This window comes from Cryobacterium glucosi (assembly GCF_004402235.1).
In the GTDB taxonomy this organism is placed as follows: Bacteria; Actinomycetota; Actinomycetes; order Actinomycetales; family Microbacteriaceae; genus Cryobacterium; species Cryobacterium glucosi.
Map to the genome: position 1 here is coordinate 57,672 of NZ_SOFS01000016.1, position 100,714 is coordinate 158,385.

Sequence of the window (100,714 nt, forward strand, 5' to 3'; positions counted from 1 at the left end):
GAAAGGGGCGCTAGGCTGGCAGCACAATGTTCTGCCCGTTCTGCCGCCACCCGGACTCCCGAGTCATCGACTCGCGCACGAGCGACGACGGACTTTCCATCCGTCGCCGTCGCCAGTGCCCCGAATGCGGTCGCCGGTTCAGCACGACGGAGACCGCGAGCCTCAACATCGTCAAGCGCAGCGGCGTCGTCGAACCGTTCAGCAGGGACAAGATCGTCACCGGTGTCCGCAAGGCCTGCCAGGGGCGGCCGGTGACGGACTCCGACCTCGCCCTCCTCGCCCAGCGCGTCGAGGAGACCATCCGCCAGACGGGTGCCTCCCAGGTCGCCGCGAACGACGTCGGCCTCGCGATCCTGCCGCCGCTGCGTGAACTCGACGAGGTCGCCTACCTCCGCTTCGCGAGTGTGTACCGCGCGTTCGACTCCCTCGAAGACTTCGAGAGCGCCATCGACCAGCTCCGCAGCGAACACGAGGAGAGTCTCCGCAACGGGGCCCTCGACGACGAGCCCGAACTGTAGCCGGTGTACCCCTTCTTCTTCCGGCACGTGCTCGCGCGGCTCGACCCCGAGCGCGCACACCACCTCGCCTTCACGGTGATCCGTCTCATTCCGAGCCGGGGCATCGGGCGGCTTGTCCATGCGTTCACCCGGCCGAGAACCGACCAGGCCGTGCACACCCTCGGCTTGCGCTTCGATTCCCCGTTCGGCGTCGCCGCAGGCTTCGACAAGGACGGCCTCGCCGTGATCGGCCTGGGCCGCCTCGGCTTCGGTCACGTCGAGGTCGGCACGATCACGGCGCTGCCGCAGCCGGGAAACCCGAAACCGCGGCTGTTCCGTCTGGTCGCCGACCGCGCCGTGATCAACAGGATGGGCTTCAACAACCAGGGCGCTGCAGCGGCAGCAATGCGCCTCGCCTGGGTGCGTTCGATCGCAGGACGGCCGGTGCTCGGCATCAACATCGGCAAGAGCCGCGCGACCGCGGTGGACGACGCCACGAGCGACTATCTCGTGAGCGCCAGGGCCCTCGCGCCCCTCGCCGACTACCTCGTCGTCAACGTGAGCTCGCCGAACACCCCAGGCCTCCGCGGCCTGCAGGAACTCGACCAGCTGGCCCCGCTTCTCACCGCCGTCCGGGCGGCGTCCGGGAGCACCCCCCTGCTCGTCAAGATCGCCCCTGACCTTCGCGACGAGGAAGTCACCCGCATCGCCGAACTCGTCGTGCGGCTCGGCCTCGACGGCATCATCGCGACCAACACGACCATTTCACGCGAGGGTCTCTCGACGGATGCCGCCAGGATCGAGGCCATCGGAGCCGGCGGCCTGTCGGGGGCCCCACTCCGGGCCCGCTCGCTCGCGGTACTGCGCCTGATCCGCGCGAGCGTTCCCGCCGGCCTCTGCGTGATTTCCGTCGGAGGAATCGACACCGCCGCCGACGTCGCCGAGCGGCTCGATGCCGGGGCGACCCTCGTCCAGGGCTACACGGCGTTCCTGTACCGTGGCCCGCTCTGGGCGCGCCAGGTCAACCGCGGCCTCGACCGGCTCCGCGCGTAACCTCCCCGCCTGACGTCAGCGGCCGGTGCGAGGTGCGCGGGCATCCGCCGATCGCTCAGATGAGCGGTGCGCCCGGCGCGAGGACTCCGAGCGCTACGAGTTGCCTGGCGAGGCTCGCACCGTCCGGCCCGTAGACCCAGCGGGGGTCCGTGGACTCGAGGGCGGCATCCTTTGCCCGTCGTCCGGCGAGAACCGCCTCGCTCGGGGAGAGCTCGCGAATGGCGACGGCCTCGACGCTGCCGGGGAACTCGCGCTGGAACTCGCTGTAGATGTCCTCGTCGTGCTGGCCATCGTCCCCGACCAGGATCCAGCGGATCCCGGGAAACTCCAGGGCCAGGCGACGCAGGTTGGCGCGCTTGTGGTCGGTGCCGCTGCGGAACCACCGGTCGTGGGTGGGGCCCCAGTCGGTGAGCAGCAACGCGCCGGCGGGGTAGAGGTTACGGGAGAGGAACCGGGTCAGGGTCGGCGCGACATTCCAGGCGCCCGTCGACAGGTAGATCACCGGGGACCCCGGCGCCGCCGCGGTGAGACGGTCCAGGAGTACGGCCATGCCGGGGGTGGGCACCCTCCCGTGTTCGTCGAGCACGAACGTGTTCCAGGCGGCGAGCAACGGCCGGGGGAGGGTCGTGACCATCACCGTGTCGTCGACGTCGGAGATGATGCCGCGATCGACGAGCGGAGCGACGATGAAGAGCGGCGCATCGACGGGTGCCGAGGCATCCGTGCTGAGTCGGGCGACCTGCCAGCCCGGCGTGAGCGGCAGCCGGATGACCGTGTCGACGACGCCGCCGCGGTCGGCGCTCACGCGGTGGCTGAAGCCGTTGATCTCGATCGTGACGGTGACGTCGTGCACGGGAACCGCGGTGAAACTGCGCCAACCGCGGATGCCGGCCTCGCGCCGTTCGGCTCGCCAGCGTCTGCGCGTGACGGCCTTCTTGGTCCGAGCCGGCTTGGCCAGCAGAACCCGGCAGAGAATCCGCACCCATTCGGTGCTTCCGTATCCCGCGTACGGGATGACCGTGGGCAGATAACCGCGTTTGCGGGCGCTACGCTCGCGACGTTCGTGCATCCAGTCTTCGATCCGGGCTGCGCGATGCATCATTTTCGCAGGTCGGCCCGCATTCGTTGTTCTGGAAGGCTTCGGCACGCCTCCTAGTTTGTCATGTGCCGCCCCTTTCGGGAGGATCCAGTCGTGCCGCGACCCGTTTGGCATCGCCGGGGGGACAAGACCCGTAGGATTGGGTCCTACTTCAAGGAGGACAAGTGTCAGTGAGTGACCTTTTCGAGGGGGACATCGTTGAGGCCGGCGCACAGGTCCGGATCGAACCCATCCAGCAGCGCAGCACGGCACGCCTGTCCGGCCTGCTCGATGCCGCTGCCGTCGTCGTCGACGAGGTCGGCTTCGACCGGATCACGACCGCGATGGTGGCTGAACGCGCGGGGGCATCGATCGGAACCGTGTACCGCTACTACCCGGACCGGGTCGCAGTACTGCATGCCCTGCGTGAGCGGGCCATTCAGCGATATCGACTCCGCGTCGCCAGGGAAATCAAGCTTGCAGACCCGAAGACCGCCTGGGAGACCATCGACTGCGCCATCACGGCCTTCGTCGAGATGTACCGGACCGAACCGGGCTTCCGCATCATGCACTTCGCCGACAGGGAACGGCTTCCGATCAGCTCGGCGAGCCCGGCCGACGGGATCGAGGTCGGCTTCCTGGCCGGCCAGCTCGCAATCGCTCTCTCCGAGCGGTTCGGCCTCCCGTACGGGCCGGATCTGCTGTTCCGGCTTGAGGTCATGGTCGAGATGGCCGCAGCGGTCCTGTCGAGAGGGTTCCAGTCCAACGTCCTGGGCGACGAGCGATACATCGCGGAGGCGAGGCGGGTCATCGCGGTATACCTGGCGGGCTACTACGGCGAGGAACTCGAGCAGGACGGTGCAGCAGTCCCAGTCTTGGAATCTGCTGAGTAGAGCTTGGCATCCGGCGGCTTTCCTGATTGGGTGGGAGATCGCTGGCACGTGTTGATTCGACATCAAGCGAGGAATGGGCCACTTCCATGATTGAGTTCCGATCGGTGACGAAAGAATTCCCGGACGGCACCCTTGCGGTCGACGACTTCAGCCTCACGGTTCCCTCGCACCGCACGACCGTGCTCGTCGGATCCTCCGGCTCCGGGAAGACCACCCTGCTGCGGATGATCAACCGCATGGTCGATCCGACGTCCGGCACGATCGAGATCGACGGCGTCTCCGTCGCGTCCCTCGAACCCGTGAAGCTGCGGCGCAGCATCGGCTACGTGATGCAGAATTCGGGACTGCTCCCGCACCGCACCGTCGTCGACAACGTCGCGACCGTGCCCCTTCTGCGTGGTGTGCCGCGCAGGACGGCGCGGGCGGATGCGCTGCGCCTGCTGGACACCGTCGGGCTCGACCGCGCCATCGCCGACCGGTACCCGAGCCAGCTGTCCGGCGGCCAGCAACAGCGCGTCGGCGTTGCCCGCGGCCTCGCCGTCGATCCCAATATCCTCCTGATGGACGAGCCCTTCGGCGCCGTCGACCCGATCGTGCGCGCGGAGCTGCAGCAGGAGCTCATCCGGCTGCAGCACGAGCTCGGCAAGACCGTCGTGTTCGTGACGCACGACATCGACGAGGCGTTCCTGCTCGGCGACCAGATCGCCATCCTGCGGGAGGGCGGCCGGATCGCCCAGCTCGGCACCCCGGCCGAGATCCTCGCCAACCCGGCCGACGACTTCGTCGCGAGCTTCGTCGGTGCCGACCGGGGAAAGCGCGCCCTGCACGTCGAGAGCCAGGACGGCTCGGACGTGCTCGTCGACTCGGACGGGCGACCCGCTGGCGTTCTCGTCGGCCAGCGCTCCGGCGCTGGCCCGTCCGGCGGGGCCCGGTCAGACGTCCCGCACATCGTACCGACGGAAGGCCCGCCCCGGTGACGTGGCTCTGGTCGAACCTCGACCTGGTCTGGCTCCGCACCCTCGACCACATCGTGCTGAGCCTGCCGCCGATCCTGCTGAGTTTCGTGTTCGCGCTCCCGCTCGGCTGGCTGGCCAACCGGTACCGGCCGACCCGCGGGGCGATCCTGTCGATCGCCGGCCTGTTCTACGCCATTCCGTCCCTGCCGCTCCTGTTCATCCTGCCGGTGATCATCGGAACGAGCCTCCGCTCGCCGGCGAACCTGATCGCCGCACTCACCCTCTACGGGCTCGCGCTCATGGTGCGTGTCGTCGCCGACGGACTCGCGTCCGTCGACCCCGACGTGCGGCAGTCGGCCACCGCGGTCGGTTTCTCGGCGTGGAGCAGGTTCTGGCTCGTCGAACTCCCGCTCGCCGGCCCCGTGCTCCTCGCCGGGGTGCGCGTCGTCGCCGTCAGCACCGTGAGCCTCGCGACCGTCGGCGCCGTGATCGGAGCAAAGAGCCTCGGCAGCCTGTTCACCGACGGTTTCCAGCGCGGCATCCAGGTCGAGATCATCACCGGCATCGTGGCGACCGTCCTGCTCGCCCTCGTGCTTGACGGGGCTGTCGTGCTGCTCGGCCGGGTGCTGATGCCGTGGACCCGCCGGACCCGGCGCATCCGCCCGGCACCCGCTGCGGTGCTCGGACCCATGCCCGTCGTTCGGAGTGTCGCATGAATTACTTCACGGATGCGGTCGCCTGGCTCCTCGACCCGGCGCACTATCCCGGGCCGACCGGGATCCCGGCCCGGCTCGGCGAGCAGCTCCTCTTCACGGTGGTGACCCTCGTGCTCGCCTCTGTCATCGCCATCCCGGTCGGATTCCTGATCGGGCACACCGGGCGCGGACGGGGGATCGCCGTCGCGACCTCCGGCGGGTTGCGCGCCATCCCCACCCTCGGCCTGCTCACCCTCGTCGCCCTCTGGATCGGCATCGGGCTCGGCGCCCCATACGTTGCCCTGACCGTGCTCGCGATCCCGCCCATTCTCGCCGGCGCATACACCGGGTTCGAGGCGGTCAACCGCGCGACGATCGACGCGGCGAGGGCCGTCGGCATGACGGAGCTTCAGATCGTGCGCCACGTTGAGATACCCCTCGGACTGCCCTTGCTCATCGGCGGGCTGCGGTCGGCGACCCTGCAGGTCGTCGCAACGGCTACCCTTGCCGCATACGTCGCCGACTTCGGGCTCGGCCGGTTCCTCTTCGCGGGGCTCAAAACCAACGATTACGCCCAGATGCTCGGCGGGTCGATCCTGGTGATCCTGCTCGCCCTCGTTCTCGAGGGCCTGTTCGCCGGTCTCCAGAAACTCGTCGTACCCCGCGGCGTCGCAGTCGGACGCCCCCCAGTCGACCGGAAGGCGTCGACCCGACGTCGCCCGGGGATGGAACCCGCCATCACGAAAGGAATCTGACAATGTTCACAGCGAAAAAAGGCCGGCTCGCGGCAGTCGCCGCGGTCGCGGTTGGGGCCGTCGTAGCCCTTGCAGGGTGTGCGTCCAGTAATCCACTGGGCACCGGAAGTAACGCGTCGAGCGCACCGACGACACTCGTCGTCGGATCCCAGGACTACTACTCGAACGAGATCATCGCCGAGATCTACGCCCAGGCGCTCGAGTCGAACGGATTCACCGTCGACCGCCAGTTCCGGATCGGACAGCGCGAGGTCTACCTGCCCGAGCTGAAGTCCGGGTCGATCGACGTCTTCCCCGAGTACACCGGAAGCCTGCTGCAGGCGCTCGACAAGGCCGCGGCCGGCGGAACGAGCGATGCCGTTCACGACCAGCTCGTCAAGGCCCTCCCGAGCGGCCTGACCGCCCTCGACAAGTCCGACGCGAGCGACCAGAACTCGTGGACAGCGACCCAGGCCTTCGTCGACACCTACAAGCTCACCGATCTCGCCTCCCTGAAGAACGTCACCGAGCCCATCACGGTCGGCGGCAACTCCGAACTGGAGACGCGGCCATACGGGCCGACGGCGCTCAAGGACAAGTACGGCATCACGATCGCCGGATTCGTGCCCGTTGAGGACAACGGCGGACCGCTCACCGTCAAGGCGCTGGTCGACAACAAGATCCAGCTCGCCAACATCTACACGGCAGACCCGAACATCAAGTCGAACAACCTCGTCGCCCTCTCCGACCCCGACGGCCTGTTCTTCCCGGACAACGTCGTGCCCATCGTCTCCAGCAAGGTCGACGAGAAGGCTGCCGGCGTCCTCAACAAGATCAGCGCGGCGATGACCGCTGCGGACCTCGTGAGCCTCAACGCCCAGAGCGTCAACGACAAGGAGTCGGCGGACAAGATCGCCTCCGCGTGGCTCGCGCAGGCGAAGCTCTTCTAGTTCGTCGCTCTCTCATCGCGGTCACCCGCGACGTCCAGGACCGCCCGGTTGCCTCGCAGCCGGGCGGTCCTGTCTGTGTCCGCTCAGGCCTGGGCGAGGAGCACGGCCGGCAGGACGAGGAGGGCAGCGGCAGAGCCGAGAACGGCGACGGAGGCCGCCGCGGTGAGGCGGGGCGGCGGGGTCAGCAGCCGGCGGACCCGGGGCGTGACGAGATCGACGGGACGGTCGCGGGAAACGAACGCCGCGGCATCCGCCGCCCCGGCGGAGAACCGGGCCTCAGGCGACCGGCCGAGCCCCGCAGAGCCGACGAGCGCGATCGCCGTCGCGAGGGTGTGGTCGTCGACGGCGAGCCTGGCCTGGTCGTCCGCGAGCATCTCGACGAGAAGGGCGACGGCGTTCTCGGCCCGGTTCGCGATCGGGAACCAGGGCAGGGCACTGTGCCAGGACTTGAACGCGACGAGCACGAGGTGGTGCCGCTGGGCGAGGTGGGCCTCCTCGTGGGCGACGACGGCGCGTACCTGCGGCGGGTCGAGCAGGCTGAGCAACCCGCGCGAGAGCACCGTCGCCGAGTGCGTCACGCTCGGCAGGCAGTATGCGACCGGGGAGGCGTGGTCGATGACGCGGGTGCCCGGTCGTCCCTCGAGGGGCTCGCTGAGCAGCCGGACCAGGTTGAGGTGCCTGCGCTGCTGGCGCTCCGCGTGCACGAAGGTCACGGCGAGGTTGAGTACGAGGTGACCGCCGAGCAGGAGCGCCCCGCAGAGGGCGAGAACGTGGTCGAGGGAGGTGCCTGCCGGGACCGAGCCGGTCGCGAGGTGGTCGGCGAGCGAGCGGATGCCGGCGACCGGGTTCGCGCCGAACGGGATCAGCCCGTAGACGAGGAGCGCCCCGATCATCGCGAGCCCGCCCGCGAGGGCGATCGACTGCCAGAGCACGAGGGCGACGCCGGGGGAGCCTGCCGGCCAGGCGGACCGCGCGAGCAGCACCGGAACCGGCCAGGCCAGCAGGACCGCGAGCACGCCGAGGGCGAGCGCCGTCGTCAGCACGACGACCGGTTCACTCGCGGTGCAACGGGATCGTTTCGAGGAGGCGGCGGAGAGTCTCCGCCTCCTGGGGACTGACATTGCCGATGAACCGGGCGAGGGCATCCTGCCGGTCGGGGGCGGAGCCCAGCACCTCGTGCATCAGCCCTGCAGTGTGTTCGGCGCGGGTCGTCATGGCACGGTAGCGATGCGGGCGGATGCCCCGGTCTCGAACGACGAAGCCCTTGGTTTCGAGACGCGACAGCACCGTGAGCACGGTCGTGGTTGCGAGCGGCTTGCGGTTCGCTGCACTCGCGGCCGGCGTGAGCAGGCGGTCACGCAATTCATTCGCCGGCAACGATTCCCCGGAATCCCAGAGGACATCCATCAGCAATCTCTCCAGCACACCGAGACTTCCCATAGTCAGGGAGTTTAGTATGCCGTTCCGCCTTCTTCTACGGGGTGTAGAAGTGTATATTTTCTACGTACCGTAGAAATGACGATCGCCGGGAGGGCGCATGAACGAGTGGCTTGACCCGCTGCTGCTATCGAGATGGCAGTTCGGACTGACAACCGTGTACCACTTCCTGTTCGTCCCGCTCACGATCGGCCTCGCCCTGACCGTCGCGATTTTCCAGACCGCATGGGTGCGCACCGACAAGACCAAGTGGCTCCAGCTCACGCACTTCTTCGGCAAGCTCTTCCTGATCAACTTCGCTATGGGCGTTGTCACCGGCATCGTGCAGGAGTTCCAGTTCGGCATGAACTGGTCGACATACTCCCGCTTCGTCGGCGACGTCTTCGGCGCACCGCTCGCCTTCGAGGGCATCACCGCGTTCTTCCTCGAGGCCACCTTCATCGGTCTGTGGATCTTCGGCTGGGACAAGCTGCCCAAGGGACTGCACCTCGCGACGATCTGGCTGACCGTGGTCGGATCGATCGCGTCCGCGTACTTCATCCTCGCGGCGAACGCCTTCATGCAGAACCCGATCGCCTTCCGGATCAATGAGGAACGTGGCCGGGCCGAGCTGACCGACATCGGCACGCTGCTGACCAACCCGATCTCGCTCGCCTCGTTCCCGCACACGATCTTCGCGTGCTTCATGGTGTCCGCCGGCCTGATCATCTCGGTCGCCGCGTTCCACCTCTACCGCAAGCAGCACGTCGACACGATGCGTCCGGCGCTCAAGTTCGGCCTGTGGATGATGGTCATCTCCGGTGCCCTGACGACCGTCTTCGGCGACTCCCTGAGCCTCGCGATGGTCAAGGCCCAGCCGATGAAGATGGCCGCGGCCGAGGCGATGTACCACACGGCGACGGGCGCCAACGCGTCCTTCTCGCTCTTCACCCTCGGTACCCCCGACGGCGTGAGCGAACTGTTCTCCGTCCGCATCCCCTACCTGCTCTCGTTCCTCTCCACGCACACCCTCGACGGCACCGTCGAAGGCATCAACAACCTGCAGGACCAGTACACGACGCTGTACGGGCCCGGCGACTACACCCCGATGATCTGGGTCACCTACTGGGCCTTCCGCTGGATGATCGGACTCGGCATCGCGCACATCCTGGTCGCCGTGGTCGGCCTCTGGCTCACCCGCAAGGGCCGCAGCCCCCGGGCCACCTGGGTCTGGAAGGTCGCCATCTGGTCCTTCCCGTTCTCCCTCGCCGCCATGAGCGTCGGCTGGGTCTTCACCGAGATGGGTCGTCAGCCCTGGCTCGTGTTCGGGCTCCTGAAAACCCAGGACGGCGTCTCGCCCAACGTGACCGGCCTGACCATCCTGATCTCCCTCATCGCCTTCACGCTGATCTACGGCGCCCTCGCGGTCGTCGAGTTCCGGCTCATCCTCCGTGCCGTGCGGAAGGGCCCAGAGGATGCCCCGGTGCCGGACGCTGAGACCGGCATCACCCCCCAGCGCGTCACGGTCTACTAGGAGCAACTGATGGAACTCAACATTCTCTGGTTCTGGATCATCGCCGTGATGTTCATCGGCTACTTCGTCCTCGACGGCTTCGACTTCGGCGTCGGCATGTCCCTGCCCTTCCTCGGCAAGGACGACACCGACCGCCGGGTGCTGATCAACTCGATCGGACCGGTCTGGGACCTCAACGAGACCTGGGTCATCGTCGCGGGCGCCTCGTTGTTCGCCGCCTTCCCCGAGTGGTACGCGACGATGTTCAGCGGCTTCTACCTCGCCCTGCTCGTGATCCTCCTCGCGCTGATCGCGCGCGGGGTCTCCTTCGAGTACCGGCACCAGCGGCCGGAATCCGAATGGAAGAAGTGGTTCGACGGCATGATCGTCGTCGGCAGCGCCCTCCCTGCCCTGCTCTGGGGCGTCGCATTCGCCAACGTCGTCCAGGGCGTCCAGCTCGATGCCGGGCACAACTACACCGGCACCTTCTTCGACCTGCTCAACCCGTACGCCCTCCTCGGCGGGGTGACGACGCTGCTCCTGTTCTTCACCCACGGCGTCGTCTTCGTCTCCCTCAAGACCGAAGGGGACATCCGCCTTCGTGCCCGCAAGCTCGCCACCAAGGCAGGGCTCGTGACGATCGTCGTCGCAGCGTCGTTCCTGCTCTGGACCGTGCTCGCGTTCGGCAGCCTTTTCACCGCGCTGTTCGCCGCTGCCGCGGCCGTCGCGCTGATCGGGTCGTTCCTGCTCAACCTCCGCGGCAAAGAGGGCTGGGCATTCACGCTGATGGCGGCGACGATCGGCCTGGCCGTGCTCACCCTGTTCGCCTCGCTGTTCCCGGACGTGATGCCGGCGAGCAACGATGCCGCGAACAGCCTGACCATCGACAACGCGTCGTCGACGCCGTACACGCTCCAGGTGATGACGTGGACCGCGGTGATCGCCGCCCCGGTGATCTTCCTCTACCAGGGCTGGACATACTGGGTCCTGCGCAAGCGCGTCAGCCGCAGTAGCATCGAGCTCGCCGCGCTCTGACCTGCGGGCGCTCCCGCTGCGCCAGCTGTAGTTGCCGCGACCGCCGCCACCGAATAGTTACCGGCGAACAGTTTCCACCGAACAGAACGAGTACATGCGACCCCTCGACCCCCGGCTGCTCCGCTACGCCTCTGCCGCGCGGTGGTTCCTGGTCATCGGTGCCGTGCTCGGTCTGGCGCAGACGCTCGTCGTCGTCGTCTTCTCCTGGTTGCTCAGCCAGGTGATCACGCTCGCGGTGGGAGGCCACGACGTGACCGAACTCGGTCCGTACGTCGGGGGGATCGCCGCGGTCGTGGTCCTGCGCGCCGCGCTCGTCTGGCTGCTCGAGGTCGCGGCGAGCCGCGGCGCGGCATCCGTCAAGAGCCAGCTGCGCACCCGGGTACTGCGCGGGGTCGCCGAGCGTGGCCCGGACTGGCTTGCCGGCCAGCAGGGCGCACGCGTCTCCACCCTCGCGACCCAGGGGCTCGACGCCCTCGACAACTACTTCGCCAGGTACCTGCCGCAGCTGCTCCTCGCCGGGATCGCGACGCCGATCCTCGTGCTCGTGATGCTGTGGCAGGACCTCCCGAGCGGCATCACGGTGATCATCGTGCTCCCGCTCATTCCGCTGTTCATGGTCCTGATCGGCCAGGCCACCCAGGCCGTACAGAAGCAGCAGTGGGAGTCGCTGCAGCGGCTCGGCACCGGCTTCCTCGACCTCGTCGGCGGCCTCGGCACCCTCAAGATCTTCGGCAGGGAACGCCGGCAGACCGAACGGGTGCGCACGATCACCGAGGACTACCGGGCTCGCACCATGAAGGTGCTCCGGGTGTCATTCCTGAGCGGCTTCGTGCTCGAGCTCGGGGCGAGCCTCTCGGTCGCGCTCGTTGCGGTGTCGATCGGCCTGCGGCTCGTCGACGGCTCGCTCGGACTCGGCGTCGGACTCTTCGTGCTGCTGCTCGCGCCGGAGGCGTTCCTCCCGGTGCGCCAGATCGGCGTTCAGTTCCACGCCGCCGCCGACGGACTCGCCGCGGCCGAAGAAGTCTTCTTGATCATCGAGGGCGGTCCGGCAGCCGGGACGGCGATGGAGACAGCGGATTCAGCGAAGACAGCGGATGCAGCGGATGCCGCGGCGCCTGCGGTGCCGGCTTCGGTCACGACGCCGACGGGCTCCCTTCGCTTCGACGCGGTCACCGTGCGACGCGGAACGACCGTGACGCTCGCCGCGTTCAGCGCGACGCTCGCGCCCGGCCGGCTCGCGGTCATCGCCGGGCCGAGCGGCGCGGGCAAGTCGACCCTCGTCGCGACCCTCCAGGGCTTCGTGCCGTATTCCGGCTCCATCACCCTCGGCGAAACGGCCGTCGTGCCCGGGGGTCCTCGGCCCTGGCTCGCCTGGGCCGGCCAACGGCCGGGACTCCTCTCCGGGACGATCGCAGACAACGTCGCGCTCGGCGCCCCCGGCGTCGACAAGGCCCTCGTGGCCCGCGCACTCGACCTCGCCGGCGGCGGCGACCTGGACCCAGGGACAGCCCTCGGCGTGAACGGGGACGGTCTCTCGGGCGGCCAGGCTCAACGCGTCGCCGCGGCGAGGGCCATCTATCGCACGCTGGCGGACCGATGCCCGGTGCTCGTCCTCGACGAACCGAGCTCCGCCCTCGACGAGGCCGCAGAAGGCCGGTTGATCGCGGGCCTTCGCGAGCTCGCGGCCGCCGGCACGATCGTCATCGTGGTGAGCCACCGACCGGCCGTCGTCGCCGCGGCCGACCTCGTTCTGCAGGTCGTCCCGGTGTCCGAGGTGCCGGCATCCGCCGTTTCGCTCGGGGAGGACGCCCATGTCTGAGTTCCTGCCCCCCGCCAGGGTCCGCGCGATCCTGCGGCTCGCCCAGCCGTCCACGCGGCGTTTCCTGCCCGGGCTGGCCGCCGGCGTCGCGAGCGCCCTCTCCGCCGTGGCCCTGCTCGCGACGAGCGCCTGGCTGATCACCCGCGCCGCCGAACAGCCGCCGATCCTCTACCTGTCGATGGCGATCGTCGGCGTGCGCGCCTTCGCCCTCGGCCGCTCCGCGTTCCGCTACCTCGACCGGCTCACGAGCCACGATGCCGCCTTCCGCCAGCTCGCAGCGCTCCGGGTCGGCGTCTTCGAACGCATCCTGCCGCTCGCCCCCGCTGGACTCGCGAACACCCGCCGCGGTGACCTGCTCACGCGTCTCGTCCGGGACGTCGACGACCTGCAGGACTTCCCGCTGCGGGTCGTGCAACCGCTGGCAACGGCCGGGATGCTCGCCGTGGTGAGCGTCGTGGGCGTCTGGCTGCTCTCGCCGCTCGCGGCCCTCGGACTGGCGCTCTGTCTCGTCCTCGCCGGAGTGCTCGGCACGGCCGCGTCGGGGAGCGTCGCCGCCGGCTCCGAGCGGGAGCTCGCTCCACTCCGCGGGGACCTCGCCGACCGGGTGCTCGAACTCGTCGAGAACATCGACGTGCTCACGGCCTTCGGAGTGCTCGACGCCCGTCTCGAAGGGCTGGCCGGCGCCGACGACCGGCTGCGCCTGGCCACCCTGCGCCGATCCGTCGGCGTCGGCATCCAGGGCGCCGTGCTCTCCCTTTTCGCGGGCGCCGCGACCGTCGCAGCGCTGCTCGCCGGGTTCGGCGGGCTCTCGGGCGGCAGCCTGCCCGGCCCCGATTTCGCCGTGATCGTGCTCGTTCCGATGGCGGTCTTCGAGATCTTCGCCGTCGTGCCGGCCGCCCTCGGCGCCTGGCGCCAGGTGCGATCGAGCGCCCAACGTGTTGCGGATGCCGTACCCACCACGGTCCCGCTGGAGATCCCGATCGAGAGCGACGCCGATTCCGGGCGGGACGCCGTCGCCGCCATGTCCGCGCAGCCTGTGCTGCTGCTGAGAGGGGTCGGCGCTTCCTGGCCCGGCGCCACGGAGCCCGGCGTCTCCGGCGTGACCCTCCGCCTCGGCCCCGGTGAACGCGTCCACCTCGCCGGCCCGAGCGGCGCCGGCAAGACCACGCTCGCGCAGGTGCTCGTCCGTTTCCTCGACTACACCGGTTCGTACACGCTCGACGGCGTCGAGGCGAACACGCTCGCACCCTCCGCCGTGCGCCGCGTCGTCGGACTGTGCGAGCAACAACCCTGGCTCTTCGACGACAGCATCCGCCAGAACCTGCTGTTCGCCAGGGAAACCGCGAGCGACGACGACCTGCTCGCCGTGCTCGACCGGGTCGGCCTCGGCGACTGGACCGCACAGCGCGGAGGACTGGACGCGAGGGTCGGCGAACGCGGTGCCCTCGTCTCCGGCGGCCAGGCCCAGCGGATCGCCCTCGCCAGGGCGCTCCTGGCGGACTTCCCCGTGCTCGTCGTCGACGAACCCACCGCGAACGTGGACGAGGCGCAGGGCGACCGTCTCGTTCGGGACATCCTTGCGACGGCGACAGAGGACGGCAGGGCCGTCCTGCTCATCTCGCACACCCCGGTGCCCGATGAGCTCATCACCGCCCGGGTGACCCTTCCCGCCTGACCCTGCGCGTCCGAGCCCGTCCGGCACTCCCGGGCCCGCCCGTCTGAATCTGCCGGTCCGGTCCGGCGAGCGCCCTAGGCTGGGGGCGTGTCCGCATCAGCCCGTCCTCGTCGCAGTCCCGGCAGGGGCGACGTCGAACGCTGGGACCTCGACGGCTGGTGGGACCCGGCGGATGCCTTCGACGCGCTCTACCGGGACAGTGCCCACGCGATCTGGCTCGACGCCGGCCCCGGCGCGCAGGCCGGCTTCAGCTATCTCGCCGGGCCGACCGAACGCTCCCGGTTCGTGACCGCCTCGGTAATGGATGGAACCGTGACCGTGACGGTTCCCGGCGACCCGCTCACCGTGCCCGCCACGAGCACCGGCACCGTTTTCGACTTTCTCAGCACCGATCTCGCCACGCCTGGCGGCTCGCCGGGCGGCGAGGGAGCTAGCGGCTTCCACCTCGGCTGGGTCGGCTGGCTCGGGTACGAGCTCGGCGCCCAGACCCTGGACGTGCCGCAGCCTCCCTCGCGCTACCCCGACGCCGCCCTGCTCGAGGTCGACCGGATGCTCGCCTTCGACCACGAGAGCCGCACCGTCACCCTGCTCGCCCGCAGGCAGCCGGGGGAGCCGGCCCGCCTTGCCGAGGACTGGGCCCGCGCCGTGCGGGCGCGACGGGACAGTTCTCCTGCGGCGCGGCATCCACTGTCGTCGGCCGGCACGGTAGCTGCGGCGGACGTCGCGCCCGAGCAGCCCGGATCACCGCCCCGCGCCCGCTGGCGGCACGGCTCAGCCGACTACGCGGCACTGATCGAACGCTGCCAGGCCTTCATCGCCGCGGGGGACGCCTACCAGCTCTGCCTCACCAACGAAATCACCGTCGACGTGCGACCGCACCCCGTCGTGGCCTACCATCGGCTGCGGGCCGGCAGCCCGAGCCACCACGGCGGCCTGCTGCGCTTCGGGGACACCGCCCTGTTGAGCGCATCGCCGGAGCAGTTCCTCACCGTCGGCACCGACGGCAGCCTCTCGAGCAAACCGATCAAGGGCACCAGGCCGCGTTCCGCGGATCCCGCCTCCGATGCCGGCCTCCGCGCCGACCTCGCCGCGAGTGACAAGGAACGCGCCGAGAACCTGATGATCGTCGACCTGATGCGCAACGACCTCGGCCGGGTGGCCGAACTCGGCACCGTCGCCGTCACCCGCCTCCTCGACGTCGAGAGCTACGCGCACGTCCACCAGCTCGTGAGCACGGTCGAGGCGCGCCTCGCCGCGGGGCTCACGGGCACGGATGCCGTCCGGTCCTGCTTCCCGGCCGGTTCGATGACGGGGGTGCCCAAGCAGAGCGCCGTCAGCCTGCTGCGCGGCCTCGAGGACGGTCCGCGCGGCATCTACTCGGGTGCGTTCGGCTACTTCGGCCGCGACGGAGCCGTCGACCTCGCCATGGTGATCCGCAGCATCGTCCTCGATCCCGCAGGAGCCTCGATCGGAACCGGCGGCGGAATCACCACCCTGTCCGTCCCGGCGGAGGAGGTCGAGGAGACCCGGATCAAGGCCGCGGCGCTCCTGACCGTGCTCGGTTGCGGCCCTGACCTCGTTACCGGCGCGGGTTGAGTAACCTAGAAGCTTGGACTGTGAAGCGTTCACGCCCGAATCACCAGAATGAGAGCCCCGTGGCACACGAGCACGACCGCACCCCATACGGCGTAGAGATCGACGAGGACGTCTATGACTTCGCCGCGATCCAGGCGAAGTGGCAACCCATCTGGGACGAGCTCGAACCGTTCCGGACGAGCGACCCCGACGACACCCGTCCGCGCAAGTACGTGCTCGACATGTTCCCGTATCCCTCAGGCGACCTGCACATGGGCCACGCCGAGGTCTACGCGCTCGGCGACATCGTCGCCCGGTACTGGCGCCAGCAGGGCTTCAACGTGCTGCACCCGATCGGCTGGGACTCCTTCGGCCTTCCCGCCGAGAACGCGGCCATCAAGCGCGGCATCGACCCGCGCGGCTGGACCTATGACAACATCGCGCAGCAGAAGAAGAGCATGAAGCTCTACGCCGCCTCCTTCGACTGGTCGCGCGAACTGCACACGAGCGACCCCGAGTACTACAAGTGGAACCAATGGCTGTTCCTGCAGCTGTACAAGAAGGGCCTCGCCTACCGCAAGGACAGCTGGGTCAACTGGGACCCGATCGACCAGACCGTGCTCGCGAACGAGCAGGTCCTGCCGGACGGCACGAGCGACCGCAGCGGCGCGATCGTGATCAAGAAGAAGCTCACCCAGTGGTACTTCAAGATCACCGACTACGCCGACCGCCTGCTCGACGACCTCAACCAGCTCGAGGGCACCTGGCCGGCCAAGGTCCTCAACATGCAGCGCAACTGGATCGGCCGCTCCATCGGCGCCGACGTCGACTTCGCCATCGAGGGCCGGGAGGCCGTCGTGAGCGTCTTCACGACCCGCCCGGACACCCTCTTCGGCGCGACCTTCATGGTCGTGGCCCCCGACTCCGACCTCGCCGCCGAGCTCGTCGCCGACTCCACTCCCGAGGTGCGCAAACGCTTCCAGGACTACCTCGTGCAGATGCAGAAGAGCACGGACATCGAGCGCCAGGCCACCGACCGGCCGAAGACCGGCGTCTTCCTCGAACGTTTCGCGATCAACCCCGTCAACGGCGAACGCCTGCCGATCTGGGCCGCAGACTACGTCTTCGCGGACTACGGACATGGCGCCGTGATGGCCGTTCCCGCACACGACCAGCGCGACCTCGATTTCGCCCGGAAGTTCGACCTGCCCGTCCGGGTCGTCGTCGACACGACGGCGCCCCTGACCGGCACCCTGCCCGTGATCACGCCCGGCATGATCGACGGCACGGAGGAACTGCCGCTCGACCCCACGCCGCTCGATCCGGCAGAAACCGGTGTCGCGCTGGCCGGGGAAGGCCGCCTGATCAATTCCGGAGCCCTCACCGGCCTCAGCAAGAACAACGCGATCAAGCGCATCGTCGAGCAGCTCACCCAGGACGGCACCGGAAGGGCCGCGAAGAACTACCGGCTGCGCGACTGGCTCATCTCCCGCCAGCGTTACTGGGGCACCCCGATCCCGATCATCCACGGCCAGGACGGCGCAGAGATCCCCGTGCCCGAAGACCAGCTGCCGGTGCTGCTGCCCTCGACGGAGGGCCTCGATCTCAAGCCGAAGGGGACCTCGCCGCTCGGCGGCGCCACGGACTGGGTCAACGTACCCAACCCGATCGACGGCACCCCTGCGCGCCGCGACGCCGACACGATGGACACCTTCGTCGACAGCTCCTGGTACTTCCTCCGGTTCCTGAACCCGAACGACGACACCCAGGCCTTCGACCCGAAGGAAGCCGAGAAGTGGGCTCCCGTCGACCAGTACGTCGGCGGCGTCGAGCACGCGATCCTGCACCTGCTCTACGCCCGGTTCATCACCAAGGTGCTCTTCGACCTCGGTTACGTGACGTTCACCGAGCCGTTCACCGCACTGCTCAACCAGGGCATGGTCATCCTCGACGGCACCAAGATGTCCAAGAGCAAGGGCAACCTCGTCTACTTCACCGAGGAGATCGACCAGTTCGGCGTCGACGCCGTGCGCCTCACGATGGCCTTCGCCGGCCCGCCGGAGGACGACATCGACTGGGCGGACGTCTCCCCGGTCGGCTCGGCCAAGTTCCTCGCCCGCGCCTGGCGCATGGCCAAGGACGTCACGAGCGCACCCGACGTGCTGTGGAAGACCGGTGACCCCGCCCTCCGCCGGGTCACGCACCGCTTCCTCGCCGACGCGCCCGGCCTGATCGAGTCCTTCAAGTTCAACGTCGTCGTCGCACGCCTGATGGAGCTCGTGAACGCGACCCGCAAGGTCATCGACACCGGCGCAGGCCCGGCCGATGCCGCGGTGCGGGAGGCCGCTGAGGCGACCGCCATGGCGCTCAACCTCTTCGCGCCGTACACCGCGGAGGACATGTGGCAGCGCCTCGGCTACGAGCCGTGCGTCGCGCTCGCCCAGTGGCGCAAGGCCGACCCGCGGCTCCTCGTCGAGGAGTCCGTCACGGCGATCGTGCAGGTCGACAGCAAGGTGCGCGAGCGCCTCGTGGTCTCGCCGAAGATCTCCGCTGACGACCTCGAGGGCCTCGCCCGCGCATCCGCATCGGTCATTCGCTCGATCGGAGACCGGGAGATCGTCCACGTGATCGTGCGGGCGCCGAAGCTCGTGAGCATCGTCACCAAGCCCGTCTGAGGTCCTGACGTCGTGAGGTCCTGAGGCACCTCGAGGATCCTCGAGGTGCCAGTGAGTGCCCTCGCCGATGCGCGTTGCGCGCCCTCGACAGGCCTGGGGCCGGTCCGGTTGTCCACCGGTCCGGCCCGGGCCGGCGCCCCGCGGGGCGGCGCGCATAGCCTGCCCGGATGGAGACTCCACGACCCTCGTCCTGGCCGGACGGGGAACCCGGGACAGGGCAGGGAGGGCGGTCCGGCAAGGGTCACGACCTGGAGCCGAACCCCGCCGACGCGGCTGAGCCGTTTCCCGAACGGATGTCGCCGCTCGACACCCTCTCGCCGTCCGCCCGCCGGCCGAACCGGGCCAGGCTCCGGATGGGCCTGGGCGCGGCGGTCGTGCTTGTGCTGGCCGCTCTCCTCATCGCGGTGATCGTCACCGCGCTCGGGCCGCAGGCCGGGCGGCAGGTCCTCGTCTCCGCGGTGGGCGGAGCCGCAGGCCGCGGAACGTCGACGGCGTCCCCGCCGGCCTCCCCAGACAAGGGTCCTGCCTCCGGAGCGGCCGGCTCCGGAACGGGGCGGGCCTCGCCGTCTCCGGACGCCGCTCGCACACCCGTCATCCTCGTGCACGTCCTCGGTGCCGTCCTCCGGCCGGGCCTGTTCGAATTGCCGGTCGGTGCCCGCGTGGTCGACGCCGTGTCGGCTGCAGGGGGATTCACCGCGGCGGCCGATCCGGCAGGGACCAATCTCGCCCGGCCGCTCGCGGACGGCGAACAGGTCTACCTGCCCGCCATCGGTGAGACGGTACCGGGTGGAGCGGCCGGCACCGGTGGCATCGGCGGCACCGGCGGAAGCGCGGCCGGTTCAGGTGGAGCGGCCGGTCTTCCGGCGGTGAAGATCAATCTCAACCGGGCGACGGTGTCCGAGCTGGACGCGCTGCCACGGATCGGCCCGGCCATGGCGCAGCGCATCGTCGACTACCGGTCCGCGAACGGACCCTTCGCCGCCATCGAGGACCTCCGGAACGTGACCGGGATCGGAGACAAGACCTTCGAGGTCCTGAAAGACCTCGTGACGGTGTGAGGCCGCCGACGGGAGGTAGTTCCAGGGCGGACGCACGCCTCGTGATCCCCGCGGCGACGGCCTGGGCGACGGCCTGGTGGCTCACGGGCGCCCCGGTGTCCGCAGGGCCGGCCGCGGCGGCCCTGTGGGGGGCCGTGCTCGCTGTGACCGGATACGCGGTCCTCGTGGCGCGCAGGGGATACCCGCGCTCGGTGTCCAGCCCCGCGGCCGGCGCGGGGATCCGCCGGGCGATCCGGCGCCTGGCGACCCGGTTGCCCGCGAACCGGACGGTGACCGCGGGAACCGTCCTGGTCTGCTGCACGGCCGCGGCCCTCCTGGCCTCGCTCGTCGCGGTCGCGGCACCCGCCCGACTGCCGGCCGGCGTCGCGAAGATCGCGGCGGCCCATGTGCCTGTCGCGGCGCGGATCGTGGTCGGTTCCGTGCCGGCCAGGGCCCCGGCACTGTCGGGATTCGGTGGTTCCGATGCCGGTGCCGATGCCGATCCCGGCGCCGGTGCAGGGAGCGGGCGCATCCGGTTCAGGGGCACCCTCGTCGCACTGGGCGCGGGGACCGGTTCGGCCAGGGCAGCCGCGCACGACACCGGGGACGGCCTGTCCGTTCCGGTCCTCGTGTTCGCAGCGGCGCCGGGGGAGAGCCTGCGGATCGGTGCGACCGTGAGCCTGGACGCGACACTCGTGTCCACGGAGCCGGGCGACTCCGCCGCGCTGCTGGTCTTCGGCGACGGACGACCGGTGCCCGTCGCCGAAGCGCCGTGGTGGCTCGACTGGGCCGACGAATTGCGCGCCCGCTTCGTCGCCGCGGCCGCAACCCTCCCCGGTGACGGGGGAGCGCTCCTGCCCGGGCTCGCGATCGGCGACACGAGTGCCGTCGGCGACGACCTCGACGCGGCGATGAAGTCCAGCTCGCTAGTCCGTCATGAGTGACCGTTATACGCGAAAGGCTGCCACTTGGGGCAGAATCGTGTGATGGAAGACGACGGCATACCGTGGGACGGCCCGGCGTGTCCCGCGTGCGGCCACGAGATGGACGTGGCGACGGTGAACACTCCATACGGTTTCAGAGTGCGGCGGGTATGCCCAGAGTGTCGACTTGTTGAGCTGGTCCCACACCCGTTTGAAAATTAGCCATGCTCCTGGCGCGGATCGACGCTGAATTCGCTCAATTCCACAGGTGTGGAAAGTCCTAAGCGCAAATCTGTGGAATTGAGCACAAATCTGTGGAGAACGTGCCCGATGCCCCTAGTTCACTGGAGCAAAAAGATCGTGTCTGTGGATAGACATGGGGAAAGCACCACGATTGTCGTGGACAAGCATGTGGATAACTACACAGCTGTAATTACCGCGATTTTTCTACTGCAGACTGTGGTCAAGGCGCAAAAACGCCCTACCTAGATATGAGTTCTAGGTACAACCTGTTTTCTCCACGAATCAAAACAAATGCGGCGAACCGAATATCACTCGGCTAGTCACGGATAAGGACTGTATGTTTCCATCGCCCATCAGCTGTGCGCTCCCACCTCAGTGGAGGCGCCTGGTTCTTACCAAATGTAGCAGGGCTCAAGCCTTCGTCAAGCCATGGCTGCAGATGCAGGTCTACGAGCGCGTCGATGGCGCTTACGTCTGGCTCAACTCGGCGCTGATCAAGATCTGGCAGCACCGTCCGAAAGTCGACACGGTCAAGGTCATCCTGGACTTCATCCGCACGGCGGTTGCCGCGTTCGATGCTGTCCAGTCAATGACGCAGCCCGCAACGGCGTAGCCGCTTCTCCCCGTCGGTCCTTCGGGATCGGCGGGGAGTCTCGTTGTCACGTACGTGACAAAGTGGTCGCTAGTGTCGGAGATGTGAAGTCCCTGATGAAAAGTGCGAAAGATGCCTTTGCCGATCACTGGCGGATAGTTCTGATTCTCGTGGGGTTGTTGGCCTTTGTCGCGGCCGTCGCGTACGTGCCCGAGCGGTGGGTGGATCAATCGAGCGGACTCGCCATTGCAGACCGAATAACAGCGGTGGCTGGGGTTCGACAGTCCGTGGTCTTCATGGGCGGCGGTCTCCTTGCTCTCGTTGGCATTTACTACACCCACCAACGAAGCATCGTGGAGCGGGCTACCAACAGGCTTCAGCAGGATTCCAACTACACCGACCGCTATACGGCTGCGATAACCCAGCTGGGCTCAGACAATCTGACAATTCGCTTGGGTGGTGTTTACGCCCTGGAACGAATCGCCAGGGACTCTACTGGGGACCGTGAAACGGTCGAAGACGTACTCGCAGCGTTCGTCCGCATGGACGCTCCACGGGCGGCAAAGGAACTGGAAGTCAACGACCCTCAGGTTCTATTCAGTGCCCCCGTCGACATCCTTGCGGCGGCAACCGTGTTGTCGCGTCGTGATGTCAAACTGCAAATAGGGGACCGCCAAATCGACCTAAGTGGCGCTCAACTTGGCTCTGTCGAAATGGTGAATGCAACGTCTCTCAATGACGTGAGCCTTTCAGGTGCGAACTTGCACAGAGCATTACTAATGTCCGCTTACATGAGCGGTGCGAATCTTTTCGACACGAATTTGCGCTCAGCGAACCTCGTTGAGGCCAATCTGACGACATCGTGGCTGCTGGGGACGCACCTGGAAAACGCGAACTTGAGGGACGCGAACTTGTCAGGAGCGCACCTCTATGGTGCATACCTGGACGGTGCATCCTTACAGGGCGCGATTTTGACGGACGCGCAGCTGAACCAATCCCGACTAAACGGTGCGAATCTCACGAGCGTGGTCGGTTGGTCATCCGAACAACTCGAAAAAGCTGGATCTTGGGATATCTCGACTATTTGGCCACATGGGCACATACCCTCGATCCCTACGAAGATCGAAAACGGCTGAGTTCTGCTTTCTCCAAGCGAGTGAGGCCGCTCCCGTCACCGAAAAGACCCATTCTCGTCAAGGGGCACACTCAAGACCTCTGCTGACCATCGATCAATCCGCGCATCCAACGTGAGCGGCTGTTCGAATTCCTTTAGGAGCACGGCGAGTTCTTCCTCCGGCGTCCGGACGGTCGGCTTGATCAGACGTTCCATAACCTCCGTGAGCTGCTTCGCCAGAGGGGCCTTCGCCTGACGGCTCGTCGACGAGTCCACCTCCCGTGCCAGGGCCAGGGCCGTCTGCCGTAACGTCTCGGTGCCAGGACCGGACACCCCGGCGAGATCCATGCGCACCGCACGCTCCAACGGGCCGATATCGAGTAGGTCGTCCGGGTCAACCGTCCCGTTGACCTCCACGGCCACCACAGCGCGCTCGATGCCCGCCCTACGCGAACGGTCACGACGATCACGCGCACGCTGCGTGTTCGCAGCCTTGCAAACGGGGCACGCGCCGCCCTGATTCGCGAGCTCCCACCGGTAACGCTGCTCACTGCCATGAGGACTCTTCCCGGGGTACTTCACGCTGCGCATGCGTAGCCCCCTTCACCGTGCGAGAGAGAAAAAGGAAGCGGGCGCGGTCGTCCGTGCCTTCGATCTCTAAAAAATCGGTTGGTGTGGCGGCGGCTGTCTTGGGCCCGGTCTGCGGTGATCGGTGACTGTGTCTGTCCCGGTGTGGTGGTGTGCCCGGGTGCTGGTGTCGCGGTGTTCATGGTCACGGCTCGTCGTGCTGGTACCTGACGCCGATCAGGTACAGGCCGACACCGAAGACGATGAGTGCGGTCGGGGGTGACACGAACGCTGCGCCCGTCACGATCAGGGCGGCACCTGCGATCTCTAGGGCGTTGGTGATCCAGTTACGCATGCCAGGTTCCTTCGCGTTCGGGGGTGAGTGTGTGATGCCGCCCCGGCCCGGGGCAAGTCGGGGCGGGGCGGCATCTGGGGCGCTGGTCGGCGTCGATAGGGGGATGGAGGTCCCTGCGCCGTACCATCCGTTCCTCCGGCCGTGTGTCTCACGCTCCGGAGGGGTAGTTGACGCCCGGTCTTTAGGTGGTGGACGTAACGGTGCAGAGGCCGGCCTTGTTGAGGGCCTGCACATCGACCCGGGTCGTGATGCGGAGCGCTGTCGCGTTGCTGTTGAACGCGTAGTGCTCGGACAGGTCCATGGTTACGGCCGCGCCGATGCCGACGATGACCTGATCGAGGTCGAGCATGATGCTCTTCTTCACGGGCACGTTGGCTGAGATGAAGATCGGAACTCCGAAGATGGACTGGTTGCCGGTGGCGGACATGTCCGGGGTCAGCAGGGGCCGGTTCGTGGTGTCGAGCTGCTTGCGGATCTTCGCGTAGTCGACGGGGTTGATGAAGTACGCGAGCCGGTCGGTGTTCGCGCCCGCGCCCTGCAACGTGGACAGCGCGTCGGAGATCGACGCGAGGTCGTGGTCGCCGGTCTTGGCGATGTTCCCGATGCCCGCGAGTGTGGTGAGCCCAGCGGTGCGGTACGGGGACGCAGCATAGGTTCCGGCGAAGAACGTGCCGTCGACCTTCGTCGCGGTGCTGCGGATCAGGTCGGTGGTGACGAGGTCAACCACACCGCCATCACTGTCGCGAATCGCTTCGTTCGAGACGAGGCTGAGGGCGGCGTAAGACACTGGCTGCAACGTGACCCCGGCAATCGTGGGGTCCGACGGGCTGATGACGGTGTTCTCGTCCCGGGCACCGACGGTCACGGACGCCGACACGACGGGAATGCTCAACGAGTTCATCGGCACCTCAACGAGTCGAGGTGCAGCCTTCAGGAACACGGACGCCGAGCGGAGTCGGTCAGTCCACTTCGCGAAGTTGGACTGGCCGAGGGTGACGCCGACGGAACCATTGCCGAGTGCGCGCTCCTGATCTCGGTATTCGGAGATCGTTGGGAGTGCGCGCTCTGCGGTGCTGATCGAGCTCCCGCCGCTCAGGATCTGGGTCATGAAGCTTTCAGCGTTTTGGGCGCTGCGCTGGTTCTCCTCGATGGCGTCGATTCGAGAATCGAGTGCGCTGATGTTCTCGATGTGCTCGTTGTACTCGCGGTCTTCGCTTGCCGTCAGGCCGCGCTTGGCCGAATCGGCGGCACGGAGGATATCGTTCGCGGCGGTCCATTCGGCGCGCCGTTTCTTCTTCAGTTCGGGGATCAATTGACTAGCTCCTTGGGGGAAGGGTTGCTAGCTCATGCCCGAGCCTGCGGTGATGTGGAATGCGTATTTAGCTAGGGTCTTGACTTGGCGAATCGAGCGACTTGATCGGGAGTAACTACCCACCGACCGTTGACCAGTTCGGCCCCGAGATCGCCGCGAGCGATCGCGGCACGCACACCTCGCGGTGTGATTCGGAGCCTTGCTGCTACTTGTTGCGTGCTCAAGAGCAATGGTGCGGGCAGTTCCGCGAGTTCAGCGAATTCCGTTCCCCGTGCGGTATTGGCGGGGAACTGGGCGATTCTTTCGCATCCCTGGAGCACCATTTCCAGTTCGAGGTCGTTTGCGAACCGCTGCCGGAGTCCACGCACAACGCCGTTCTGAACGAGCATCCGGGCTATGCGCGCTGGCACGGTCACCGAGTGACCTTCGATGACGTACGGGTTACGCATCCCCAAGCCCCAGATCGTCTAGGTCGTCGTCGAGGTCCGTCAGGATCTCTCGTGCCAAGTGGTCGTCGACAATGGCCCGGACGAGGATTGCCGCGTCGCCGCCGAGTGCGACGGCCGTTTCGAGGATGCTCAGAGCGAGATCCGAGAACTGGAGAAGAGCCTCCGATAAGAGTCGCTGGCTCTCGTCAAACGGGAGCGAGTCGAGAGCGCCATCGAGGGCGGCTCGCTGCTCGTCGAGAGTGCGGCCCGCCGCGAACAGGACAGCAGTCAAATCAATTTCAGACATTCGGGGTAGTCCTTTCGGGTCGGTGTCGGGCACATACGCCCAGTGCTTTGCTCTCTGGGTGCCAGAGCCCTTGTGCGCAGCCGGGGACGGAGCACGTGAGGTCCGTGACGGGTACTGGCCGATCGGCCGGTTGCACGCGCACGGGTTCACGCTGCCAAGCGTCTTCAGAGAAGCGAGGTGCCGGTACCGGTGGGGGCGGCGGTGGCGCGTAGATCACGATGCGCGCTCCATCCGCGCGACCTCGTGAGCGCTGTCACCCTTTCGGCACAGCCCGGACGCGAGCGATTCCGGCGTCCACAACTTGTTAGAGCACACCCTGCACTTGCGGCTACCGGGCGGAGACGGTTCGATCGCGCCCGTCCGAAGGTCCACAAATTCACCGGCAAATCCCTCCGGTTCCGAATCGGGAATCTTCGCCACAGGCCACGCCGTAACCGGGGCAGCCGACTCCTCGTTCGTCAAACCGTCCTGCGTGTACTGGCTGCTCGTAAGAAGCCTTGCCTTTGCCTTTGCCTTGCCTTTGTCGTGCCCTGGTACGTAACGCGTTACGTCACGCACATCGTCACGCTCCGAACCGGATTCTTTCTGGCGCTGCCGGTGTCGTGCCTGCCGATCTGCGTTGAGACGACGCTTCTGTTTCAAACCCTCAAGCTGCTCTTTACTCGTCTGAGTGTCGGCAAAATCAGCAATTACCCAACCGCCGCCGACAGCCCGCCAGAGCTCGGCCCCGACGAGGGACGCGGCAATGGACGGCGAACATGGGATCAGTGGCAGGTCGTCCGGTTCGATTCGCCCGTCCGTCATGTTCGTCACCGACCAAGCAGTCGCCAACACGAACGCTCGGAACGCCTCTGGGGTCAAGCGCATTACGCGCCGATCGTTGAGGTAGTGGCATGGAAACCGTGCGTCCACAGGTTGTCACCCCCCGACGTAGGAACCGACACGGATTGGGGAACGGTGTCGCCCTGATCTGCGACGCGGGCCTCCAGGGGCACAGGTGGGCACTCAGGCCCGGGTGTGGCGTCTATCCCTCCTGCGTTTCCCAATGAGAGGCGTCTGGTGAGATCGGTCGCGGACATTCCCGGCCCTCGCCAAGTGCCTTCGACAAGCCGAATCGGCTCACCATGGAACACCAGCGAATGAGGGTCCCTGCACTCGACTCTGCCGTTCGGCAGGATTAGTTGGTGGGCATCGAACAGAGTTAGGCCCTCGAACGTCTCGCAGCACTTGGCGCAATGGCCCGTCAGGTTCCCTCGTTGCTTCCACTCCTTGCCGCACTTCGAGTGCGACACACAACCGACGGCGCGCCCGGTGGTATTCTCTTCGTGATCCGATCCCCTTCGTGATTGCTTAGGACCCCCGGTTGCCGCCGGGGGTCTTTCTCTTAGGGTTTTCATGCGGGCACGACCGCCCCGGACAGTAGAGCGGCGAGCCTGTCACGTTGCGCTCCGGTGAGCGGCGGTGCATCGGCGACGACCCGCTCGATGTAGAGCGCGAGCCGTTCGGCGGCGAGGTCACGTTGCATGTTTGCCAATGCTTCCGGCGAGGCGGTGCCCCACCTTGTAGCTGCTCCGAGCGTCGCCACGATGGAACGCGTCTTCGGATTACTGGATGCCACGGCTGGACACCTCTCGTCATTGTGTGCCCCGTATTTCGAGGTTGAGACAATGCTAAGGAGGGTACGAAGAGAAGTGTTGGCGATTCGGGATGGTGCAACACAGGCGATTTTCAGGGTTCTGCACCGCTTCGAAAGTCAGCCCGTTACTGCCCGTTGGGGTTGAGTGCTGGCGGCGCTTGAAGGTCCCGTCGTCGCGCCGATCGATGATTTCGAGAGCGGGTCAACGTTGATACGTACGTGTTAAAGGTCGACGCGAAAAGATGTGGATAACTTTTTCGGAGATTTCAGCTCAACCACTCAATGCCGACGGTCTCCGGGCGAAACGTCCGCGTTCCACGCCCCGGAGGGAACAGGGTTACGCGCATAAGCGTCCCCACGATCACCCGTTGACGCGAGGTCGTTAGGGAATCCCATGCGTCGGTCACGTCACTGTGCGCTGGATCGTTGAGCACGTCGTGTGCGTCGGGAACGGACAGGCGCGCTATGACGACGCCCCGCACATACACCTCGATCGGTTCCGCGTTCCGCGTGAGGTGTCCAGTCGAGGCCGAGCAAAGGTATGTGCGGATGCCCGTTCGCGCATTTACGCCCGCGTGTACCGGGGACCCACAAACGCCGCAAACGGCGAGCCCAGACAGTAGCCCATTCATGGCCTCATGGTATCGGCGGCTACGAGAGCCACTTGATAGCTACGGCTTCGGGATCGAATACTCTCGTGTTCCCCTGCCTGGAGATTCGTACTTCGAGGAGGGCTCGGACCAATCCGCGCTTGCCGGAGAGGGAGAGCGCGGCCCATTTGCCCGCCACGTCACCGACGAGAAGGTCCAGCGGGATGACTGCGGCTGCGTCGCTGGCTGCGGTCTTCTCGTCTAGGCGCTTGATCGTTGCTCGCAGTGGTTTCGCGGCGTCCCGCACGGCCTGGGCCGTCAGGGTGCCGTCAGCGAGCAACTCGGCCAGATCGTCGAGCCTGGATTGGGCGACAGCGCGCTCAGCGTAGAGGTGTTCCATCGGTGCCGCTTTGGGGCGCAACGTCGCGACAGCGTCGGGCTTCTGAAGTCGCGCAATGACGACCTTCTCCACTAGGTCGTCCACGGAATTCACGGAACGCTGAACGCACCCGTTCTCGTTGCAGAAATATGAGAGTCCCGAGTTAGCACGGTGCTTGACGTAGATCACGCCGCCACATTCGCCACATGCGGCAATCCCGGTTAGCAGATACTTCGCGGCGGTGAACGTGGACTTGCGCTTGCGCTTTGCGGCACCGCTCTGCCACGAGCGCCATGTCGCCTCGTCAACAATAGGTTCCCAGGAACCCTTGCCGACCTCAACGCCGTTGTACGACGAGATCCCCGCATAACGGCTGTTCGTGAGTAGGTCCCGTACCTGAATGATGCCCCACGCCTTGCCCTGCGGGGTGAGTATCCCTTGGTCGTTCAGGTCGCGCATGATTGCGTGCCTCGGCGTCTCCTCGGCGTAGTAGCGCGTCAGCACCTCGCGCAGAACTTCGGCCTCTTCGGGTACCTGCACGACCTTGTCGCCGTCGCGCCTATAACCGAACGGTCGGCGCGAGAAGTGCCATTCCCCGGCCTCGGCCCGCTGGCGGTATGAGGCCCGCTGGCGTTCCGTGCGGTGCTCGCCCTCGTGCGTGGCAACGGCACCCAAGATGCTCGCGCTCATGCGGCCGCTGGGGGTGTTCAAGTCCACGTCACCGGCCTGCACGGATGCGATCGTCAGGCCGTGGCGCTGGGCTATCTCAGTGATCTTCACGAGGTCAGTCAGCTTGCGGTAAAGCCGGTCAGGGTGCCAGACAATAACAGTGTCGGCGGCCCCGCTTTCGATCAGTTGCAGTAGGTTCTCGAACGACGGGCGGCGTACTCCGGTCGTTGCCGAAATGTCGTTGTCGCTCAACTCCGCTATCACGTCGAGGCCCTTACGCTTCGCCAATGAACGGCAGTCTTTGAGCTGGCGAGTCACGCCCGCCTCCTTGCCCGTCTTGTCAAGTGACTGCCGAGTGTAGATGATTGCTGTCATGCAATAACTGTAACTCTTGACGTATCAAATCGCTCAGCCACCTGACCGCGGTCTCCGGGGCGAATTGCGCGGTCGTGATCGCGATCATCATGCTGATCGGCGCCAGGCTCAGGCTCGGCCGGCTCCGGCTCGGGCGCGGTGCGCGCATCACCCTGTCGCTCGGCGTCCTGCTCGGCTTCGTCGTGCTCGTCACCCCCGAGCCGAGCGTGCTCCGCGCCGCCGTGATGGCGGCGGTGCTCCTCATCGGACTGGGCATCGGCAGGCCCGGTCGCGGTCTGCCCCTGCTCGCGCTGTCCGTCATCGTGCTGCTGGCGACGGACCCCTGGCTGTCCCGCAGCTACGGGTTCGCACTTTCCGTGCTCGCCACCGGCGGCCTTCTCGTGCTTGCCGGGCCGCTGACCCGATCCCTGGCCCGCTGGCTGCCGACCGGGCTCGCCGCCCTGATCGCGATCCCGCTCGCAGCGCAGCTGGCCTGCCAGCCCGTGCTCGTGCTGCTAAGCCCCACCTTTCCGCTCTATGGCGTTCCGGCCAACCTGCTCGCCGAGCCGGCGGCCCCGCTCGCCACGGTCCTCGGCCTTGCGGCGTGCCTGGTGCTGCCCTGGCTCCCCGGCGTGGCAGGCGTCGTTCTCTGGGCGGCGTGGGTCCCGTCCGCGTGGATCGCCGCAGTCGCGCGGACCGCGGCGGAGCTGCCGGGCAGCAGCCTGCCCTGGCTCGGCGGGCCATTGGGGGTGCTCGTGACCCTGGTCCTCACCGCGGCCGTGCTCGTGTTGCTTCTGCGGCAGGGCACACGGACCGGGTCACGAGCCGGAATCGGGGAGCGAATGGGAGGCCGCGACGGCGACGCCGGTTCACGCGGTGCCCGCCGGACCCGCTCGACGCTCGACGGCTGGTCGGCCGTCGCGCTCGTGGTGCTTGTGCTGGTCGTCGGTGGATACGCGGGCACCCTGATCGGAAAGGGCATCGGCCGCGCCCTGACCTTCCCCGCCGACTGGCAGATCGCAGCGTGCGATATCGGCCAGGGTGATGCCGTCGTCGTCAGGGACCACGGGACCGACCGGGACCGCTTCGCCCTCGTCGACGTCGGGCCGGACCCGAAACCGCTCAAGCAGTGCCTGCGCTCGCTCGGGATCGACCGGATCGACCTGCTGGTGCTGACCCATTACGACATGGACCACATCGGCGGAATCGGGGCCGTGATCGGCCGGGTCGGCACCGCACTCGTCGGCATCCCCGAGAACGCGCAGGACGAACGGCTGCACGCCCGGCTCACCGAGGGCGGCGCCGAGGTGCGGCAAGCGGCGAAGGGCGACGCGGGCACGCTCGGCGGCCTGCGCTGGGACATCCTCTGGCCCGTGCCCGGCGGGTCGGAGATGCAGACCGGCAACCCGGGGAGCGTCACGATCGAATTCGACGGGCGCGGCATCCGCTCGGTGTTTCTGGGCGACCTCGGCGAGGACGCCCAGGTCGCGCTCGACCGGGTGTCCGCGCCGGGCAGGGTCGACGTCGTCAAGGTCGCCCACCACGGCAGCCGGGACCAGAGCCCACAGTTCTACGCCGAGTTGCACGCAACCGTAGGACTCATCTCCGTCGGTGCCGACAACGGCTACGGGCACCCGACGGCCTCCCTGCTCGACCTGCTCCGCTCGGTCGGCACCCTCGCCGTGCGCACCGACCGGCAGGGGCTCTCGGTCGTTGCACCGGCCGCCGCCGGGGGAGGAGCCCTCACGGTCTGGACGGAGAAGGGCGGCTGAAACCGGTGTCGTGTCGAGGCTCAGTGTCCCCGGTGCCGGTTAGGCTGGAAACCCTGAGCCCGCCCGTGAGCAGGCCCAGGGGAGAGGACTCGCGTGGCCGTCCGCAGCGCAGCACCCGCCAAGACCGCCCGCACCGGCAAGGCCGTCGCGATCCCGCAACTCGCCTGGCACGAGGTCCGTCCCGCCCCGATCGTGCTCGTCTCCGGCACAGAGACCTTCCTCGCCGAACGGGCCATCCGGCAGCTGCGGGACTTCCTCAAGCTCGAGGACCCGAGCCTCGAGATCAGCGACGTGCTCGCCGACAGCTACGCGCCAGGTGAGCTGCTCACGATGGCGAGCCCGTCGCTCTTCGGCGAACCACGCCTGATCCGGGTCACGAACGTCGAGAAGTGCAGCGACACCTTCCTCGCCGAAGCCCTCGACTACCTGGAGAACCCCGCGGACGACACCTATGTCGTGCTCCGCCACGCCGGTGGCGTGCGCGGAAAAAAACTCCTCGACACCATCCGGTCCGGTCTCGGCGGCGGCATCGAGATCGTCTGCGCGGAACTCAAGAAGGACACCGACCGGCACGACTTCGCCGCGGCCGAATTCCGCACGGCAGGCAAACGGGTGAGCGGCAGTGCCCTGCGCGCCCTCGTGGCTGCGTTCTCCGGAGACCTCGCCGAACTCTCCGCGGCGTGCCAGCAGCTCATCGCCGACTCCACGGCCGAGATCACCGAAACCACGGTCGACCGGTACTACGGCGGCCGTGTCGAGGCGAATGCGTTCAAGGTCGCCGACGCCGCGATCGCGGGCAAGTACGGCGACGCCCTTGTCATCCTGCGTCACGCGCTCACCTCCGGTGCAGACCCGGTCCCCGTCGTCGCGGCGTTCGCCATGAAGATCCGCACGATGGCCAAGGTCTACGGCGCCCGTGGCGGATCGGGCCAGCTCGCCGGCCAGCTCGGCCTGGCGCCCTGGCAGGTCGAACGCGCCCAGCGCGACCTGCGCGGCTGGACCGACGAGGGACTCGGACGCTGCATCGTCGCCCTCGCTGAAGCGGATGCCGCGGTCAAGGGCGCCGAACGGGATCCCGTTTTCGCCCTCGAACGCCTCATCGGCGTCATCGCCCGCCGGGGCGAGGACTGACTTCCCGCCCCGTCACGACCCAGCTGACCGCGTGACACCATAATCGCTTGACATGACACCACGATGGTGTCACCATGGTGACATGGAACTCGGACAGTACGTCACCGACCTGCAACTCCAGCTGGCGGAGACCGCGGCGAACGGCGCGGAGGACACCCGAGCCGTCGCCGAACGGCTCGCCGCCGGGCTGGATGCCGCGGCCAGGCTTGTGCTCCTCGACGTCCTGTCGGCGGCGGTCGGGGAGATCACCCGTGAGCTCGCGCCCGGTTCGGTCGACCTGCGACTCCGTGGCCGCGAGATCGAGTTCGTGGTGACCCAGCCGAACCCGGAGTCGGACGCCGACGAGCGGCCGGCCACACCCGTCGACCTCGACGATGCGAGCACCTCGCGCACGACGCTGCGCCTGCCCGATGCCCTCAAAGCGCGGGTGGATGAGGCGGCCGCGGCCGACGGGCTGTCCGTCAACACCTGGCTCGTCCGGGCGATCGCTGCGGAAGTCCAGCCCAGGCAACGACGCTCCGCCCAGCGCACGCTCCGCACCGGCGACAACTTCGCAGGCTGGGCGCGCTGACCGGCCCCGCCCCGGCATCCACCGGCCCGCATGTCGGGGCCGGACACCCGTTCCAAGAACTGCTCCAGCCCACAGAAAGGGAGGCGCCAGCATGCCCAGCTACCCAACACCCACCCCGATCAACCTCGCCATCAACCTGCCGGTCGGCATGATCGACGTCTTCGCCGGCGACCGCACGGAGACCGTCGTAACGGTGTCGGCGACCAACCCGGCAAAGGCCGTCGACCGCCGCGGCGCGGAGGAGACGACGGTCGACTTCGACGGCCGGCGACTGACCGTGACCGGTCCGAAGCCCCGCTTCAGCGTCATCGGCCCGACGGAGTCCGTCGACGTGACGGTCGAGCTCCCCGCGGGGTCGCGGCTGACCGCAGAGATCAGTGTCGGCGGCGTGCGGACCGTCGGGCGCCTGGGCAACACCCGCATCAAGTCCTCAACCGGACCCGTCGACCTCGACGCCACCGGCGACCTGTGGCTGCGCGCGGCGCACGGCAACGCGACCGTTGCGACCGTCGGGGGTGGAATCGAGGTCACGGCCGACCACGGCCAGATCCGGGTCGGCACCATTGCCGGTGACGCGATCCTCAAGGCGTCCCACGGCAGCATCATGGTCGGGGAGGCCTGTGGCGATCTCGACGCGAAACTCTCCTACGGCGACCTCGACGTGACACAGGCGCTCGCCTCCGTCACGGCGAAGACCGCATATGGCAGCATCCACGTGCACGAGGTCTCGAGCGGTTCCATCCAGGTCGAGAGCGGCTACGGCCAGGTCACCATCGGCGTCCGGTCCGGCGTGCCCGCCTGGCTCGACCTCTCCTCGAAAGACGGGAGGGTGCGCAACGAACTGGCGGGCGACCGCGCTCCCGACGCTTCGGAGCCGACCGTCTCGGTCCGTGCCCGCACCCAGCACAGCGACATCAGCATCCGGCGCGCCCGATGACCGTGCCGTCCGAGATCCCCACCACCAGAAGACATCACGAGAAGGGAAGACCATGACCAGCTCAGCGATCGACGTCCACGGACTGTGCAAGTCCTACGGCGGACGGGTCGTACTCGACGACGTCGACCTCTCCGTTGCCGCGGGCACCGTCACAGCGTTGCTCGGCCCGAACGGCGCAGGGAAGACGACAACCGTGCACATCCTGTCCACGCTCGTGCGACCGGACGGCGGCACGGCTTTCGTGAACGGATGCGACGTCCTGCGCGACCACGACGGCGTGCGCGCCGCGATCGGCGTCACCGGCCAGTTCTCGGCGGTCGACGGCCTGCTCACCGGCGAGGAGAACCTCCAGCTGATGGCCAGGCTGCGTCACCTCGGCGCGAAACGATCGAAGGCCAGGGTGACCGAACTGCTCGAGCAGTTCGACCTCGTCGAGGCGGCCCGCAAGCCGCTCGCGACCTATTCCGGCGGGATGCGCCGCCGTCTCGACCTCGCGATGACGCTCGTCCAGGCCCCGAGCGTGATCTTCCTCGACGAGCCCACCTCCGGGCTGGACCCGAGGAGTCGCCACACCGTCTGGGACATCGTGCGCGACCTCGTCGCGCAGGGGACGACGGTGCTGCTCACCACCCAGCAACTGGCGGAAGCGGACGAACTCGCGGACCGCATTGCGGTGCTCGACGGCGGCCGGATCGTCGCGGAGGGAACGCCGGACGAGCTCAAGCGCCTCGTGCCAGGCGGGCACATCCGGCTGCGTCTCCCGGATAGCGCGGCGCTCGACGCTGCCTCGCGCCTGTTCGGTGAGTCCGCTCGCGATGAGGCGGGACTCGCGCTCACGGTGCCGGGCGACGGTACGGTCGGCGCGCTGCGCGGCATCCTGGATCGCCTCGATGCCGCCGGCGTCGAGGTCGACGACCTCAGCATCCACACCCCGGATCTCGACGACGTGTTCTTCGCCCTCACCGGCACGAAGGATCGGCCGGGCCGGGTCGACACGAAGGGAACCGAATCATGACCACCCTCACGGCCCGGCGTCAGGCAACACCACGCGGCCGCCGGCCATCGCATACCGTCGCCGACGCGATCACCATGCTGCGTCGCAACCTGCTGCACATGGTTCGGTATCCCGGCCTGTCGATGTTCACCATCCTCGGGCCCGTGGTGATTCTGCTGCTCCTCGTCTTCGTGTTCGGCGGCACGCTCGGGGCAGGACTGCCCGGCGTCGATCCCGCGAGCGGCCGCGACGCCTACCTCGCATACGTCATGCCGGGCATCCTCGTGATCACCATTGCAGGGACCGCGAGCGGCGCCTCGATCACCGTCGCGATGGACATGACCGAGGGCATCACGGCACGGTTCCGCACAATGTCGATCTCGCGCGCTGCAGTCCTCGCCGGGCACGTCGTCGGCAACACGATCCAGGCGATCATCGCCGTCGCCCTCGTGCTCGGAGTCGGCCTCCTCGTCGGATTCCGGCCGACGGCGGGAGTCGCAGAGTGGTTCGCCGTCGCCGGACTCACCGTGCTCGTCTCGTTCGCGGTCAGCTGGCTCGGAGTCGCCATGGGCATGCAGTCGAAAACCGTCGAGACCGCCAGTAACCTGCCGATGATCCTGACGATCCTTCCGCTCCTGGGCAGCGGCTTCGTGCCGACGGGCTCGATGCCGGAATGGATGCAGTCGTTTGCGCAGTACCAGCCGTTCACGTCGTTCATCGAGACCGTCCGCGGTCTCCTGCTCGGCACCCCGCTCGGCTGGAACCCGATGCTCGCGATCGGATGGTGCGCCCTGCTCTCGGTCGCCGGCTACGTCTGGTCGATGGCCCTCTACGAGCGCACCTCGGTGCGCTGACAGACCCGGGTCCCGCCCCGCGAAGGGGTCGGGACGACAAAAAAGCCCCCCGCCTGAGGCGGAGGGCTTTTTGGGTGGTGCAGAGACTAGACGAGCGCGCCGACGGACTTGGCGAGCGCCGACTTCTTGTTTGCGGCCTGGTTGCGGTGGATGACACCCTTGCTGACGGCCTTGTCGAGCTTCTTCGACGCAATCGCGAGGCTGGCGACAGCCTTGTCCTTGTCGCCGGAGGTGACAGCGAGGCGCGCAGCGCGAACAGCGGTCTTGAACTCGCTCTTGACCGCCTTGTTGCGCTCCTGGGCCTTCTTGTTGGTGCCAATTCGCTTGATCTGCGACTTGATATTTGCCACGTTTATACGCTTTCGTTAGGTTCTTGTTCGGATGGGCCGCGTGGCGGTAGAGGGCGCCGTACGGCAAAATCGTGGTGGGGTGGGACCCAACACGCAAGCCAACAGGCAACGATACCAGTTAATCGGTCCGGCCGATAATCGTGTCGGCTACTCGGTCTCCCCGGCCGAACCGCGTTCGATCTGCCGCAGCGGAGACGGCGAAATCGGCGGCGGGCCTGAGCTATGGGAGAATTACCGGATCATGTCACCCAGACCCCTCACGGCGTTCCTGCCGGCCGCAACACCGCCGGCATTCATCCGTAACTTCTGCATCATCGCGCACATCGACCACGGCAAGTCCACCCTCGCCGACCGGATGCTGCAGATCACCGGCGTCGTCGACGACCGCCTGATGCGGGCCCAGTACCTCGACCGCATGGACATCGAACGCGAACGCGGCATCACGATCAAGAGCCAGGCCGTGCGGATGCCCTGGGAACTCGACGGCCAGGCCTACGCGCTCAACATGATCGACACCCCCGGTCACGTCGACTTCACCTACGAGGTCTCCCGGAGCCTCGCGGCCTGCGAGGGCGCCATCCTGCTCGTCGACGCGGCCCAGGGCATCGAAGCCCAGACCCTCGCGAACCTCTACCTGGCCCTCGAGAACGACCTCACGATCATCCCGGTGCTCAACAAGATCGACCTGCCCGCCGCAGATCCAGACAAGTACGCGAAGGAACTCGCGAGCCTCATCGGCGGCAAGCCGGAGGACGTGCTGCGCGTTTCCGGCAAGACCGGAATCGGCGTCGCCGAACTGCTCGACCGCGCCACCAGGCTCATTCCCGCCCCCGTCGGCGACCCGGACGCCCCCGCCCGCGCGATGATCTTCGACTCGGTCTACGACAGCTACCGCGGCGTCGTCACCTACGTCCGTATGATCGACGGCAAGCTCAGCCCGCGCGAGAAGATCCAGATGATGTCCACCCGGGCGACGCACGAGATCCTCGAGATCGGCGTGACAAGCCCCGAACCGACCCCGAGCAAGGGTCTCGGCGTCGGCGAGGTCGGCTACCTGATCACCGGTGTGAAGGACGTCCGCCAGTCCAAGGTCGGCGACACCGTCACGACCGCGCTGCGCCCGGCAACCGTCGCCCTCCCCGGCTACACGGAGCCCAAGCCGATGGTGTTCTCCGGCCTCTACCCGATCGACGGCAGCGACTACCCCGCTCTCCGTGAAGCACTCGACAAGCTCAAGCTCTCCGACGCGTCCCTCGTCTACGAGCCGGAGACATCCGTCGCCCTCGGCTTCGGGTTCCGCTGCGGGTTCCTCGGGCTGCTGCACCTCGAGATCATCACCGAGCGCCTCGACCGCGAGTTCAACCTCGATCTGATCACGACGGCCCCGAGCGTGATCTACGAGGTCTCGACCGACGACAAGAAGACCGTCACCGTGACGAACCCGAGCGAGTTCCCTGACGGCAAGATCGCCAAGGTCGAGGAACCGATCGTCAAGGCCGCGATCCTCGCGCCCAAGGATTACGTCGGCGTCATCATGGAACTCTGCCAGGGCCGCCGCGGCACCCTGCTCGGCATGGAATACCTCGGTGAGGACCGGGTCGAGATCCGCTACACGATGCCGCTCGGCGAGATCGTCTTCGACTTCTTCGACCAGCTGAAGAGCAAGACCGCCGGGTACGCCTCGCTCGACTACGAACCGATCGGCTCGCAGGAGGCAGACCTGGTCAAGGTCGACATCCTGCTGCAGGGCGAGCAGGTGGACGCGTTCAGCGCCATCGTGCACCGCGACAAGGCATACGACTACGGCGTGCTGATGACCGGGCGGCTGCGGAAACTCATCCCACGGCAGCAGTTCGACGTTCCGATCCAGGCCGCGATCGGAGCCCGCATCATTGCCCGCGAATCGATCAGCGCCATCCGCAAGGACGTCCTCGCCAAGTGCTACGGCGGCGACATCTCCCGCAAGCGCAAGCTGCTCGAGAAGCAGAAAGAGGGCAAGAAGCGCATGAAGATGGTCGGCCGCGTCGAGGTGCCGCAGGAGGCCTTCATCGCCGCGCTCTCGGGGGACGAGCCGGCCAAGAAAGAGAAGAAGTAGGCGGATGCGGCGTTCCACCTTCACCGACGCGGCCGTGACCTATGCGGCGATCGGCGGCACCCTCGCCCCCGATCTGCTCCGGTACCCGCCGCGCGGTTACCGGCCGCTCGAACGCACCGTTCGCCTCGGCAGCGGTGAAGAGCGGTTCCGGACCGCTGCCGCGCTCCTGATGACCTGGGGCGTGCAGCTCGGCAGTGGCATGACCGTCACCGACCTCCAGCAGAGCACCGGCGTCCAGTACTCCGGGATCGTGTTCAACGCCGACGGCACCCCCTCGGTGAACCAGGAGCACCCGGTCGACGAGGCGACGTTCGCCGACGACGGCACCCCGTACATCGTCAACGGCATGTCCGCGCGCCTCTCGGTGGCAGTGGGCCCGTTCACCGTCGACTCGCCCGTACGTGTCGTCTACGTCATCGACGAGACGGACCGCATCGGTTTCGGCTACGGCACCCTTGACGGCCACCCCGCGAGCGGCGAGGAGGCGTTCATCGTCGACCGACAGGCCGATGACTCCGTCTGGCTGACGATCCGGGCCTTCTCACGTCCGAGCACCTGGTACTACCGGCTCGCCTGGCCGATCGTCCGCATGCAGCAGGCCAAGTACACCGCCCGCTACCTGCGCGCCCTGCACCCGGTCGGCGCGGTCTGACGATGGGCAGCGCCCTTCCCCTCGGCGATCCGGCACCGCGCGACGGCCTGCTCCCGGCATCCGCCGCCGTCGGGGCATCCGAGCGCGACTTCGGCGTGTACCTGCATGTGCCGTTCTGCCGGGTGCGCTGCGGCTACTGCGACTTCAACACCTACACCGCGACCGAGCTACGCGGAGCGTCCCAGCACGACTACGCGGGCCAGGCCGTCGCCGAGGTCGAGTCCGCAGGGCGCATCCTCCGCGACTCCGGGGTTCCGGACCGGGAAGCCGCGACGGTGTTCTTCGGCGGCGGCACCCCCACACTCCTGCCCGCTGTGGACCTGGTCCGGATGCTCGACTCCGTCCGCGACACCTGGGGCCTCGCGGACGGCGCCGAGGTGACCACGGAAGCCAACCCGGACTCCGTCGACGCCGCCTACCTCGACACTCTCGCCGCCGCAGGCTTCACCAGGGTCTCCTTCGGCATGCAGTCCGCCGTGCCCCGGGTGCTCGCGACCCTCGAGCGCACCCACGACCCGGAGCGCATCCCGCTCGTCACCGGGTGGGCCCGCGATGCCGGGCTCGACGTCAGTCTCGACCTCATCTACGGCACGCCGGGGGAGACCCGTGCCGACTGGCGCGCGAGCCTCGAGCAGGCCATCGGCCTGTCCCCGAACCACATCAGCGCGTATTCGCTCATCGTCGAGGACGGCACGAAGCTCGCAAGGCAGATCCGCCGAGGCGAACTCGCCCCCGTCGACGAGGACACCCAGGCCGAGTTCTACGAACTCGCCGACGAACTCCTCGACGCGGCCGGCTACGGCTGGTACGAGGTCAGCAACTGGGCGACGGATGCCGCGCACCGGTCCAGGCACAACCTCGCATACTGGCGCAGCCAGGACTGGTGGGGGGTCGGACCCGGTGCGCACAGCCACGTCGGCGGCGTGCGGTGGTGGAACGTCAAGCACCCCTCCGCATACGCCGACCGGATCCTCGCCGGGGACTCACCTGCCGCAGGGCGCGAGACCCTCGACGACACGACCCGCGAGGTGGAGCGGGTCCTCCTGCTCACCCGCATCCGGGAGGGCATCCGGATCGACTCGCTCTCGCCGCTCGGTCGCCGCGAGGTCGCCGGTCTCATCGCCGATGAACTCGTCAACGCGAAAGCCGCCCTCTCCGGGACGGTCGAACTGACCAGGAGAGGACGGCTTCTCGCGGACGCCGTCGTACGGCGGCTTCTCGCGGATTAAGGTGCTGCGGTCTAGCTGACGAACTTGATGGTGAGCGGGTAGGTGTAGTACTCGCCCTTGTTGGCCGCGAGGGCCGCGATGATGCTGAAGACGACGCTCAAGACCCAGACGGCGGGCAGCAGCAGGAACCCGACCAGCGCCAGCGTCAGCACTCCGCTGACCACATAGGCGATGGCCAGGGTGATCTGGAAGTTGAGCGCCGTCGCCGCGTGCGCGCGGATGAACGGGCCGCGGTCCTTGAGCACGAGGTAACCGATGAGCGCGGGCACGAACTCGAAGAGGATTCCGCCCACGTGGATCAGGGTGGCCCACAAGCGTTCGTCCGACGGGTTCATCGGCGTAACGGGCTGGTAGGAATTGGCGGGGGGTGGTGTGGACATTCGGGCTCCTTGTACGCGTTATCTGGTTGTGCTGGTCCCGCGAGATACTCCGGGTGGTGTGAGGTTCCGCCGGTCGCCGCGCTACTTGATGAGACGCAGGGCGAAGGGGTAGCGGTAGGCCTGGCCGTCCTTCGCCTTCAGGAACCCGAGGATCGAGAAGATGATCGCCACGACCCAGGCGGCGAAGATGATCAGGGCACCGACGAACGGGAGGATCGAGCCGATCACGTAGAGGATGGCGATCGTGATCTGGAAGTTCAGGGCTTCCTTGCCTTCCTGGGCGGTGAAGCGACCGCGATCCTTGAACACGAGCCAGATGATCAGGGAGGGGAGCGGGCCGATGATGCCGCCGAGGTGCGCGAAGGACGCCCACTGGCGGTCCTCGGTCTCGGTGAGGGGAGCAGCGGCAACGGGTGTGGGTGCTGCCGGCTGGTATGGCTGCTGCGGGGGGCGCTGGCCCAGGTTCGGATCTTCGCCGTTGTTACCGGTTGAATTGCTCATCATCGTGCCTTTCCGTGCGGATGGAGGACCGTTACAAGACTCAAGGTACTGCGCCCAATCATCCGCTAGCAATGGGGGTGTCCCCGTGTGTCGCGATATGATTGGCAGTCAAACGCCGTGAGTGCCAAAGTCGCCGGCACCCAGTCACCCGGAAAGGAGGCGATTCAGTCATGGTTTCGGATCGCAGCCTCGAAGTTCTGCGGGTCATTGTTCAAGACTACGTCGCCTCGCGCGAGCCCGTCGGGTCAAAAACCATCGTTGACCGGCATTCCTTCGGAGTGTCGGCGGCGACCATTCGCAATGACATGGCTCTCCTCGAGGAGGAGGAGCTCATCATCGCCCCGCACACCTCCTCAGGGCGGATCCCGACCGACAAGGGGTACCGGCTCTTCGTCGATCACCTCGCCGATCTGCGCCCGCTCTCCGCAGCGCAGCGCCAGGCCATCGAGACGTTCCTCGGGCAGTCCGCAGACCTCGACGAGGTCCTCGCCCGCAGCGTGCGGTTGCTCTCCCAGCTCACCCACCAGGTCGCGCTCGTGCAGTACCCCTCGCTGTCCCGTGCGAGGGTGCGCCACATCGAGCTCGTGGCGCTCTCGGAGACCCGGCTCCTGTCCGTGCTGATCACGGATGCCGGCCGGGTCGAGCAACGCGTGATCGAGCTGCCCCGGCCGCTCGAGGAGCAGCTGCTGGTCCGCCTCCGCGCCCGCCTCAACGCCGCCGTGGTCGGCCTCAGCATGAGCGCAGCAGCGATCGCGCTCACGGATGCCGCCGACCTGGCCGGCGAGCAACCGGACGTTGTCTCCCTGGTCACCCTCACCCTTCGCGACCAGGTCGGTGCGAACCGGCAGGAGCGGCTGGTGATGGCCGGCGCCGCGAACCTCGTGCGCACGGAGGAAGATTTCACCGGGAGCATCTACCCGGTGCTCGAGGCCATCGAGGAGCAGGTCGTCCTGCTGCGCCTCTTCGGCGAGATGGCGACAGACCAGCACGGGGTGTCGGTGAGTATCGGCAGGGAGAACGCGCCATTCGGACTCTCCGAGACCAGCGTGCTGACCAGCGGCTACAGCTCGCAGGGTGGAGACCTTGCCCGCCTCGGCGTCCTGGGCCCCACCCGGATGGACTACTCGAACAACATGGCGGCCGTCCGTGCCGTCGCCCGCTACCTGTCCCGCCTGCTCGAATAGGCGAGTCCCTCGACCAGCCCCCACGCCGCACACCTACGAAAACAGACCTAGGAGAGCCAGCTTTGGCTGACCATTACGAAGTACTCGGCGTCGCACGCGATGCCTCCACCGACGAAATCAAGAAGGCGTACCGTCGCCTCGCCCGCCAGCTCCACCCCGACGTGAACCCCGGCGCGGATGCGTCTGAGCGGTTCAAGCACGTCACCCACGCCTACGACGTGCTGAGCGACCCGAAGCAGCGCGACAACTACGACCACGGCGGCAACGGCCGTACGGGCGGAAACGCCGGGTTCGACGGCAACTTCGGCAACTTCGGCGACATCTTCGAGACCTTCTTCGGAGGCGGCGGCGGCAGCCGTGGACCGAGGTCTCGCCGCGAACGCGGCCAGGACGCCCTGATCAGGGTCGAACTCGACCTCGACGAGATCATTTTCGGAACCCACCGCGACCTCGAGGTCGACACGGCCATCGTCTGCGCGACCTGCAGCGGAACCTGCTGCCAGCCCGGAACCGCCCCTGTCACGTGCGACATCTGCCACGGCACCGGCAACATCCAGCGCGCCGTGCGCTCCCTGCTGGGCAATGTGATGACCTCGAGCCCCTGCGGCTCCTGCCGCGGTTTCGGCACGATCATCGCAACCCCGTGCGTGACCTGCCAGGGCCAGGGCCGTGTCCGCGCCCGCCGCACTGTTCCGGTCGACATCCCCGCCGGCGTCGACACGGGCCTGCGCCTGCAGATGCCCGGGAGCGGAGAGGCCGGACCTGCCGGCGGCCCCAACGGCGACCTGTACCTCGAAATGAAGGTCCGCCACCACGACGTGTTCAGCCGCGACGGTGACGACCTGCTCTGCACCCTCGACGTGCCCATGACGGATGCGATCCTCGGCACGACCACAACGGTCAAGGCCCTCGACGGCGACATCACCGTCGAGATCCGTGCCGGAGTGCAGGGCTCCGAAGTCATCACGGTCAAGGACCGCGGAGTCTCGCGCCTCCGCGGCAATGGCCGCGGCGACCTCAAGGTCGGGATCCACGTCGTGACGCCGACCAAGCTCGACCACAAGGAGAGGGAACTGATCGAACAGTTCGCCGCGAAGCACAAGTCCCCGGCTCCCGCGCTCAGTGCGGTGCAGCAGGGACTCTTCGCGAAGCTCCGCGACCGGTTCCGCGTCTAACCGGATGGCGCACTTCTTCATCGACGAGTCCCTCCGCGCGGAGGACTGCCCTGTCGGAGCCGTCGCGACCATCACCGGTGCCGAGGCCAGGCACGCGGTCACCGTGAGCCGGGTCCGGCCGGGGGAGCACCTGCTCGCCGGGAACGGGTCCGGCCTGCTCCTGGAGACGACCGTCGAGGAAGCGGAGCCCGGACGGCTGGCCCTGCGGGTCGACAGCGCGCGGAACATCGCGAGGCCGAGCCCGCGCATCCGCCTTGTGCAGGCACTCGCCAAGGGCGACCGTGACGAGATGGCGGTGCAGGCCGCGACCGAACTCGGCGTCGACGGCGTCGTTCCGTGGGCGGCCGCCCGCTCGGTGACACGCTGGGAGGGCCAGAAGGTCGCCAAGGGACGGGAGCGTTGGCGCGCCATCGTACGCGAGGCGTCCAAGCAATCGATCCGGCCCTGGCTTCCCGAGGTCGCAGACCTCACGAGCACCAAACAACTTGCCGTGCTGGCGCGGGGCACGCGGATGCTGCTCCTCGAGCCCACCGCCGACATCCGGCTGACCCGGTTGCCGTCGATTGACGACGCGGCCGACGCGGCCGATTCCCAGGCAACCGCGGCGCGGGACATCGTGCTCGTCGTCGGTCCGGAGGGTGGCATCGCCGCCTCGGAACTCGAGATGCTCGAAGCCGCCGGGGCCGTGCGGGTGCGCCTCGGCGACACCGTGCTGCGCACGTCGACGGCCGGGCCCGCCGCCCTCGCCGTGCTCAACGCCGCCCTCGACCGGTGGTGACCCCCGGCAGGGCGACCTGCCGCTTAAGATAGGACCATGTCAGAAACCGGCGCAGAACCCTCCGTCTTCAGCCGCATCGTCGCGCGCGACATCCCCGCGACCATCGTCGCCGAGACCGAACGCATCATCGCATTCGTCGACATCAACCCGCAGGCCCCCGTGCACATCGTCGTCACGACCAAGACGGAGGCGTACCGCAACGTCGTCGAACTCGCTGCCGGCGACCCCGGACTCCTTGCCGAGCTCGTCGCCGTCGCCGGGCGGGTCGCCACCGAGCTTTCCGACGGCCAGTTCCGCCTCGTCTTCAATACCGGCGCCGCCGCCGGACAAACCGTGTTCCACGTCCACGCCCACGTGCTCGCCCTGAAACCGTCGGAGGACGGGGCGACCGGCTCGCTCGGGGAGGGAACACTTGGTTCCGTCTGAGCCGTCTGAGCCGTCTGAGCCGTCAGAGAAGTCCGTGCCGTCCCTGCCCTCCGGTGCGCTCCCGTCCGAAACGACGGTCGAGACCCGGATCCTCATCGACGGGGTCGCCATGGTGCGCCTCCTCGGCGCGCAGGACCGGCTGCTCGGCGCGATCGAGAAGGAACACCCCGCGGTCAGCGTGCACGTCCGCGGCAACGAGATGACGCTCTCCGGTGAGCCGAGCCAGGTCGCCGCCGCCCGCCGTCTGATCGAAGAATTGCTCGTGATGATCCGCGAGGGCCGTGACCTCGCGCCGGCCGAGGTCGAGTCGAGCGCCCGCATGCTCGGCGAGGACAGCACCTCGAGCCCCTCCGTTCGCCTCGGGCCGCCGATCCTCACCTCACGGGGCAAGAGCATCCGCGCGAAGACGATCGGCCAGAAGGAATACGTCGATGCCATCGACACCGACACGATCGTTTTCGGGATCGGCCCCGCCGGAACCGGCAAGACCTACCTCGCGATGGCGAAGGCTGTCCAGGCCCTGCAGCGCAAGGAGGTCGACCGGATCATCCTCACCCGTCCGGCCGTCGAAGCGGGGGAACGCCTCGGCTTCCTGCCCGGCACCCTGACCGACAAGATCGACCCCTACCTGCGTCCGCTCTACGACGCGCTCGGCGAGATGATGGAGCCGGAACTCCTGCCGAAACTGCTCGCGGCCGGCACGATCGAGGTCGCCCCGCTCGCCTACATGCGCGGCCGCACCCTGAACAACTCCTTCGTCGTCCTCGACGAGGCGCAGAACACCACGCCGGAACAGATGAAGATGTTCCTCACCCGGCTCGGCTTCGGGTCGAAGATGGTCGTCACCGGCGACGTCACCCAGATCGACCTGCCCGCAGGCACGAGCGGGCTGCGCCTGGTGACCCGGGTGCTCGATACGGTCGACGACATCCGCTTCGTGCGCCTGACGAGCGCGGATGTCGTACGCCATTCCCTCGTCGGCAGGATCGTCGACGCGTGGACCGAATACGACGCACTCAGGCAGGCGCAGCGCATCGAAAGCGAACAGGCCCACGAGTTCGTCAAGCGCGGCCCAGAACGACCCGGCGGCATCCGCGACCGCTTTCCGAAACGGAGACCCTCATGAGCATTGAAATCAACAACGAATCCGACATCCCGGTCGACGAGGTCGCGCTCCAGCGCCTCGCGGCCTTCGCCCTCGACACCATGCACGTGCACGCCGACGCCGATCTCGCGATCCTCCTCGTCGACGAGGGCGCGATGGAGCAGCTGCACGTGCAGTGGATGGATGAACCGGGGCCCACCGATGTCCTGAGTTTCCCGATGGACGAACTCAGGCCTGGCACAGAAGACGCCGAAACACCGGCCGGCCTCCTCGGTGACATCGTGCTCTGCCCGCAGGTCGCCCAGGGCCAGGCCGAGACGGCCGGGCACTCGACCCTTGACGAGCTCCTCTTGCTGACCGCGCACGGGATCCTGCACCTTCTCGGCTTCGACCACGCGGAGCCCGACGAGGAGAAGGAAATGTTCGGGATCCAGCGCGACATCCTGATCGGCTTCGCCATGCAGGAACGCCGCCGCGCGCGATGAGCATCGGGTGGTTTCTCGTGGCGGCCATCGTCCTGGTCGCCTTCGGCGGCCTGATGGCCGCCGTCGATTCCGCCATCCTCGCCCTCTCCCGCGTCGACATCGCCGAGCTCGCCGAGACACACCGGGCGAAACGGTCCCTCCGCGCGATCTCCGCAGACACCGGCGCCCACCTCAATGCGATCAGCTTCATGCGGATCATCGCAGAGACGACCTCCGCGGTACTCGTGACCCTCGTCTTCGCCACCACGATCGAGCAGCTCTGGCTCGCCCTCGTGCTGTCCGCGGCCCTGATGACGGCCGTGTCGTTCGTTCTCGTGGGCGCGAGTCCGCGCAGCGTCGGCAGGGCGCACCCGGACGGGTTGCTGGCCGGGACCGCGCCGCTCGTGCACTTCCTGCGCGTACTGCTCGGGCCGATCGCGAACGCCCTCGTCGCCCTCGGCAACCGGGTCACCCCGGGGCGCACCCGGCTCGCGACCTTCACCTCGGAAGACCAGCTGCTCAGCATGGTCGACGAGGCCACCGAGCTCGACGTCCTCGAGGAGGATGACCGGGAACTCATCCACTCGATCTTCGAGTTCAACGACACCGTCGTCCGCGAGGTCATGATCCCACGCACCGACATGGTGACGATGGAGGTCGATGCCTCCCTCGGCGAGGCGATGGGCCTCTTCCTGAGCAAAGGCTTCTCCCGAGTGCCCGTCATCGACGGCGAAGTCGACGATGTCACGGGCATCGTGTACCTCCGCGACGTCGCCCGGCTCGTCTACGAGCGACCGCCGAACATCGAGAGCCTCACCGTCGGCGACCTCGCCCGGCCCGCCGTGTTCGTCCCCGAGTCGAAGAAGGCCGACGAGCTCCTCCGGCAGATGCAGCTCGAGTCGAACCACCTCGCCATGGTCGTCGACGAGTATGGTGGCATAGCGGGCCTGGTCACGCTTGAAGACCTGATCGAAGAACTCGTCGGCGACATTTCCGACGAGTACGACCGTGATGTCGTCGAGGTCGAAGACCTCGGCCACGGCCGGTTCCGGGTCAGCGCCCGGCTCCCGGTCGATGAACTCGGCGAACTGTTCGACCTCGAACTCGACGACGACGAGGTCGATTCGGTCGGCGGACTGCTGGCCAAGGCCCTCGGACGACTGCCCGTTGCCGGGTCGGTCGCACGAACGAGCGGGCTGGTCCTCACCGCGGAACGCACCGAGGGCCGCCGCAAACGGATCAGCACAGTGCTGGTCCAACGAGACGAAGCGCTGATCGAAGCGCAGACCGCATTCCTCGGAGTGACGGACGATGAGGGAGTAAACGGCCATGACCACAGAAAATGAATTCCGGGCGGGGTTCGTGTCGTTCGTCGGCCGACCCAACGTCGGCAAGTCGACCCTCACCAATGCCCTGGTCGGTGAGAAGGTCGCCATCACCTCGTCGAAGCCGCAGACGACCCGGCGGGCCATCCGCGGGATCGTGCACCAGAAGGACGGCCAGCTGATCCTCGTCGACACGCCGGGCATCCACAAGCCGCGGACCCTGCTCGGCGAGCGACTCAACAGCCTCGTCCAGTCCACCCTCGCCGGTGTCGACGTGGTGGGCCTGTGCATCCCCGCCAACGAGCCGATCGGCCCGGGGGACCGCTTCATCAACGAGCAGCTCGACAACTTCCCGCGCGCCCGCAAGGTCGCGATCGTGACCAAGATCGACCTCTCCTCGAAGACGAGCGTCGCGAACCAGCTGCTCGCGGTGTCCGCACTCCGGGACTGGGAAGCGATCGTCCCGATCTCGTCGACGAGCCGCATCCAGCTCGACATCCTCGCCGCCGAGCTCCTGCGCCTCCTGCCGCTCTCCGACGCGCCGCTCTACCCCGCGGATGCCGTCACGGACGAAAGCCTCGAATCGCGCATCTCCGAGTACATCCGTGAGGCGGCGCTCGAGGGCGTCACCGACGAACTGCCGCACTCCATCGCCGTGACGATCGACGACATCATCGAACGCGACGACCAGGAACTCGTCGAGGTCTACGCCAACCTCTTCGTCGAGCGGGACAGCCAGAAGGGCATCATCATCGGCAAGTCAGGCAGCCGGCTCAAGGACGTCGGGGTGCGGGCGCGCAAGCAGATCGAACCCCTCGTCGGCAAGCGGGTCTTCCTGTCCCTCCGGGTCAAGGTCGCCAAGGAATGGCAGCGCGACCCGAAGCAGCTCGGTCGCCTCGGGTTCTAGGGGTTCGCCGCCCTGAACCTTTGCTGGGGACGGGCAGGCCTGCCAGCATCCTTCCCTGAGCTATTGCTCAGAACCCGCGATTTGGCGGGAAGGCCGTCCCTCGGAGTGTGAGGGTAGGGAGGGAGGAAACCGAAATGGCCGCATTGCTTGACACCAGCATCGTTGCTGGGCCCGTCGTCGTGGTCCTCTACGTTCTTGCCGGACTCGCCGTCCTCCTCGTGCTCGTCCGCCGGTACAGCGGAATCGTCTTCTTCCGTGTCGCCGCGAGTCTCTCAGCAGGGGCGCTCTTCGGCTGGGTCCTCGCCTGGCTGACGAGCGATGTCTGGGACCTGTTCGGTGTGTCGCTGTCGATGGTGACCCGCGGCTGGGTCGTGGCCGTCTTCGCCGGGATCGGTCTCGCGATCAACAGCCTGACCGGCCGTGGCTGGCGGCGGGGCGTCGCGATCGCCCTGATTCCGCTCTGCCTCCTCGCCGCCGCGGCCGGCATCAACGCCGACTTCGGGCAGTACACCACGGTGCGCGCGGCACTCGGAGTTCCGCTCTACGGAGCACTCGACGTGGGCGCGACCGCCGCAACGGCGAGCAGCGTGGGGGAGACCGCGGGCAGCATCGGCACCGTCACGATTCCGGCAACCGTATCCGGCTTCGACGCCCGCCCGGCCATCGTGTACCTGCCGGCCGCCGCCCGCACGGCACATCCTCCCGTGCTCCCCGTCGTCGTGATGCTATCCGGCCAGCCGGGAACACCGGCAGACGTCTTCACCGCAGGGAAACTCGACGCGATCCTCGACACGTACGCCGCCGCCCACGCCGGCCAGACGCCCATCGTCGTCGTCCCTGACCAGTTGGGGGCAGCGGACCGCAACCCCATGTGCGTCGACTCCGTGCTCGGCAACAGTGCCAGTTACCTCACTGTCGACGTGCCCGCCTGGATCCGGTCCACCTTCTCGGTCGCCGCAAGCCCCGCCGGGTGGACCATTGCGGGGTTCTCCCAGGGCGGCACCTGTTCCATCCAGCTCGGCGCCGCGCACCCGGAGCTCTTCGGCACCATTCTCGACATCTCAGGCGAGCTCGTGCCCAGGAACGGGGATGCCGCCCACACGATCCAGACCGCGTTCGCCGGCAGTGCCACCGCTTACGCGGCCGCCGCGCCGGCCGCGATCCTCGCTGCGCACGCCCCCTATTCCAACCTGCACATCATCTTCGCCGTCGGGGCAGGTGACACGCGTTTCCTGGCCTGGGCGAACACCCTCGACGCCGCGGCGACCGCGGCCGGCGCAGGCACGGACCTGATCGTCTCGCCAGGGACCGCGCACGACTGGCACACCGTGCAGTTCGCCTGGACGACCGCTTTGCCGCTGATCGCGGCCCGCACCGGACTCGCGGTGACCCCGTGAACGCCATGTCGACGTCCACCGAAGGCTCCCACGGTGCCGGCGGAACAGCCGAAACCGGGTGGTTCTCCCGGGCCGGAGCCGGTCTCGCCGTGACCATCCGGGTCGTCTGGCGACGGCTCAGGACACAGCCGGTGTCCCTCGGCTACGCGCTCATCCTGCTCGTCCTCGCACTCTCGACGGGCATCGTCCAGGGGCCGTCGCGGTGGATCCGGCTCTGGTTCGGGACCGGATACGAGTCGGTCATCGACGGCGGGCACTGGTGGTCGCCGATCACGAGCGTGTTCCTCGTGGACAATCTCGCGGAACTCCTGCTCGCGATCCTCGCGACCCTCGTGGTCCTCGGCTATGCCGAGCATCTCCTCGGCAGTGGCCGAACGGTCATCGCCTTCCTGTCGACGGCCATCCTCGGCACCGGGATCGGTCTCCTGCTCCAGGACGCGGGTGTCGCGAGCGGAGAGATGTGGTCACGGGGCGTCAGCGAACTCTGGGCGCTCGACCCGTTCACGCCGATCTTCGGCACGATCATGGCGGCGAGCAGCTTCGCAGGGCCGCTCTGGCGGCGACGCATCCGCGTATTCACCCTGATGGTTGCCCTCGTGCTCGTGCTCTACTCCGGCCAGCCCTCAGACGTGTACCGCCTTCTCGGGGCCCTCGCCGGTCTCGCGCTCGGGGCCGTCTTCCGGCCCCGGCGGATCGACCTGACCTGGCGCCGCAGTTCGCACCGCGAGACGCGGACACTCCTCGCGTCCGTGCTCGGCATCCTCGCCGTCGGCCCGGTCATCACGATCTTCTCCGGAACGCGCTTCGGCCTCCTCGCTCCGCTCGGACTCCTGCTCACCCAGGGCGTGCCCTCCGTCACCGATGTCGTGGACCGGTGCCTCCTGGGCGATATCACCCGGCAGTGCGTGCACGAACTAACCCTCGAGAGGGTCGCCGGGGTGGGGCCGGTGCTCGTCTCGCTGCTGCCGCTCCTCACCCTTCTTGTCGCCGCCTTCGGAGTCCTGCGGGGCAGACGATTCGCGGCCTGGCTCGCGATCGTCGTGAACACCGGCATGGCCGTTCTCGGCGCCTGGTACTACGGCCTCCTGCCGATCTCCGGCCAGCCGTACGTCTGGCACTGGCGCTCCTTCCAGTACTGGGAGGTCGCCGTCGTGCTCGTCGTGTCGGTGCTGGTTCCGCTTGCAACTGCCGTGCTGATCATCGTGAACCTGCGTCGCTTCCCCGTGCGCAGCAGGCCGGGCAGGCTCCGCCGCTTCTTCGTGACGACCGTGGTCTCCTTCTTCGGCCTCGCGGCCGTGTACGTCATCGGGGGACTCGCGCTCAGCGACCGGTTCACCCCCGCCGTGAACCTCGTGGACCTCGTCAGCGACGTGCCGGAGCGGTTCATTCCCGTCGGATTCCTCCGACTCGAACGACTCTCCTTCCTGCCGACCGACTGGGCGTCGACCTTGCTCTACCAGTGGGTCGGACCGGTGTTCTGGGCGATCGTCATCATCGGGGCGATCCAGTGCATGCGCAGCACCGTCGCCGGCGGCCGGAGCGACGACGCGGCCCGGCTGCGGGCCATCCTCAGCAGGGGCGGTGGAGGCTCCCTCGCATACATGACCACGTGGGAGGGGAACTCACTGTGGTTCAACGCTTCCGGATCGACCGCGATCGCGTATCGCGTGGAGGCCGGCGTCGCCATCACCACGACGGAGCCGGTCGGACCCGTCGAAGACGCCGCGCGGGCGATCGCCGACTTCGCCATCATGTGCGACGACCACGGCTGGGTCCCGGTCTTCTACAGCCTGCACGGCAGCTGGCAGGCGACCTTCGCCCGGATGGGCTGGCAGACCATGGGGATCGGCGAAGAGACGATCCTGAGGCCCCGGACCTGGGACACAACCGGGAAGAAGTGGCAGGACATCCGCTCGTCGATCAACCGGGCGGAACGTGCCGGAGTGCGCGCGGAATGGACGACGTACCGCGCGCTTCCCGTGCTCGAGAACGTGCAGATCTCCGAGATTTCCGAGCTCTGGGTGCAGGAGAAGGAACTCCCCGAACTGGGCTTCACCCTCGGCGGACTCGACGAGCTCCGTGACCCCGCGGTCCGGCTCATGCTGGCGATCGATGAAGGCCAGGTCGTGCACGCGGTGACGAGCTGGCTCCCGAGCTACCGGGACGGGAAGGTGATCGGCTGGACGCTCGACTTCATGCGGCGGCGCCCGGACAGCATGAACGGCGTGATGGAATTCCTGATCGCGCAGACCGCCCGGCAGATGAGCGAACAGCCGGAAATCGAATTCCTGAGCCTCTCGGCGGCCCCGCTCGCCCAGACCGGCGCGGGCGACGGAGACAACCGGGCGTCGAGCCTCGCCTCCCGGTTCATCGACTTCCTCGGGCGCAGCCTGGAGCCCGTCTACGGGTTCCGTTCGCTCCTCGCCTTCAAACGGAAGTTCCAGCCCGAATTCCACCCGCTCTTCATGGCCTACCCCGACCCGGTCGCCCTTCCTGCGATCGGGCTCGCACTTGCACGCGCGTATCTGCCGGCTCTCTCCGTGCGGGAAGCCCTTGCTTTCGCCAGGAGCCTGACCTGACCTGACCTGACGGGACTACATCGCTCGGAGGATTTCCGGTTCACTCAGGGATGACGTTCCTGCGGCGCCCCCTGGCGGTCCGTCACGGGGTCGTAGGCTGGGAGGATGGTCGAGCCGGGAGTGTCCACGCGTGTCGCACGGTACCGCTGGATCCGTGTGATTCCCCGTCGTTCGCTCGCCCTCGACATCGTCATCGCCGGCCTCTTCTTCCTGCTCCTTCTCCTGGTCGACTCGGGCAGCCCCGCGACCGTCCTCGTCCTGGTCGGGTTCGCTGCGGCGCTCGCGGTGCGCCGGTTCTCGCCAGCCCTGGCCCTCACCCTCGCCTGGCTGGCCGCGACCGGACAGATGCTCGCGGGCGAGCCGGTGCTCGGCGGTGACGTGGCCGTCCTGGCCGTGCTCTACGTCACGGCGGCCTATGCCGGACCGGCCACGCGCAGGGCCGGCCTGATCTCGGTCGCTGTCGGCGCGCTGGTGGCCGGGGTCTACCTCGCGGTCGCACAACGCGGCGTGGGACACCTCGGCACAGCGCTCGCGCAGGGGGACATCGGCGCCCTGGTCTGGTCGACGGCGATGCTGACCTTTGTCAGCCTGGCCGTTCTCGGCCTCTCCTGGACCCTGGGTCTGCTGAAGCGCTCCCGGCAGGCCGCAAGGGACAGCAGATTCACCCAGTACCGCGCCGAGCAGGAGCAGCGCCAGGCCCAGCGTGCCGTGGTCGTCGAACAGGAGCGCAACCGCATCGCCAGGGACATGCACGACGTCGTCGCACACTCGCTTGCCGTGGTGATCGCCCAGGCCGACGGCGCCCGTTACTCGAGGGCGCAGAACCCGGACGCCGTCGACGAGGCGCTCATCACCATTTCCACAACCGCACGGGAGGCCCTCGGAGATGTCCGGATCCTGCTCGCCCGGCTGCGGCAGGACGTGGTCAGCGGACCGCAACCCGTGCTCGCCGACCTCGACCGCCTCGTCGAGCAGATGCGCGGCACGGGACTCGACATCCACTGGACGACGACCGGCACGCCGGCCACGCTCGGCTCCGGCGCCCAGCTCGCCGTCTACCGGATCGTGCAGGAGGCGCTCACCAACGCACTCCGGCACGGTGACACCAGCCGGACCGTGGCTCTCCGACTCGACTGGACGACCGACTGGGTCGCGGTGACGATCGACAATGCCCTCCGGATCGCGCCGTCCACCGTGGCCCCAGGGGTGGCCGGCGTCGGGGAGACGCACGCGGTGGAGATCGGCCACGGCCTGCCCGGCATGCGGGAACGGGCGCTCCTCGCCGGCGGTTCGCTGACCGCAGAGCCCGACGAAGGGTACTTCCGCGTCGCGGCACACCTGCCGGCCATCATGGCGGGGCCCGTCGTGCGTCCGGTCCAGGCCACGGACGTGCGTGCATGAGCGAGGTCGCGGCGGCGGACGCCCCGCGCATCCGTGTCGCCCTGGTCGACGACCAGGCGCTCTTCCGTGCCGGGATCCGGATGCTGGTATCTTCGCAGGCCGACCTCGAGTTCGTCGGCGAGGCGGGCAGCGGCGCCGCTGGCGTCACCATGGCGGCCGCAGTCAGTCCGGACGTGATCCTGATGGACATCCGGATGCCCGTGATGGACGGGATCGACGCGACCGTCGCCATTCTGGCCGCGGCCGAGGCTGCCGGCGTGATGCCGCCGCGCATCGTCGTCCTCACGACCTTCGAACTCGACGAAAGCGCGAGCAGGGCTATCCGGGGCGGGGCGAGCGGCTTCCTGCTCAAGGATGCGGATCCCGAGTTCCTGCTGGCCGCAATCCGTACCGTGCACGCGGGCAACGCCGTCATCGCAGCATCGGCGACCCGCGAACTCTTCGCCCACTTCGACGCGCCGGCCCCCGCGCAGCCGGTGGAACCCGAGGCCTTCGGCACACTGACCAGCCGCGAACGCGACATCTTCGCCCTTGCTGCCCTGGGCCTCAGCAACGCGGAGATCGCGGCGCGTGAATTCCTCAGCGAGGCCACCGTCAAGACGCACATCAGCCGTATCCTCTCCAAGCTCATCCTCCGCGACCGGGTTCAGCTCGTCGTGTATGCCTTCCAGCACGGCCTCACGGAGTAACGAGCGGATGACCCGGTCCGGCCGGTAGTCATCCCCTCGGCATCCGGGATACCTCTGCTGCCCGATGCGGTGAGGGGGGAGCGATTCCTAGCGTTGAAGCATGGAAATCACATCTGCAGAACTCGGCCTCGCGGCCAGAGTCACCAACCTCTGTAAAACCTATGGATCAGCCACCACCTCGGTAACGGCGCTCGACGACGTGTCCATCGGCATCCGTCGTGGCCAGTTCACGGCGATCATGGGACCGAGCGGCTCGGGCAAGTCCACCCTGATGCACATCATGGCGGGACTGGACGAGGCAGGCTCCGGTCGGGTTTGGCTCGGTGATACCGAGATCACCGGCCTGGGCGACTCGGAACTGACGGTCCTGCGCCGCCGCCGGATCGGCTTCATCTTCCAGTCGTTCAACCTCGTCCCGACGCTGGACGTGCGGGGGAACATCACCATGCCGTTCGCGCTCGACGGGCGGCGGCCGGATGCGGCGGAGAAGGACTGGATCGATCAGCTCACCGACTCCCTCGGCCTCGGCGACCGGCTCAGGCACCGTCCGCACGAGCTGTCCGGTGGCCAGCAACAGCGAGTGGCCATCGCGCGGGCCCTGGCCACCAGGCCCGAGCTGGTCTTCGCCGACGAGCCGACCGGGAACCTCGACTCCCGGAGCGGGCGCGAAGTGCTCACCCTGCTCAAGGCGGCGAGCACCGGCTACGGCCAGAGCATCGCCATGGTCACCCACGACCCCATCGCGGCCAGCTTCGCCGATCGCATCCTCTTCCTCGCGGACGGCAGGGTCGTCGAAGACCGGGAACGGTCCACCGCCGAAGAGATCTCCGGCATCATGCTCGGCATGGAGCAGTGCGCATGAGCGGCAGCGAAACCGCCAGCGCCACCGGGCACGCCGGCCGTGGTGCGAGCCTGCTCGTGGCGGCGCTCGCATCGGCCTTCGGGGTGCTGCTCCTGGAAACGACGAGCGTGCTCGCCACCGTCGTGAGTGGCAATGACGTGTCCCGCATTGCAGCGGTCCGTGCAGCCCTCTCGATCGTCGCATTCCTGTTCATCACGATTGCGGTGTACGTGAGTGCGATCGTGACCACCAACACGGTGGCCACCGTCATCGCCGGTCGGACCCGCACGATCGCGCTCATGCGCCTGATCGGGTCGAGCGCGGGTGACCAGCGCCGCGCCGTGGCCCTCGACGGGCTGAAGGTGGGGCTCGCCGGAGCCGTGCTGGGCGCCGCCGCCGGCATCCTGCTGAGTTTCGCCGGTGTCCGGCTTGCCTTCGGCGCCGGGCTGATCCCGGATCTCGGCTACCGTCTCCTCGAGCCCTTGCTCGCCTTGCCCGTCGTCATCGTCGTGTTGTCCACCTGGTGCGCAGCGTGGGTCGGGTCTCGCCGGGTCCTCACCGTGAGCCCGATGCAGGCTGTCGGCGCAGCACAGGAGCGCACGCTCGAAGAGTCGGCTCGGCGCCCGGGCCGCAATGCCTTCGCGATCGTGCTGATGGCCACGGGCGTACTGTTTCTCGCCGGGGGAGTCTGGGCCGGGCAGGTCACGGAGTACGGCGTGCTGCTGGGACTTGCCGGCGGCCTGCTCTCGTTCACCGGCCTTGTGCTCGGGTCGCATCTGATCATGCCGCCCATGTTGAGCCTGGTCGGCCGGTTCCTGGGCGGCAGCGCGCCGGCCCGGCTTGCTGTCGCGAACGCCAGTCAACACCCGGAGCGCAGTGCCCGCACCACTATCGGACTGGTCATCGGGGTGACGCTCATCACCATGTTCGCCGTCGCGGGATCGACCTTCGAAACCATGATGCAGCCGCTGATGGACGACCCGGTGACGCGTGCGGCCGTCTCCGAGACGGTGTCGACCAGCCTCGCCGTGATCTCAGTGCTCGTGGGCTTCAGCGCCCTGATCGCCGCAGTCGGCATGATCAACAACCTGGCACTGAGCGTGCTGCAGCGTTCTCGCGAGATCGGCCTGCTCAGGGCCCTCGGTTTCACCGGCAGGCAGGTTCGCGCGATGATCCTCGCCGAAAGCGTGCAGATGACCGTGGCGGCCGTCACCCTCGGCCTGGTGCTCGGGGTCGCATACGGGTGGGCGGCGGCACAATCACTGTTCGGATCCGTCACCCATGCCGGTCTGGTGGCGCCGTCGATTCCGTGGCTCCTCGTCACCCTCTGCGTGGTCGGTACCGCCGTGCTCACCGTCGGGGCGACGATCCTGCCCGCTCGTCGGGCGGTGTCACTGGCGCCGATTGCGGCCCTCGCCGCCGGGTGAGACCGGTGGTCCTGCGACGGATGCCGCGCCCGCGACGGGAGCGCGGCATCCGTCGACCGCCGCTTCAGACTCTTCTCAGGATGCCGGCCGGAAATCGGTGTTAGCATTCCCTTGTGTTGTTCGGTCAGCTCCTCCTTCGCTGCCGCGACGAGTCCTAATCTGAGGCCTCCCTCGTCGCGGCGTTTGTTGTTGGCTATCCCAACCCCAGCGAGGAGATCACGATCATGAGAAACAACCAGTCCGCATCGACGATGCCGATCCACAAGTACCGTCCGTACCACGAGCAGTTCGCGGTCGACCTGCCCGATCGCACCTGGCCCTCGAAGCACATCGAAGTCGCACCGCGCTGGTGCGCCGTCGACCTGCGTGACGGCAACCAGGCGCTGATCGACCCGATGAGCCCTGAGCGCAAGCGCATCATGTTCGACATGCTCGTGCGCATGGGTTACAAGGAGATCGAGGTCGGCTTCCCGTCGGCCAGCCAGACCGACTTCGATTTCGTGCGCAGCCTCATCGACGAGGATGCCATCCCGGACGACGTCACGATCCAGGTGCTCACCCAGGCGAGGGAACACCTGATCCGGCGCACCTACGAATCGATCGCCGGCGCCAAGCAGGCCATCGTGCACCTCTACAACTCCACGAGCGTGCTGCAGCGCGAGGTCGTCTTCCGCGAGGACAAGCAGGGCATCATCGACATCGCCCTCTTCGGCGCACGCACCTGCCGCGCTCTCGAAGCGACCGTCCCCGGCACGACGATCTACTACGAGTACTCCCCGGAGAGCTACACCGGCACCGAACTCGAATTCGCGGTCGATGTCTGCAACCAGGTCATCGCCGTCCTCGAGCCGACCCCGGAGCGGAAGGTCATCATCAACCTGCCTGCGACCGTCGAAATGGCCAGTCCCAACGTCTACGCCGACTCGATCGAGTGGATGTCCCGGCACCTCGACCAGCGTGAGAACGTCCTGATCTCCCTGCACCCGCACAACGACCGCGGCACCGCGATCGCGGCGGCGGAGCTCGGCTACCTCGCCGGCGCAGACCGGATCGAAGGCTGCCTCTTCGGCAACGGCGAACGGACCGGCAACGTCGACCTCGTCGCCCTCGGCATCAACCTGTTCACCCAGGGCATCGACCCGCAGATCGACTTCGGCAACATCGACGAGGTCAAGCGCACCGCCGAATACTGCAACCAGCTGCCCGTTCCCGAACGCAGTCCCTGGGCAGGAGACCTCGTCTTCACCGCCTTCAGCGGGTCGCACCAGGACGCCATCAAGAAGGGCTTTGAAGCCATGGCGGCGGATGCCGCGGCGCAGGGCCGATCCGTCGACGAACTCCAGTGGGCGGTTCCCTACCTGCCGGTGGACCCGAAGGACCTCGGTCGCAGCTACGAAGCCGTGATCCGGGTCAACTCGCAGTCCGGCAAGGGCGGCGTCGCTTACCTGCTCAAGACCGACCACTCCCTCGACCTGCCCCGCAAGCTCCAGATCGAGTTTTCCGGGGTCGTCCAGTCCAAGACGGATGCCGAGGGCGGCGAGGTCACGAGCGAGCAGATCTGGGAGATCTTCAACGACGAGTACCTGCCGAGTTCCAGTGGGCAGCCCGACGACAAGTGGGGCCGGTTCGAACTGTTCTCCACGCGGACCTCGAGCGATCTGGGCGGCCGTGTCGACCTCACGGTCGACCTCCGGGACGACGACGGAGTCGAGCGCGTCGAGGGGGCCGGCAATGGTCCGATCGCCGCGTTCCTGGGAATCATGGCCGAGCGCGGCATCGCGATCACGCTCTACGACTACGTCGAACACGCCATGTCCGCCGGCGGAGACGCCCTGGCTGCGTCCTACGTCGAACTCGACGTCAACGGCCGGCGCTACTGGGGTGTCGGCATCGACGCCGATATCTCGACCGCCTCGCTGAAGGCCGTCGTCTCCGCGGTCAACCGCGGCATCCGTGCGGTGGCAGGCGACCTCGCCCTGGCGGGTGTTCCGGCCTAGGAACCGGCTCGATCAGCGGGAAGGCAGGTATCCGGTGGCCTCGACTCCCACTGAGTCCCGACGTTCTCGGACGGTCACGGATCGCCTCTATTCCGTCGGAGTGGGCATCAAGGGCATCGACGGCGTGATCGAACTCGCCGCCGGACTCGTGTTGTGGGTGTCACCCGCCCTCGTCCACGCCCTGCTCGCGGGAGTAGCGGGCGAGGCGGGGGAGGGCGACTCCTCCGCCATGCGCTTCCTGGCGCAGTACGTAGCCCGGCTGGATTCCGAGCTTGCCGCAACGGGAGCCGGCTTCCTGATCGCCTTCCTCATCACCCACGGAGCCGTGAAGGTGGCTCTCGTCTACTGCCTCCTGCGCAAATGGCACCGGGCCTATCCGTACGCGCTGGGGATCCTGATCGCCTTCCTCGGCTACCAGCTCTACGCCTTCGTCCTCCGCCCCACAGTGGGCATGGCCGTCATCACCGCGCTCGATGCCGCAATCGTCGTTCTCGTCTACCGCGAATACCGTGAACTCAATCCGCGAACCGCCCGGCAGGTCTGATTCTCAGCGCCCCTGGACGATAGCGCCCCTTGACGATACGGATCCATGGGATGTGAACCGGGGCATGCGAATCGGGGCGATCCGCCCAACGGCGGATCGCCCCGATCGCTGTGGTTTCTTAACTGCGTTCAACTGCACATCCGAAGGGCTGGTTTCCTTCCGGATTCAGCTGTGAACACGCACCCCTGCGGGACGTGTCTCGGCCGGTCGCTCGACTACCGACGTCGCCATCTGCGCCGGCTGCGTCGAAACAAGCACACGCGTCGCATCGTCGATCACCCCGGACAGCAACTCGAACAGGCGGTCGTCGGGATTCGGGGTGCATGCCTCAGCAATACCCTGAACCGAGACCCGGATGATCGTCTCCGCCGTGCGATCGGTGAACTTGGTACGCGACCATGCCCCCATGGAGGAGATGAACTCGCGCGCCCACCGCTCGGTCTCCGGCGCCGCGTCGAACGCGGTGCGGATACGGGCCTCGAGTCCTTCGGGCAACTCGCCATCGAGCCCCTCCAGCTGGCGCTCGCAATTCAGGATCCCGACGGCAAGCGCACGCTGGTGATCCGAGCTGCTCACGGGAAGCGCCGCGGTCGCGGCCCTGACCGCGATCAGTAGCCGCACCCGGGGGTTGTCGCCCTTGAGGCCGATGACCGACGGGATCAGGGGCACCAGGCGGGCCCGGGAACTGTCCGAGGTGCAGTCGTTGACCATGCGGGCGAGGGAGGCGACCAGGGGGTGCGTGCACGCCGGATGGTCACTCCACGCTTCGCCTGCGAGGTAGGACGCGAACTCCATGAAGCAGGCACCGGAGCGCGGCGTGCGGTGTTTGCCGCGGGACAGGACCGGCATCAGGCTGGGCACCGGCATCGGATCGGGCGAGTTGCCCTTCAGCATATTCATGGATCCTCCAGACAAGTGAGTACTCCTCACTAGTGTCTCCCCGCGGGCCCACAAATGCGAGAGGGAATCCCGCCGATTTCTCCGTCCCTCCCACGCCGTCTGGGTGGGCCCAACTCCCGCACATTCCCGCCCTGCAGCTGCGGTGCCGCGGAATTCCGCGCTCCGGACCTGGTCGGGGGATTCAGTCGTGGGTGCGACGGCGGCGGAGCGTTGCGGGGCGCACGCGACGCCGCCAACGCGGCCAGCTGCCGATCGCACGCTGTTCTGGCAGGCTCCAGCCGTACCGGGCCGCGAGGATCCGCATCACCGTGGTCACGATCACGCAGGCGATCGCGGCGATGGTGATGTCCACGTGCAGTTCGAAAAGCACGACGAGGAGCGCGCTACCGAATCCGGCGGCCATAGCGTAGAACGAACCGACGTGCATGACGGCGATCGGAACGTTGAGCATCATGTCCCGGAGCGCCGAGCCGCCGACGGCCGTGATCACGCCCACGAACAGCGACGGAATCTCCGGGAGGCCGTGCGCGAGCGCCTTGCTCGTCCCGAGAGCGGCGAACAGGCCGATCGTCACAGCGTCGAGCGCGATGATGAACGGGCCGAGGCGGTTGAAGAGGCTCTGCAACAGCATGCCCAGGAGAGCGGATCCGCCTGCGATCGGCAGGTACCAGTTGCTCTGCAGGGCAGCGGGCACCCCGCCGAGCAGGATATCGCGCAGGAGTCCGCCGCCGAGGCCGACAGTGACACCGATGATGGCGATGCCGAGCAGGTCGAAGCGGCGATCGGTGAATCGCCCGGCGAACATGGCCCCCTGGATCGCGCCGATGGCGACCGCCGTCAGGTCGATCCAGAGCGGGATCGTGAACAGGATGGGAGGCACCCTCCAATGAAACCATCCGCCGCGGGGTTTCCTGACCGTCGACAGGCGCGTGGAGGCAGGAACCCGCTCGACCGGCGCGTCGGCCGGGACCGGACCCACAAAGCCCGCTCGGGTGGGAGAATAGGACGTGCCTGTTTACCGTGATGAAGCCGTCGTGCTGCGCACCCACAAACTGGGTGAAGCCGACCGGATCGTCACCATGCTCACCCGCCAGCACGGCAAGGTCCGTGCCGTCGCCAAAGGCGTCCGCCGCACAGCCTCCAAATTCGGGGCCAGGCTCGAACCGTTCATGGTCGCGGATGTGCAGCTCTACGAGGGCCGCAGTCTCGACATCGTCACCCAGGCCGAGTCGATCGGCTCATACGGCGCCCTGATCTCCGGCGACTACGCCAGTTACACCGCGGCGAGCGCCATGGTCGAGACCGCAGACAAGCTCACGGAGGCCGAGGGGTCCCTGCAGCAGTACCTGCTCCTGGTCGGGGCCCTGCGCTCCCTTTCCCGGATGGAACACGGCGCGAGCCTCACCCTCGACTCCTACCTGCTGCGTGCCCTGTCGATGGCCGGCTGGGCGCCGAGCTTCCAGGGCTGCGCGCGCTGCGGCGCACTCGGCGATCACTCCGCGCTCGTCGTGCAAGTCGGCGGAATCGTCTGCGACGACTGCGCGGCCCCCGGGTCGCCCCGGCTGGACAAGGCGACCATCCTGCTCCTCGGCTCCCTGCTCGCCGGGGACTGGGACCAGGCCGAATCCATGCCAGAGCAGACCAGGAACCAGGCCAACGGAGTCGTCGCCGCATACACGCAGTGGCACCTCGGCCGGGGCCTCCGATCCTTGGAGCACGTCAGTCGATGACCCCGAAGCCCAGCTCGCTGAATCCCTTCGCCCCGAAGCCGTTCACGCACAAGGACGCCATGCCGTTCCGACCGCTCGACTGGACCGGCCAGTACCCGCCGGCGCTGCCGGCGAAGGTCGTTCCCGAGCACGTCGCGATCGTCATGGACGGCAACGGCCGCTGGGCGAACGCGCGCGGACTCCCGCGGGTCGAAGGCCACAAGGCCGGCGAGGCCGCGCTCCTCGACGTCGTCGCCGGCGCCATCCAGATCGGCGTCAAGCACCTGAGTGTCTACGCCTTCTCGACGGAGAACTGGAAACGTTCCCCTGACGAGGTCCGCTTCCTGATGGGCTTCAACAGGGACGTGCTGCACCGGCGCCGCGACCAGCTCAACGACTGGGGCGTGCGCGTGCGCTGGGCTGGCCGCAAGCCGCGCCTGTGGGCATCCGTCATCAACGAACTGCAGTACGCCGAGCGCCTCACGGCGGGCAACACCGGACTCACCCTGACGATGTGCGTCAACTACGGCGGGCGCACCGAGATCACGGATGCCGTCCGCGCGCTGGCCGAGGAGGTCGCCTCCGGCCGGTTGAAGCCTTCCGGAATCACCGAGAAGGCGATCCAGCGCCAGCTCTACACGGCAGACCTCCCGGACGTCGACCTTTTCGTGCGGAGCTCGGGGGAGCAGCGCACGAGCAACTTCCTGCTCTGGCAGAGCGCATACGCCGAGATGGTCTTCCTCGACACCCTCTGGCCTGACTTCGGCAGGGCGGAGCTGTGGCATGCCATCGAGCTCTACGCCGCCCGCAACCGCCGCTACGGCGGGGCGGTCGACACCCCAAGCGTTTGATCCACTCACGCGGCAGGGGGAATAGATCGGGGGACCGGCGGCTTGGACCGGGTGTGAGCGAAACTATCAAGGTCGACATCTGGTCCGACGTGCAGTGCCCCTGGTGCTACATCGGAAAGCGCAAGTTCGAGGCAGGGGCCGCCCTCTTCGACGGCTCGGTCGAGGTCGAATACCACAGCTTCGAGCTGGCCCCCGATACCCCGGTCGACTTCGCCGGCAGTCCCATCGATTACCTGAGCGAGCGCAAGGGTATCCCCGTCGCCCAGGTCACCGAGATGCTCGCCCGCGTGACTGGAATCGCTGAGAGCGTCGGCCTGCACTACGACTACGACTCGGTGCACCAGACCAACACCGTCATATCCCACGAGCTGCTGCACTACGCCAAGGCCCACGGTCGCCAGCTCGACATGAAGGAACGCCTGCTCAAGGCCTACTTCGTCGACGGAAGGCACGTCGGTCGCATCGAAGACCTCGCGGACCTCGCCGCCGAAATCGGACTCGACCGAGCGGATGTCGTCCGCGCGTTGACCGCCCACGACTATCTCGCCGACGTGAAGGCGGACGTAGCCCAGGCAAATGCCTACGGAATCCAGGGCGTCCCGTTCTTCGTGATCGACGGGAAGTACGGCATCTCCGGGGCCCAGGACCCCGAGGCCTTCGCCGGCGCACTCCGCCAGGCCCAGGCCGACCAGAACGAGGCCGCAGGAACCACCGCAGCAGCAGGGGAGGACCGTTGATGACCGATGCCAGCGTCGTCCCCGCCGTCCCCGTCACCGCGGCCCCGGCACCGCGCGTCACCCCGTTCATCCAGCTCCTCGGCCAGTCCGGCGCCGGGAGCTGCGAGGGCGATTCCTGCGGAATCTAGGCCTCGATCGGTGCGGGTTGCTGCCACGGGTCAGCAGGGCCGCCCGCATCTGGGAGAATTGAACCAATGACTCCTGAACTCACCGCTTCGCGCACGGACCCGTCGCCGGTCCCCGCGCTGCGGATCGGCCCGCTCACGCTCGACGTGCCCGTCGTCCTCGCACCGATGGCCGGCATCACCAACACCGCGTTCCGCCGGCTCTGCCGGGAATTCGGCGCCGGGCTCTATGTGAGTGAAATGATCACCTCGCGCGCGCTCGTCGAGCGCACCCCGGGCTCGATGCGCCTCATCGACCACCACGAGAGTGAGACCACCCGCTCCATCCAGCTCTACGGGGTCGACCCGAAGACCATCGGCGAAGCTGTCACGATGCTCGTCTCCGAGGACCGCGCAGACCACATCGACCTCAACTTCGGCTGCCCGGTCCCCAAGGTGACGCGCAAGGGCGGCGGAGCCGCCCTGCCCTGGAAGCTCGGCCTCTTTCGGAGCATCGTCGAGGCCGCGGTGAACGCGGCAGGCGCCGTTCCGGTCACGATCAAGATGCGCAAGGGCATCGACTCCGACCACCTCACCTACCTCGAGGCAGCGAGGGCAGCAGAAGGCGCCGGCGTTTCCGCCATAGCACTGCACGCGCGCACGGCGTCCGACTACTATTCCGGGCAGGCGGACTGGACGGCGATCGCGACCCTCAAGCAGGCCATCACGAGTGTCCCCGTGCTCGGCAACGGCGACATCTGGTCGGCCCAGGACGCGGTTCGCATGGTCGCGGAAACCGGCTGCGACGGCGTCGTCGTCGGCCGAGGCTGCCTCGGCCGGCCCTGGCTGTTCGGCGATCTCGCGGCGGCCTTCGGTCCGGCAGAGGGTGCTGGGGCCGCACTCATCCAGCCGAACCTCGGCGTCGTGGCAGACACCTTCCGCCGGCATGCCGAACTGCTCACCGAATTCTTCGACAGCGAGGAACGTGCCTGCCGCGACGTGCGCAAGCACGTGGCCTGGTACTTCAAGGGCTACTCGGTCGGCGGCGAACTACGGGCCAGCCTTGCCTCCGTGGTCTCCCTCGCCCAGCTCGACGACCTTCTCGGCACCCTCGACCCGACCCAGGAGTACCCGGGCATCGGCGCGGAGGGTCCCCGCGGCCGGGCAGGCAGCCCCAAGAAGACCAGCCTGCCCGAGCACTGGCTCGACTCGCAGGAACTCGTCGGCTCCGAACGCGCCCGGCTCACCGAGGGCGAAGGGGACACCAGCGGTGGCTAACCGATCGGGGTACACGAGCTTCGACGAGGAACGCTACTTCCCGGAGGAACACAGCTCACGCCGCAGCGACTTCGCGCGCGACCGCGCCCGGCTGCTGCACTCGAGCGCCCTCCGCCGCCTCGCCGCAAAGACCCAGGTGCTGAGCCCGACCGCCGGACTCGATTTCGCCAGGAACCGGCTCACCCACTCCCTCGAGGTCGCGCAGATCGGACGCGAGCTCGCCCAACGCCTCGGCCTCGACCCCGACGTCGTCGACACGGCCTGCCTCGCGCACGACATCGGGCATCCTCCGTTCGGCCACAACGGCGAGAAGGCGCTCAACGCCTGGTCCCTCGACATCGGCGGGTTCGAGGGCAACGCCCAGACGCTGCGCCTGCTCACCCGGCTCGAACCGAAGGTCTTCGGCCCCGACGGCCGCAGCTACGGGCTCAACCTCACCCGCGCGAGCCTCGACGCGAGCTGCAAGTACCCGTGGCCCGCCGGCGAATCCGTGTCCGACCCGAGCGGCCGCGCCAAATTCGGGTATTACCCCGACGACCTGCCCGCTTTCGCGTGGATGCGCACCGACGCCCCCGACCGGATGCTGTGCATCGAAGCCGAGGTCATGGACCTCTCCGACGACATCGCGTACTCCGTGCACGACTTCGAGGATGCCGTCGTCAACGGCTACCTCGACCTCGCCGCCCTGAACGGCCGCGCGAGCACCGAGCTCGTCTCCTCGATGCACGCCTGGATCGGCGGCGCCGTCTCCCACGCCGACCTCGCGGCGGCATACGACCGCCTCCGCGCCCTCGACTCCTGGCTGCGCGGCTGGACGGCAGGGCGGCGTGACCAGGGTCGGCTCAAGAACCTGACGAGCCAGCTCATCGGTCGTTTCTCCGGCGCAGCCGTCTATGCCACCCGCCAGGCCTACCCGGCCGAGCGCATCGCGCGCTTCGGCGCCCACGTCGTGGTGCCGCCGAATATCGCAGCCGAGATCGCCGTGCTCAAGGGCGTCGTCGCTGCATTCGTGATGTCGAAGAACACCCGGCAGCCGATCTACCAGCAGCAGCGCCAGGTCCTGACGCTGCTCGCCGACCGGTTGCTCGCCACCGGCGACGAACACCTCGACGCCGGCTCGAAGGAAGACTTCCACGCCGCCGCGGACGATGCGGCCCGCAAGCGCGTCGTCGTCGACCAGGTCGCGAGCCTCACCGACCAGTCCGCGCTCGCGTGGTACGAACGCCTGATCCAGAACTGAGCCTGTGCAGAACCCGGCCCGTGCCGAAGTCGGGCGTGCGGCGGGATAACATTCAGCTATGGCAGGCCTGATTCGACAAAGCGACATTGAAGAGGTCAAGGCCCGAACCAATATCGCCGACATCGTCGGCGACTACGTCAGCCTCAAGTCGGCCGGCGTCGGCTCCCTGAAGGGGTTGTGCCCCTTCCACGACGAACGCAGCCCGAGCTTCCACGTCCGCCCGCAGGTCGGTTTCTACCACTGCTTCGGTTGCGGCGAGAGCGGCGACGTCTACTCCTTTTTGCAGAAGATGGACCACGTCACCTTCAGCGAGGCCGTGGAACGACTCGCTGGCCGGGTCGGCCTCGAACTGCACTACGAGGGCGGCGGGGCGGATGCGCCGGACCACACCAACCGCGCGCGGCTCTACGCGGCCAACCAGGCCGCCGCCGACTTCTTCGTCGAGCAGCTCGGCAGCGCAGGGGCCGCCGTCGGCCGAACATTCCTCGGCGAACGCGGCTTCGACGCCCACGCGGCGACCCGGTTCGGGATCGGCTTCGCCCCGAAGAGCTGGGACGAACTGACCAAACACCTCCGTGGTCGCGGCTACTCCGATGAGGAGCTGACCCTCGCCGGACTGGTGTCGAGCCGGGAGGGATCGAGCGGCGTCTACGACCGCTTCCGCGGCCGGCTTGTCTGGCCCATCCGCGACATCACCGGCCAGACGATCGGCTTCGGGGCGCGCAAGCTCCTCGACGACGACAAGGGCCCGAAATACCTGAACACCCCGGAGACCCCGATCTACCACAAGGCGCAGGTGCTCTACGGGCTCGACCTCGCGAAGCGGGACATCTCCCGCAGCCACCAGGTCGTCGTCGTCGAGGGGTACACCGACGTGATGGCGTGCCACCTGGCCGGGGTGACGACCGCCGTCGCGACCTGCGGTACCTCCTTCGGAGTCGACCACATCAAGGTCCTCCGCCGGGTCCTCGGCGACGACAGCGGTGTCGGCGAGGTCGTTTTCACTTTCGACCCGGATGCCGCAGGCCAGAAGGCCGCCGTCCGCGCGTTCAGCGAGGAGCAGCGTTTCTCCGCGCAGACCTTCGTCGCCGTGGCCCCGGAGGGCCTCGACCCGTGCGACCTGCGGCTGCACAAGGGCGATGGGGCCGTGCAACGGCTGATCGAGTCGAAGAAGCCGATGTTCGAGTTCATGATCCGGCAGTTGCTCGCCCAGTACAACCTCGAGACTGTCGAAGGGCGGGTCTCCGCACTCCGGGCGGCGGCCCCGCTCGTGAGCGATATTCGCGACCCCGCCCTCCGGCCGGGCTATACGCACGAGCTCGCCCGGATGCTCGGCATGGAGCTCGGCGAGGTCGGCCGGGCCGTCTCGGCCGCGCTCAGCCGCTCACGCACCGCGCCGGGGACATCCGCCGCCGCCCGAGGCGGTGAGACCGGCGAGCCCGCGCGCGAACGCCCGTTCTCGATGGTTGAACTGCCGACGGACCCGGTCACCCGCCTGGAACGCGACGGGCTGATGGCCATGCTCCAGCGTCCTGCCCTCGTCGGTGTCGAACTGCTGCAGCGGGCGGTGCAGACGGGATTCTCCCACCAGTCCCTCGCTGTCGTGCGTGACGCGATCGCGGCGAACCTGGATACCCTCTCGGCGCCGGACTGGATCGAGCGCGTTGTCGCGGACGTACCGGTTTCCCTGCAGAACCTGGTCACCGACCTGGCGATGGCGCCGCTTCCCGAACGCACCGAACGCGAAGTCGAACGCTACGTGCGCGACGTGACCGTCGCGCTCATCGACCGGGACTTCCTCCGCCAGAAAGCCGAGCTGCTCGGCCGGCTGCAGCGTGCTGACCCCACCGACCGTGTGCCGTACACGGCGCTGCAGCGTGAACTCATGCGGGTCGAACTCGAGCGGCGCAACCTGAGGGATGAGTAACTGAGCACACCTCGCGTGTTGCAGCTAGGTAAATATTCTGGCGAGAATTCGGGCAAACTGCGTTTTTCGTGATATTCCTTTCGGTACAGCAATGCAGAGGTGCGGCTCCCTCGCATGCCGCCTCTGCCGCATTTCGAGAGAAAGAGGCTCACGCACATGGCATTTTCACCCACCAGGCGCACCAGGCTGATCGGGGGACTGGCGCTCGTCGCCGCTTCCGCGCTCGTCCTCGCCGGCTGCTCGGCAGGCGGCACCACCGCAAGCGCCGGAGGCACCCTCCTGATCGGCACGACCGACAAGGTCACGACGCTCGACCCGGCCGGCTCGTACGACAACGGCTCGTTCGCCGTGATGAACCAGGTCTTCCCGTTCCTGATGAACAGCGCATACGGCACCGCCGATGTGACGCCGGACATCGCGACCAAGGCCGAGTTCACGACCCCCACCGAGTACACGGTCACGCTCAAGCCCGACCTCGTCTTCGCGAACGGTCACAAGCTCACGTCTTCAGACGTGAAGTTCAGCTTCGACCGCCAGCTGTCGATCGCGGACGCCAACGGCCCGTCGACCCTGCTGTACAACCTCGCGAGCGTCGCGGCTCCGGACGACACCACCGTCGTCTTCACCCTGAAGGCCGCGAACGACCAGGTCTTCCCGCAGATCCTGTCGAGCCCTGCCGGCGTGATCGTCGACGAGGAGACCTTCTCGGCGACCGCGATCACGCCCGATGCCGACATCGTGAAGGCGAACGCCTTCGCAGGCCAGTACGTCATCACGAGCTACGACTTCAACAACCTCATCGGGTACAAGGCCAACAAGGATTACAAGGGCAACCTCGGCGCGGCGAAGTCGGATGTCGTCAACGTGAAGTACTACGCCGACGCGTCGAACCTCAAGCTCGATGTGCAGGAAGGCAATATCGACGTCGCCTTCCGCAGCCTGTCGTCGACGGACATCGATGACCTGCGCGGCAACGACAAGGTCAAGGTCGTCGACGGACCCGGCGGAGAGATCCGCTACATCGTCTTCAACTTCGACACCCAGCCGTTCGGCGCCAAGACGCCAGAGGCCGACCCGGCCAAGTCGCTCGCCGTGCGCCAGGCCGTCGCCGACCTCGTCGACCGTGCCGAAATCGCCAAGCAGGTCTACAAGGGCACGTACACGCCGCTCTACTCCTACGTTCCGGCCGGCATGACCGGTGCCACCGAGTCCCTCAAGGGCCTCTACGGCGACGGCAACGGAGGACCCGACAAGGCGAAGGCCAAGGCAACGCTCGAAGCCGCCGGCATCACGAGCCCTGTCGCCCTCAACCTGCAGTACAACACCGACCACTACGGCCCCGGCTCGAGCGATGAATACGCGCTCGTCAAGGACCAGCTCGACGCCTCCGGCCTCTTCACGGTCAACCTGGCTTCGACCGAGTACGTCACGTACTCCAAGGAGCGCGTGAAGGACGCATACCCCGCTTACCAGCTCGGCTGGTTCCCGGACTACTCGGACGCGGACAACTACCTGACGCCGTTCTTCGCCGATGGTAACTTCGTCGGAAACCACTACAGCGACTCTGTCGTCAACGACCTGATCAAGCAGCAGGCCGTCACGACCGACAAGGACGCCCGTACCAAGCTCATCGAGGAGATCCAGGACAAGGTCGCAGCCCAGCTGTCGACCCTGCCCCTCCTCCAGGGTGCCCAGGTCGCCGTCACCGGGACCACGGTCACCGGAACCACCGACACGCTCGACGCATCCTTCAAGTTCCGCTACGCGGCGCTGAAGAAGGGCTAAGTCCGGCCTGTTTCACCAGTTGTAACCGGGGGCATTCAGCCAGAGCGCTGGGTGCCCCCTTTCAATTCTCGATCGATAGGCAGTGATGACAACAGTGGCAGCGCGCCCGACCGCCCCCCAGGGAATCCGGCGCAAACGAACCTCCCCCGGCGGGGGCATCGGTCGTTACATCGCGGTCCGCTTCCTGCTCATCTTCCCGACGATCTTCATCCTCGTCTCCATGGTCTTCTGGCTGATGCGCGCGACCGGCGACCCGATCACGGCTGCCCTCGGTGGCCGCCTCACCGCCGACCAGCTCGCCGAACGCATCCACGCCGCCGGCTACGACCGGCCGATCCTGGTCCAGTACTTCGAGTACCTCGGCCAGATCTTCACCGGCAACTTCGGCACGACGATCAGCACGAACAAGCCCGTCGTCGACGTCCTCCTCACCTATGGCGTCGCCACGGCTGAGCTCGCGTTCTACGCGCTCCTCGTCGCATTCATCGTCGGCATCCCGCTCGGCATGGTGGCCGCGTACTTCCGCGACAAGGGCCAGGACGCCTCCCTCCGGATCTTCGCGATCCTCTGCTACGCCACCCCGGTCTTCTTCTCCGGCCTGCTTCTCAAGCTGATCTTCTCGGTCTGGCTCAAGGTCCTGCCCGTCGCGGGACGGGCGACGACCGGCTCGGAGCTGCAGATGCAGTTCCTGCCCAGCAAGACCGGGATCTACACGATCGACGCGATCATGACCGGCAACCCCGCGGTGCTCATGGATGTGCTCGCGCACGCCGTGCTCCCGGCGATCGCCCTGGGCCTCCTCACCGCCGGTGTCTTCCTCCGTCTCGTACGCACCAACGTCATCGGCACCCTCGGCACCGATTACGTGGATGCCGCCCGGTCGCGGGGGGTGAGCGAGTTCCGGCTGGTCTCCAAGCACGCGTACCGGCCGGCCCTGATCCCGATCATCACCGTGATCGGCCTGCAGATCGCCCTGCTCCTCGGCGGTGCCGTGCTGACCGAGACGACCTTCGAATGGAAGGGCCTCGGCTTCATGCTCTCCGAATTCCTCAAGGCACGTGACTTCGTCGCCGTGCAGGGCATCGTCGCCCTGCTCGCCGTGATCGTGGCGCTGTCCAACTTCATCGTGGACATCATCGCCGCGATCATCGACCCGAGGGTGAGGTACTGACCATGAGCCACACGCCAGACACCACCAGTGCCCCCGTCCGCCGCGGCGGCCTCGCCGCACTCTGGAACCGGCTCCCCGTCGTGCACCAGGTGAAGCAGAGCATGGGCCTGCAGCGGGGAATGCTCGTCACCGGCCTCGTCATCACCGGCCTGTTCGTGCTCACCGCCATCTTCGCCCCCGTGATTTCGCCGTACGGCTACAGCCAGTTGCGTGACGCGAACGGCCCCTTCGGCGCCCAGGTGGCCCCGGGCGGCGCTCACATCCTCGGGACCACCGTCGGCGGCTACGACGTGCTGTCCCGCGTCCTCTGGGGTGCCCAGACCGCCCTGTTCGTGATCGTCGTCGCGGTACTGCTCTCCATCTTCGCCGGCGTGTTCCTCGGCCTCGTCTCCGGCTACTTCGGCGGTTGGCTCGACCGCATCCTCGTCGTCGTCTGCGACGCGGTCTACGCGTTCCCATCCCTGCTGCTCGCGATCGTGATGTCGATCGTGATCTCCGGCGGCAAGTCCGACCTTGTCGGCGGAGTGGTCGCGGCGGCCATCTCCATCACCGTCGTGTTCATCCCGCAGTACTTCCGGGTGATCCGCGCGGAGACCGTCCGGATCAAGGCGGAGGCCTACGTGGAGTCCGCCAGGGTCCTCGGCGCGAGCAACGGCCGGATCATGTTCCGGCACGTGCTGCGCAACGCCACTCGCACCCTGCCGCTCATCTTCACGCTCAACTCCTCCGAGGCGATCCTCACCCTCGCCGGGCTCGGCTTCCTCGGCTTCGGTATCGAGCCGAGCGCCGCAGCAGAGTGGGGCTACGACCTGAACAAGGCCCTCTCCGACGTCACGAGCGGCATCTGGTGGACCTCGCTGTTCCCCGGTCTCGCGATCGTGCTCGTCGTGCTCGGCATCACCCTCGTCGGCGAGAGCCTCAACGACCTCGCCGACCCGCGCCTCCGCGGTCGCCGCTCGGTCGGCAAGGTTGTTTCCGTCGTCGCGGCGACGTCCGTCGTCCCCGGCGGTACGCTCACGGGCGGCCCTGGCGGCCTCGACGGCCTCGAGGGCGGCGCCGACGGCATCGACGCCGACATAGACAGCTTCACCGACGAAGGATTCGAGGACCGGTCATGACCGCGGCATCCGCCACCACCCCCGAGTCCGCCGGAGCCGTGTCCAGCACCGCGCGAAGCTCCGACGTGCTCAGCATCACCGACCTCACTGTGACCTTCGCGACCGACGCCGGCGCCGTGCACGCCGTCGCCGGCGTCAGCCTCCGGGTCGCGCCCGGCGAGGTGCTCGCGATCGTCGGCGAAAGCGGAAGCGGCAAGACCGTGACGGCCAAGACGATCCTCGGCCTGCTTCCGGAGACCGCGACGTCATCGGGAGCCGTGTTCCTCAGCAGCAAGGACGGCTCGAGCACGAACAACGTGATCTCCGTCGGCAAGCAGAAACTCCGCCAGCTCCGCGGCACCGACGTCTCGATGGTGTTCCAGGAACCGTCCACCGCGCTCAACCCCGTCTACACCGTCGGCTGGCAGATCATGGAGGGCATCCGCGCCCACGGCCAGTTCAGCCGCGCCGAGGCGAAGAAGAAGGCCGTCGAGATCCTCGGCAGGGTCGGCATCCCCGACCCTGAGATCCGGGTCAACTACTTCCCGCACCAGTTCTCCGGCGGACAGAAGCAGCGCGTCGTCATCGCGATGGCCCTCGTGCTCGACCCCGGACTCATCGTCGCGGACGAGCCGACCACGGCGCTCGACGTCACCGTGCAGGCCGAGATCCTCGACCTGCTGCGTCGTTGCCGCGACGACTTCGGCACAGCGATCGTCCTCATCACCCACAACATGGGCGTCGTCGCCGACCTCGCGGACCGGGTCGCGGTGATGTACCAGGGCAAGGTGGTCGAAGAAGCGGATGCGCGCACCCTGTTCGCCTCCCCGCAGAACGACTACACGAAGAAGCTGCTCGCCGCCGTTCCGCACCTCGGCCAGGGCGTCGTGCACGCCGCCGACCGCGCGGCGGCACGGGCGCCCGGCTGGACCGCCGAGACGCCCGTCGTCGTCGCGAAGGACCTGCGCATCGAGTATCCGGGAAGGATGGGCCGCGGCGGCTTCACCGCCGTCGACGGCGTGAGCTTCAGCATCCGCCCTGGCGAGGTCCTCGGCCTCGTCGGCGAGAGCGGAAGCGGCAAGACCACCATCGGCCGCGCCATCGCCGGCCTCACCCGGGTGACGGACGGTTCCCTGACCGTGCACGGCCACCAGATGAACGGGTTCAAGGAACGCGCCTTCAAGAAGTTCCGCAGCGACATCGGCTTCGTCTTCCAGGACCCGGCATCGAGCTTCAACCCGCTGCTGACCATCGCCGACTGCGTCGCGGAGCCGCTCATCGTGCACGGCAGGGCGAAGAACCCTGCTGAGGCACGGGCCAGGGTCGACGAACTGCTCGAGGCCGTCCAGCTCCCGCGCAGTTACGGTGACCGGTACCCGCACGAGCTGAGCGGCGGCCAGCGCCAGCGCGCGAGCCTCGCGAGGGCGCTCGCGCTCGAGCCCAGCCTGCTGATCGCCGACGAGCCCACCTCGGCGCTCGACGTCTCGGTGCAGGCCCGGGTCCTCGAGCTCTTCGCAGAGCTCCAGCGGGAATTCGGTTTCGCGGCACTCTTCATCAGCCATGACCTCGCCGTCGTGGATATCCTCGCCGACCGCATTGCGGTGCTCTACCACGGCAAGCTCGTCGAGGAGGGCACGAGCGCAGAGGTGCTCGGCGCCCCGAAAGATCCGTACACGCAGCGCCTGCTCGCCTCGCTGCCCGTTCCGGACCCGGTGGAACAGGCCGGACGCCGTGAGAAGCTGCGGGAGCTGCGTACGGCAGGATAGGAACCATGACTCGCGGCGCGGCATGGACCTTTCCCATCGCGATGGACGACCTCTCCGTCTCGTATCCGGCCCACGGTGCGAGCGACTCCTTCGCCGCCCTGCGCGGGATCACCCTCCGGGTCAATCCCGGTGAGGTGCTCGGTGTGCTCGGCGAAAGCGGCTCAGGCAAGAGCACCCTCGCCAGGGTGCTCTCCGGGAGCGGGGGATCGGCCGGCACGGACGTACGACCGCTGATCACCGGCGGCGAGGCGACCGTGCTCGGCCTGCGGTTGCGGGGCATCAGCCGCCGCAAGCTCGCCCGGTTGACCCTCGAGGTCGGGATGCTCGCCCAGGACGCCGGCCAGACGCTTCCGGCAACACTCACCGTCAGCGAGCTCGTTGCGGAGCCCGTGCTCGAGCGCGACGCCCGGTACCAGGCCGGTGCCCTCAGGGCGCTCGTGGCGACCATGGTGGATGCCGTGCGCCTGCCGCTCACCGTGCTCACGAAATACCCGTACGAGCTCAGCAGCGGCCAGCGGCAACGCGTCGCGCTTGCCCGCTCGCTCGTGCTCGGCCCCACCCTCCTGATCGCGGACGAACCGCTCGCGGGCGTCGACGTCACCGTCCGTGACGCCGTCGTCGACCTGATCGGCGAACTGCAGCGCGAACGCGCGTTCACGGCCGTCGTGATCAGCTCAGACCTCGCCGTTCTCCGGCGCGTGACCGACCGGATCGCCGTGCTGCACCAGGGCGTGCTCGTGGGCCTCGGCACGATCGACGAGGTCTTCGCCGACCCGTGGCATCCCTACGTCGCCGAGCTTGCTTCGGCACTCACCCAGGACGGACAGCATGACAGCGATACCTGAGCACGCCCAGCATGAGGCCGTCCTGGCCGGCACGGTCACGGCCGTTCCGCTCGGGCAGCGGCCGCCGAGCGGGCCGATCGCGATCCTCCCGCACCCCGCAGACACCGCCATGTGGGCGGTGCAGGCGGCCGGGGGAGTCCTCGGACCGCTCTCGGATGCCACCCGAGGATTGATCTGGCTCTCCTACGGGCGTGCGGACGAGCTCCGCGCCGCTCTCGACGACAACCCGGGCATCGGCTGGGTCCAGCTGCCCTGGGCGGGAGTCGACGCGTTCAGCGACCTCCTGGCCGAGCAGGACCGGCCCGGACTGCTCTGGACGAGCGCCAAGGGCGCATACGCCCAGCCCGTCGCCGAGCACGCCTTCACGCTCACCCTCGCGCTCCTGCGCGTGCTGCCCAAGCGTGCCAGGGCCCTGAGCTGGAGCACCCTGCCGGAGGGGCGCTCCCTCTACGGTCGCCATGTCGTGATCATCGGCGCAGGCGGCATCGCCCTCGAACTCATCCGGCTGCTCGAACCGTTCGGGACGACGGTGACCGTTGTGCGCCGGTCCGAACAGCCCGTGGCCGGCGCGGCGCGCACGGTGCAGACGAGCGCCCTGCACGAGGTCCTCCCTGACGCCGACGTCGTCGTCGTCGCGGCAGCGCTCACCAAGGACACCCGGCATCTGATCGGCGCCCCCGAGCTCGCGCTGATGAACCGCAACGCCAACCTCGTCAACGTGGGCCGCGGTCCGCTCATCGACACCGATGCCCTCGTCGCGGCCCTCGCCGCAGGGAGCATCGCCGGCGCAGCACTCGACGTCACGGAACCGGAACCGTTACCCGACGGGCATCCGCTCTGGACGGAGCCGCGCTGCCTGATCACGCCGCACTCGGCGGACACGCCCGAGATGACCGCTCCGCTGCTCGCCGAACGGATCCGGCTCAACGTGCTGGCCTTCCTCGGCGATGGCCGTTTCGTCGGCGTCGTCGACCCGCAGCGCGGGTACTGAGCCCGTGCCGGGCCGGTGCCGAAGCGCTGGGAGGAGACCGCTTCCCGGCCCCGATTTGGCGAACGGCCGATTCTTGGTAAAGTAATAACGCTGTTCAAGCGGAAACGCTGTTCCAGCTTTTCCTCGATAGCTCAATTGGCAGAGCATCGCACTGTTAATGCGACGGTTCTTGGTTCGAGTCCAAGTCGGGGAGCGAAAGGCCACTCAGGGCTCCACCCCGGGTGGCCTTTTCTATTTCTATTTCATTCTGTTTTCTCTTTTCGTCCGGAAGTTCTGGAAAGGCGACACCGTGGAGTTCTGGCCTCTCGCAGCCGGCGTGCTCGCCGCAGTCGCCGTCGTCCTGCTGCTGTTGTGGCTCCTCACGGCTCTGCGCCTTCGCCGCATCATCTTCGACCGCACGGCGGCCGAACGGATGCGTATCGACCTCGAACTGTCCCTCGCCGAACAGAACGGCCGCCTCGGCATCATCCGAGAGCTTCAGGACGGTGCGGTGCTGAACGTCGCCCGGCTGATCACGCAGGCAGAGGGTGCGCGGTACACGGCGGAGAACGACCCGGCGAGCGCGGTCCGGGTCGCGACGGCCCTCGTCGAGGACGGCAGGGTCGCCCTCGCGGACATGCGCAGGGTGCTCACGATCGTGCGCGAGGGCGAAACCGTCGACACGCCCCAGCCGGGCCTGCAGTCCGCGCGGAACCTGTTCCGCGTGATGCGCGACGCCGGCCTCGAGGTGAGCTTCGCCGAGTCCGGCGACCGTTTCCCGCTCAAGCCGGGCGCCGAACTCGCGATCTTCCGGATCCTGCAGGGCGCACTCGCCAACGCCCTCACGCACGGCGGCCGCGGCACGGCGGCGAACGTCTCTTTCACCTGGACTAGGGACGGCCTGCAGCTCCTCGTCGACGACGACGGCATCCGCGCGGCCGCCCGCAGGGTGAGCTCCGACCCCGACGAGGTCGCCGCGCGCACCCGGTACACGATCGACGACGACCTGCACGCGCTCAGCGAGAGCGTGTCCGGTGCGGGCATCACCCAGATGCGGGAGCGCGCAGAGCTCTTCGGCGGCACCTTCACGGCGGGCACCGTCCCGGGTGTCGGCTTCTCCGTGTCCGTAGTCTTCCCGTTCCTGCGCTACCACAACGGTGTGCACGGCGTGAACCTCTCCCGGTAGCGGGATGCCCGCGCAGCTCCCTCCCGAAGACGACGCTGTCGACGACGACACTGCCGAGGACGCCGCCTCCCAGGAGATCGCCGCCCGGGCTCTCGACCGGGTCGCGACGCGCGAGGGCATCGCCGTCGGCGTCGCGACGGCCGCATACGGGGTCTCCTTCGGGGCGCTCTCCGTCGCGTCCGGCCTCACGCTCTGGCAGACGGCGTTCCTCAGCCTGGTGATGTTCTCCGGGGGATCCCAGTTCGCCCTGATCGGAGTACTCGCGGCCGGCGGGGTCGCGGCGGGGCCATCGGCGATCGCCGGTGCCGCGCTGCTCGGCACCCGGAACGGCCTCTACGGCATTCGCACCGCGCCCATCGTCGGCCGCGGCTGGCTGCGCCGGTTCGCGGCGGCGTGGATCACGATCGACGAGTCGACGGCCGTCGCGCTCGCCCAGCCGACCCCGCGGTCGAGCCGGCGCGGGTTCTGGGTGACCGGCCTCATCGTGTTCGCCGGCTGGAACCTGACGACCTTCGTGGGCGCCCTGATCGGCAACACCCTCGGCGACACCCGCTCGTACGGCCTCGACGCCGCGGCCGCTGCCGCTTTCGTCGGCCTGCTCTGGCCGCGGCTGAAGCGGCGGCAGGCCCTCGTCGTCGCGGTGGCCGCCTTCGTCGTGGCCACAGCCCTGACGCCCGTTCTCGCGCCCGGGCTGCCCGTGCTTGCGGCCGCGCTCGTCGCCATCGTCGTCGGCTGGTCCAACTGGGCCGGCGCGCGCTCCGGCACCCCCTCTGGTACTCCAACGCGGGGGAGCGGCAGGTGACCCTCTGGCAGATCGTGATCGCGGCATCCATCGCCTGTGTCGTGCTGAAGCTCGCCGGCTATCTGGTGCCGGCCTCCGTGCTGAAGAAGCCGACCCTGGCGAGAATCAGCGAACTCGTGACCGTTGCCCTGCTCGCGGCCCTCATCGCGGTGCAGACGCTCGGCGCGGGGACGGGCGTTGCCCTGGACGCCCGGGTGCCCGCGGTCCTCGTCGCGGTCGTCCTGTTCGCCCTGCGGGTGCCCTTCATCGTCGTCGTGATCGTGGCCGCGCTTGTGGCGGCAGGCCTTCGCGCCCTCTTCTGAGCCTATTCGTCGAGGTTGTCTACGCCCGGCAGCCAGGCGAGGCCGGGACCGCCCCAGCCGCGCTTGCGCGTGACCTTCGTTGCGATCTTCGCGTAGAAGTGCTCGAGGCGATCCACATACACCGTGCCGTCGAGGTGGTCGAATTCGTGCTGGAAGATCCGGGCGAGCCAGCCGTCCGCGTGGATTTCGAACGGCTTCTGGTCGAGGTCCACGGCGCGGAGGATCGCCCGGGGGGAGCGGAGCAGCGGGAATCGCTCGCCTGGGTACGACAGGCACCCCTCGACGTCCTCGTCTTCGTCGGCCTCTCCGGCGGGGACCGGAGTGATCCAGAGCTCGGGGTTGATCGCGACGCCGCGCCACTGTCGGTTGTCGTCGTCGAGGTAGGCGTAGGTGAACAGACGCAGCGGGATGCCGACCTGCGGGCCGGCGAGGCCGACTCCGGGAGCGGCGTCCATCGTCTCGAACATGTCCTGGACGAGATCGCGGAGCTCCTGGTCGAAGGTCTCGACGGGCTTGGCGGGGGTGTGGAGGACGGGGTCCCCGAAAATAACAATTGAGCGAACGGCCATTCAGCAAGGATATCGGGCCGTTCCGTCGTAGGGTCGTTGAGTGCACCTCGACCTGATTGACTTCACCGTCGACCTCCCCGTCGACCCTCGCCAGGCGATCGGCATACCGCTCGCCCTGATCGGCGGCGTGTTCCTGTCGCTCGGAGCCCAGTTCCAGCACCGGGGCGTCAACAAGGTCGAAGCCAACACCGTTGCGGTCACGGGAGGCCTCGATCCGCACCAGCTGCTGCTCCTGCTGCGCCGGCCGTCCTGGGTGATCGGCACCCTCATGCTCGGCCTCGCCATCGTCTTCCAGCTCTCGAGCCTCGCCTTCGCCCCGATCATCGTCGTGCAGCCCCTCGGCGCCGTCGCCCTCGTGATCACGTCGATCGTCAACGCCCGGGTGACCAGGACCCCGGTCAACCGGGCCTCCAAGATCGCCATCGCGCTCTGCGTCGGCGGCATCGGGCTCTTCGTCACCGTCGCGGCCTTCTTCGCCGTGGACAAGCCGGTGACCGACAAGAACCTCATCACCATCCTGATCGTGCTCGCCGCGGTGCTCGTCTCCTTCGTCGTCGCGTTCGCGCTGCTGCACACCCAGTTCAAGGCGATCTTCTACATCACCGGCGCCGGTGTGCTCTACGGCTTCGTCGCGACCCTGGCGAAGGTGATCATCAACCGCACTCAGAACGGCAATTTCGAGTGGCTGACGCTCACCTGCGTCGCCGGCCTGCTCCTCGCGGCAGCTCTCGGCGCTTACTTCGTCCAGAACGCGTATTCGTCGGGACCGCCCGATCTCGTGATCGCCGGCCTGACCGTGATCGATCCGCTGGTGGCGGTCGGAATCGGCATCGTCGTCCTCGGCGAGATCGCACAGGCTCCAGCGTGGGCGGGAGTAGCGTTCGCATTCGCAGGCGCCATCGCGATCTGGGGTGTCATCCTGCTGTCGCGGCACCACCCGCAGGCATCCGTTACCGTATCGGAATAGGGCGCGCCGTCGCCGAGGATGGGCGAGAACACGCGGATTTAGAATAGGGTGCTAAGAGATGTCGGCCGCGTTCGCGCCGTCCAAGACCTGAAATACCGCCGGATGACGACCTCCGGCCCACACACGTTGGGACACCCTCACTTTGTCAGACTCGACCGCTTCGCCACTAGGTTCGACCCCTGTGGCTCCGGGTTCGAAAAAGCCGATCAAGGTCCTCATTGCCTGCGACACGTTCGCCCCTGACGTCAACGGCGCGGCGAAGTTCGCCGAGCGTCTCGCCGCCGGCCTGACCTCCCGCGGCCACGAGGTGCAGGTCTTCGCGCCGGCTGCCTCGGCCAAGCACGGCACCTGGACCGAAGAGCACGAGGGACAGACGTTCCTCGTGCACCGGATCAAGAGCTGGCGCTGGTACCCGCACGACTGGCTCCGCTACGCGCTGCCGTGGCTGATCCATGCGGAGAGCCGCCGAATTCTCGACACCTTCAAACCGGATGTCGTGCACTTCCAGTCCCACATCAACATCGGGCGCGGCGTCACGATCGAGGCCGCGAAGCGCGGCATCCGCATCATCGGGACGAACCACTTCATGCCCGAGAACATGCTCGAATTCACGCTCATTCCGAAGAGCATGCACGAGCGTCTGATCAAGATGGCCTGGAAGGCGGCTCGCCGCACCTTCGGCCGGGCGGAAGCCGTCACGACCCCGACCGTGCGCGCCGCCGAGTTCCTGGAGAAGTACACCGGACTCGAGGGCGTGCTCGCCATCTCGTGCGGCATCGACGCCCATAACTATTCACCGTCCTTCGAGCCGCGCACGGAGAACCGGATCCTCTTCGTCGGCCGAGTGACGAGCGAGAAGCAGATCGATGTGCTCCTGCACGCCGTGACGCTGCTCGCGCCTGAACTGGACACCCAGGTCGAGATCGTGGGCGGTGGCGACCAGAAGCGCAACCTCGAGCACCTCGCCCAGAGCCTGGGCATCAGCAACCGCGTCGTCTTCCGCGGCTACGTGACGGATGAGGAACTGCGCGCGGCATACACCCGCGCCACCTTGTTTGCGATGCCGTCGATCGCTGAGCTGCAGAGTATCGCGACCATGGAGGCAATGGCCTCGGGCCTGCCGATCGTCGCCGCGAACGCCATGGCGCTGCCGCACCTCGTCCACGACGGACAGAACGGCTTCCTCTTCGAGCCAGGAAGCGCCCAGGACCTTGCGGACAAGCTGACCCGTGTACTCACTGCGGGCCCCGAAGTGCTCGACGCCCTCAAGCACGAGTCGCTCCGGCTGATCGGTGCCCACGACATCAATCGCACCCTCGACACTTTTGAGAGCCTGTATCGTGGGGAACCGGTGGTCGACACGATCACCTCAGATGCCGCCGCCCGCTCCACGGAGTGACTGCGGTTGGGGGCGGTAGCTCAGCTGGTTAGAGCAGCGGACTCATAATCCGTCGGTCCCGGGTTCAAGTCCCGGCCGCCCTACTCGAAGTATGGTTTGATCAGGGTTTCTTGTCCTCACTGAAAGGGCAAGACTTGATGCATACATGGTTTATCCATGGTTTATTCGAAAGTGATCGCCTGCCACCGGCGCTCACTATGAAGGTGCACGACCCGGTTCGATCGGGCTGGAGTGACCTCGAATACCTACTGGTCATGGATACTGAACGACTCTTCGGGCTCGGTCTAGAGCCTGTGCTGACGACAAGCGAACTCGCCGAGTATCTCGGCGTGCAGGTGCAGGCCATCTATGACCTGCGCACCGACGGCCGCGGTCCTTCTGGCATTCGAGTTGGACGGGAGATCCGCTATCGAGTCTCCGACGTTCGCCGATGGCTGGACGGCCTCCACGAGCCCGAATCATCCTTGAGTAGTCGAGGTGGCGAGCACTGATGGCCGGACGACCACGACTTCCGATCAGTACGTTCGGTGCCATTAAGACGACCAAAATCGGTCCAGACCGGTACCGGGCAACGACTGTATTCCGCGACTGGGACGGGCAGTCGCGGCAAGTGGGCGTGACCCGTTCGAGTCGTAACGCGGCGCAGTCAGCGTTGAAAGTCGAACTGGCCGGGCGCATGCGTGCTGGTGGGGTCGGTGACGCGCTGAACGCGGGCTCGCCGTTCCCGATGCTGGCCGACGCCTGGCTTGAGGACGTGATGCTCGACGTGGACCGTGCCCAAGGGACCAAAGACACCTACAAGCGGGAGCTGCGCGTGCTCGTCATGCCCTTCTTCGAGCACTTCACCATTCGCGAAGTGACCGTCGGGCGCATCGAGCTCTTCCTGAAGAAGCAGCGTGAGAAGTCCTACACGCGAGCGAAACACTCTCGCACGATCCTCAATATGATCATGGCTTTCGCGGTGCGCCGGGAGATCATCACACGCAATCCGGTGAAGGAAACCTCGCGGATGAAGAAGCCCCCTCACACCCCCAAGGCGCTCACGACGGAGCAGATCACCGCAATCCGACTCGCCGCCCGCGAATGGCGTACGGGGGAGGGCACGAAGGGGCCACGATCCGACGGACAGGTGCGGGACATCATCGAAGTGATGCTCGGCACAGCAACACGCATCGGAGAGGCGCTCGCGCTGCGGCAATGCGACGTGGATCTGGATGCCGATCCGCCGCGAGTGACCATCAGTGGCACGCTCGTCGTGCACAACGGCGTCGGTGTGCTCCGTCAGGCGCATCCCAAGACGCACGAGTCGAACCGCGTCATTGCCGTACCGCAATTCGCGGTCGACGTGATCCGCCAACGCCTGGCGCTGATCGATCCGGACGACGCGGAACACTTACTTTTCTACTCACGGAATGGCACGCCGCTCACGCCGTACAACGTCAGACGCACGTTCCGGGGGATACTCCGGAACGCTGGCCTCGAGGACATGGAAATCAGCCCACACTCCTTTCGTCGTACCGGCGCGACGCTGCTCGCCAACGAACTCGGCATACAGGCAGCGGCCGACATGCTCGGACACACCTCGACATCGACGACGAAGGCGCACTACGCCGAGCCCGACCGGACGGTGAAATCGGAGCCCGCAACGGTACTGCAACGGCTGGCGCCACCGCCGTCGTCGGGAGACCCCAGTGTCTCAAAGGTGCCCAACTCGGAGGCCGGTGCCCCGCTGATCGGCCCGGCTTCGGGCAAGGCAGGTGCCAAACGTAGGCTCCCTGACCGACCGGACTGATACGGCGCATGCCGGACTCGGCGTTACGAGGGTGACGTCATGAAAGGTTCGTTGATCCTCATTTCCCCTCGTTTCAGCGAAAACGCTCCTCGTCGAACTGCTGAGTGCCGCCCTCCATAGTCCACGCCGCGGCAAACGGCATCAGGGTCTCAATGGTGGCGACGCGAACGCCCTCGGCGGTCGGCAGCAGCACCCTGATGCCTGGGTAGTAGTCGAAAAGGACCTGCCTGTCACGCCCGCATGGTCCAACAACACCGCGCTCATGATTGCCAACAGCGACGATTGTCGCGATTTCTCGCCCGCCCTATGCACGCGCCGCGCCAAGTACGACCAGTTCAGCGCACGGACCACCGGTGAAGTGGAACAAATTCACCCCGGCGAACATTCGGCCGTCGGCGGCTCGAACTGCCGCGCCCATAGTATGTGCACCATCTTCATCGGGCCCGGCATCCGTGTTTGCGTCGATGACCTCTCTTGCGAGCTCAACGAGCTCCAGGTCTTCGGCGCTCGGCACTGTGAGTTCAACTTTTGGGAGCATGAGGGTAATCCTACGGATCGAACCGGATTCAACTTCTGGCCGGCCTGTTCGCAAGCCGGACCTTCATTGGCACAGAATTCGCCGCCAGGGCTTCAAACCGGCGTTGAGTAACTGAGTGGCATTTGGGAGCTCTGAGCGTGCAGGCCCAATTGTTCGGCGCTGACTGACATGCTTGTGACATGGTGCAACCGAACGACCTCCTCGCTGTCCTTGTCGACGCCGACAATGTGCCGCCTGCAAAGATCGGCGCAGTCCTCGCCGAGGTGGCACGTTTCGGCACTGCCTCGGTCAAACGGGTCTACGGCGATTGGACCAAAACGAACTTGAGCAGTTGGAAACCTGTTGCGAGCGAGCACGTGATTCAGCCGATCCAGCAATTTGCAAACACGATCGGAAAGAATGCGACCGACAGCGCACTGATCATCGACGCCATGGACCTGCTGTACACGCGTCGATTCCACGGTTTCTGCATCGTGTCGTCCGACAGCGACTTCACCCGTCTCGCGTCCCGCATTCGCGAAGAAGGCGTCACCGTCTATGGGTTCGGAGAGCGGAAGACGCCCGCAGCTTTCCGTAACGCGTGCGATCTGTTCACATACCTCGACGTGCTCGAAGAGGCTGAAGGGGAGAGCACCTCTGCGGTGCTTGCGCGGCTGTCGGGGACACGGTCATCACCCGCCGTAACGAGGGGAAGCACATGGGCAGACCAATCGGGTACGCACGGGTTCGACCCGACGGCAAACCACAAACTGTCACGAATCTGACCTGCTTTCGGCCGGAGTGAATATTGGCTTCGCTGGGCACCACTTGTGGTGCGGTTGAGCCCCACCGTTGAGATGCCTGATTCGTATCGTTCAGCCCCACTCCCGGCGTGGTTGAGCACCACCTGAAAAGCTCCTCCCAGCATGTGATCGCCACATGGCGGCAGGAGTTCCAGTACCGGCACGGAAGACCAAAGCGAAGCAGATCCTGAAACTGCGTAGTCAGGGTTAGCTGTAACGGGCGATCCACTCCGCCCAGGGGATGCCGAAGGCCGCACCTTCCCAGCCTGGGACGAATCGAGGAATGCGCGGCACGGATCGGGAGGGCAACCGTCACGGTGACGGACAAGATCTCAGAGACCCTCTTCAGCGACGGGGCCGCCTTCGACGCGGCGCTGGCAGTGCGCTGGCTGTCGAGCCGGTGAGCTGGGCGTAGGTGGCCAGCAGATTTGCCCGCTGGTGGCCACGAGACCTGCCCGGTCATGGCACATGCGCGAGCACAGATCCCTCGCCACCGCGTATTCGATGACGGAGAGCGCCCGTGGTGCTGAGCCGCACCACCACTGGTGCTCTTGCGCACGATCGATGGGGCTCAAGCGCCCGATCGAGTGGGGCTCAGGCCCTCGAATACTCACCGGAGCGCGGCGGGCCGGGCGGGGTGGTAGCGGCGTATCTCGAGCTCGAGCCTCCAAACCGAACTTTGACAAAGCGCTCGATGCGCTCCATACCGGCGACACCCTCGTCATCACGACCCGTGACCGGCTGGGCCGCAGAAAATGCATGCATTCGCAAATGACTTGCGCGCTCGAGGCGCCGCGTTACGAGTACTAAACCTCGGGGGAGGGGACGTAAGTACCACAATTCCGTTGGGGTCGACTGGCAGCCGACCGAGAGACCTGACTGGACTTCAGCGGCGTCCGAGGCCTTTTCGCCGGTTAATTAGCTTAACCAGTTGTTTCAGTTCGGCGTCGCTCCGGTCGTAAAGTGCTATCAGGGCAGCGTTCAGGACGCGAGCGCACAGCACGACGTCGGCCACTGTCATTTCCTGACTGTGACTTGCCTCGTTTCCGATCCACTTCACGGCTAGCAGTGTGTGCGCGATGTCGGGTTGTTTAAGACCAAACATTTCGATCCTCGCATGCAGTGTGGCTGGGACACGCTTCCCCGTTTTTCTGTCGACCCTGGACTTGTTCACGCGCTGCGCATTCATGAGTTCCTCGGTGGCGCGTCGGAGACGATTGCCAGCTGCGCTGGGACTCACGAAAAGAACGTTGGACGCGCCTACGATCTCATCTTGTACGGTCTGCGGTGTGCGTTCCGGGACCGCTAAGAGAGGCAATGCAGGATTCGCATATCGTAAGCGGTAGGTATCGACCAGCTGTGGCTGACCGCGACCGTCATAATCGTCGAAATCGTAGTGATATCCCCAATCGCCGGCCATTGCTAGTTCTCGCATGCAATTGGTGTCATCGCAGATCAGGGTGCCGGTAAAAGTGCCAGAAAGCTCTTCGAACGGCCCTTCGTTGCGGTGCGCAGCCGCGAGCGAGGCTTTGGAAACAGAGTCCATTTGCGATTGACTAGTCGCGTATCCAACTGTGCCAGTTTTGCACTGCGGGCATGTCGTTCGTGGCCAGGTCGCAGCAGTCACCCAGCGGTCGAGATCATTCAAGCTTCTTGGCATTTATTGACCATATCGGGGCCCAAGAGCTGCACGGTGCCAGCGCTAGAAGCTCTGACCATCCTTGGCCTGTTGATGTCGAGGTCCGCCGAGCCCAATTGGTGTATCGACGGCTACCACGCCAGGACGCGTGGCCGCGCCGCCCTGGCAGTCCTCTGATTGCAATCTCCCTGAGACTTCGAGCGCCGGAGGGTGTGTCGAGGGTCCATGGTCGGCGATACCGGGCACGCTGATCAAGGACGAGAGGATCGATGTGCCTGAGAGCCGACATAAGTACCTGTACGAAAGGTTGGGCGACCACGACTTTCAACAGTTGGCGTCGGCTCTGCTGGCCCTCCAGTTCCCCGACTATGTACCCTTACCCCTTCGACAATCCGATGGCGGACGGGATGGTGTCGTAGGCCCCGACCGGCTCGTCTTTCAGACGAAATGGTCTGTGCGCGGTCGCGAACGAGACCCGGTTTCTTGGCTCGATGCTGAAGTAAGAGGTGAAGGCGAGAAAATCAAAAGGTTCGCCGCTCAGGGAGTTCGCAAATACGTCCTTGTGACGAATGTCGAAAGTACAGGAAAGCCGAACAAGGGCACCTTTGACCGTCTTGACGCGAAACTCCGGCAGTATTCGGCAGAGTTCGGCCTCGAGATGTCGTGCCTTTGGCGGGAGGCGATCAACTCAATCGTCGACTCGGCGCCTATCGAAACCAAATGGGCGTACGCCGAAATGCTCGCAGGCTGGGACCTCATTCGCTATTTGGCAAGTGAGCAAGGCGTGGTTGCAAGGGACTCCGAGCTTAGGGATATTCTGCGCAAGGTCGCGTCCGCGCAGTGGGACGAAGATGAGCGCATCAAGTTCAGCCAAGTGGAGCTTGACCGTGAGCGACTCACCGATCTATTCGTTGACGTGCCCGCAGAACGCATTCGACTCCCGAAACGTGTTGCGACAATAAGCCGCGAGTCCACCTCAGTGGGCGGCGCAGCCAGCTACGTCGCGACAAGGACGCCATATCCTTTCACGCTCATCCGCGGTGCGCCCGGTCAAGGAAAGTCCACTCTCAGCCAGTACGTCTGTCAGGCGTATCGGCTGGCGTTTGTCCCGAGCCAGTCGTCAGTCACTACGAGTCTCCCCGAAATCACTCAGCCACGGTTCCCCCTGCGGCTCGACCTCGGGGACTATGCGGCGTGGATGCAGGGATTTGACGTATTCGACAAATCCGATGACGCGCGGTTGACCAAGGGGCCGAAGCGCAAAGCTGCTCAAGCATCGGTGGAATCGTTCTTGGCTGAGCTGATTGGTCATGCCAGCGGGCGAGGCTCGGTGACTTCGGCGGACGTCCAGGAGATCTTCGATCGGGTTCCAAGCCTTGTTTTTCTAGACGGCCTCGATGAGGTCGGCAACCTGAGCGACCGCACGAGCGTGGTGCGCGAGATCGACTTGTTCTGCGCCCGTGGCAAGTCATACGCCGTTCAGCCAAAGGTTGTCGTCACGACTCGACCGAACTCCGCCGGGCTCCCCGAACCGAGTAGCGAGCTCTTCGAAGTAGTTTCTCTGAGCCCGCTTGACGCTGCGCTTCGGGATGAATATCTACAAAAGTGGTGTGTCGTCCACAACGTCCGGGGGAACGACAGCCGCGTACTGCGCCGCAACTTCACGGAGAAGGTTAAGGAACCATACATTGGCGAGCTGGCTGGAAACCCGATGCAGCTCACCATCTTGCTGTATTTGCTCCGACAGCACGGCGATGCAACACCGAACCAGCGCACTGAGCTCTACGACGCCTACATGGCACTCTTGCTCGCCCGTGAGGCGAACAAGCGGCCAGAGTCGGTCCGGAAGTATCGAGACGACTTGACCGAGATCGTACCGTTCCTTGGTTGGTACCTGCAGTCGCGGGGTGAAGAACAGGGACACAGTGGGCGGATGGCATTTGCTGAAGTCGATGCAGCCATGAAGCACTTTCAAACTACTTATGGAAAGCCGACCGAAGTTGTTGATGAACTTTTTCTCGCGGCATCCGATCGGCTTTGGGCGCTGACAAGCAAGGAAGAGGGCACCTTCGAGTTCGAAGTTTTGTCCCTCCGCGAGTACTTTGCGGCCAGGTTTCTCTATTACAACGCGGGCGAAGGCAACCAGTCATTCGATCGGACCGAAGTTTTCCGCGAACTGCTTCGGCGGCCCTACTGGCTCAACACCGCCCGCTTCTACAGCGGGAACGCAAAAGGGTCGGATCTTTACGTCCTAAAAGCTGGTATCGAACACGAACTTCAAGCGAACAAATCCAAGCAAGTCAGGGTCGCGTCCTGGAGTCTACTGGCCGACGGGGTCTTCAACAGCAGACCGAACGAAGCAGCGTCGGTCGTCAACGCGCTCACAGACGAACACGGAAGCCATCTGCTACTTGCCGCACTCGACAGCAAGGCGATCTCCCCCCTCCCCGAAAGCAGCCATGCCAGGGAAGCATGGACGCGACTGACGTCCGAAATACGCGCCAATCCAGCAGACCCCCACAACTGCTGGAGGGTCCGGGTGATTCGGGAACTTCTTGGCCTCCGCAGCGAATTCATGAACTGGTGGCTTGAACGTGTTGCTGAAGCAATCGAAATCGGTAAAGACCTGCCCTGGCTCGCGATCGGCGCAGAATGCGAAGTCCTTGGTGGCGCAAAAGTGAACATCCCAGGCCTCTCCGCGGAAGACGGCCTCCGCGCCCAACTCATCCTGAATTGCGGGTTTATCCCCGAAGACGGAGGGATGCTCGAGGCCCAGCTAATCCGCGCAGTGCTCGACGGCCAGTGCTCAGAAACGACGTCAACTCGCTCGCGACCCGCGCAAATTGCCGTCGCGCTTAGCCCAAGTGAGTACTACGCGTTCGGTGCAGAGATTACGACCTATCAACCGGATGCTGCGTCGAATGATCGCCGCGCATTGGCAATGCAGCATCTCCGCAGGTCGAGTCCCGAATACGCGGCCATCGCCCGACTTCGCCGATTTAGAAGAGGAGAGAAAGGGAGCACATTCCCATGGGCAAATACGGCCACCGCACTCCTCAAGCAAAAGAATAGATGCTGGCTAGTGTCAGAAATAGCTGTGATTGGCGCCGCTTCGCCGTTAGGCCTCGGCGTGACTAAAGCGCCGGGCACCGCCGGCCTTGGCTCGGCGGGCCATCCTGCCACCCTGATCACGGAGACGCGCTCTAAAGCAAACGACGTTAACTGGTGGCGGGATCGACTCGCCGATTGCCAAGACGATCTGTCACGGGCCGAATGGGCGCTGGCCCTATGGGCAAAGGCGAGCAGACCTGTGGTTGATGAACTCTCAGCCGACCTCGGGACGGTCGTCGACCACCTACCTGCGAACCCGAGGCGTGCGTTCGAGACGGCGGCTCGGCGCCTCTCCGAATCGGGCTGGATCGCCCCACTCTCACCGGCCCCGACCGGGCTGACCGGTATCTTCCAAGACCTCGTGCGGCTTCGCGCGAGACAGAGCGCCGACGCTGGGGTAGCTGCAGCGGCCCAGAGAACTCCGTCGCCGTCGACGCCACTCGCTGAGATTGCCCGCAAGAGCAAATGGCTCAAGGTCGACCGGACCCCAAGCTATCGATGAAGACTGCCTAGATCGACGACGACGCTGATGGAAAACAAGGGCGATTCCGTCCACCGCAAAGGGCACGCAAACGTTGGCGAAGCGTTAGCCACTGCCGTTACCAACGGACTACTTGCTGCCCGTTTTGCCCACCGGGTCCGACAGTAGTCCTGGGTGCACGATATTGGCTCTAGGTCTCACGCCCACGGTCGAATGCGTCCATGACGCCGTGTCGAATGAAATCGTTGGAGTTGAAGTCGAGGTTGGCCTCGATAATCAAGTCCTCCAGCTCAATGGCGCGTAGGTACTTTTGCTGCTCACGGGTTTGAGCCTGGGCGCGCCGATCAGCCCGATACTTTTCCAGGTCCGTGTGTGCCTCCTCGAGCCGGATGAGTACATCGGCCTTTGTATGCTGAATTCGGCGACGTTTGACTTTGAGATTCGCAATATCCGCGGCCCGGTCAGCCTTCTGGCGTCGCCACGCTCGAATCTCCGCGGGAATGCCCGTCAATCCAACGACGAAACCGGCGTCCGCCAACGCCAGACCGCTGACAACCGCAATGTCACCGACGCTTCGGTTCTCAATCATGGCAGGGATCCCGGCAAGGGCAGCTAGGCCGAAACCGAGGGCAAGAATTGCCAAACCGAGCGTCAGCCGTACTGTCATGATCGAGAGCCTTGCGGTATCAAGCGGTCGACTACGTCCTCTTGTCGCCGGCCCTTTTCTCGGTCGTCATAGGCGAGGACTTTCCGCAAGGGCGTCTGAGGAGGGAAGATCGGCGACCTGTCTAACCCCTCAGACTATGGAAACAAAAGCTCAGACAGGATTCGAACCCCGTCTAGACTTCCCAGTTCCGATGCGACGGGGCTTCCAATGACCAGTAGTGATTAGACGACAGCGCAGAATTGTCCTAACGGCCGTTCTCGGCGCGCTTATTCGGGTGCCACTTTGAGTGCCAAAACCTCTCAAAGTGCCAGAATCAGTGCGTACCAGTGCGTACCAGTGCGTACCAGTGCGTACCAGTGCGTACCAGTGCGTACCAGTGCGTACCAGTGTGTATCAGGACGTACTATGGGACATTCAAATTCCGCGAAAACATGCGGAACTTGGGGGTTGAGTGATGGTCTCTACTCGAATCAGTTGTTCTCGGTTCGAGTCCAGGTACCCCAGCTCTAACCTCGGAAAGAGTGCGACTTGATGCACGCACGATTATTCAACGTTTATTGCGTCGAGACCGCCCGAGATAGGCCGAGGTGTTGCGATATGATCTTGCCAGATATCGCAGGGAACTCCTGATCAAATCGAGATCAGACGAGATGGGTCTAGGTTTCGTAACGAGAGTCGCTCGGCAAAAAAGGGCCCGCCGCAATCCGTCGGTCCCGGGTTCAAGTCCCGGCCGCCCTACGAAAAAGTGTCTTTTGATCAGGAATTTTAGGTTGGTAGTTTCTCGCGAGACTTGAGTAAATAGTCAAGAGGACTCGACTCGGCGTCGCGCGGGTGGGTCAGAACTGCATCCTGACCTGCACTTAAATCTTCTTGTTTGGCAGCGCCTCGCCCGGTCCTGCGAACCGTCCTGGGTTCAAGTGACGCGTGGTCTCGAGAATGCGCGCTGATCTGCAGGTTTCTTTAGCTCTGGCTTGTGGCACTTAATGCCGCGCACTTTTATTCACCACTTATTCGCTCGGAGCGCGTCGCCGGCTCGTGAAATTGGTCTGCCTGATGAGGAGAAATGCCGTAGACGTTGAGTCGGCGCGTGTCGCGTGGCGTAGGTCTGAAGTCGGATGCATTTTGTCGCGGCGACACTGTTGAGACTGGGGATCGTGATCGTGATCGTGATTTGGATGGAACGGACCTACCGCCGGCGTTGTCGGCATCGCGGACTCGGAAGGCTCACGCCGATCGAGCTTGAGATGGTTGAAGCTGCCGCTCGGGCGTCGTAGAGACGACAAACCGCGCGAGTCAACTAAACCGACATCATTCCCGGTTCATCACCTGCTCTTGTGGTGTCTTAGAACTAACGGTGCGGATCGGAATTCGCCCAGGAGGATATGTGACGTGATCATGAGACTCGCAGCCACGTGGTTCCGCCGATTCTGAGGAGGAACGGTGGCGGCCGTGAGACGTCTCGTATCCCTGGCTTTACGAGACAGCGAATGGTGTCAAACGTGCACGCCTTCCAATGCTTCGTGACCAACCGCGCCGAAGGGCGTGCGTCAATGAACGCGTCCACAGCCCTGTGTTGGGTTTCTGGAACCTCACCGGATGAGCGTCCGCGACAGGCGAGGCTCGAATTTGTCACTTATGGGTGTGGTTCTCGTGTTCGGCGTGGACGGCGCGCTCGAGCTGGAAAGTGGAGTGTTCGACGGAGATCTCGAAATGTTCAGCTACGCAATTCTGTAGGTCATCGATGATCGTTGAGGCGTGCCCATCGTAGAAGCATTCGTCGTCAACGACGACGTGCGCGGTGAGAACGGGCAGGCCTGTTGCGATTTGTGTCGCGTGGAGGTCGTGCACTGCCCGGACATGCGGGAGATCCAGGATGTGGCTCCGCACCGAGTCGAGGTTCAGCCCTCTCGGAGTGGATTCCAGCAGTACGTCGACCGTTTCTCGGAGGAGTGTGTACGTCCGCGGCAGAATGAGCACACCGATCAGCATGGCCACCACGGCGTCCGCGCGCGTCCACCCTGTCATCGCGATCACGATCGCCGCGACAATTACGGCCACGGATCCGAGGGCATCATTGACCACTTCGAGGAATGCTGCGCGCAGGTTGAAGCTTGAGTCTCGGCCGCTGGCGAGGACCGTGATCGAGGCGATGTTCCCGACTAATCCGATGATGCCAAAGACGAGCAGTTGGCCTGACGCAATTTCAGGAGGTGCGATGAGACGCTGAATGCCCTCGACGAACACGAAAATCCCGACCGCCAGAAGAACTGCCGCCTGCACGGTAGCGGCGAGCACTTCAGCCCGGGCATAACCCCACGTCCGGCGGGGCGTGGCAGCACGCGTCACGAGGGTTGCCGCTACAAGAGCGAGGAGCAGCCCGCCTGCGTCGACGAGCATGTGGGCCGCATCGATCAACAGGGCCAAACTACCGGTGAGGATAGCGCCGATGACTTCGGCGACCAGGATTGTCGAGGTGATTCCGAAGGCAATGGCGAGTCGTCGGCGACCAGAGGCGCCGGAAGGGGCGTGGTCGTGCTCTGTCATAGTTGCCTCCGCCGTTGTTCCGTGGGCACAATCACCAATGGTCATCCTAGACTGTATAGTCACTGCATGCTGACTATTGCCTCACGTCTGGACGTGATGAACCGGATCGGGCGCGCGATGGCCGATCCCACCCGATCCAAAATCCTGTTGAGCCTGCTCGAGGAACCTGGCTACCCGGCGAAGCTCGCCCGAGAACTAGAACTCACCCGCTCAAACGTTTCGAACCATCTCAGTTGTCTTCGCGGCTGCGGCCTTGTTGTCGCCGTGCCCGAAGGACGACAGACCCGGTATGAAATTGCCGACAGGCACCTGACCCGGGCGCTTCAGTCCCTGTTCGACGTTGTCCTCGCGGTCGATGAAGGCACGGCCTGCGTCGACGAGAACTGTGACCAGCCGCTCTGCTGCGGCAGGCTCGAGTGAGCGCCACGACGAACGGCCCTGGCGTCGTCCTCGATGTCGCCCGCAAACTGCTTCTCCAGCGTCGCATCCGCATTATCGTCGGCATCACAATCACCTACAACGTCGTCGAGGCGGTCATCGCCATTGCAGCGGGAAACGTGGCGTCGTCGGCCGCGTTGATCGGCTTCGGGCTCGATTCGATCGTGGAAGTCCTGTCCGCCGTCGCGATCGCATGGCAGTTCGCCGCTCCGGATCCGGAGAAACGGGAAAAGGTGGCGCTGCGCGTAATCGCATACGCCTTCTTCGCCCTAGCGGCCTACGTCATCGTCGAGGCCGGGTCGTCCCTCTTCGGCCTCCGTGAAGCCGCACACAGTCCGGTGGGCATCGTTCTTGCCGCCGTGAGTCTTGCGGTAATGCCGTTCCTGAGCTGGTTCGAACGTCGAACCGGCCGCGAACTGGGGTCCGCGTCGGCGATCGCCGATTCGAAACAGACCCTCATCTGCAGCTACCTCTCCGCAGCTCTCCTCGTGGGCCTTGTGCTCAATTCCCTGCTGGGTTGGGCCTGGGCCGACTCTATCGCCGCGCTCGTGATCGCAGCATTCGCTTTTCGTGAAGGCCTCGAAGCGTGGAAGGGCGAGAGCTGCGCGGTCCCGATCAGCGCGCTCACCGGGGAGCGCAACATCGAAGACGATCACTGCTGCTAGCGGCGAGGCTGCGCGGGCGTCTGGAATCCTGCGTCTATCAACACACCAGCCGACGCAAACGGTTCGACGGCGGGTGCTCTCGGCAGCCGTTGGGTGAACGCGGCACTCGTGCCGGTTGTGCTGTTCGGTGGGCGTACACGACCGATATGCCCACGATCGCCATTCCGCTAGCCACCGTTCGGACGAAGATCATCCCTGGTCCTGTCCAGCCCATCCCTCCGAACCCCATCATGTTGTGCTCACAACTCTTGACGTTCAATCGTGGAACTGGTGTTCGCTGGCGACGATGCAGGTTAGGACACCTTGCCCGGTCCGTCCAGGCCTCCGGTGCAAGGTGAGCCGGGTTCTGGAGCAGTTGCGGCGCCCCGGTACTTGGCAATGAATGCCGCGAGTCGGGGATCGGCCGGGTCGGCGATGTCAAGCTGCGTGCCCCATGCCGATGCGACGATCGACGACGGGAGACCGGCGAACGAGACAGGATCGCGTATGCCGACGGGATTTCCTTGCGCAGCGCTGCGAGCTGATCACCCGTCACCGTGGAGGCGTCGTAGGTGACCCACACGGCGCCGTGCTCAAGCGAATGCACTGCATTTTCGTTGGGGACGTTCTCGGAATACACGCCACAGTTCAGGAGAGTGACGGAGTGGTCTCCACCTACCGGCGGCAGCGGATTGTATTTCACCGTACCGGTGACGTGCTGGGAGGTCTGGTTCGGGAAGGTCTGCACGCCGTCAACGGATGTCGGTGCTGCCGCGTTCTTGGGCCCCTCGGTGGGCATTCAGACGGCTGCATATTGTCGCGCCGCCGAGTGGTCTACGCCAGCGAACTGGCCTTGATCTGTCGTCCGTGTCCACATTTTGCCCGTTACTTCGCGAAAATCCTCCTGATTTACAACGTGCCACAGTGACCGAAAAACGTTGAAATTACGCGGAAGTTGGCCCTGTACGAGGCAATGGCTGGGTCGTGACTAGGGTTCGAATCCCTCCAGGGCACACTGGCTGCTCGTTTGTGAGGATCAGACCGCTGCTGCTATTGGCCGAATCCATGAGGGCATCAACCCAAGACCGGTTAATGGTCGGTGACCGGTTGCCGAGGTATTGGAATTGCAGGGGAATGCTCGGGTCGATCCAGATACTGGTCCGACCGTGCCCAACGATCTTGGAGTTCGTCCACGTGAAAACGAAACTCTCTCGGCGACGAAGTTTCGCAATGATTACGAGTTGAAGGTGAGCAAGGGTGCGGTCGTCGAATTCAACTTCGATCTTGCCGTTGCCGTAGGTGAGCATGCCCATCTGGTGTTCCGCCTTCGCGAAACACAGGATCTGGGCGCCTCGCTATCTTGAGCGTACAGGCGCTGAGCTGACCGAGTTTAGAAATCTCCCGCAAAGTCCGCACGTAGGCGTAGAGATGGAGTCTGCACGTTGCCGGTCTGTGCGGATTCCGATCTTGAAGACCTGGTGGATTCAGCTGGTCATTGCAACACCTGGTGGATTTGTTGCTTCCGGCCTGCACGCGTCTTTGCGGAGGGGAGGGTCCGCCATCCCGGAACGCGACTTCACTCACGAACAGTGAAGGCCGGTCAGAAGCGTGAGTTTTCCGATTCATATGCGATCAAGGTGTGCAGATCGACTCCGAAGAGGGCCACAAGAGGCCAGAGCGCAATCGCCGCCACGCCTTCCAGGACGTTGCTGGGAACATTCCATGCCACGAGGTAACCGTGGGTGGCAGCAACCACGACCCCGATGACCAGATACACGATCCCGACCAGACCAATTCCGCGCCTGCCCATTTTGCGCCTGCCAATTCCGCGTATCGTCGCTCATCTGCCACTGCGGGTGTGATGACACAATAGTCGCGTTGGGGTCCTTCGGGGAGGCTTGGGCTCTTTCCGATTCGATGTTCCGAGGGCGGTGCGGGCGGGGGTGTTCGTGCAGCACGGGTGCCGCCGACATGTTCGCAATAGGAAACCCATCCCACGCCTGTGACACCCGTGAGTGTCGGTGGGTTTTAACGCCGTGAGTGAGTGACTCGGACTTTAAGTCACTTCGTATATCTCCCGGTCGTCCCGCGACGATCGATCGCGCTCCTTACCCGACGGGAATGCGAGGCCGGTACCGCGGTGATATGCTCGGCGCATCATGAAGCATTGGTGAGATGAAGGGTCGTCATCATGAATCTCCTGCTTATTGTCATCGCCGTTATTGCCGTGGTCCTGCTGATTACGGGCGGTTTTGTCCAGTCTCTCCAGTTCCTTCTCTGGGTGGGCATCGTTTTGGCGATCATCGCTGTGATCCTTTTTCTCGCGCGCTCCATCTCCGGACGACGTGGCGTGTAGCACCAGCTGTACCCAGTGCCTGCGAGGGCCGCTTCGCTGTGCCGACTGATGAAGTCACGACAAGACGCGTGAGTGTCAGGTGCGCGAATGCTTGTTGGCGCGACAAGTTGATCGGGATTCCGCCCCGACCGATCAAGCCCAGGCCTCCAAGGATGACTAAATAGCTGTTAACGCCAGCAAGAAAGTTCTACATCAGGTCTGCCAGTTTCGCGCAGTCAGTGCCGCGATAGGCCGTGCCCGGCGGACCGAGGACTTCGACCAGAGAACGGTGGCGAGGGCAGTTCGGGACGCCGGCAGTATCCGGCTAGCTGAATGCCTTGTTTGTTGTCTCTGAAATGCTGCAGCCAGGAATGCTGGACGGCGAGTTCACGAAATACGATATTGCCCCCTTCAGACTGGGAAAGACGGCGCGTTCAACCGAGTTAAGGAATTCCATCACCTCAAAACTGCCGTGGTTCTTCGAAATGAAGCCAATCAAGCAGAGAGCATTGTCTGGAGCAATGCGGCGGTCAATGACTCTCCACTCGCAACCGGACAGAGCGCGGACTTCAATGTCGTCTGCCGTTCGGGCCTGCAATCGGCCTGCGATCATGATGCTTCCTCTCATCATTTTCTCTGTGACGCTCGTGCGGCCGCCTGATGGTTTTCTGGGCCGTTGAATGGTGTGCCCATCTTTCACGGCAGGGCCCGATGGTGCTAGCCGCGGAGGTCATTCTTCGCATCAGGTCACAGTTACTACGAGGACGGCCGCCACTCCTATCAGTCCACCGGCTTGCGGTGCCTGGGGTCAGGCTGTTGAGGTTCTTCTGTGACTGTGTTGATCGGCCGGGCGACTGCCGGGGCGGAACCAAACCAGAGAATCTTGGCTCTTGGTTCCACTGAATCTTCCGGAAGGACCAGTGTGGGCTCAGGGCGCGTCTCGGGCACGATCGGTTTGACGGATGTGAGGAAGGGGAAGCTCATTTCGCGTAGGTCCTAGCCATTCGGTAGGCCGGCTGGCCCGAGGGTCCCGTGCCTTTGCGACCCCGTCTCACGGCGGGTGTGCCTTGTGCGATGGACGTTGACACCCGTCTCGCCGGCGGCCGGTAGCCACCTGACTTGAAGGTAGCACTCTCTGTCCGACGCGGATGGCCCCCGAAAGGGGTGGGCCCTTGGTCCGGATTCTCGAGGTCAACCGCTTCATAGCGGTCTCCGGGAGGTGGGAAAGCGCACGGGACCCGCCGGAGGAGTATCCGCTGTGCACGATGCCGAGACCCAGGAGCGCACCGATCGTTTTCCGGTGAAGCGGTGCCAGGGTGACGCCATCGATACCGGCCACGATCGGAGTTGCAGTGGCGTGGTTGCCCAGCCGCCCGGAGGCGGCGGCGTCGAGTTGGCGGACACAATTGGACAAGAGCGCCCGCGGAAATGCACCGAATCGTCGGCACGTCGGTCCGGTGAACAGTTTCCACAGCGTGCCCTGACGCAGCACCGCTCTCCATGGAGTCCTCCCCGGTGAGTATCCCCGCGACCAACGCCCTCATGGGAACCAACCGGGCGGACGATACGAGGTTTAGGTCATTCAGGAATCGGCTTTGTCGCCATGAACGCTGCCGCCCAGAAATCCATCGGATTCACACCTGGCGCGCCCGGTTCAACCGCCACTCGCCAAAGCACGACCATCGAATACTCGCTAGGGAAAGTGGACGACACCACAGCGATCGGCTGACCCACCTCGGGCCGATCCGGTCGGTACAGGCACAGATGCTGGCAATATCCGCCACCTCGGAACGGGAAGCACATGACCGCATCAAGACACAGTGTTAGCAGCGCCCATCGCTTACCCCTAGTTCCGGAAGTGTCGACGGGCGCAAACGAATAGTACTTCGCGGGCAGCACATGCACTCACTAACAACCTCCATGCCGCGCCGACCGGGTGAACGGGGGGCTAGGAGGCCGCACCCTGAATTACTACGCTCTAAATGAGACGAATCACTCTGAGGGAACCCCGATGGCAACGATGTGGACGGCCGTTACCCTCCGGGGTAACGACGCTCTGAGCCCGACGTTTGTGGTTTTGGTCAGACGGGACGAGCGCGGCCTAGTTCCCACGGTCCTCATCAATCCAATCGACACCGCCGGCCGCAGACTGCCCGGCATCTGGCTAAGCCAAGATCCTCACCCCGCTATCTACCGGCGTCTGTCAGAGAGTCACTCGCTCTAGAAGGGCGCTGATCAAGTTTTGGCGTTGGCGTGGCGGGTTAGGTCGCTCTTTCAAGCCTGGTCGCCCGTCGATGTCCGCTGATGTGATGGCGTTGGTCATGGTGTCGCAGAGCCCGAACAATTTCTCGGACCGGGATGCGGCCGAAGCCGTGATTTTTTATCTGAGTTGGAGGGCGGCCTGCGGGTGCGCGTTCGCGGGGACCCGTGGACGGCGTGACCACGAACTGCACGCCTCCTCTGGTGTATGTGTCAATGGCGTGAAGTTAACCCGCAGCCGTCGGCCCCCAAATAGGTGATGCGCTACCGTGACAGCATGAATCTTCTATTTTGCCCGAACTGCGACAGCAGCGTCGTGCACGGACCGTATTTCACTGTGGTCCAGCCCGGAATGCGCACTTGGATCGACCAGTGCTCGAAGGAGGACTGTGAGTGGGAAAACGCTGGGATAGACCTGATCTAGCGATAGGCCATGGCCACATGCGGCGCTGAGCTCTCCCCACACCGATGCAGCTGATTCTGAGGTAGAACCGACGGTGACTTTTGGCCTCGTCAGGTCGCGCAGTCATTCCCTCGAGAGTTTGGAACGCCGGCCCCAGTCGCTGTCGCTGGCGCGGCGATAGTTGCCTAAGTGAGGCCCTTGGGTGATAATCGGCTCACCCGAAAATAGTCTGTGTGCCCGGATTGTGGCGCGCAGGTTTGTGAGAAATGGAGACGCCATGGCGTCAGCGCGGACTGCAGAGATAACACGTGGTGCGGAGGCGGTGACGGGCGGACAGGCCGCGTTCATGTACCTCCGGCGTCGGATACTTTCAGGTGAGATACCCGCCCGTACAGTACTCCGGGAGCAGTCCTTGGCGGACGAGTTGGGTCTCAGCCGGACCCCTGTCCGAGAGGCCCTGCGTCGTCTGGACGAAGCCGGCCTTGTTGACTTCACGCCTAATAGAGGGGCGACGGTCGTCTCCTGGACACAGGAACAGGTACGGGATACGTATTGCCTGCGCGCGGGCCTGGAGAGCAGGGCCGCCGGTTTGGCTGCCACCCGCATAAGTGATGAAACTCTCGGACAGCTCGCTGAACTCATTGTGTCGATGGACGAATTCGTGCTTGCGGGTGACGATGAAGGAGTTACGCGACTTGGCGAGCTCAACGCCGAATTCCATCACACGATCGTGGCGGCGTCCGGGAACCAGCCGCTCATTCAACTGACAGGCTCTGTCGGGCGCATCCCGATGATGGCGCGGGTTTTTCGACGTGATGGTGGGCGTTTTCGGGCAAGCAGCAATCACCACCACCGCGACATCCTCACGGCGCTTCGGTCACACGACGCCCTCTGGGCCGAAGCAGCGATGCTCGCTCACATCCTCGGCGCTCGGAACGCAATCATGGACTGGGACGGCTCGGATCTCGACGCAGATCGCGACGCTGCATAGCCGGACGCGGATAGCTGTTTGGGGGAGTAGTTCGGCGCCTAGCAGCGGAGATTTCTCGGTCAGCTCGGTCGTGATTTCGACACGTCGAGGGATGCCACAGGTCTCACTGCGACTGAGGGGTCAAGGACGGTCTCGTCCGATCAGGACCTCAAATGGTGAGCTGTTTCAGTGTGATCGTCGGGCATGACTAGTAGATGTTGGCCGGAGTTAGTAGACGTCGTCCCAGTGGTCCTCGGTCGACCAGTCCGTGGACGTTGATGCCATGGCGGTTGTGAAGGTGCTTTCAGTACGGGACTCCGAAAGGAGAGAGTCGATGTGGTCGCGAAGGACGGATACGGCATAGTGCGTCTCGGGTTCGTCACCAACAGCATTCTCGGGAATGCTGATGAGTTCACTGCCGGGGGCTACGAGAAGGTGAATGAGTATTTCGCTACCGTCTGCGCTATAGGACGGCACCTCCACTACTTCAGATTTGTGCTGCTCTGTGAGCGCTGCGGCGAATTCTAATAGCGCATCCGCAACAGCATTTGTGGTTAGGAACGTCGTTCCGCAGTACGACATTCTCTTCACAATTCCCCCGATTCATGCCCTGGAGACGCCAACCCAGCGCACAAGCGAAATGTTAGGGCATTTTTGTGCCGGTGACCAGTATGATTTTTGGCTCACGCGCCATCAGGTGCATGTGAAGACGCTAGCTTCACGCGAGTCTGCAACTTGTCGAAACAGCGCACGCAATCACCTTTTTCAGGAGGGTCGTCTGGTCAATTTGGGTTTCCGGCTAGCGGCTCGAAAACTGTTCGTATTCTTGCCGCGCCCTTTCCAACCTTGTTCGCGGTCGACGTGAGTCAGAAGTGAACTTTGCCTTCGAATGCGTGCGAATAGGCATGCGTGGCGTCAGGCGAAGTGCGGAGATCGAAGGAGGCGTTGGTGTGGGCCTGATATCTCACCGATACGCACATCATGTCAACCCGGTTGCGCCGGGATAGATACGAGTTCAGGGTGTGGGAATGAGACGTATTATGTTCGGCGGTGCTTCGTTCCTGACGGCAGATCGAATCGCAGACTCCCTCGTCAGTCTCTTGATCGTGCTCAATGCCAAACATAAGTCTGCAGTCGCGTCAATCCCGGTGGTATTGATCGGGGGCGCAGTCGTGACAGCGACACTTCTCCTCGGGCCGACAAGCGCTTTCGTCGCTATCCCGGAAGAATCCTTCTGGCCTGAACCCGACGCCGCGGAGGCCGTTACGCACCTTGAGTTTCTCGGCCAGGCGGCGTCCGCACCTGGAGAGACCGGGTATTCGGAGACGATTGCGGTCCCTGCCTACGAATGGGGTGACCCGGACGTGCACGAATTCTGGTGATGCTGGACGTCAGTAGAGGGAAGGTGTACCCCGAAAATGGTCACTCCCAGGAGGCCGCGCGACGTTGCGGGAGCAGCCGGAGTGATGACCCGCTCGACGAAGCTGAGAGCGGTCGCTTGGCTGGATACTGCCAAGGCAGGGCGATGAACATCACGCGGGGGCTTCTTCTCACCGTTGGCTCGGCGCTTCCGGGGAAATCGACCAGCAAGGTGACGACGTTCAGGGCGATCGGTGAAGGTATGTCGGCGGCCATGACAAGCTGCCCATAGGCGGCCATGGAACTGCCCGCTGACGGCCAGTAGAACTGCCCGCTGGTGGCCATGAGATCTGCCCACTTCCTGATCTGAAC

General features: G+C 66.1%; 99 protein-coding genes, 2 tRNA genes, 1 pseudogene and 1 riboswitch. Of the genes and pseudogenes, 74 read left to right on the plus strand and 28 right to left on the minus strand.

The window, feature by feature from the left end:
* Positions 1-26 precede the first annotated feature (26 nt).
* Positions 27-518, plus strand: a complete 492-nt coding sequence (nrdR, locus tag E3O46_RS06875) for a transcriptional regulator NrdR (RefSeq protein WP_134446082.1) — start codon at positions 27-29, stop codon at positions 516-518.
* 3 nt (positions 519-521) lie between these two features.
* Positions 522-1,550, plus strand: coding sequence for a quinone-dependent dihydroorotate dehydrogenase (locus E3O46_RS06880; protein WP_134446081.1), 1,029 nt, complete (start codon positions 522-524; stop codon positions 1,548-1,550).
* Positions 1,551-1,605: 55 nt separating this feature from the next.
* Here E3O46_RS06880 and E3O46_RS06885 read toward each other — a convergent pair whose 3' ends face one another.
* Positions 1,606-2,652: an App1 family protein gene (locus tag E3O46_RS06885; RefSeq protein ID WP_166791035.1), complete on the minus strand. Its 1,047-nt coding sequence runs from the start codon at positions 2,650-2,652 to the stop codon at positions 1,606-1,608.
* A 167-nt stretch (positions 2,653-2,819) separates the two neighbouring features.
* Here E3O46_RS06885 and E3O46_RS06890 point away from each other — a divergent pair, with 167 nt between their 5' ends.
* From E3O46_RS06890 to E3O46_RS06910, 5 genes are all read left to right on the plus strand, one after another.
* Positions 2,820-3,521 (plus strand): TetR/AcrR family transcriptional regulator, encoded by a 702-nt coding sequence (locus tag E3O46_RS06890; protein WP_241975252.1) that lies wholly within the window; start codon positions 2,820-2,822, stop codon positions 3,519-3,521.
* Between the two features lie 86 nt (positions 3,522-3,607).
* Complete coding sequence (locus E3O46_RS06895; protein ID WP_134446079.1) at positions 3,608-4,498, plus strand: ABC transporter ATP-binding protein; 891 nt, start codon at positions 3,608-3,610, stop codon at positions 4,496-4,498.
* Entirely contained in the window at positions 4,495-5,193 is a 699-nt protein-coding gene (locus E3O46_RS06900) for an ABC transporter permease (protein ID WP_134446078.1), read from the plus strand. The genes E3O46_RS06895 and E3O46_RS06900 overlap by 4 nt, the downstream gene beginning before the upstream one ends.
* Positions 5,190-5,927: an ABC transporter permease gene (locus E3O46_RS06905; RefSeq protein ID WP_134446077.1), complete on the plus strand. Its 738-nt coding sequence runs from the start codon at positions 5,190-5,192 to the stop codon at positions 5,925-5,927. Before E3O46_RS06900 ends, E3O46_RS06905 begins: the two co-directional genes overlap by 4 nt.
* Positions 5,928-5,929: 2 nt before the next feature.
* The gene (locus E3O46_RS06910) at positions 5,930-6,856 is read left to right on the plus strand and encodes an ABC transporter substrate-binding protein (protein WP_134446076.1); all 927 of its coding nucleotides are present in this window, start codon (positions 5,930-5,932) and stop codon (positions 6,854-6,856) included.
* 83 nt (positions 6,857-6,939) lie between these two features.
* On the opposite strand, the gene E3O46_RS06915 is transcribed toward E3O46_RS06910, so the two are convergent.
* Both E3O46_RS06915 and E3O46_RS06920 read right to left on the minus strand, forming a co-directional pair.
* Positions 6,940-7,899, minus strand: a complete 960-nt coding sequence (locus E3O46_RS06915) for a M56 family metallopeptidase (protein WP_241987356.1) — start codon at positions 7,897-7,899, stop codon at positions 6,940-6,942.
* Positions 7,900-7,909: 10 nt separating this feature from the next.
* Positions 7,910-8,296: a BlaI/MecI/CopY family transcriptional regulator gene (locus E3O46_RS06920; protein ID WP_134446075.1), complete on the minus strand. Its 387-nt coding sequence runs from the start codon at positions 8,294-8,296 to the stop codon at positions 7,910-7,912.
* A gap of 97 nt (positions 8,297-8,393) precedes the next feature.
* Between E3O46_RS06920 and E3O46_RS06925 the strand changes: the two genes are divergently transcribed.
* From E3O46_RS06925 to E3O46_RS06965, 10 genes are all read left to right on the plus strand, one after another.
* The gene (locus E3O46_RS06925) at positions 8,394-9,806 is read left to right on the plus strand and encodes a cytochrome ubiquinol oxidase subunit I (RefSeq protein WP_134446074.1); all 1,413 of its coding nucleotides are present in this window, start codon (positions 8,394-8,396) and stop codon (positions 9,804-9,806) included.
* Positions 9,807-9,815: 9 nt separating this feature from the next.
* Positions 9,816-10,820: a cytochrome d ubiquinol oxidase subunit II gene (gene cydB / locus E3O46_RS06930; RefSeq protein ID WP_134561393.1), complete on the plus strand. Its 1,005-nt coding sequence runs from the start codon at positions 9,816-9,818 to the stop codon at positions 10,818-10,820.
* 94 nt (positions 10,821-10,914) lie between these two features.
* Entirely contained in the window at positions 10,915-12,639 is a 1,725-nt protein-coding gene (gene cydD, locus E3O46_RS06935) for a thiol reductant ABC exporter subunit CydD (protein WP_134558355.1), read from the plus strand.
* A complete protein-coding gene (cydC, locus tag E3O46_RS06940) occupies positions 12,632-14,314 on the plus strand; it encodes a thiol reductant ABC exporter subunit CydC (protein WP_134561394.1) in 1,683 nt (560 codons plus the stop codon). Before cydD ends, cydC begins: the two co-directional genes overlap by 8 nt.
* 87 nt (positions 14,315-14,401) lie before the next feature.
* Positions 14,402-15,910, plus strand: coding sequence for an anthranilate synthase component I family protein (locus E3O46_RS06945; protein WP_134446070.1), 1,509 nt, complete (start codon positions 14,402-14,404; stop codon positions 15,908-15,910).
* A gap of 59 nt (positions 15,911-15,969) precedes the next feature.
* Entirely contained in the window at positions 15,970-18,564 is a 2,595-nt protein-coding gene (gene leuS, locus E3O46_RS06950) for a leucine--tRNA ligase (RefSeq protein WP_134446069.1), read from the plus strand.
* Positions 18,565-18,731: 167 nt separating this feature from the next.
* Positions 18,732-19,622, plus strand: coding sequence for a ComEA family DNA-binding protein (locus tag E3O46_RS06955; RefSeq protein ID WP_241985131.1), 891 nt, complete (start codon positions 18,732-18,734; stop codon positions 19,620-19,622).
* Positions 19,619-20,545, plus strand: a complete 927-nt coding sequence (locus tag E3O46_RS06960) for a hypothetical protein (RefSeq protein WP_134561395.1) — start codon at positions 19,619-19,621, stop codon at positions 20,543-20,545. The genes E3O46_RS06955 and E3O46_RS06960 overlap by 4 nt, the downstream gene beginning before the upstream one ends.
* Positions 20,546-21,206: 661 nt before the next feature.
* Positions 21,207-21,380, plus strand: coding sequence for a hypothetical protein (locus E3O46_RS18230; RefSeq protein WP_166791036.1), 174 nt, complete (start codon positions 21,207-21,209; stop codon positions 21,378-21,380).
* A gap of 83 nt (positions 21,381-21,463) precedes the next feature.
* Complete coding sequence (locus E3O46_RS06965) at positions 21,464-22,495, plus strand: pentapeptide repeat-containing protein (protein WP_166791037.1); 1,032 nt, start codon at positions 21,464-21,466, stop codon at positions 22,493-22,495.
* Positions 22,496-22,530: 35 nt separating this feature from the next.
* Here the strand turns inward: E3O46_RS06965 and E3O46_RS06970 are convergent, their stop codons facing one another.
* The 10 genes from E3O46_RS06970 to E3O46_RS07000 all read right to left on the minus strand — a co-directional run bounded on the left by E3O46_RS06970 (position 22,531) and on the right by E3O46_RS07000 (position 29,091).
* Positions 22,531-23,064, minus strand: coding sequence for a hypothetical protein (locus E3O46_RS06970; RefSeq protein WP_134561397.1), 534 nt, complete (start codon positions 23,062-23,064; stop codon positions 22,531-22,533).
* A gap of 181 nt (positions 23,065-23,245) precedes the next feature.
* On the minus strand, positions 23,246-23,395 hold the full coding sequence (locus E3O46_RS18235) for a hypothetical protein (protein ID WP_166791038.1): 150 nt from the start codon (positions 23,393-23,395) through the stop codon (positions 23,246-23,248).
* A gap of 181 nt (positions 23,396-23,576) precedes the next feature.
* Entirely contained in the window at positions 23,577-24,707 is a 1,131-nt protein-coding gene (locus E3O46_RS06975) for a phage major capsid protein (protein ID WP_134561398.1), read from the minus strand.
* A gap of 71 nt (positions 24,708-24,778) precedes the next feature.
* On the minus strand, positions 24,779-25,156 hold the full coding sequence (locus E3O46_RS18985) for a helix-turn-helix domain-containing protein (protein WP_420897722.1): 378 nt from the start codon (positions 25,154-25,156) through the stop codon (positions 24,779-24,781).
* The gene (locus E3O46_RS06980; protein ID WP_134561399.1) at positions 25,149-25,442 is read right to left on the minus strand and encodes a hypothetical protein; all 294 of its coding nucleotides are present in this window, start codon (positions 25,440-25,442) and stop codon (positions 25,149-25,151) included. The genes E3O46_RS18985 and E3O46_RS06980 overlap by 8 nt, the downstream gene beginning before the upstream one ends.
* A 213-nt stretch (positions 25,443-25,655) precedes the next feature.
* The gene (locus tag E3O46_RS06985; protein WP_134561400.1) at positions 25,656-26,255 is read right to left on the minus strand and encodes a hypothetical protein; all 600 of its coding nucleotides are present in this window, start codon (positions 26,253-26,255) and stop codon (positions 25,656-25,658) included.
* Positions 26,256-26,308: 53 nt separating this feature from the next.
* Positions 26,309-26,839: an FDXHR family putative zinc-binding protein gene (locus E3O46_RS18990; RefSeq protein ID WP_420897723.1), complete on the minus strand. Its 531-nt coding sequence runs from the start codon at positions 26,837-26,839 to the stop codon at positions 26,309-26,311.
* Entirely contained in the window at positions 26,836-26,967 is a 132-nt protein-coding gene (locus tag E3O46_RS18840; RefSeq protein WP_277612968.1) for a hypothetical protein, read from the minus strand. The genes E3O46_RS18990 and E3O46_RS18840 overlap by 4 nt, the downstream gene beginning before the upstream one ends.
* Before the next feature lie 377 nt (positions 26,968-27,344).
* A complete protein-coding gene (locus E3O46_RS18995; RefSeq protein WP_134561402.1) occupies positions 27,345-27,710 on the minus strand; it encodes a recombinase zinc ribbon domain-containing protein in 366 nt (121 codons plus the stop codon).
* A gap of 19 nt (positions 27,711-27,729) precedes the next feature.
* A complete protein-coding gene (locus E3O46_RS07000) occupies positions 27,730-29,091 on the minus strand; it encodes a recombinase family protein (RefSeq protein WP_134561403.1) in 1,362 nt (453 codons plus the stop codon).
* A gap of 41 nt (positions 29,092-29,132) precedes the next feature.
* Here E3O46_RS07000 and E3O46_RS07005 point away from each other — a divergent pair, with 41 nt between their 5' ends.
* The 6 genes from E3O46_RS07005 to E3O46_RS07030 all read left to right on the plus strand — a co-directional run bounded on the left by E3O46_RS07005 (position 29,133) and on the right by E3O46_RS07030 (position 35,329).
* Positions 29,133-30,842 (plus strand): ComEC/Rec2 family competence protein, encoded by a 1,710-nt coding sequence (locus E3O46_RS07005; protein ID WP_277612970.1) that lies wholly within the window; start codon positions 29,133-29,135, stop codon positions 30,840-30,842.
* Positions 30,843-30,935: 93 nt separating this feature from the next.
* On the plus strand, positions 30,936-31,973 hold the full coding sequence (gene holA, locus E3O46_RS07010) for a DNA polymerase III subunit delta (protein WP_134446067.1): 1,038 nt from the start codon (positions 30,936-30,938) through the stop codon (positions 31,971-31,973).
* A gap of 82 nt (positions 31,974-32,055) precedes the next feature.
* Positions 32,056-32,544 (plus strand): toxin-antitoxin system HicB family antitoxin, encoded by a 489-nt coding sequence (locus tag E3O46_RS07015; protein WP_134446066.1) that lies wholly within the window; start codon positions 32,056-32,058, stop codon positions 32,542-32,544.
* 91 nt (positions 32,545-32,635) lie between these two features.
* On the plus strand, positions 32,636-33,481 hold the full coding sequence (locus E3O46_RS07020) for a DUF4097 family beta strand repeat-containing protein (RefSeq protein WP_134561405.1): 846 nt from the start codon (positions 32,636-32,638) through the stop codon (positions 33,479-33,481).
* Between the two features lie 52 nt (positions 33,482-33,533).
* The gene (locus E3O46_RS07025; protein WP_134446064.1) at positions 33,534-34,496 is read left to right on the plus strand and encodes an ATP-binding cassette domain-containing protein; all 963 of its coding nucleotides are present in this window, start codon (positions 33,534-33,536) and stop codon (positions 34,494-34,496) included.
* Positions 34,493-35,329 carry an ABC transporter permease gene (locus E3O46_RS07030; RefSeq protein WP_134446063.1) on the plus strand — a complete coding sequence of 279 codons (837 nt, stop codon included), beginning with the start codon at positions 34,493-34,495 and terminating at the stop codon, positions 35,327-35,329. The genes E3O46_RS07025 and E3O46_RS07030 overlap by 4 nt, the downstream gene beginning before the upstream one ends.
* Before the next feature lie 86 nt (positions 35,330-35,415).
* On the opposite strand, the gene rpsT is transcribed toward E3O46_RS07030, so the two are convergent.
* Positions 35,416-35,679 carry a 30S ribosomal protein S20 gene (gene rpsT, locus E3O46_RS07035; protein ID WP_134446062.1) on the minus strand — a complete coding sequence of 88 codons (264 nt, stop codon included), beginning with the start codon at positions 35,677-35,679 and terminating at the stop codon, positions 35,416-35,418.
* Positions 35,680-35,920: 241 nt separating this feature from the next.
* On the opposite strand from rpsT, the gene lepA reads away from it, so the two are divergent.
* Genes lepA through hemW form a run of 3 tightly spaced genes read left to right on the plus strand, consistent with a single transcriptional unit; the run spans position 35,921 to position 39,655 of the window.
* Positions 35,921-37,774 carry a translation elongation factor 4 gene (gene lepA, locus E3O46_RS07040; RefSeq protein WP_134446061.1) on the plus strand — a complete coding sequence of 618 codons (1,854 nt, stop codon included), beginning with the start codon at positions 35,921-35,923 and terminating at the stop codon, positions 37,772-37,774.
* Between the two features lie 4 nt (positions 37,775-37,778).
* Positions 37,779-38,426 (plus strand): DUF1990 family protein, encoded by a 648-nt coding sequence (locus tag E3O46_RS07045; protein WP_134446060.1) that lies wholly within the window; start codon positions 37,779-37,781, stop codon positions 38,424-38,426.
* Positions 38,427-38,428: 2 nt separating this feature from the next.
* Positions 38,429-39,655 (plus strand): radical SAM family heme chaperone HemW, encoded by a 1,227-nt coding sequence (gene hemW / locus E3O46_RS07050; protein ID WP_134446059.1) that lies wholly within the window; start codon positions 38,429-38,431, stop codon positions 39,653-39,655.
* Between the two features lie 11 nt (positions 39,656-39,666).
* Here the strand turns inward: hemW and E3O46_RS07055 are convergent, their stop codons facing one another.
* Complete coding sequence (locus tag E3O46_RS07055) at positions 39,667-40,035, minus strand: DUF4870 domain-containing protein (RefSeq protein WP_241975265.1); 369 nt, start codon at positions 40,033-40,035, stop codon at positions 39,667-39,669.
* 81 nt (positions 40,036-40,116) lie between these two features.
* Complete coding sequence (locus tag E3O46_RS07060; RefSeq protein WP_241975264.1) at positions 40,117-40,536, minus strand: DUF4870 domain-containing protein; 420 nt, start codon at positions 40,534-40,536, stop codon at positions 40,117-40,119.
* 170 nt (positions 40,537-40,706) lie between these two features.
* Between E3O46_RS07060 and hrcA the strand changes: the two genes are divergently transcribed.
* The 16 genes from hrcA (at position 40,707) to E3O46_RS07140 (ending at position 58,775) form a co-directional block, all read left to right on the plus strand.
* Positions 40,707-41,720 (plus strand): heat-inducible transcriptional repressor HrcA, encoded by a 1,014-nt coding sequence (hrcA, locus tag E3O46_RS07065; protein ID WP_134446057.1) that lies wholly within the window; start codon positions 40,707-40,709, stop codon positions 41,718-41,720.
* Positions 41,721-41,782: 62 nt separating this feature from the next.
* Complete coding sequence (gene dnaJ / locus E3O46_RS07070; protein ID WP_134561406.1) at positions 41,783-42,895, plus strand: molecular chaperone DnaJ; 1,113 nt, start codon at positions 41,783-41,785, stop codon at positions 42,893-42,895.
* 4 nt (positions 42,896-42,899) lie between these two features.
* Positions 42,900-43,673 carry a 16S rRNA (uracil(1498)-N(3))-methyltransferase gene (locus E3O46_RS07075; protein WP_134558467.1) on the plus strand — a complete coding sequence of 258 codons (774 nt, stop codon included), beginning with the start codon at positions 42,900-42,902 and terminating at the stop codon, positions 43,671-43,673.
* A gap of 36 nt (positions 43,674-43,709) precedes the next feature.
* Complete coding sequence (locus E3O46_RS07080; protein ID WP_134558466.1) at positions 43,710-44,099, plus strand: HIT domain-containing protein; 390 nt, start codon at positions 43,710-43,712, stop codon at positions 44,097-44,099.
* A gap of 109 nt (positions 44,100-44,208) precedes the next feature.
* Entirely contained in the window at positions 44,209-45,225 is a 1,017-nt protein-coding gene (locus tag E3O46_RS07085) for a PhoH family protein (protein ID WP_134446126.1), read from the plus strand.
* A complete protein-coding gene (gene ybeY, locus E3O46_RS07090; RefSeq protein WP_134446053.1) occupies positions 45,222-45,689 on the plus strand; it encodes an rRNA maturation RNase YbeY in 468 nt (155 codons plus the stop codon). Before E3O46_RS07085 ends, ybeY begins: the two co-directional genes overlap by 4 nt.
* Positions 45,686-47,014, plus strand: a complete 1,329-nt coding sequence (locus tag E3O46_RS07095; RefSeq protein WP_134446052.1) for a hemolysin family protein — start codon at positions 45,686-45,688, stop codon at positions 47,012-47,014. Before ybeY ends, E3O46_RS07095 begins: the two co-directional genes overlap by 4 nt.
* Entirely contained in the window at positions 46,998-47,900 is a 903-nt protein-coding gene (gene era, locus E3O46_RS07100) for a GTPase Era (protein ID WP_134446051.1), read from the plus strand. Before E3O46_RS07095 ends, era begins: the two co-directional genes overlap by 17 nt.
* Positions 47,901-48,034: 134 nt before the next feature.
* Positions 48,035-49,297: an alpha/beta hydrolase gene (locus E3O46_RS07105; protein ID WP_134446050.1), complete on the plus strand. Its 1,263-nt coding sequence runs from the start codon at positions 48,035-48,037 to the stop codon at positions 49,295-49,297.
* A gap of 5 nt (positions 49,298-49,302) precedes the next feature.
* The gene (locus E3O46_RS07110) at positions 49,303-51,876 is read left to right on the plus strand and encodes a bifunctional lysylphosphatidylglycerol flippase/synthetase MprF (protein ID WP_134561407.1); all 2,574 of its coding nucleotides are present in this window, start codon (positions 49,303-49,305) and stop codon (positions 51,874-51,876) included.
* A 105-nt stretch (positions 51,877-51,981) separates the two neighbouring features.
* Entirely contained in the window at positions 51,982-53,277 is a 1,296-nt protein-coding gene (locus tag E3O46_RS07115; protein WP_134446048.1) for a sensor histidine kinase, read from the plus strand.
* A complete protein-coding gene (locus E3O46_RS07120; protein ID WP_134446047.1) occupies positions 53,274-53,966 on the plus strand; it encodes a response regulator in 693 nt (230 codons plus the stop codon). Before E3O46_RS07115 ends, E3O46_RS07120 begins: the two co-directional genes overlap by 4 nt.
* A 100-nt stretch (positions 53,967-54,066) precedes the next feature.
* A complete protein-coding gene (locus E3O46_RS07125; protein WP_134561408.1) occupies positions 54,067-54,828 on the plus strand; it encodes an ABC transporter ATP-binding protein in 762 nt (253 codons plus the stop codon).
* Positions 54,825-56,234, plus strand: coding sequence for an ABC transporter permease (locus E3O46_RS07130; protein ID WP_134446045.1), 1,410 nt, complete (start codon positions 54,825-54,827; stop codon positions 56,232-56,234). Before E3O46_RS07125 ends, E3O46_RS07130 begins: the two co-directional genes overlap by 4 nt.
* Before the next feature lie 224 nt (positions 56,235-56,458).
* Positions 56,459-58,231: a 2-isopropylmalate synthase gene (gene leuA, locus E3O46_RS07135; protein ID WP_134446044.1), complete on the plus strand. Its 1,773-nt coding sequence runs from the start codon at positions 56,459-56,461 to the stop codon at positions 58,229-58,231.
* 100 nt (positions 58,232-58,331) lie between these two features.
* Complete coding sequence (locus E3O46_RS07140) at positions 58,332-58,775, plus strand: DUF2127 domain-containing protein (RefSeq protein WP_166791039.1); 444 nt, start codon at positions 58,332-58,334, stop codon at positions 58,773-58,775.
* Between the two features lie 165 nt (positions 58,776-58,940).
* Here the strand turns inward: E3O46_RS07140 and E3O46_RS07145 are convergent, their stop codons facing one another.
* A complete protein-coding gene (locus E3O46_RS07145; protein ID WP_198413475.1) occupies positions 58,941-59,675 on the minus strand; it encodes a hypothetical protein in 735 nt (244 codons plus the stop codon).
* A 181-nt stretch (positions 59,676-59,856) separates the two neighbouring features.
* On the minus strand, positions 59,857-60,555 hold the full coding sequence (locus tag E3O46_RS07150) for a trimeric intracellular cation channel family protein (protein ID WP_134446042.1): 699 nt from the start codon (positions 60,553-60,555) through the stop codon (positions 59,857-59,859).
* A gap of 127 nt (positions 60,556-60,682) precedes the next feature.
* On the opposite strand from E3O46_RS07150, the gene recO reads away from it, so the two are divergent.
* The 17 genes from recO to E3O46_RS07230 all read left to right on the plus strand — a co-directional run bounded on the left by recO (position 60,683) and on the right by E3O46_RS07230 (position 77,445).
* The gene (gene recO, locus E3O46_RS07155; protein WP_134446041.1) at positions 60,683-61,405 is read left to right on the plus strand and encodes a DNA repair protein RecO; all 723 of its coding nucleotides are present in this window, start codon (positions 60,683-60,685) and stop codon (positions 61,403-61,405) included.
* The gene (locus E3O46_RS07160) at positions 61,402-62,235 is read left to right on the plus strand and encodes an isoprenyl transferase (RefSeq protein WP_134561410.1); all 834 of its coding nucleotides are present in this window, start codon (positions 61,402-61,404) and stop codon (positions 62,233-62,235) included. The genes recO and E3O46_RS07160 overlap by 4 nt, the downstream gene beginning before the upstream one ends.
* Positions 62,236-62,288: 53 nt before the next feature.
* Positions 62,289-62,972 (plus strand): DsbA family oxidoreductase, encoded by a 684-nt coding sequence (locus E3O46_RS07165; protein ID WP_134446039.1) that lies wholly within the window; start codon positions 62,289-62,291, stop codon positions 62,970-62,972.
* Positions 62,972-63,100 (plus strand): hypothetical protein, encoded by a 129-nt coding sequence (locus tag E3O46_RS18845; RefSeq protein WP_277612969.1) that lies wholly within the window; start codon positions 62,972-62,974, stop codon positions 63,098-63,100. Before E3O46_RS07165 ends, E3O46_RS18845 begins: the two co-directional genes overlap by 1 nt.
* Positions 63,101-63,166: 66 nt before the next feature.
* Positions 63,167-64,354, plus strand: coding sequence for a tRNA dihydrouridine synthase DusB (dusB, locus tag E3O46_RS18670; RefSeq protein ID WP_134558464.1), 1,188 nt, complete (start codon positions 63,167-63,169; stop codon positions 64,352-64,354).
* Positions 64,347-65,594, plus strand: a complete 1,248-nt coding sequence (locus E3O46_RS07175; protein WP_241987357.1) for a deoxyguanosinetriphosphate triphosphohydrolase — start codon at positions 64,347-64,349, stop codon at positions 65,592-65,594. Before dusB ends, E3O46_RS07175 begins: the two co-directional genes overlap by 8 nt.
* Before the next feature lie 58 nt (positions 65,595-65,652).
* A complete protein-coding gene (gene dnaG / locus E3O46_RS07180; protein WP_134446036.1) occupies positions 65,653-67,521 on the plus strand; it encodes a DNA primase in 1,869 nt (622 codons plus the stop codon).
* A 156-nt stretch (positions 67,522-67,677) separates the two neighbouring features.
* Entirely contained in the window at positions 67,678-69,306 is a 1,629-nt protein-coding gene (locus tag E3O46_RS07185; RefSeq protein WP_134558462.1) for an ABC transporter substrate-binding protein, read from the plus strand.
* Positions 69,307-69,391: 85 nt separating this feature from the next.
* Positions 69,392-70,477, plus strand: a complete 1,086-nt coding sequence (locus tag E3O46_RS07190) for an ABC transporter permease (protein ID WP_134446034.1) — start codon at positions 69,392-69,394, stop codon at positions 70,475-70,477.
* A gap of 2 nt (positions 70,478-70,479) precedes the next feature.
* The gene (locus E3O46_RS07195; protein ID WP_134558461.1) at positions 70,480-71,595 is read left to right on the plus strand and encodes an ABC transporter permease; all 1,116 of its coding nucleotides are present in this window, start codon (positions 70,480-70,482) and stop codon (positions 71,593-71,595) included.
* Positions 71,592-73,340: an ABC transporter ATP-binding protein gene (locus E3O46_RS07200; RefSeq protein ID WP_134558460.1), complete on the plus strand. Its 1,749-nt coding sequence runs from the start codon at positions 71,592-71,594 to the stop codon at positions 73,338-73,340. The genes E3O46_RS07195 and E3O46_RS07200 overlap by 4 nt, the downstream gene beginning before the upstream one ends.
* A gap of 5 nt (positions 73,341-73,345) precedes the next feature.
* Positions 73,346-74,185 carry an ATP-binding cassette domain-containing protein gene (locus E3O46_RS07205; RefSeq protein WP_134558459.1) on the plus strand — a complete coding sequence of 280 codons (840 nt, stop codon included), beginning with the start codon at positions 73,346-73,348 and terminating at the stop codon, positions 74,183-74,185.
* Entirely contained in the window at positions 74,169-75,176 is a 1,008-nt protein-coding gene (locus E3O46_RS07210; RefSeq protein WP_134561412.1) for a D-isomer specific 2-hydroxyacid dehydrogenase family protein, read from the plus strand. Before E3O46_RS07205 ends, E3O46_RS07210 begins: the two co-directional genes overlap by 17 nt.
* Positions 75,177-75,296: 120 nt before the next feature.
* Positions 75,297-75,369: transfer RNA gene (locus E3O46_RS07215), tRNA-Asn, on the plus strand.
* Between the two features lie 96 nt (positions 75,370-75,465).
* Positions 75,466-76,341: a sensor histidine kinase gene (locus tag E3O46_RS07220; RefSeq protein ID WP_134558457.1), complete on the plus strand. Its 876-nt coding sequence runs from the start codon at positions 75,466-75,468 to the stop codon at positions 76,339-76,341.
* Between the two features lie 4 nt (positions 76,342-76,345).
* Complete coding sequence (locus E3O46_RS07225) at positions 76,346-77,143, plus strand: AzlC family ABC transporter permease (protein ID WP_134561413.1); 798 nt, start codon at positions 76,346-76,348, stop codon at positions 77,141-77,143.
* Positions 77,140-77,445, plus strand: a complete 306-nt coding sequence (locus E3O46_RS07230; RefSeq protein WP_134446027.1) for an AzlD domain-containing protein — start codon at positions 77,140-77,142, stop codon at positions 77,443-77,445. The genes E3O46_RS07225 and E3O46_RS07230 overlap by 4 nt, the downstream gene beginning before the upstream one ends.
* Positions 77,446-77,447: 2 nt before the next feature.
* On the opposite strand, the gene def is transcribed toward E3O46_RS07230, so the two are convergent.
* Positions 77,448-78,014, minus strand: coding sequence for a peptide deformylase (def, locus tag E3O46_RS07235; RefSeq protein ID WP_134446026.1), 567 nt, complete (start codon positions 78,012-78,014; stop codon positions 77,448-77,450).
* A 40-nt stretch (positions 78,015-78,054) separates the two neighbouring features.
* On the opposite strand from def, the gene E3O46_RS07240 reads away from it, so the two are divergent.
* The 8 genes and pseudogenes from E3O46_RS07240 to E3O46_RS18675 all read left to right on the plus strand — a co-directional run.
* Positions 78,055-78,981 (plus strand): DMT family transporter, encoded by a 927-nt coding sequence (locus E3O46_RS07240; RefSeq protein WP_134446025.1) that lies wholly within the window; start codon positions 78,055-78,057, stop codon positions 78,979-78,981.
* A gap of 181 nt (positions 78,982-79,162) precedes the next feature.
* The gene (locus E3O46_RS07245) at positions 79,163-80,380 is read left to right on the plus strand and encodes a glycosyltransferase (RefSeq protein ID WP_241975262.1); all 1,218 of its coding nucleotides are present in this window, start codon (positions 79,163-79,165) and stop codon (positions 80,378-80,380) included.
* A 9-nt stretch (positions 80,381-80,389) separates the two neighbouring features.
* Positions 80,390-80,463 (plus strand) — tRNA-Ile (locus tag E3O46_RS07250).
* A gap of 114 nt (positions 80,464-80,577) precedes the next feature.
* The gene (locus tag E3O46_RS07255; RefSeq protein WP_241987358.1) at positions 80,578-80,871 is read left to right on the plus strand and encodes a helix-turn-helix transcriptional regulator; all 294 of its coding nucleotides are present in this window, start codon (positions 80,578-80,580) and stop codon (positions 80,869-80,871) included.
* Positions 80,871-82,172 (plus strand): tyrosine-type recombinase/integrase, encoded by a 1,302-nt coding sequence (locus E3O46_RS07260; RefSeq protein WP_134561414.1) that lies wholly within the window; start codon positions 80,871-80,873, stop codon positions 82,170-82,172. The genes E3O46_RS07255 and E3O46_RS07260 overlap by 1 nt, the downstream gene beginning before the upstream one ends.
* Positions 82,173-82,434: 262 nt before the next feature.
* Positions 82,435-82,821, plus strand: coding sequence for a hypothetical protein (locus tag E3O46_RS18425; protein WP_174775120.1), 387 nt, complete (start codon positions 82,435-82,437; stop codon positions 82,819-82,821).
* A gap of 68 nt (positions 82,822-82,889) precedes the next feature.
* A complete protein-coding gene (locus E3O46_RS07270; RefSeq protein WP_134561415.1) occupies positions 82,890-83,474 on the plus strand; it encodes an NYN domain-containing protein in 585 nt (194 codons plus the stop codon).
* Positions 83,475-84,137: 663 nt separating this feature from the next.
* Positions 84,138-84,346: pseudogene (locus E3O46_RS18675) on the plus strand (recombinase family protein); the annotation flags it as partial.
* 32 nt (positions 84,347-84,378) lie between these two features.
* Here E3O46_RS18675 and E3O46_RS07280 read toward each other — a convergent pair.
* Positions 84,379-85,038 carry a DUF4145 domain-containing protein gene (locus tag E3O46_RS07280; RefSeq protein ID WP_166791040.1) on the minus strand — a complete coding sequence of 220 codons (660 nt, stop codon included), beginning with the start codon at positions 85,036-85,038 and terminating at the stop codon, positions 84,379-84,381.
* Between the two features lie 241 nt (positions 85,039-85,279).
* Between E3O46_RS07280 and E3O46_RS07285 the strand changes: the two genes are divergently transcribed.
* The gene (locus tag E3O46_RS07285; protein ID WP_241987359.1) at positions 85,280-88,744 is read left to right on the plus strand and encodes an NACHT domain-containing protein; all 3,465 of its coding nucleotides are present in this window, start codon (positions 85,280-85,282) and stop codon (positions 88,742-88,744) included.
* A 169-nt stretch (positions 88,745-88,913) separates the two neighbouring features.
* On the opposite strand, the gene E3O46_RS07290 is transcribed toward E3O46_RS07285, so the two are convergent.
* Positions 88,914-89,390, minus strand: coding sequence for a hypothetical protein (locus E3O46_RS07290; RefSeq protein ID WP_134561417.1), 477 nt, complete (start codon positions 89,388-89,390; stop codon positions 88,914-88,916).
* A gap of 1,629 nt (positions 89,391-91,019) precedes the next feature.
* Positions 91,020-91,934 (minus strand): cation diffusion facilitator family transporter, encoded by a 915-nt coding sequence (locus E3O46_RS07295; RefSeq protein WP_134561418.1) that lies wholly within the window; start codon positions 91,932-91,934, stop codon positions 91,020-91,022.
* A 66-nt stretch (positions 91,935-92,000) separates the two neighbouring features.
* On the opposite strand from E3O46_RS07295, the gene cmtR reads away from it, so the two are divergent.
* Together cmtR and E3O46_RS07305 are read left to right on the plus strand one after the other, a co-directional pair.
* On the plus strand, positions 92,001-92,354 hold the full coding sequence (gene cmtR, locus E3O46_RS07300; RefSeq protein ID WP_134561419.1) for a Cd(II)/Pb(II)-sensing metalloregulatory transcriptional regulator CmtR: 354 nt from the start codon (positions 92,001-92,003) through the stop codon (positions 92,352-92,354).
* On the plus strand, positions 92,351-93,037 hold the full coding sequence (locus E3O46_RS07305) for a cation efflux transmembrane domain-containing protein (protein ID WP_134561420.1): 687 nt from the start codon (positions 92,351-92,353) through the stop codon (positions 93,035-93,037). Before cmtR ends, E3O46_RS07305 begins: the two co-directional genes overlap by 4 nt.
* A 37-nt stretch (positions 93,038-93,074) precedes the next feature.
* Here the strand turns inward: E3O46_RS07305 and E3O46_RS07310 are convergent, their stop codons facing one another.
* The 3 genes from E3O46_RS07310 to E3O46_RS07320 all read right to left on the minus strand — a co-directional run bounded on the left by E3O46_RS07310 (position 93,075) and on the right by E3O46_RS07320 (position 94,793).
* The gene (locus tag E3O46_RS07310) at positions 93,075-93,815 is read right to left on the minus strand and encodes a DUF3105 domain-containing protein (protein ID WP_134561421.1); all 741 of its coding nucleotides are present in this window, start codon (positions 93,813-93,815) and stop codon (positions 93,075-93,077) included.
* A gap of 145 nt (positions 93,816-93,960) precedes the next feature.
* Positions 93,961-94,329 carry a DUF7882 family protein gene (locus tag E3O46_RS19095; protein ID WP_241985128.1) on the minus strand — a complete coding sequence of 123 codons (369 nt, stop codon included), beginning with the start codon at positions 94,327-94,329 and terminating at the stop codon, positions 93,961-93,963.
* 287 nt (positions 94,330-94,616) lie between these two features.
* Positions 94,617-94,793, minus strand: coding sequence for a hypothetical protein (locus E3O46_RS07320; RefSeq protein ID WP_198413698.1), 177 nt, complete (start codon positions 94,791-94,793; stop codon positions 94,617-94,619).
* Between the two features lie 414 nt (positions 94,794-95,207).
* Between E3O46_RS07320 and E3O46_RS18240 the strand changes: the two genes are divergently transcribed.
* Positions 95,208-95,372 (plus strand): DUF2207 domain-containing protein, encoded by a 165-nt coding sequence (locus tag E3O46_RS18240; RefSeq protein ID WP_166787260.1) that lies wholly within the window; start codon positions 95,208-95,210, stop codon positions 95,370-95,372.
* A gap of 304 nt (positions 95,373-95,676) precedes the next feature.
* Here the strand turns inward: E3O46_RS18240 and E3O46_RS07325 are convergent, their stop codons facing one another.
* The gene (locus E3O46_RS07325; protein ID WP_134446421.1) at positions 95,677-95,964 is read right to left on the minus strand and encodes a hypothetical protein; all 288 of its coding nucleotides are present in this window, start codon (positions 95,962-95,964) and stop codon (positions 95,677-95,679) included.
* A gap of 390 nt (positions 95,965-96,354) precedes the next feature.
* Positions 96,355-96,428, minus strand: a riboswitch (cyclic di-GMP riboswitch).
* A 1,157-nt stretch (positions 96,429-97,585) separates the two neighbouring features.
* On the opposite strand from E3O46_RS07325, the gene E3O46_RS19000 reads away from it, so the two are divergent.
* Together E3O46_RS19000 and E3O46_RS07335 are read left to right on the plus strand one after the other, a co-directional pair.
* Positions 97,586-97,870, plus strand: a complete 285-nt coding sequence (locus E3O46_RS19000) for a transposase (protein WP_478213399.1) — start codon at positions 97,586-97,588, stop codon at positions 97,868-97,870.
* A 489-nt stretch (positions 97,871-98,359) separates the two neighbouring features.
* The gene (locus E3O46_RS07335) at positions 98,360-99,004 is read left to right on the plus strand and encodes a GntR family transcriptional regulator (RefSeq protein WP_241987360.1); all 645 of its coding nucleotides are present in this window, start codon (positions 98,360-98,362) and stop codon (positions 99,002-99,004) included.
* A 207-nt stretch (positions 99,005-99,211) separates the two neighbouring features.
* Here the strand turns inward: E3O46_RS07335 and E3O46_RS07340 are convergent, their stop codons facing one another.
* Positions 99,212-99,574, minus strand: coding sequence for a hypothetical protein (locus tag E3O46_RS07340; RefSeq protein WP_134561424.1), 363 nt, complete (start codon positions 99,572-99,574; stop codon positions 99,212-99,214).
* 581 nt (positions 99,575-100,155) lie between these two features.
* Between E3O46_RS07340 and E3O46_RS07345 the strand changes: the two genes are divergently transcribed.
* A complete protein-coding gene (locus E3O46_RS07345) occupies positions 100,156-100,365 on the plus strand; it encodes a hypothetical protein (RefSeq protein ID WP_134446425.1) in 210 nt (69 codons plus the stop codon).
* Positions 100,366-100,405: 40 nt separating this feature from the next.
* On the opposite strand, the gene E3O46_RS18585 is transcribed toward E3O46_RS07345, so the two are convergent.
* Positions 100,406-100,714: hypothetical protein (locus E3O46_RS18585; protein WP_206750898.1), on the minus strand; the 309-nt coding region annotated here is incomplete at its 5' end.

What these genes read in the sequence shown, in the direction of transcription:
- E3O46_RS07120 (WP_134446047.1), top strand. Translation starts at nt 53,274, where the DNA reads ATGAGCGAGGTCGCGGCGGCGGACGCCCCGCGCATCCGTGTCGCCCTG.
- E3O46_RS07075 (WP_134558467.1), top strand. Translation starts at nt 42,900, where the DNA reads ATGGCGCACTTCTTCATCGACGAGTCCCTCCGCGCGGAGGACTGCCCT.
- E3O46_RS07145 (WP_198413475.1), bottom strand. Translation starts at nt 59,675, where the DNA reads ATGAATATGCTGAAGGGCAACTCGCCCGATCCGATGCCGGTGCCCAGC.
- E3O46_RS18230 (WP_166791036.1), top strand. Translation starts at nt 21,207, where the DNA reads ATGCAGGTCTACGAGCGCGTCGATGGCGCTTACGTCTGGCTCAACTCG.
- E3O46_RS06920 (WP_134446075.1), bottom strand. Translation starts at nt 8,296, where the DNA reads ATGGGAAGTCTCGGTGTGCTGGAGAGATTGCTGATGGATGTCCTCTGG.
- cydC (WP_134561394.1), top strand. Translation starts at nt 12,632, where the DNA reads ATGTCTGAGTTCCTGCCCCCCGCCAGGGTCCGCGCGATCCTGCGGCTC.
- E3O46_RS18425 (WP_174775120.1), top strand. Translation starts at nt 82,435, where the DNA reads ATGATTGCCAACAGCGACGATTGTCGCGATTTCTCGCCCGCCCTATGC.
- E3O46_RS07325 (WP_134446421.1), bottom strand. Translation starts at nt 95,964, where the DNA reads ATGATCGCAGGCCGATTGCAGGCCCGAACGGCAGACGACATTGAAGTC.
- E3O46_RS06885 (WP_166791035.1), bottom strand. Translation starts at nt 2,652, where the DNA reads ATGATGCATCGCGCAGCCCGGATCGAAGACTGGATGCACGAACGTCGC.
- hrcA (WP_134446057.1), top strand. Translation starts at nt 40,707, where the DNA reads ATGGTTTCGGATCGCAGCCTCGAAGTTCTGCGGGTCATTGTTCAAGAC.
- E3O46_RS06955 (WP_241985131.1), top strand. Translation starts at nt 18,732, where the DNA reads ATGGAGACTCCACGACCCTCGTCCTGGCCGGACGGGGAACCCGGGACA.
- E3O46_RS06980 (WP_134561399.1), bottom strand. Translation starts at nt 25,442, where the DNA reads ATGTCTGAAATTGATTTGACTGCTGTCCTGTTCGCGGCGGGCCGCACT.
- E3O46_RS07310 (WP_134561421.1), bottom strand. Translation starts at nt 93,815, where the DNA reads ATGCCCACCGAGGGGCCCAAGAACGCGGCAGCACCGACATCCGTTGAC.
- E3O46_RS06925 (WP_134446074.1), top strand. Translation starts at nt 8,394, where the DNA reads ATGAACGAGTGGCTTGACCCGCTGCTGCTATCGAGATGGCAGTTCGGA.
- dusB (WP_134558464.1), top strand. Translation starts at nt 63,167, where the DNA reads ATGACTCCTGAACTCACCGCTTCGCGCACGGACCCGTCGCCGGTCCCC.
- E3O46_RS07200 (WP_134558460.1), top strand. Translation starts at nt 71,592, where the DNA reads ATGACCGCGGCATCCGCCACCACCCCCGAGTCCGCCGGAGCCGTGTCC.
- leuA (WP_134446044.1), top strand. Translation starts at nt 56,459, where the DNA reads ATGAGAAACAACCAGTCCGCATCGACGATGCCGATCCACAAGTACCGT.
- E3O46_RS07335 (WP_241987360.1), top strand. Translation starts at nt 98,360, where the DNA reads ATGTACCTCCGGCGTCGGATACTTTCAGGTGAGATACCCGCCCGTACA.
- E3O46_RS07115 (WP_134446048.1), top strand. Translation starts at nt 51,982, where the DNA reads ATGGTCGAGCCGGGAGTGTCCACGCGTGTCGCACGGTACCGCTGGATC.
- E3O46_RS07045 (WP_134446060.1), top strand. Translation starts at nt 37,779, where the DNA reads ATGCGGCGTTCCACCTTCACCGACGCGGCCGTGACCTATGCGGCGATC.
- E3O46_RS07290 (WP_134561417.1), bottom strand. Translation starts at nt 89,390, where the DNA reads ATGACAGTACGGCTGACGCTCGGTTTGGCAATTCTTGCCCTCGGTTTC.
- E3O46_RS07060 (WP_241975264.1), bottom strand. Translation starts at nt 40,536, where the DNA reads ATGAGCAATTCAACCGGTAACAACGGCGAAGATCCGAACCTGGGCCAG.
- E3O46_RS06910 (WP_134446076.1), top strand. Translation starts at nt 5,930, where the DNA reads ATGTTCACAGCGAAAAAAGGCCGGCTCGCGGCAGTCGCCGCGGTCGCG.
- E3O46_RS07080 (WP_134558466.1), top strand. Translation starts at nt 43,710, where the DNA reads ATGTCAGAAACCGGCGCAGAACCCTCCGTCTTCAGCCGCATCGTCGCG.
- cmtR (WP_134561419.1), top strand. Translation starts at nt 92,001, where the DNA reads ATGCTGACTATTGCCTCACGTCTGGACGTGATGAACCGGATCGGGCGC.
- E3O46_RS07295 (WP_134561418.1), bottom strand. Translation starts at nt 91,934, where the DNA reads ATGACAGAGCACGACCACGCCCCTTCCGGCGCCTCTGGTCGCCGACGA.
- E3O46_RS07160 (WP_134561410.1), top strand. Translation starts at nt 61,402, where the DNA reads ATGACCCCGAAGCCCAGCTCGCTGAATCCCTTCGCCCCGAAGCCGTTC.
- cydD (WP_134558355.1), top strand. Translation starts at nt 10,915, where the DNA reads ATGCGACCCCTCGACCCCCGGCTGCTCCGCTACGCCTCTGCCGCGCGG.
- dnaG (WP_134446036.1), top strand. Translation starts at nt 65,653, where the DNA reads ATGGCAGGCCTGATTCGACAAAGCGACATTGAAGAGGTCAAGGCCCGA.
- E3O46_RS07185 (WP_134558462.1), top strand. Translation starts at nt 67,678, where the DNA reads ATGGCATTTTCACCCACCAGGCGCACCAGGCTGATCGGGGGACTGGCG.
- era (WP_134446051.1), top strand. Translation starts at nt 46,998, where the DNA reads ATGACCACAGAAAATGAATTCCGGGCGGGGTTCGTGTCGTTCGTCGGC.
- E3O46_RS07030 (WP_134446063.1), top strand. Translation starts at nt 34,493, where the DNA reads ATGACCACCCTCACGGCCCGGCGTCAGGCAACACCACGCGGCCGCCGG.
- E3O46_RS07055 (WP_241975265.1), bottom strand. Translation starts at nt 40,035, where the DNA reads ATGTCCACACCACCCCCCGCCAATTCCTACCAGCCCGTTACGCCGATG.
- E3O46_RS07195 (WP_134558461.1), top strand. Translation starts at nt 70,480, where the DNA reads ATGAGCCACACGCCAGACACCACCAGTGCCCCCGTCCGCCGCGGCGGC.
- E3O46_RS18235 (WP_166791038.1), bottom strand. Translation starts at nt 23,395, where the DNA reads ATGCGTAACTGGATCACCAACGCCCTAGAGATCGCAGGTGCCGCCCTG.
- E3O46_RS18240 (WP_166787260.1), top strand. Translation starts at nt 95,208, where the DNA reads ATGAATCTCCTGCTTATTGTCATCGCCGTTATTGCCGTGGTCCTGCTG.
- E3O46_RS07225 (WP_134561413.1), top strand. Translation starts at nt 76,346, where the DNA reads ATGCCCGCGCAGCTCCCTCCCGAAGACGACGCTGTCGACGACGACACT.
- E3O46_RS07025 (WP_134446064.1), top strand. Translation starts at nt 33,534, where the DNA reads ATGACCAGCTCAGCGATCGACGTCCACGGACTGTGCAAGTCCTACGGC.
- E3O46_RS07105 (WP_134446050.1), top strand. Translation starts at nt 48,035, where the DNA reads ATGGCCGCATTGCTTGACACCAGCATCGTTGCTGGGCCCGTCGTCGTG.
- E3O46_RS19095 (WP_241985128.1), bottom strand. Translation starts at nt 94,329, where the DNA reads ATGGGCATGCTCACCTACGGCAACGGCAAGATCGAAGTTGAATTCGAC.
- E3O46_RS18995 (WP_134561402.1), bottom strand. Translation starts at nt 27,710, where the DNA reads ATGAATGGGCTACTGTCTGGGCTCGCCGTTTGCGGCGTTTGTGGGTCC.
- E3O46_RS18985 (WP_420897722.1), bottom strand. Translation starts at nt 25,156, where the DNA reads ATGCGTAACCCGTACGTCATCGAAGGTCACTCGGTGACCGTGCCAGCG.
- cydB (WP_134561393.1), top strand. Translation starts at nt 9,816, where the DNA reads ATGGAACTCAACATTCTCTGGTTCTGGATCATCGCCGTGATGTTCATC.
- hemW (WP_134446059.1), top strand. Translation starts at nt 38,429, where the DNA reads ATGGGCAGCGCCCTTCCCCTCGGCGATCCGGCACCGCGCGACGGCCTG.
- E3O46_RS07260 (WP_134561414.1), top strand. Translation starts at nt 80,871, where the DNA reads ATGGCCGGACGACCACGACTTCCGATCAGTACGTTCGGTGCCATTAAG.
- E3O46_RS07000 (WP_134561403.1), bottom strand. Translation starts at nt 29,091, where the DNA reads ATGACAGCAATCATCTACACTCGGCAGTCACTTGACAAGACGGGCAAG.
- nrdR (WP_134446082.1), top strand. Translation starts at nt 27, where the DNA reads ATGTTCTGCCCGTTCTGCCGCCACCCGGACTCCCGAGTCATCGACTCG.
- E3O46_RS07210 (WP_134561412.1), top strand. Translation starts at nt 74,169, where the DNA reads ATGACAGCGATACCTGAGCACGCCCAGCATGAGGCCGTCCTGGCCGGC.
- E3O46_RS07085 (WP_134446126.1), top strand. Translation starts at nt 44,209, where the DNA reads ATGGTGCGCCTCCTCGGCGCGCAGGACCGGCTGCTCGGCGCGATCGAG.
- ybeY (WP_134446053.1), top strand. Translation starts at nt 45,222, where the DNA reads ATGAGCATTGAAATCAACAACGAATCCGACATCCCGGTCGACGAGGTC.
- lepA (WP_134446061.1), top strand. Translation starts at nt 35,921, where the DNA reads ATGTCACCCAGACCCCTCACGGCGTTCCTGCCGGCCGCAACACCGCCG.
- E3O46_RS06905 (WP_134446077.1), top strand. Translation starts at nt 5,190, where the DNA reads ATGAATTACTTCACGGATGCGGTCGCCTGGCTCCTCGACCCGGCGCAC.
- E3O46_RS07110 (WP_134561407.1), top strand. Translation starts at nt 49,303, where the DNA reads ATGTCGACGTCCACCGAAGGCTCCCACGGTGCCGGCGGAACAGCCGAA.
- E3O46_RS07130 (WP_134446045.1), top strand. Translation starts at nt 54,825, where the DNA reads ATGAGCGGCAGCGAAACCGCCAGCGCCACCGGGCACGCCGGCCGTGGT.
- E3O46_RS07255 (WP_241987358.1), top strand. Translation starts at nt 80,578, where the DNA reads ATGAAGGTGCACGACCCGGTTCGATCGGGCTGGAGTGACCTCGAATAC.
- E3O46_RS18990 (WP_420897723.1), bottom strand. Translation starts at nt 26,839, where the DNA reads ATGAAAACCCTAAGAGAAAGACCCCCGGCGGCAACCGGGGGTCCTAAG.
- def (WP_134446026.1), bottom strand. Translation starts at nt 78,014, where the DNA reads ATGGCCGTTCGCTCAATTGTTATTTTCGGGGACCCCGTCCTCCACACC.
- E3O46_RS07095 (WP_134446052.1), top strand. Translation starts at nt 45,686, where the DNA reads ATGAGCATCGGGTGGTTTCTCGTGGCGGCCATCGTCCTGGTCGCCTTC.
- E3O46_RS07280 (WP_166791040.1), bottom strand. Translation starts at nt 85,038, where the DNA reads ATGGACTCTGTTTCCAAAGCCTCGCTCGCGGCTGCGCACCGCAACGAA.
- E3O46_RS18845 (WP_277612969.1), top strand. Translation starts at nt 62,972, where the DNA reads ATGACCGATGCCAGCGTCGTCCCCGCCGTCCCCGTCACCGCGGCCCCG.
- E3O46_RS07205 (WP_134558459.1), top strand. Translation starts at nt 73,346, where the DNA reads ATGACTCGCGGCGCGGCATGGACCTTTCCCATCGCGATGGACGACCTC.
- E3O46_RS07125 (WP_134561408.1), top strand. Translation starts at nt 54,067, where the DNA reads ATGGAAATCACATCTGCAGAACTCGGCCTCGCGGCCAGAGTCACCAAC.
- E3O46_RS07015 (WP_134446066.1), top strand. Translation starts at nt 32,056, where the DNA reads ATGGAACTCGGACAGTACGTCACCGACCTGCAACTCCAGCTGGCGGAG.
- E3O46_RS07020 (WP_134561405.1), top strand. Translation starts at nt 32,636, where the DNA reads ATGCCCAGCTACCCAACACCCACCCCGATCAACCTCGCCATCAACCTG.
- E3O46_RS18840 (WP_277612968.1), bottom strand. Translation starts at nt 26,967, where the DNA reads ATGCAACGTGACCTCGCCGCCGAACGGCTCGCGCTCTACATCGAGCGG.
- E3O46_RS06970 (WP_134561397.1), bottom strand. Translation starts at nt 23,064, where the DNA reads ATGCGCAGCGTGAAGTACCCCGGGAAGAGTCCTCATGGCAGTGAGCAG.
- E3O46_RS07190 (WP_134446034.1), top strand. Translation starts at nt 69,392, where the DNA reads ATGACAACAGTGGCAGCGCGCCCGACCGCCCCCCAGGGAATCCGGCGC.
- E3O46_RS06895 (WP_134446079.1), top strand. Translation starts at nt 3,608, where the DNA reads ATGATTGAGTTCCGATCGGTGACGAAAGAATTCCCGGACGGCACCCTT.
- E3O46_RS07270 (WP_134561415.1), top strand. Translation starts at nt 82,890, where the DNA reads ATGGTGCAACCGAACGACCTCCTCGCTGTCCTTGTCGACGCCGACAAT.